This is a genomic window from Stenotrophomonas mori, from assembly GCF_023556335.1.
GTDB lineage: Bacteria > Pseudomonadota > Gammaproteobacteria > Xanthomonadales > Xanthomonadaceae > Stenotrophomonas > Stenotrophomonas mori.
Genome location: NZ_JAIKTS010000001.1, coordinates 509,176 through 624,069, shown reverse-complemented (window position 1 = coordinate 624,069; position 114,894 = coordinate 509,176). Strand labels below are relative to the sequence as shown.

97 protein-coding genes, 1 tRNA gene, 2 pseudogenes and 1 riboswitch (2 of these 101 cut by a window edge) are annotated in these 114,894 nt (G+C 69.7%); of the genes and pseudogenes, 53 read left to right on the top strand and 47 right to left on the bottom strand.

Translation table 11 applies throughout. From position 1 onward, the window contains the following. The 7 genes from alaS to K5L01_RS02680 all read right to left on the bottom strand — a co-directional run. Window positions 1-1,181, bottom strand: partial view of an alanine--tRNA ligase gene (gene alaS / locus K5L01_RS02710; protein WP_250061709.1) — the start only. It extends 1,471 nt beyond the left edge of the window; only the first 1,181 of its 2,652 coding nucleotides appear in the window; it begins with the start codon at window positions 1,179-1,181; the stop codon falls past the left edge of the window. Between the two features lie 98 nt (window positions 1,182-1,279). Next, on the bottom strand, window positions 1,280-1,777 hold the full coding sequence (recX, locus tag K5L01_RS02705; protein ID WP_250063431.1) for a recombination regulator RecX: 498 nt from the start codon (window positions 1,775-1,777) through the stop codon (window positions 1,280-1,282). A gap of 272 nt (window positions 1,778-2,049) precedes the next feature. Beyond that, on the bottom strand, window positions 2,050-3,084 hold the full coding sequence (recA, locus tag K5L01_RS02700; protein ID WP_250061707.1) for a recombinase RecA: 1,035 nt from the start codon (window positions 3,082-3,084) through the stop codon (window positions 2,050-2,052). A 185-nt stretch (window positions 3,085-3,269) separates the two neighbouring features. Then, window positions 3,270-3,908, bottom strand: coding sequence for a transcriptional repressor LexA (lexA, locus tag K5L01_RS02695; RefSeq protein ID WP_250061704.1), 639 nt, complete (start codon window positions 3,906-3,908; stop codon window positions 3,270-3,272). A gap of 191 nt (window positions 3,909-4,099) precedes the next feature. Next, the gene (ubiB, locus tag K5L01_RS02690; RefSeq protein WP_250063429.1) at window positions 4,100-5,779 is read right to left on the bottom strand and encodes a 2-polyprenylphenol 6-hydroxylase; all 1,680 of its coding nucleotides are present in this window, start codon (window positions 5,777-5,779) and stop codon (window positions 4,100-4,102) included. Between the two features lie 37 nt (window positions 5,780-5,816). Then, window positions 5,817-6,314, bottom strand: coding sequence for a CinA family protein (locus tag K5L01_RS02685; RefSeq protein WP_250061703.1), 498 nt, complete (start codon window positions 6,312-6,314; stop codon window positions 5,817-5,819). 139 nt (window positions 6,315-6,453) lie between these two features. Continuing rightward, window positions 6,454-8,001, bottom strand: coding sequence for a transglycosylase SLT domain-containing protein (locus K5L01_RS02680; RefSeq protein WP_250061701.1), 1,548 nt, complete (start codon window positions 7,999-8,001; stop codon window positions 6,454-6,456). A gap of 121 nt (window positions 8,002-8,122) precedes the next feature. On the opposite strand from K5L01_RS02680, the gene K5L01_RS02675 reads away from it, so the two are divergent. Together K5L01_RS02675 and greB are read left to right on the top strand one after the other, a co-directional pair. After that, a complete protein-coding gene (locus tag K5L01_RS02675) occupies window positions 8,123-9,685 on the top strand; it encodes a helicase HerA-like domain-containing protein (RefSeq protein WP_250061698.1) in 1,563 nt (520 codons plus the stop codon). Window positions 9,686-9,688: 3 nt separating this feature from the next. Further along, window positions 9,689-10,195 (top strand): transcription elongation factor GreB, encoded by a 507-nt coding sequence (greB, locus tag K5L01_RS02670; RefSeq protein ID WP_250061697.1) that lies wholly within the window; start codon window positions 9,689-9,691, stop codon window positions 10,193-10,195. Window positions 10,196-10,232: 37 nt separating this feature from the next. Here greB and K5L01_RS02665 read toward each other — a convergent pair whose 3' ends face one another. Both K5L01_RS02665 and rimO read right to left on the bottom strand, forming a co-directional pair. Next, the gene (locus K5L01_RS02665; protein WP_250063427.1) at window positions 10,233-11,018 is read right to left on the bottom strand and encodes a DUF3025 domain-containing protein; all 786 of its coding nucleotides are present in this window, start codon (window positions 11,016-11,018) and stop codon (window positions 10,233-10,235) included. An 80-nt stretch (window positions 11,019-11,098) separates the two neighbouring features. Then, complete coding sequence (rimO, locus tag K5L01_RS02660; protein ID WP_250061695.1) at window positions 11,099-12,460, bottom strand: 30S ribosomal protein S12 methylthiotransferase RimO; 1,362 nt, start codon at window positions 12,458-12,460, stop codon at window positions 11,099-11,101. 137 nt (window positions 12,461-12,597) lie between these two features. Here rimO and K5L01_RS02655 point away from each other — a divergent pair, with 137 nt between their 5' ends. From K5L01_RS02655 to K5L01_RS02645, 3 genes are read left to right on the top strand one after another with little or no spacing between them, the layout of a single operon-like run. After that, entirely contained in the window at window positions 12,598-13,257 is a 660-nt protein-coding gene (locus tag K5L01_RS02655; RefSeq protein WP_250061693.1) for a dienelactone hydrolase family protein, read from the top strand. After that, entirely contained in the window at window positions 13,254-13,676 is a 423-nt protein-coding gene (locus K5L01_RS02650) for an HIT domain-containing protein (RefSeq protein ID WP_250061691.1), read from the top strand. The genes K5L01_RS02655 and K5L01_RS02650 overlap by 4 nt, the downstream gene beginning before the upstream one ends. A 30-nt stretch (window positions 13,677-13,706) precedes the next feature. Then, entirely contained in the window at window positions 13,707-13,874 is a 168-nt protein-coding gene (locus K5L01_RS02645) for a LiaI-LiaF-like domain-containing protein (protein ID WP_250061689.1), read from the top strand. Window positions 13,875-13,952: 78 nt separating this feature from the next. Here K5L01_RS02645 and dcd read toward each other — a convergent pair whose 3' ends face one another. Together dcd and apbC are read right to left on the bottom strand one after the other, a co-directional pair. Further along, window positions 13,953-14,540 carry a dCTP deaminase gene (gene dcd / locus K5L01_RS02640; protein WP_250061687.1) on the bottom strand — a complete coding sequence of 196 codons (588 nt, stop codon included), beginning with the start codon at window positions 14,538-14,540 and terminating at the stop codon, window positions 13,953-13,955. 118 nt (window positions 14,541-14,658) lie between these two features. Then, window positions 14,659-15,498 carry an iron-sulfur cluster carrier protein ApbC gene (gene apbC, locus K5L01_RS02635; RefSeq protein WP_250061685.1) on the bottom strand — a complete coding sequence of 280 codons (840 nt, stop codon included), beginning with the start codon at window positions 15,496-15,498 and terminating at the stop codon, window positions 14,659-14,661. 529 nt (window positions 15,499-16,027) lie between these two features. Between apbC and K5L01_RS02630 the strand changes: the two genes are divergently transcribed. Then, window positions 16,028-18,121, top strand: a complete 2,094-nt coding sequence (locus K5L01_RS02630) for a M13 family metallopeptidase (RefSeq protein WP_250063425.1) — start codon at window positions 16,028-16,030, stop codon at window positions 18,119-18,121. 226 nt (window positions 18,122-18,347) lie between these two features. Continuing rightward, on the top strand, window positions 18,348-20,357 hold the full coding sequence (locus K5L01_RS02625) for a M13-type metalloendopeptidase (protein ID WP_250061683.1): 2,010 nt from the start codon (window positions 18,348-18,350) through the stop codon (window positions 20,355-20,357). 475 nt (window positions 20,358-20,832) lie between these two features. Here the strand turns inward: K5L01_RS02625 and K5L01_RS02620 are convergent, their stop codons facing one another. From K5L01_RS02620 to K5L01_RS02600, 5 genes are all read right to left on the bottom strand, one after another. Next, complete coding sequence (locus K5L01_RS02620) at window positions 20,833-21,498, bottom strand: rhomboid family intramembrane serine protease (protein WP_250061680.1); 666 nt, start codon at window positions 21,496-21,498, stop codon at window positions 20,833-20,835. Between the two features lie 124 nt (window positions 21,499-21,622). Beyond that, the gene (locus tag K5L01_RS02615) at window positions 21,623-22,087 is read right to left on the bottom strand and encodes an MGMT family protein (protein WP_425603815.1); all 465 of its coding nucleotides are present in this window, start codon (window positions 22,085-22,087) and stop codon (window positions 21,623-21,625) included. A gap of 78 nt (window positions 22,088-22,165) precedes the next feature. Beyond that, the gene (gorA, locus tag K5L01_RS02610) at window positions 22,166-23,521 is read right to left on the bottom strand and encodes a glutathione-disulfide reductase (protein WP_250061679.1); all 1,356 of its coding nucleotides are present in this window, start codon (window positions 23,519-23,521) and stop codon (window positions 22,166-22,168) included. 159 nt (window positions 23,522-23,680) lie between these two features. Continuing rightward, window positions 23,681-24,895 carry a DUF418 domain-containing protein gene (locus K5L01_RS02605; protein ID WP_250061677.1) on the bottom strand — a complete coding sequence of 405 codons (1,215 nt, stop codon included), beginning with the start codon at window positions 24,893-24,895 and terminating at the stop codon, window positions 23,681-23,683. A gap of 145 nt (window positions 24,896-25,040) precedes the next feature. Continuing rightward, the gene (locus K5L01_RS02600) at window positions 25,041-25,520 is read right to left on the bottom strand and encodes an FKBP-type peptidyl-prolyl cis-trans isomerase (RefSeq protein WP_425603849.1); all 480 of its coding nucleotides are present in this window, start codon (window positions 25,518-25,520) and stop codon (window positions 25,041-25,043) included. A 111-nt stretch (window positions 25,521-25,631) separates the two neighbouring features. On the opposite strand from K5L01_RS02600, the gene K5L01_RS02595 reads away from it, so the two are divergent. Both K5L01_RS02595 and K5L01_RS02590 read left to right on the top strand, forming a co-directional pair. Next, on the top strand, window positions 25,632-26,165 hold the full coding sequence (locus K5L01_RS02595) for a C40 family peptidase (protein WP_250061673.1): 534 nt from the start codon (window positions 25,632-25,634) through the stop codon (window positions 26,163-26,165). Between the two features lie 104 nt (window positions 26,166-26,269). Beyond that, complete coding sequence (locus tag K5L01_RS02590) at window positions 26,270-27,013, top strand: C40 family peptidase (protein WP_425603814.1); 744 nt, start codon at window positions 26,270-26,272, stop codon at window positions 27,011-27,013. Between the two features lie 126 nt (window positions 27,014-27,139). Here K5L01_RS02590 and K5L01_RS02585 read toward each other — a convergent pair whose 3' ends face one another. The 3 genes from K5L01_RS02585 to K5L01_RS02575 all read right to left on the bottom strand — a co-directional run bounded on the left by K5L01_RS02585 (window position 27,140) and on the right by K5L01_RS02575 (window position 31,354). After that, a complete protein-coding gene (locus K5L01_RS02585) occupies window positions 27,140-28,561 on the bottom strand; it encodes a M16 family metallopeptidase (RefSeq protein WP_250061671.1) in 1,422 nt (473 codons plus the stop codon). 10 nt (window positions 28,562-28,571) lie between these two features. Further along, window positions 28,572-29,939, bottom strand: coding sequence for a M16 family metallopeptidase (locus K5L01_RS02580; protein ID WP_250061669.1), 1,368 nt, complete (start codon window positions 29,937-29,939; stop codon window positions 28,572-28,574). Window positions 29,940-30,046: 107 nt separating this feature from the next. After that, window positions 30,047-31,354, bottom strand: coding sequence for a dicarboxylate/amino acid:cation symporter (locus tag K5L01_RS02575; protein WP_250061668.1), 1,308 nt, complete (start codon window positions 31,352-31,354; stop codon window positions 30,047-30,049). 147 nt (window positions 31,355-31,501) lie between these two features. Between K5L01_RS02575 and K5L01_RS02570 the strand changes: the two genes are divergently transcribed. From K5L01_RS02570 to K5L01_RS02550, 5 genes are read left to right on the top strand one after another with little or no spacing between them, the layout of a single operon-like run. Then, window positions 31,502-33,199 carry an alkaline phosphatase gene (locus tag K5L01_RS02570; RefSeq protein WP_250061667.1) on the top strand — a complete coding sequence of 566 codons (1,698 nt, stop codon included), beginning with the start codon at window positions 31,502-31,504 and terminating at the stop codon, window positions 33,197-33,199. Beyond that, window positions 33,196-33,720, top strand: a complete 525-nt coding sequence (locus K5L01_RS02565) for a WG repeat-containing protein (protein WP_250061666.1) — start codon at window positions 33,196-33,198, stop codon at window positions 33,718-33,720. Before K5L01_RS02570 ends, K5L01_RS02565 begins: the two co-directional genes overlap by 4 nt. Before the next feature lie 35 nt (window positions 33,721-33,755). After that, on the top strand, window positions 33,756-35,075 hold the full coding sequence (gene tilS, locus K5L01_RS02560) for a tRNA lysidine(34) synthetase TilS (protein ID WP_250061665.1): 1,320 nt from the start codon (window positions 33,756-33,758) through the stop codon (window positions 35,073-35,075). 31 nt (window positions 35,076-35,106) lie between these two features. Further along, window positions 35,107-35,367 carry an exodeoxyribonuclease VII small subunit gene (locus K5L01_RS02555; RefSeq protein ID WP_250061664.1) on the top strand — a complete coding sequence of 87 codons (261 nt, stop codon included), beginning with the start codon at window positions 35,107-35,109 and terminating at the stop codon, window positions 35,365-35,367. Beyond that, window positions 35,357-36,235, top strand: coding sequence for a polyprenyl synthetase family protein (locus K5L01_RS02550; protein WP_250061663.1), 879 nt, complete (start codon window positions 35,357-35,359; stop codon window positions 36,233-36,235). The genes K5L01_RS02555 and K5L01_RS02550 overlap by 11 nt, the downstream gene beginning before the upstream one ends. A 532-nt stretch (window positions 36,236-36,767) precedes the next feature. Here K5L01_RS02550 and K5L01_RS02545 read toward each other — a convergent pair. Both K5L01_RS02545 and pmbA read right to left on the bottom strand, forming a co-directional pair. Continuing rightward, window positions 36,768-37,136, bottom strand: coding sequence for a DUF4870 domain-containing protein (locus K5L01_RS02545; protein ID WP_250061660.1), 369 nt, complete (start codon window positions 37,134-37,136; stop codon window positions 36,768-36,770). A gap of 92 nt (window positions 37,137-37,228) precedes the next feature. Beyond that, entirely contained in the window at window positions 37,229-38,596 is a 1,368-nt protein-coding gene (pmbA, locus tag K5L01_RS02540) for a metalloprotease PmbA (RefSeq protein WP_250061658.1), read from the bottom strand. 214 nt (window positions 38,597-38,810) lie between these two features. Between pmbA and yjgA the strand changes: the two genes are divergently transcribed. Together yjgA and K5L01_RS02525 are read left to right on the top strand one after the other, a co-directional pair. Beyond that, window positions 38,811-39,404: a ribosome biogenesis factor YjgA gene (yjgA, locus tag K5L01_RS02535; protein WP_250061657.1), complete on the top strand. Its 594-nt coding sequence runs from the start codon at window positions 38,811-38,813 to the stop codon at window positions 39,402-39,404. 119 nt (window positions 39,405-39,523) lie between these two features. Next, window positions 39,524-40,489: a hypothetical protein gene (locus tag K5L01_RS02525; RefSeq protein WP_272494031.1), complete on the top strand. Its 966-nt coding sequence runs from the start codon at window positions 39,524-39,526 to the stop codon at window positions 40,487-40,489. 217 nt (window positions 40,490-40,706) lie between these two features. On the opposite strand, the gene tldD is transcribed toward K5L01_RS02525, so the two are convergent. From tldD to K5L01_RS02505, 4 genes are all read right to left on the bottom strand, one after another. Next, on the bottom strand, window positions 40,707-42,167 hold the full coding sequence (gene tldD, locus K5L01_RS02520) for a metalloprotease TldD (protein ID WP_250061654.1): 1,461 nt from the start codon (window positions 42,165-42,167) through the stop codon (window positions 40,707-40,709). Window positions 42,168-42,220: 53 nt separating this feature from the next. Further along, window positions 42,221-46,066 (bottom strand): YhdP family protein, encoded by a 3,846-nt coding sequence (locus K5L01_RS02515; RefSeq protein WP_250061652.1) that lies wholly within the window; start codon window positions 46,064-46,066, stop codon window positions 42,221-42,223. 96 nt (window positions 46,067-46,162) lie between these two features. Further along, a complete protein-coding gene (rng, locus tag K5L01_RS02510) occupies window positions 46,163-47,653 on the bottom strand; it encodes a ribonuclease G (protein WP_250061650.1) in 1,491 nt (496 codons plus the stop codon). Between the two features lie 4 nt (window positions 47,654-47,657). Then, on the bottom strand, window positions 47,658-48,233 hold the full coding sequence (locus K5L01_RS02505) for a Maf family nucleotide pyrophosphatase (RefSeq protein WP_250061648.1): 576 nt from the start codon (window positions 48,231-48,233) through the stop codon (window positions 47,658-47,660). Between the two features lie 207 nt (window positions 48,234-48,440). On the opposite strand from K5L01_RS02505, the gene K5L01_RS02500 reads away from it, so the two are divergent. Further along, window positions 48,441-49,172, top strand: coding sequence for an SIMPL domain-containing protein (locus K5L01_RS02500; protein WP_250061646.1), 732 nt, complete (start codon window positions 48,441-48,443; stop codon window positions 49,170-49,172). 320 nt (window positions 49,173-49,492) lie between these two features. Next, the gene (locus tag K5L01_RS02495; RefSeq protein WP_250061643.1) at window positions 49,493-50,158 is read left to right on the top strand and encodes an energy transducer TonB; all 666 of its coding nucleotides are present in this window, start codon (window positions 49,493-49,495) and stop codon (window positions 50,156-50,158) included. 93 nt (window positions 50,159-50,251) lie between these two features. Here K5L01_RS02495 and K5L01_RS02490 read toward each other — a convergent pair. The 7 genes from K5L01_RS02490 to leuS all read right to left on the bottom strand — a co-directional run bounded on the left by K5L01_RS02490 (window position 50,252) and on the right by leuS (window position 56,661). Next, a tRNA-Asn gene (locus K5L01_RS02490) sits at window positions 50,252-50,328 on the bottom strand. 24 nt (window positions 50,329-50,352) lie between these two features. After that, entirely contained in the window at window positions 50,353-50,823 is a 471-nt protein-coding gene (gene rlmH / locus K5L01_RS02485) for a 23S rRNA (pseudouridine(1915)-N(3))-methyltransferase RlmH (RefSeq protein ID WP_250061641.1), read from the bottom strand. Between the two features lie 73 nt (window positions 50,824-50,896). Next, window positions 50,897-51,313: a ribosome silencing factor gene (gene rsfS / locus K5L01_RS02480; protein WP_250061639.1), complete on the bottom strand. Its 417-nt coding sequence runs from the start codon at window positions 51,311-51,313 to the stop codon at window positions 50,897-50,899. A gap of 58 nt (window positions 51,314-51,371) precedes the next feature. Then, window positions 51,372-52,034, bottom strand: coding sequence for a nicotinate-nucleotide adenylyltransferase (nadD, locus tag K5L01_RS02475; protein ID WP_250061637.1), 663 nt, complete (start codon window positions 52,032-52,034; stop codon window positions 51,372-51,374). 44 nt (window positions 52,035-52,078) lie between these two features. Continuing rightward, a complete protein-coding gene (gene holA, locus K5L01_RS02470) occupies window positions 52,079-53,122 on the bottom strand; it encodes a DNA polymerase III subunit delta (protein WP_250061635.1) in 1,044 nt (347 codons plus the stop codon). A 42-nt stretch (window positions 53,123-53,164) separates the two neighbouring features. Then, window positions 53,165-53,710, bottom strand: coding sequence for an LPS-assembly lipoprotein LptE (locus tag K5L01_RS02465; RefSeq protein WP_250061633.1), 546 nt, complete (start codon window positions 53,708-53,710; stop codon window positions 53,165-53,167). 308 nt (window positions 53,711-54,018) lie between these two features. Continuing rightward, entirely contained in the window at window positions 54,019-56,661 is a 2,643-nt protein-coding gene (leuS, locus tag K5L01_RS02460) for a leucine--tRNA ligase (protein WP_250061631.1), read from the bottom strand. A gap of 219 nt (window positions 56,662-56,880) precedes the next feature. Here leuS and K5L01_RS02455 point away from each other — a divergent pair, with 219 nt between their 5' ends. Then, window positions 56,881-58,170, top strand: coding sequence for a metal-dependent hydrolase family protein (locus K5L01_RS02455; RefSeq protein ID WP_250061629.1), 1,290 nt, complete (start codon window positions 56,881-56,883; stop codon window positions 58,168-58,170). 46 nt (window positions 58,171-58,216) lie between these two features. On the opposite strand, the gene K5L01_RS02450 is transcribed toward K5L01_RS02455, so the two are convergent. From K5L01_RS02450 to K5L01_RS02435, 4 genes are all read right to left on the bottom strand, one after another. Beyond that, entirely contained in the window at window positions 58,217-58,810 is a 594-nt protein-coding gene (locus K5L01_RS02450; RefSeq protein ID WP_250061627.1) for a DUF998 domain-containing protein, read from the bottom strand. Window positions 58,811-58,915: 105 nt separating this feature from the next. Next, a complete protein-coding gene (locus K5L01_RS02445) occupies window positions 58,916-59,686 on the bottom strand; it encodes an OmpA family protein (protein ID WP_250061625.1) in 771 nt (256 codons plus the stop codon). Between the two features lie 67 nt (window positions 59,687-59,753). Continuing rightward, window positions 59,754-63,263 carry an ESPR-type extended signal peptide-containing protein gene (locus tag K5L01_RS02440; protein WP_250061623.1) on the bottom strand — a complete coding sequence of 1,170 codons (3,510 nt, stop codon included), beginning with the start codon at window positions 63,261-63,263 and terminating at the stop codon, window positions 59,754-59,756. A 204-nt stretch (window positions 63,264-63,467) separates the two neighbouring features. After that, window positions 63,468-64,430 (bottom strand): AraC family transcriptional regulator, encoded by a 963-nt coding sequence (locus tag K5L01_RS02435; RefSeq protein ID WP_250061621.1) that lies wholly within the window; start codon window positions 64,428-64,430, stop codon window positions 63,468-63,470. Between the two features lie 472 nt (window positions 64,431-64,902). Between K5L01_RS02435 and K5L01_RS02430 the strand changes: the two genes are divergently transcribed. From K5L01_RS02430 to K5L01_RS02350, 17 genes are all read left to right on the top strand, one after another. Then, complete coding sequence (locus tag K5L01_RS02430) at window positions 64,903-65,082, top strand: Flp family type IVb pilin (protein ID WP_250061619.1); 180 nt, start codon at window positions 64,903-64,905, stop codon at window positions 65,080-65,082. A gap of 12 nt (window positions 65,083-65,094) precedes the next feature. After that, on the top strand, window positions 65,095-65,631 hold the full coding sequence (locus tag K5L01_RS02425) for a prepilin peptidase (RefSeq protein ID WP_250061617.1): 537 nt from the start codon (window positions 65,095-65,097) through the stop codon (window positions 65,629-65,631). Then, complete coding sequence (locus K5L01_RS02420) at window positions 65,624-66,112, top strand: pilus assembly protein (protein ID WP_250061615.1); 489 nt, start codon at window positions 65,624-65,626, stop codon at window positions 66,110-66,112. The genes K5L01_RS02425 and K5L01_RS02420 overlap by 8 nt, the downstream gene beginning before the upstream one ends. Before the next feature lie 28 nt (window positions 66,113-66,140). Then, a complete protein-coding gene (gene cpaB, locus K5L01_RS02415) occupies window positions 66,141-67,187 on the top strand; it encodes a Flp pilus assembly protein CpaB (protein ID WP_250061613.1) in 1,047 nt (348 codons plus the stop codon). A gap of 14 nt (window positions 67,188-67,201) precedes the next feature. Next, complete coding sequence (locus K5L01_RS02410; protein WP_250061611.1) at window positions 67,202-68,518, top strand: type II and III secretion system protein family protein; 1,317 nt, start codon at window positions 67,202-67,204, stop codon at window positions 68,516-68,518. A 10-nt stretch (window positions 68,519-68,528) separates the two neighbouring features. Further along, window positions 68,529-69,794: a CpaE/TadZ family protein gene (locus K5L01_RS02405; RefSeq protein WP_250061610.1), complete on the top strand. Its 1,266-nt coding sequence runs from the start codon at window positions 68,529-68,531 to the stop codon at window positions 69,792-69,794. Between the two features lie 2 nt (window positions 69,795-69,796). Beyond that, window positions 69,797-71,149, top strand: coding sequence for a TadA family conjugal transfer-associated ATPase (locus tag K5L01_RS02400; protein WP_425603812.1), 1,353 nt, complete (start codon window positions 69,797-69,799; stop codon window positions 71,147-71,149). After that, on the top strand, window positions 71,146-72,060 hold the full coding sequence (locus K5L01_RS02395) for a type II secretion system F family protein (RefSeq protein ID WP_250061606.1): 915 nt from the start codon (window positions 71,146-71,148) through the stop codon (window positions 72,058-72,060). Before K5L01_RS02400 ends, K5L01_RS02395 begins: the two co-directional genes overlap by 4 nt. Beyond that, a complete protein-coding gene (locus tag K5L01_RS02390) occupies window positions 72,057-72,995 on the top strand; it encodes a type II secretion system F family protein (RefSeq protein ID WP_250061604.1) in 939 nt (312 codons plus the stop codon). Before K5L01_RS02395 ends, K5L01_RS02390 begins: the two co-directional genes overlap by 4 nt. Then, a complete protein-coding gene (locus tag K5L01_RS02385) occupies window positions 72,992-73,855 on the top strand; it encodes a tetratricopeptide repeat protein (protein ID WP_250061601.1) in 864 nt (287 codons plus the stop codon). The genes K5L01_RS02390 and K5L01_RS02385 overlap by 4 nt, the downstream gene beginning before the upstream one ends. Then, window positions 73,852-74,229, top strand: a complete 378-nt coding sequence (locus tag K5L01_RS02380) for a DUF3613 domain-containing protein (protein ID WP_250061599.1) — start codon at window positions 73,852-73,854, stop codon at window positions 74,227-74,229. Before K5L01_RS02385 ends, K5L01_RS02380 begins: the two co-directional genes overlap by 4 nt. Window positions 74,230-74,237: 8 nt before the next feature. Then, entirely contained in the window at window positions 74,238-76,379 is a 2,142-nt protein-coding gene (locus tag K5L01_RS02375) for a TadG family pilus assembly protein (RefSeq protein WP_250061598.1), read from the top strand. A 137-nt stretch (window positions 76,380-76,516) separates the two neighbouring features. Further along, on the top strand, window positions 76,517-77,239 hold the full coding sequence (locus K5L01_RS02370; RefSeq protein WP_250061596.1) for a DUF2968 domain-containing protein: 723 nt from the start codon (window positions 76,517-76,519) through the stop codon (window positions 77,237-77,239). A gap of 124 nt (window positions 77,240-77,363) precedes the next feature. Further along, a complete protein-coding gene (gene trxA, locus K5L01_RS02365) occupies window positions 77,364-78,227 on the top strand; it encodes a thioredoxin (protein ID WP_250061594.1) in 864 nt (287 codons plus the stop codon). 161 nt (window positions 78,228-78,388) lie between these two features. Then, entirely contained in the window at window positions 78,389-80,035 is a 1,647-nt protein-coding gene (locus K5L01_RS02360; protein WP_250061591.1) for a FecR domain-containing protein, read from the top strand. Then, the gene (locus tag K5L01_RS02355) at window positions 80,032-81,663 is read left to right on the top strand and encodes a CHASE2 domain-containing protein (protein ID WP_250061589.1); all 1,632 of its coding nucleotides are present in this window, start codon (window positions 80,032-80,034) and stop codon (window positions 81,661-81,663) included. Before K5L01_RS02360 ends, K5L01_RS02355 begins: the two co-directional genes overlap by 4 nt. 66 nt (window positions 81,664-81,729) lie before the next feature. Continuing rightward, window positions 81,730-82,182 carry a DUF4442 domain-containing protein gene (locus tag K5L01_RS02350; protein ID WP_250061587.1) on the top strand — a complete coding sequence of 151 codons (453 nt, stop codon included), beginning with the start codon at window positions 81,730-81,732 and terminating at the stop codon, window positions 82,180-82,182. A gap of 15 nt (window positions 82,183-82,197) precedes the next feature. Here the strand turns inward: K5L01_RS02350 and K5L01_RS02345 are convergent, their stop codons facing one another. Next, the gene (locus tag K5L01_RS02345) at window positions 82,198-83,559 is read right to left on the bottom strand and encodes a hypothetical protein (protein ID WP_250061585.1); all 1,362 of its coding nucleotides are present in this window, start codon (window positions 83,557-83,559) and stop codon (window positions 82,198-82,200) included. A gap of 118 nt (window positions 83,560-83,677) precedes the next feature. Here K5L01_RS02345 and K5L01_RS02340 point away from each other — a divergent pair, with 118 nt between their 5' ends. From K5L01_RS02340 to K5L01_RS02310, 7 genes and pseudogenes are all read left to right on the top strand, one after another. Beyond that, a complete protein-coding gene (locus K5L01_RS02340; protein WP_250061583.1) occupies window positions 83,678-84,355 on the top strand; it encodes a DUF502 domain-containing protein in 678 nt (225 codons plus the stop codon). Between the two features lie 85 nt (window positions 84,356-84,440). After that, window positions 84,441-86,330, top strand: coding sequence for a DUF885 domain-containing protein (locus K5L01_RS02335; RefSeq protein WP_250061581.1), 1,890 nt, complete (start codon window positions 84,441-84,443; stop codon window positions 86,328-86,330). A gap of 139 nt (window positions 86,331-86,469) precedes the next feature. Further along, a complete protein-coding gene (locus tag K5L01_RS02330) occupies window positions 86,470-87,510 on the top strand; it encodes a serine hydrolase domain-containing protein (protein ID WP_250063419.1) in 1,041 nt (346 codons plus the stop codon). Then, a complete protein-coding gene (gene gloA2 / locus K5L01_RS02325) occupies window positions 87,507-87,899 on the top strand; it encodes an SMU1112c/YaeR family gloxylase I-like metalloprotein (RefSeq protein WP_250061579.1) in 393 nt (130 codons plus the stop codon). Before K5L01_RS02330 ends, gloA2 begins: the two co-directional genes overlap by 4 nt. A gap of 234 nt (window positions 87,900-88,133) precedes the next feature. Further along, on the top strand, window positions 88,134-88,580 hold the full coding sequence (locus K5L01_RS02320; protein WP_250061577.1) for a DUF2147 domain-containing protein: 447 nt from the start codon (window positions 88,134-88,136) through the stop codon (window positions 88,578-88,580). Between the two features lie 173 nt (window positions 88,581-88,753). Continuing rightward, window positions 88,754-90,832 carry a methionine--tRNA ligase gene (gene metG / locus K5L01_RS02315; RefSeq protein WP_250061575.1) on the top strand — a complete coding sequence of 693 codons (2,079 nt, stop codon included), beginning with the start codon at window positions 88,754-88,756 and terminating at the stop codon, window positions 90,830-90,832. A 49-nt stretch (window positions 90,833-90,881) separates the two neighbouring features. Further along, window positions 90,882-91,483, top strand: a pseudogene (locus K5L01_RS02310) (HAD-IB family hydrolase). Between the two features lie 66 nt (window positions 91,484-91,549). Here the strand turns inward: K5L01_RS02310 and K5L01_RS02305 are convergent. Both K5L01_RS02305 and K5L01_RS02300 read right to left on the bottom strand, forming a co-directional pair. After that, window positions 91,550-91,942 (bottom strand): hypothetical protein, encoded by a 393-nt coding sequence (locus K5L01_RS02305; RefSeq protein WP_250061573.1) that lies wholly within the window; start codon window positions 91,940-91,942, stop codon window positions 91,550-91,552. A gap of 79 nt (window positions 91,943-92,021) precedes the next feature. Further along, a complete protein-coding gene (locus K5L01_RS02300; protein ID WP_250061571.1) occupies window positions 92,022-93,245 on the bottom strand; it encodes a multidrug effflux MFS transporter in 1,224 nt (407 codons plus the stop codon). A gap of 334 nt (window positions 93,246-93,579) precedes the next feature. Further along, window positions 93,580-93,686, top strand: a riboswitch (glycine riboswitch). A 106-nt stretch (window positions 93,687-93,792) separates the two neighbouring features. On the opposite strand from K5L01_RS02300, the gene gcvP reads away from it, so the two are divergent. From gcvP to K5L01_RS02285, 3 genes and pseudogenes are all read left to right on the top strand, one after another. Beyond that, window positions 93,793-96,678 (top strand): aminomethyl-transferring glycine dehydrogenase, encoded by a 2,886-nt coding sequence (gene gcvP, locus K5L01_RS02295; RefSeq protein WP_250061569.1) that lies wholly within the window; start codon window positions 93,793-93,795, stop codon window positions 96,676-96,678. Between the two features lie 168 nt (window positions 96,679-96,846). Continuing rightward, window positions 96,847-97,068, top strand: a complete 222-nt coding sequence (locus tag K5L01_RS02290; RefSeq protein ID WP_250061567.1) for an AbrB/MazE/SpoVT family DNA-binding domain-containing protein — start codon at window positions 96,847-96,849, stop codon at window positions 97,066-97,068. Between the two features lie 7 nt (window positions 97,069-97,075). Next, window positions 97,076-97,501 (top strand): annotated as a pseudogene (locus K5L01_RS02285) (type II toxin-antitoxin system death-on-curing family toxin). A gap of 39 nt (window positions 97,502-97,540) precedes the next feature. On the opposite strand, the gene K5L01_RS02280 reads toward K5L01_RS02285, so the two are convergent. After that, window positions 97,541-100,201, bottom strand: a complete 2,661-nt coding sequence (locus tag K5L01_RS02280; RefSeq protein WP_250061565.1) for a M1 family metallopeptidase — start codon at window positions 100,199-100,201, stop codon at window positions 97,541-97,543. Window positions 100,202-100,326: 125 nt separating this feature from the next. Continuing rightward, on the bottom strand, window positions 100,327-101,079 hold the full coding sequence (locus K5L01_RS02275; RefSeq protein WP_250061563.1) for an AraC family transcriptional regulator: 753 nt from the start codon (window positions 101,077-101,079) through the stop codon (window positions 100,327-100,329). A 178-nt stretch (window positions 101,080-101,257) separates the two neighbouring features. Between K5L01_RS02275 and K5L01_RS02270 the strand changes: the two genes are divergently transcribed. Further along, window positions 101,258-101,452 (top strand): hypothetical protein, encoded by a 195-nt coding sequence (locus K5L01_RS02270; RefSeq protein WP_250061561.1) that lies wholly within the window; start codon window positions 101,258-101,260, stop codon window positions 101,450-101,452. A gap of 82 nt (window positions 101,453-101,534) precedes the next feature. Continuing rightward, a complete protein-coding gene (locus tag K5L01_RS02265; RefSeq protein WP_250061559.1) occupies window positions 101,535-101,939 on the top strand; it encodes a hypothetical protein in 405 nt (134 codons plus the stop codon). A 158-nt stretch (window positions 101,940-102,097) separates the two neighbouring features. Here K5L01_RS02265 and K5L01_RS02260 read toward each other — a convergent pair whose 3' ends face one another. Then, entirely contained in the window at window positions 102,098-102,739 is a 642-nt protein-coding gene (locus tag K5L01_RS02260) for an XAC0095 family protein (RefSeq protein WP_250061557.1), read from the bottom strand. Between the two features lie 305 nt (window positions 102,740-103,044). Between K5L01_RS02260 and K5L01_RS02255 the strand changes: the two genes are divergently transcribed. The 3 genes from K5L01_RS02255 to K5L01_RS02245 all read left to right on the top strand — a co-directional run bounded on the left by K5L01_RS02255 (window position 103,045) and on the right by K5L01_RS02245 (window position 108,463). Continuing rightward, on the top strand, window positions 103,045-103,431 hold the full coding sequence (locus K5L01_RS02255; protein WP_250061555.1) for a nucleotide pyrophosphohydrolase: 387 nt from the start codon (window positions 103,045-103,047) through the stop codon (window positions 103,429-103,431). Continuing rightward, window positions 103,428-105,281 carry a DNA/RNA helicase domain-containing protein gene (locus K5L01_RS14925; protein WP_250061553.1) on the top strand — a complete coding sequence of 618 codons (1,854 nt, stop codon included), beginning with the start codon at window positions 103,428-103,430 and terminating at the stop codon, window positions 105,279-105,281. The genes K5L01_RS02255 and K5L01_RS14925 overlap by 4 nt, the downstream gene beginning before the upstream one ends. Before the next feature lie 176 nt (window positions 105,282-105,457). After that, complete coding sequence (locus tag K5L01_RS02245; RefSeq protein WP_250061551.1) at window positions 105,458-108,463, top strand: DEAD/DEAH box helicase; 3,006 nt, start codon at window positions 105,458-105,460, stop codon at window positions 108,461-108,463. A 300-nt stretch (window positions 108,464-108,763) separates the two neighbouring features. On the opposite strand, the gene K5L01_RS02240 is transcribed toward K5L01_RS02245, so the two are convergent. From K5L01_RS02240 to hflK, 4 genes are all read right to left on the bottom strand, one after another. After that, window positions 108,764-110,056 carry an adenylosuccinate synthase gene (locus K5L01_RS02240; RefSeq protein ID WP_250061549.1) on the bottom strand — a complete coding sequence of 431 codons (1,293 nt, stop codon included), beginning with the start codon at window positions 110,054-110,056 and terminating at the stop codon, window positions 108,764-108,766. A gap of 227 nt (window positions 110,057-110,283) precedes the next feature. Continuing rightward, window positions 110,284-110,469: a DUF2065 domain-containing protein gene (locus tag K5L01_RS02235; RefSeq protein ID WP_250061547.1), complete on the bottom strand. Its 186-nt coding sequence runs from the start codon at window positions 110,467-110,469 to the stop codon at window positions 110,284-110,286. Between the two features lie 286 nt (window positions 110,470-110,755). After that, window positions 110,756-111,619: a protease modulator HflC gene (hflC, locus tag K5L01_RS02230; RefSeq protein ID WP_250061545.1), complete on the bottom strand. Its 864-nt coding sequence runs from the start codon at window positions 111,617-111,619 to the stop codon at window positions 110,756-110,758. Continuing rightward, entirely contained in the window at window positions 111,616-112,725 is a 1,110-nt protein-coding gene (gene hflK / locus K5L01_RS02225) for an FtsH protease activity modulator HflK (RefSeq protein WP_250061543.1), read from the bottom strand. The genes hflC and hflK overlap by 4 nt, the downstream gene beginning before the upstream one ends. A 147-nt stretch (window positions 112,726-112,872) precedes the next feature. On the opposite strand from hflK, the gene K5L01_RS02220 reads away from it, so the two are divergent. Both K5L01_RS02220 and pilH read left to right on the top strand, forming a co-directional pair. Then, the gene (locus K5L01_RS02220) at window positions 112,873-113,868 is read left to right on the top strand and encodes a YhdH/YhfP family quinone oxidoreductase (protein WP_250061541.1); all 996 of its coding nucleotides are present in this window, start codon (window positions 112,873-112,875) and stop codon (window positions 113,866-113,868) included. Window positions 113,869-113,957: 89 nt separating this feature from the next. After that, entirely contained in the window at window positions 113,958-114,341 is a 384-nt protein-coding gene (gene pilH / locus K5L01_RS02215) for a twitching motility response regulator PilH (RefSeq protein WP_250061539.1), read from the top strand. A 390-nt stretch (window positions 114,342-114,731) separates the two neighbouring features. On the opposite strand, the gene K5L01_RS02210 is transcribed toward pilH, so the two are convergent. Next, window positions 114,732-114,894, bottom strand: the 3' portion of a protein-coding gene (locus K5L01_RS02210; RefSeq protein WP_250061537.1) for a DnaJ C-terminal domain-containing protein. It continues 728 nt past the right edge of the window; only the last 163 of its 891 coding nucleotides appear in the window; its start codon lies off the right edge, out of view; the stop codon is at window positions 114,732-114,734.

The following is a 114,894-nucleotide window of genomic DNA, read 5'->3' as shown; positions in this document are numbered from 1 at the left end:
CCGGGAATGACGCCGTCGCCGACCTTGGCCGCGACCTCGTCGAAGATCTTCATGCCGGCATCCAGCGTTTCCGCGAACCGCTCTTCCTCGGCCAGCAACGCCTTCTGCACGGTCGCGGCGGCCGCGGACAGCTCCGGATAGGCCTCGCCCATCAGCGCGACCAGGGTCGGCACCAGCGAGTGGAAGAACGGTTGGCGAACGCCCAGCATCCAGCCGTGGCGCAGCGCCCGGCGGATGATCCGCCGCAGCACGTAGCCGCGCCCCTCGTTGGAGGGCAGTACGCCGTCGACGATCAGGAAGGCGCACGCGCGGATATGGTCGGCGATCACACGCAGCGACTTGTTCTCCAGGTCCGCGGTGGCGGTCAGCTCCGCCGCCTTGGCGATCAGGGTCTGGAACAGGTCGATCTCGTAGTTGGTATGCACGTGCTGCAGGATCGCGGCCAGACGCTCCAGGCCCATGCCGGTGTCCACGCAGGGCGCCGGCAGCGGCACCAGGGTACCGTCGGGCTGGCGGTCGAACTGCATGAACACCAGGTTCCAGATCTCGATGAAGCGGTCGCCGTCCTCGTCCGGCGAGCCCGGAGGGCCGCCGGCGATGTGCGCGCCGTGGTCGTAAAAGATCTCGGTGCAGGGCCCGCACGGACCGGTATCTGCCATCTGCCAGAAATTGTCCGAGGCGTAGGGCGCGCCCTTGTTGTCGCCGATGCGCACGATGCGCTCTTCCGGCACCCCGACCATGTCGCGCCACAGCGCATAGGCCTCATCGTCGTTGTGGTAGACGGTGACCAGCAGGCGCTCGGCCGGCAACTTCCAGACCCCGGTCAGCAGTTCCCAGGCCCAGGCGATGGCGTCCTTCTTGAAGTAATCGCCGAAAGACCAGTTGCCCAGCATCTCGAAGAAGGTGTGGTGCCGGGCGGTATAGCCGACGGCATCCAGGTCGTTGTGCTTGCCCCCGGCCCGCAGGCAGCGCTGCACGTCGACGGCGCGCACGTAGCTGCGCTTCTCCGCGCCCAGGAACACGTCCTTGAACTGCACCATGCCGGAGTTGGTGAACAGCAGGGTCGGGTCGTTGCCCGGTACCAGCGGCGCGGACGGCACGATGGTATGGCCCTTGCCCTTGAAGAATTCGAGGAAATCGGCGCGGATCTGGGAGGTGGTGAGCTTGGCTGACGTATTCATGTGGGCTGGGGCTAGGCGGGCGGGCGGCGGCGGGCTCCCCATCCAGGACGCGGGAACGGAACGACCGAAACCCTGAAAGGGTATCAGGCCCGGCGCATTCAGTCCTCTGGATCGTAGCGGGTGGCATCGCGGATGCAGCCGGCCTCGAAGCCGCGCCGGATCAGCATGTCCGCGGCCTTGCGGCGCTGCGCCAGCTCCTGCGGCCCCTCCGGCCCGTAGCGGCGGCATACCACCTGCCGGGCAAGCTCCGTCCAATCGCCCTCGAACGTGGCCATCGCCGTCGTGATCGCGTCCTCATCCAGCCCGTGCATGCCCAGTTCGGCCCGCAGGTGCAGGGGGCCATACCCGGCCGCCGACCGGGTCCGTACCAGCGAGGCGGCGAACCGGCCATCATCCTGCCAGCCCTCCTCGGCCAGCCGGTCGAGCGCGGCCACGGCCTCGTCCTTTTCCACCCCCCGCGCCTGGAGCTTGCGCATCAGCTCCCTGCGCGAATGCTCCCGCCGCACCAGGAACCCGAGCGCGCGCTGCAAGGGGGTCTGCTCACGCGTGCGCTTGCGGCCACGCGCCGCCGGACGTTCATCACTACCGGTGTCCATGTCGATCGGCACCTTCACTCCGCGGCCCGGGCCCCGTGCTCACGGTCCGGCACCCACCGGACACATGCAGGCCGCCCCGGGCCTCTGTCATCCGCTACGACGCCACCCAAAAGCGGCGCCCGTGGAGCGGACCCATCGCCCCGCCGGCCTCCCCTCCGGATCGAAGTGGCACGCACTGCATGCTTCCGGCTGGAGGAGCGGCGGTCATGGCGGGAAAACCGCAGGAGCGGAGCGACGTCACTGACGATGCGCCGTCCGCCCCCGCGGGGAAATCACTCCGCTTCCGCTTCGTCGCCCTCTTCGCGGGGCGCATCGGCAGGCTGGAACTTCTCGCGCAGCTCGGCTTCGATCCTTGCCGCCACCTGCGGGTTGTCACGCAGGTAGCCGCGGGCGTTGTCCTTGCCCTGGCCGATGCGCTCGTCGCCATAGCTGTACCAGGCACCCGCCTTGTCCACCAGCTTGGCATCCACGCCCATGTCGATGAGCTCGCCTTCGCGGCTGATGCCCTCGCCGTACAGGATCTCGGTGACCACCTGCTTGAACGGCGGCGCCAGCTTGTTCTTGACGACCTTGATCCGGGTCTGGTTGCCGATGATCTCGTCGCCCTTCTTGATCGCACCGATGCGGCGGATGTCCAGGCGCACCGAGGCGTAGAACTTCAGCGCGTTGCCACCGGTGGTGGTTTCCGGGCTCTGGCCCGGCATCATCACGCCGATCTTCATCCGCAGCTGGTTGATGAAGACCACCAGAGTGTTGGAGCGCTTGATGTTGCCGGTGAGCTTGCGCAGCGCCTGGCTCATCAGGCGGGCCTGCAGGCCCGGCAGCTGGTCGCCCATCTCGCCCTCGATCTCGGCCTTCGGCGTCAGCGCCGCCACCGAGTCGATCACCAGGATGTCGACCGACCCCGAACGCACCAGCATGTCGGCGATCTCCAGCGCCTGCTCGCCGGTGTCCGGCTGCGACAGCAGCAGGTCGTCGACATTCACCCCCAGCTTGGCGGCATAGATGGGATCCAGCGCGTGCTCGGCATCGATGAACGCCGCGGTACCGCCCTGCTTCTGGCATTCGGCGATCGCCTGCAGGGTCAGCGTGGTCTTGCCCGAGGACTCGGGACCGTAGATCTCGACCACCCGGCCCTTCGGCAGGCCACCGATGCCGAGCGCGATGTCCAGCATCAGCGAGCCGGTCGGGATGGCCTCCACCGGCTCGACCACACGGTCGCCCATGCGCATCACCGAGCCCTTGCCGAACTGCTTCTCGATCTGGCCCAGAGCGGCGGCCAGGGCACGCTTCTTGTTGTCGTCCATCGGGGGCTTCCTCGTCGTTGGTGTCGTAGATTTCGTCATGGGTCCACTTTAACGGTGCCGTATCGCACAGGCTGAGACTGCCCGCGGGACGGCCAGATTATCTGGGGTGGCAAGGATACCGGCAGCAGCGCAGTCAGCCTGTTCCGGTAGGAAAAACCATATGGGGAGGCTGGGGAAAACCGGCCTCACCGGTTCGGCCTCAGCAGGCCGCAGTACAGCCCTTCGATGGCGAAGTCCTGGTCCGGGAGCACCTCGATGGGGGCGTAGTCCGGATTCCTCGGCAGCAGCCGGATGCGCTCCTTGCCGAGCTTGAGCAGCTTGACCGTGATCTCGTCATCGATGCGCGCGACCACGATCTGCCCGGACCGCGCGTCACGGGTACGGTGCACGCCGATGAGGTCGCCATCGAAGATGCCCTCGTCGATCATCGAATCGCCCTGCACCTTCAGCAGGTAGTCCGGCGCCGGGGAGAAGAACACCTTGTCCAGCACCACGTAATCGTCCGAACCGATGTCCGCGCCGATGGGCAGCCCGGCGGCCACGCGCCCCAGCACCGGCAGGCGCAGCACCTGCGCGTCGTGCGGCACCGCCCCGATGTCCACGGCGTCGCCGGCAGGACGCAGCAGGCGGATGCCGCGGGCGCGCCCGGGCACCCGCTCGATGGCGCCGGCCGCCTCGAGCGCATCCAGGTGGTACTGCGCCGAGCGCACGCCCTTGAAGCCGAAGGCCCGGGCGATCTCGGTCTGTGAAGGCGGCACGCCCTCGCTCTCGATGCGCTCGGCGATCAGCTCGAGGATGGCTTGCTGGGTATCGGTCAGGTCCATGGTTAGTAGTATTGCTACTAACATGGGCGAGTGCAAGCGATCTCCACCGGCGGTCCACTCCCGCGGCCGCCACGGCCCAGGTTCTCCACCCGCGCCGGAGCCGGCAACACCGACCCCGTGCATCGCCGCCGGCAGTCGGCCCTCCATTCGCTGTTGCCGGTCCGGACGCATCGCCCGTCCCCGGCGGGCCCTCACCGCTGGCGGTTGCTGCGCCAGATGGAGAACAGGATCCAGACCCCGCACAGTCCCGCGCCCAGGAACCCGGCGACCCCCAGCACCAGCAGGCCGCGATGCGCACCGCTGCCGATGCTGTTCATCACGATCGAGGAACCGATGATCAGCGCGGCCGTCACGATCCCCATGGTGAGGCGGTTCGCGGCGCGGTTGACCTGGTCGCCGAACCCCTTCAGCGCCGGCGTGTCGACCATCAACCGCATGCGCCCGCGCCGGGCGGCCAGCAGCAGCCGGCGCAGGTCGCGCGGCAGGTCGCCCGCCAGGTCCAGCGCCCCCAGCAGGCTGCGCCGGCTGCGCCGCAGCACCGCGCGCGGGGCGTAGCGCCGGCGCATGATCCGCTCCAGGTACGGGCGCGCGGCACCGGCCATGTCGAAGTCCGGGTCGAGTTGCCGGCCCATGCCTTCCAGGGTCAGGAAGGCCTTGATCATCAACGCCAGGTCGGCCGGCAAGGTCAGGCCGTACTGCCGCAGCAGCGCGGTCACGTCGCCCAGCATCAGGCCCACGCGCAGGTCCTTGAGCGGGACTCCGCGGTACTGGTCGACGAAATTGCCCAGGTCCTGCTGCAGCCGGGCCTCGTCGATCTCCACCCCGCCGGCCCACTCCAGCAGGACGTCGGCCACCGCCTCCGGTTCCTGCGCCACCAGCCCGTGCAGCAGCCGCGCCACCTGGAAGCGGCGCTGTTCGGACAGGTGCCCGACCATCCCGAAGTCGATGATGCCGATGCGGCCGTCGCGCAGGTAGAAGATGTTGCCCGGGTGCGGATCGGCGTGGAAGCAGCCGTCGTCCAGTGCCATCTTCAACACGATCCCGGCACCGGTGTGCGCCAGCGCCACCCGGTCCAGCCCGGCTGCATCCACCGCGGCCAGGTCGCGGCCAGGAATGCCATCCACGAAATCCTGGACGTTCAGGCTCTCGCAGGTCCACTGCCAGTGCACCCGCGGGATAAGCACATCCGGATGGCCGGCGAAGTTGGCGGCGATGCGCTCGGCATTGCGGCACTCGGCGGCGAAGTCCAGTTCCCGGCGCAGCGACTGGGTGAACTGCTGCACCACCTCCGAAGGCCGGTAGCGGCGCAGGTCCGGCAGCCGCGCCTCGATGATCTCGGCCAGCCGCGCCAGCAGCCTCAGGTCGGCCTCCACCACATCGCGGATGCCCGGCCGGCGGACCTTCAATATCACCGGGGTGCCGTCGTGCAGCCAGGCCCGATGCGCCTGCGCCAGCGACGCCGCCGCCAACGGCCGCTCATCCAGCCGTGCGAACGCCGTTTCCGGCGTCTGGCCCAGGTCGGCCTCCAGCTGGTCGCGGATCTGTTCGTACGGCAAGGCCGGCACCGCGTTCTGCAGCTCGCTGAACTCGGCGATCCACTCCGGAGCGAACAGGTCCACACGGGTCGCCAGCACCTGCCCCAGCTTGACGAAGGTCGGCCCGAGCTCCTCCATCGCGCGCCGCACCCGCACCGGCGCGGACATCTGCAGCATCTGCCCGGCATCGTTCCAGTGCAGCAGCCGCCCGGCCCGTTGCAGCACGTCGGCCAGGCCGACCCGGCGCACGATGTCGCCGAAGCCGTAGCGGATCAGGACCGCGGCGATCTCCTGCAGCCGCCCAAGGTCGCGGACAGTGGCCAGCGCCTCCCACATCAGCCCCTGCCTCCGCCGGTCGCGCGTCGCCATGGCCTCACTCCAGCGCCTCCAGCCCTTCCAGCGCACGGGCCACGGTCTGCCGGCGCACGGCGTCGCGGTCGCCCTGGAACTGGAACAGCTCGGCACGGGTATAGCCACCGCGCCGCTTCCAGCCGATCCACACGGTACCGACCGGCTTGTCGGCGCTGCCGCCGCCGGGCCCGGCGATGCCGGTGACCGCCACCGCCACGCTGGCGCCGGAATTCACCAGCGCGCCGGACACCATCTCGATCACCGCCTCACGGCTGACCGCCCCCTCGCTTTCCAGGGTCTGCGGGCGCACGCCGAGCAGCCGCTGCTTGGCCTCGTAGCTGTAGGCCACCATGCCGCTGTCGAACCAGTCGGAGGACCCGGCAACGCCGGTCATCGCCTTGGCGATCCAGCCTCCGGTGCAGCTTTCGGCCGTGACCACGCGGTCATGGGCCTGCCGCAGGCGTTCGCCGACACGGCCGGCCAGCCGCTCCAATTCCTGATCGTCGGGACTACTGGGCATGGGGGGACGCCTGCGGTAACGGACCCCTGTTGTAACGCATAAGCATGCGCCCGCGAAACCGGCGGCACGGCGGCGCAGCGCCACGTTCAGGCGCCGCCGCTGCCCGCACCGCGTTTCCTGGCACGGCGCGCCATCGGCCTCAGCGGCCGCAGCCCTCCAGCTTCAGCGACTGCCCCGGCCGGATCGCATAGGCCGGCGCCCGCAGGCCGTTGGCCCGCGCCAGCGTCGGTACCTGGCACTGGAAGCGGCTGGCGATGCGGCCCAGGGTGTCGCCCTTCGCGACGGTATAGCTGCGGGTGGCCGGCCGTGGCGCCGCCGCCGCGGCGGCCATCGACTGCACGTCGCCGACCGCGACATTGCCGTTGTAGGCCGCCGCCTGCGGCCGCTTGATGGCCGCGTTCAGGTCCGCGGTGATCACCGCGCGCGCCAGGTCGGCGCGCGGCCCGCTGACGCATTGCCGGTTGTACAGCGTGGCGATGCGGGTGGTGGCGTTGATCGGGGTGCCGGCCGGAATCCAGCCATCGGCCTCGTAGCGCGGATTGAGGTTGCGCAGCACCCGCATGTAGCCGTCACGGGTGCCGGTGCTGCCCAGGCAGATGGTCAGCTCGTAGATCGTGGTGGACTTGGCCAGGCGGATCGTCGCCGGCTGCGCGTTGACCTTCGGGAACTCCACGCCGTACTGCTGCGGGTGCAGGAAGATCCAGGCCGCGGCGATCACCATCGGCACGTAGTCCTTGGTCTCGCCGGGGAACTGGCTGTAGACCGACTCGGTCCAGAACCCCTGGCCGCCGCTCTGGTTGTACACCCGCTGCGCGCGGCCCTCGCCGCCGTTGTAGGCGGCCAGGGCCAGCTCGATGTTGCGGTTGAGCTGGCCCATGCGCTCGATCATGTAGGACGCACTGGCCTCGGCGGCGCTGCGCGCATCGAAGCGGGTATCGAACCCGGTGCCGTCCGGGCCCAGCCCGAAACGGCGGCCGGTGGCCGGCATGAACTGCATCAGCCCGGCCGCGCCCGCGCGCGAGGACGCATGCACGCGGCCGTTGGACTCCTTGGCCATGATGCCGAACAGCAGGGCCTCGGGCAGGCCGCGCTTCTCCCACTCCGGCCACATCACCGGCCGCAGGTTCATGTAGTTCTCGTAGCTGGTCAGCAGCGCCGGGCGCATGTCGGTGAGCCAGCGGCGGATGCCCGCCTGGATCGCCGGGTTGTACTCGACCATCTCGTCGAAGGCGTGCCGGTGGTCGTTGAGCAGGGCCGCCGCACGCGCGGCCTCGGGCACGTCCGCGCGCAATGGGCCGGCATGGTCCGGATCGGCCTCCAGGCGGTCCCCGGCCAGCTCGTCCGCCCCATCGGCGCGTTCGTCGCTCTGGTGCTTCAGCAGGCGCTTGTAGGTGGCCAGCAGGGTGCCGACCTGGCAGCCCTTCTGGCCGATGCAGGCGTCGATCACATCCTCCATGTCCTCCAGCGCCGCATCGCCTTCCGTGGTTCCCTTGGGATCGGCGTTGGCCACCAGCAGCAGGGCGTCGGCATAGCGCTTTTCCGCCGCGGCCATGCGCTGTTCGATCGCCTCGACCCGGGCCTTGTCGCGGGCCGATACGCGCTGCGCGTGGGCGGTGGGCGCCGCCGCGAGCAGCAGCACGGCGAGCAGCAGGGAGCAGCGGCGGAAGATCGTAATGGAGACGGGCATCGGCGACGGCAGGGACGGAAAGGCAGGCAGAGTAGCCGCGGCGGTCGTCCAGCGGCAACCGGCGCACAGAGACGATACAGTCGGCCGTTAGAATCCCCTCCATGCCCACCGAGAGCTTCCCATGGAACCCATCCTGATCGGCAAAGGCGTGACCGACGACATCGCCGTGTCGCTGCTTCCCCGTTTCGGCAACCGCCACGGCCTGGTGGCCGGCGCCACCGGCACCGGCAAGACGGTGACGCTGATGACCCTGGCCGAGGGCTTCTCGCGGCGGGGCGTGCCGGTGTTCATGGCCGACGTGAAGGGCGACGTCGCCGGCCTGGCGGTACCCGGCGAGATCGACGGGAAACTGGCCGCGCGCGCCGCCGAGATCGGCGTCGACGGCTACACCGCACAGGCCAGCCCCACCGTCTTCTGGGACCTGTACGGCCAGCTCGGCCACCCGGTGCGCACCACCGTCAGCGAGATGGGCCCGACCCTGCTGGCGCGCATCCTCGAACTCAACGCCACCCAGTCCGGGGTGCTCGACATCGTGTTCAAGCTCGCCGACGACCGCGGCCTGCTGCTGCTCGACCTGGACGACCTGCGCGCCCTGCTCACCCTGGTGGCTGCCGAGCGCAAGAACGTCTCCACCGAATACGGCCTGGTCAGCGCGCCGAGCATCGCCGCCATCCAGCGGGCGCTGCTGCGGTTGTCGCAGGACGGCGGCGAGAACTTCTTCGGCGAGCCGGCGCTGGAGCTGGCCGACATCATGCGCGTCAACCACGACGGCCGCGGCGTGATCGGCATCCTCGCCGCCGCCCAGCTGATCCTCAAGCCGCGGCTGTACTCGACCTTCCTGCTGTGGCTGCTGTCGGAGCTGTTCGAGAAGCTGCCGGAAGTGGGCGACCTGGAAAAACCGAAGCTGGTGTTCATCTTCGACGAGGCCCACCTGCTGTTCAACGACGCCCCGGCCGCGCTGGTACAGCGCATCGAGCAGGTGGTACGGCTGATCCGCTCCAAGGGCGTGGGTGTGTACTTCTGCTCGCAGTTCCCCGACGACGTGCCGGCCAATATCCTCGGCCAGCTCGGCAACCGGGTGCAGCATGCGCTGCGCGCCTTCACCCCGCGCGACCAGAAGGCGGTGAAGACCGCCGCGGAAACCTTCGTCCCCAACCCGAAGCTGGACGTGGTCGCCACGCTGTCGCAGCTGGGCACCGGGGAGGCGCTGGTCTCCACGCTGCTGGACAAGGGCATCCCCGCGCCCGTGCAGAAGACGCTGGTGGCGCCGCCGCGTTGCCGCATGGGGGCCATCAGCGAATCCGAACGCATGCAGGTGCGCGCCGGCAGCCCGGTCGGCAGCCGCTACGACACCGCCATCAACCGCGAATCGGCCGCCGAGATCCTCGCCGCACGCGCCCAGCAGGCCGCCGAGCAGGCGCAGGCGCCCGCGGCGCAGGGCCCCGGACAGGGCGGCGTCGGCCAGAAGATCGGCGAGTTCCTGTTCGGCAGCGGGCGCCGGCAGGGCATGGTCGAATCGGTGGCCAAGCAGACCACGCGCAATGTCGGCGGTTCGATCGGGCGCAGCGTCGGCAGTTCCATCGGCGAATCGATGATGGGCAAGACCGGCAAGAAGTACGGCGGGCAGATCGGCAACCAGATCGTGCGCGGCATCCTCGGCGGCCTCTTCGGCGGCAAGCGCTGAACCATGTCGCGCTGGCGTCCCCCCGCGGAAAAGAGCACCGCCCTGATCACCGCCCAGGGCCATGCGCGCCTGAAGGCCGAACTGGACGACCTGTGGCGCCAGCGCCGCCCCGAGGTGGTCAGTGCACTGGCCGCCGCCGCGGCGGAGGGCGACCGTTCGGAGAACGCCGAGTACACCTACCGCAAGAAGCAGCTCGGCGAGATCGACCGCCGGGTGCGCTACCTGAGCAAGCGCCTGGAGGTGCTGCGCGTGGTGGACACCCGCCCAAGCGATCCGGACGCGGTGTTCTTCGGCGCGACGGTGGAGCTGGAGAACCTGCAGTCCGGCCGGACCCACGTCTACCGCATCGTCGGCCCGGACGAGACCGACGCGACCGCCGGCTGGATCAGCATCGATTCGCCACTGGCGCGCGCCCTGCTGAAGAAGCGCATCGACGACGAGTTCACCGTGGAACTGCCTGGCGGCAACACCGGTTTCGCGCTGGTCGCCATCGACTACGGCCCCGCCTGAGCGCCGCGGGAGGACCGCCCTGCGGATGCCCGGCGCATCAGCGCAATGGCGACGGATACCGGCGGCCCGCGCGCAGCGGGCGGAAATAGCCGGCCTGCCCGTAGAACGCCGCGTCCTGCCGCGGATGCCACCCCGGAATCCCGGCCAATGGCAGCGGCCGCAGTTCCAGTGGATCCTCGAGAACCCCGCCGCCCGCTATCGCGTCGGCGACGCGCGCCACGCAGGCCGCGTCGTCCCCGCCCCGCACCACCACACAGCGCCCGACCAGCAGGCGGCCGGGCACCAGCGCCTGCTCCATCAGCGCATGCCCGATCACCGCGGCGACGGCGATGCCGCCGTCCTGCCAGCGCGCCGCCTGTGCCGCGAACAGCTCGGGCCACCGGTGGCCGTCCCATAACGGCAACAGCGCCGGGTCGGCGATGCGCACGATCACCCCGCACTCGTCGAACTGGGTCAGGGCCTGCTGCGCGCGGTTGCGCCGCTGCGGCCCCATCGTGGCGATGTGCTGGCACTGGCGCGCGTTGAGCGCCGACTTGACCGCTGGATGACGCGCCCAGACCAGCGCATTGAACAGGTCGTGCCAGTTCTCAACGCGCGTCGCGATCCGGCCATGCCTGGCGATGCGCGCTTCGTAATGCAGGCCATCGGCGAGCAGCGCCCGATCCTGCACGGCGAAGCGCCGTCCCGGCAGCGGCAACGCCGCGTTGAGCGCATCGATGCCGGGCCATGCTGCCGACGTCAACAGCGCCCGCTGCTCGGCGTACGCCGCGAATAGCGGGTGCCGGAAACACGCCGGATCGACCTGCCCGCGCGGCGGCGCGATGAAACGGCGCCGATCGGACCCGGCGTCGACGCCGGCATCGTCCGGCGCACCGTGCCCGCCGCTGTCGCCCGGCTGGCCGGTCACAGCACCTTGAGATCGAACGACCGGCTGGCCGGTGCGGCGAGGGCATCGCCGAACAGGTCGTGCTCGTCACTGTCGGTGATCGCCACATCGACGAAATCGCCCACGCGCAACCCGGCGTCGGCCGCGTTCTGGACATGCACCAGACCGTCGATTTCCGGCGCATCGGCCTTGGAGCGCGCCACCGCGATGCCGTCCTCGAGGGCATCCACCAGGCATTGCTGCACGCTGCCGATCTTCGCTTCGAGCCGGGCGGCGGAAATGGCGGCCTGCTTCTCCATGAAGCGCGCCAGCCGCTCCTGCTTCACCTCTTCGGGCACCGGGTCGGGCAAGGCGTTGGCGGTGGCGCCCTCGACCGCCGAGTACGCGAACGCGCCGACCCGGTCCAGCTGCGCGGCGTCGAGGAACTCCAGCAGCTGCTCGAACTCGGCCTCGGTCTCGCCCGGGAAGCCGACGATGAAGGTCGAACGCACGGTGATGTCCGGGCTGATCCCGCGCCAGCGCAGCACCCGCTCTAGGGTCTTGTCGACCGCGCCCGGGCGCTTCATCAGCTTGAGGATGCGCGGGCTGGCGTGCTGGAACGGGATGTCCAGGTACGGCAGGATCTTCCCTTCGGCCATCAGCGGCACCACGTCGTCCACGTGCGGGTACGGATAGACGTAGTGCAGGCGCGTCCACGCCTCCAGCTCGGACAGGCCCTCGCACAGCGCCTTCATGCGCGTGGCGTACTCCCTGCCGCGCCAGGTACCCGGCGCGTACCGCCGGTCCACGCCGTAGGCCGAGGTGTCCTGCGACACCACCAGCAGTTCGCGCACTCCCCCCTTGACCAGGCGCTCGGCCTCGCGCAGCACCTCTTCGACCGGGCGCGACACCAGGTCGCCGCGCATCGACGGGATGATGCAGAAACTGCAACGGTGGTTGCAGCCCTCGGAGATCTTCAGGTAGGCATAGTGCCGCGGCGTCAGCTTGACGCCGTAGTCGGGCACCAGGTCCACGAACGGATCGTGCCGGGGCGGCAGCGCCGCGTGCACCGCGTCCATCACGCTGGTGTAGTCCTGCGGGCCCGACACCGACAGCACGTCCGGATACTGCTCGCGGATCATCTCCGACTTCTTGCCCAGGCAACCGGTGACGATGACCTTGCCGTTCTCGTTCATCGCCTCGCCGATGGCGTCCAGCGATTCGGCCACGGCCGAGTCGATGAAACCGCAGGTGTTGACCACCACCACGTCGGCCGCCTCGTAGGACGGCACGATGTCGTAGCCCTCCACCCGCAGCTGGGTAAGGATGCGCTCCGAATCGACGAGGGCCTTCGGGCAGCCAAGGCTGACAAAGCCGACTTTGGGGTTCAGCTGGGACATGGGGTCTGCGGTTCTGGGGGCCGGGGATCGGAATGACCTGGGGCCGGAAGCGCGGCGATTATACCGGCCGGGTGCCGGCGCTACCCGATGGCGGCCTTAACATGGGGTGGCCCCCTGCGCCCCACCCTGGAGTCCCCATGAGCCACTGGATCACCCTCGACACCGTCCACGGCCCGGTACGCGCCTGGCAGGCCCTGCCCGATGGCCGCGTACACGCCGGCCTGGTGGTGGTACAGGAAATCTTCGGGGCCAACGCCCACATCCGCGGCGTCGCCGACCGGTACGCCAGCGATGGCTATGCGGTGCTGGCGCCCTCGCTCTTCGACCCGCTGGAGCCCGGGCTGGAACTGGACTACGACGCCGCCGGCACCGCCCGCGGCAAGGCAGTGGTGGACGAACTGGGCGTGGACCGTGCGCTGGACATCGTGGCCGCCGCCGCCCGCGCCCTGGCCGGCCACGGCAAGGTCGGCACCGTGGGCTATTGCTGGGGCGGCACCATCGCCCTGCTCGCCGCGCAGCGGCTGGGCCTGCCCTCGGCCAGCTACTACGGCGCGCGCAACGTGCCGTTCCTGGACACCCCGTTCAAGGCCCCGGCGATCTTCCATTTCGGTGCGCAGGACGCCTCGATCCCGGCGGCCGCCGTTGCAGCGCATCGTGAAAAGCAACCGTCGATGCAGGTATACGTGTACCCGGCCGACCACGCCTTCAACCGCGAGGTCGGCACGCACTACCACGCTCCAAGCGCCGCACTGGCGCGCGAACGCACCTTGGCCTTCTTCAGCGAGACCCTGCGATGACCGAAGCTGTGACGTCCGATTTCGAGCTCGACTCCCGCCTTGCCGCCGACAGTGTCCTGATCGCCGACGGCCCTCTATCCCAGATCCGCCTGATGAACGACGACCGCTTTCCGTGGGTCGTGCTGGTCCCCCGCGTACCCGGTGCCAGCGAATGGATCGACCTGGATGGCGGCCAGCAGCGCCTGCTGCTGGCGGAGATCAACCAGGTTTCGCGCCACCTGAAGCAGAAGCCGCAGGTCGCCAAACTCAACATCGGCGCGCTGGGCAACATCGTGCCGCAACTGCACATCCACCTGGTCGGCCGGTATCCGGGCGATGCCGCCTGGCCGGGACCGGTATGGGGCAGCGGCCAGGCCCAGCGCTTCGATCCGGCGGTGCTGGCCGAGCGTGTCGAAATCTGGCGCCAGCGGCTACGATAGCGGCCACTCCACGCAAGGAAACGCAAGTCGATGCGCTCCAACCTGATCGCCGCCCTGATCCTGATCGCCGTCGGCCTGTTCTTCCTGGCCAAGAACCTGGGCTGGATCAACGGCAACATCGGTTCGATGCTGGCCACCTGGTGGCCGGCCATCCTCGTGGCCGTGGGCATCGGCATGCTGTTCGGACGCGGCAAGTAGCAAGCAGCCCCGGCCGCCGGAAACACGAAGGGCGCGGAATTCCGCGCCCTTCGCCGTTGATGCGGGCGCGGCCGCCGCTCAGGTGCGCGGCAGGGTCACCCCGGTCTGGCCCTGGTACTTGCCGCCGCGGTCGCGGTACGAAGTCTCGCAGACATCGTCCTTGTCGGCCTGGAAGAACAGCATCTGCGCCACGCCCTCGTTGGCGTAGATGCGTGCCGGCAGCGGCGTGGTGTTGGAGAACTCCAGGGTCACGTGGCCCTCCCACTCCGGCTCCAGCGGCGTCACGTTGACGATGATGCCGCAGCGCGCGTAGGTGCTCTTGCCCAGGCACACCACCAGCGTGTCGCGCGGGATGCGGAAGTACTCCACCGTGCGTGCCAGCGCGAACGAGTTCGGCGGGATGATGCACTCGTCGGCCTCGATGTCGACGAAGCTCTTCGGGTCGAAGTGCTTGGGATCGACGATGGTCGAGTTGATGTTGGTGAACACCTTGAACTCGCGCGAGCAGCGCACGTCATAGCCGTAGCTGGACGTGCCGTAGCTGACGATGCGCCGGCCGTCTGCCCCGCCGCTGTCGGCGAACCGGACCTGCCCGGCCTCGTACGGCTCGATCATGCCGTGCTGCTCGGACATGCGGCGGATCCAGCGGTCGCTCTTGATGCTCATTCGGGGTCCTGACAGATCGTGTGGAAGGCGGAATTCTAGCCGGTCGCACCCGGCGCCGGCCGGCCCCGCCCTCACCGCCGGGCGTGCCTGCGACCGGCCGCAGGCCCGGCGGGCCGCCTCAGGTCAGCGAGGACACGATCGGAATCCTGGCACGGGGACGCTTGCCGAGCGCCTCCAGCATCTGCTCCGCCGCGGCCACGTAGGCCCTGGCCGCGGCCGATTCCGGTGCCGCGGCCACGATCGGCGTGCCGGCATCGCCCTGCTCGCGGATCCCGATCTCCAGCGGCAGCGACCCCAGCAGCGGCACCCCGTAGTGCTCGGCCATGCGCCGTCCCCCGCCGTCGCCGAACAGGTGCTCGACATGGCCGCAGGCGCTGCAGGTGTGCACCGCCATGTTCTCGACGACGCCGAGCACCGGAACCTCGACCTTCTCGAACATTTTCAATGCCTTGCGCGCATCCAGCGTGGCGATGTCCTGGGGCGTGGTGACCACCACCGCCCCGGCGACCGGGATCTTCTGCGCAAGCGTGAGCTGGATGTCGCCGGTCCCCGGCGGCAGGTCGATCAGCAGGATGTCCAGGTCGTCCCAGCGGGTATCGTTGAACAGCTGGGTCAGGGCCGAGGTGGCCATCGGGCCGCGCCAGATCATCGGCGAGTCCTGGTCGACCAGGAAGCCGATCGACATCGCCTCCACCCCGAACGCCCGCATCGGCTCGATCGACTTGTTGTCCGGGCTCTCCGGCCGCCCGCTCAGCCCCAGCATCGCCGGGATGCTGGGGCCATAGATGTCCGCATCCAGCACCCCCACCCGCACGCCCGCCCGGCACAGCGCCATGGCCAGGTTGACCGTCGTGGTGGACTTGCCCACCCCGCCCTTGCCCGATGCGACCGCGATGACGTTGCGGATCCGGGGATGGGGGGAAAGGCCGGGCTGGGGAGCTCGAGCAATGACAGACATGGAAAGCGCAGTGGTCCTTCAGAAAGCAGGCCTTCATTCTGCCGCTTATCCGGGACCACTGGAAGAACGAGAACCCAATGCGAGAACCCAATGTCGGTCGGACAGATCGTCGGTCATCGAGCTCCTGCATATCCCCAGCATCGTTGCGCCTAAACTCCGGCATCGACACGGCATTCGACAATAACCTGACCGAAGACGGCATCGGTACACGGAGCATCGACATGTGCGGCCTCGACGCCCACCGCATGCTCATGTTTATTGATTGGCCCCGATGACCTACCGGTTCTGACAGAGCGGCATCCGCCCATCAACCGTCCTGTTCAGGCAGGTGCGGACGTCCTCGACAGCCCCCGGCCCTTGCTGGGGGCTGTCGTTTTTCCGGCCGGCCCACCCCGCTGTTGCCGGCGGCATGGCAGGGACCGTCATGACCTTCGACACCCCTGCGCTCACGGTTACAGGCGTATCTTTTGCCCACACCCCCGTGACCGGGGGATCCCTTGCATAGCACCCGGCCAGGAGGCCTTACGTGATCGTTCGCAAACCCCAGATTCTCCTGCTGACCCTGGCCGTCTCGGCCGTGCTGGTCGGCTGCGACAAGACCCCTGCCCCGGCGGCCGACGCCGGAGCCCCCGCCACCGCCGCCAGCGAGCTGAAGCTGGACGAATCCAAGCTGCCGGCCTACAACGCGTTCACCGCCGCCGACCTGGATGCCGGGAAGGACGCCTGCACCGACTTCGGTGGCTACGTCAACGACACCTGGCTGAACGCCAACGAGATTCCATCCGACCGCACCAGCTGGGGCGCCTTCACCATCCTCGACGAGCGCTCGGTGGCCGTGCAGCACCAGCTGGCCGAGCAGGCCGCCGCGCTGAAGAACGCCACCGGCGTGGAAAAGATCGTCGGCGACTTCTGGGCGTCCGGCATGGACGAAGCCCGGATCGAGGCACTGGGCATCACCCCGCTGAAGGCCGACCTGGAGGCCATCGATGGCCTCCAGGACACCGCCGCGATCGCCGGGTACCTGCGCACCACCGCCGCCAAGGGCGAGAACGTGCTGTTCGGTTTCGGCCCGGAGGCGGACTTCAAGAACTCGGCCATGAACCTGGCCTACGCCAGCCAGGGCGGACTTGGGCTGCCGGACACCACCTACTACACCGACGCCAGCAAGGCCGACAAGCTCGACGCCTACAAGGCGCACGTGGCCAAGGTGCTCGAACTGTCCGGTGTCGCCGCAGACGACGCCGCCAAGCAGGCAGCGGACGTGGTCGCCTTCGAGACCCGCCTGGCCAAGGCCTCCAAGTCCAGCGTCGAGCTGTCGCGCGACGTATCGCTCTACTACAACCCGGTCACCGTGGCCGATGCCGATGCGCTGACCCCGAACTTCAGCTGGAGCGAGTTCTTCAAGGCCCAGGGCATCGCCGCGCCGGAAACGTTCTCGCTGGCCATGCCGGACTTCCACAAGGAAGTCAGCACGATGCTGGCCGATACCGATCCGGGCGTGTGGCGCGCCTACCTGCGCTTCCACACCGTCGACGGTGCCTCGCCGTACCTGAGCAAGGATTTCGTGCAGGAGAACTACGCGTTCTACGGCCGCGAGCTCAACGGCCAGAAGGAGAACAAGCCGCGCTGGAAGCAGGTGCTGGGCACCATCGAGAACGATGCCGGCGAAGCCTTCGGGCAGCTGTACGTCAAGGTCGCCTTCTCGCCGGAGGCCAAGGCCAAGATGGAGGAACTGGTCAAGAACCTCGCCGCCGCACTGAAAGCGCGCATCGAGAACCTGGCCTGGATGAGCGACGAGACCAAGGCCAAGGCGGTCGCCAAGTGGGAGACCTTCACCCCGAAGATCGGCTACCCGGACAAGTGGCGTGACTGGAGCGGCCTGCAGACCACCCACGACGACTACCTGGGCAACATCCGCGCGGCCACCGCGTTCAACTACAAGTGGGAGCTGGCCAAGATCGGCCAGCCGGTGGACAAGACCGAATGGGGCATGACCCCGCAGACCGTCAATGCCTACTACAACCCGCTGCAGAACGAGATCGTGTTCCCGGCCGCCATCCTGCAGCCGCCGTTCTTCGACCCCGATGCCGACGATGCCCTCAACTACGGCGGCATCGGCGCGGTGATCGGCCATGAGATGACCCATGGCTACGACGACCAGGGCAGCCGTTTCGGCCCGACCGGCAATTTCGAGAACTGGTGGACCCCCGCCGACAGCAAGGGCTTCGAGGCCCTGACCGGCAAGCTGGTCAGGCAGTTCAACGCCTACAAGGTGGACGGCCAGAACGTGGATGGCCACCTGACCCTGGGCGAGAACATCGCCGACCTCGGCGGCCTGGCCACCGCCTACGATGCCCTGCAGAAGGCCAGCGACGGCAAGGAGGACCCGAAGATCGACGGCTTCACCCGCGATCAGCGCTTCTTCTTCAACTGGGCCACGGTGTGGCGCACCAAGTACACCCCGGAGAACGCCCGGGTGCGCCTGGCGACCGACCCGCACGCCCCGGCGCAGTTCCGTGCCATCGGTGCGCCGTCCAACCTGCCGGCCTTCAGTGCGGCGTTCCAGTGCAAGCCCGGCGCGCCGATGGCGCGCACCGGCGATGACCAGGTGGTGATCTGGTAAGCCGGCAGTACTGGCCGCAACGAAAGCCCGGAGCATTCCGGGCTTTCGTTTTTCCGGGGCCCGGTCGCGGTCGCGATGTGCCCCGCATCGCGGCCCGGCGCCGCCGGAACGGCACCCGGGCGCGGCATCCCAGGCTTCCCGTCCGGGCAAACCGCGGCGACGCACTTTCCCTGCTGGCGGCTTGATAAACTCCGGCCACTTTCAATCCTCCATGGATTCGTTGCACATGCCCAACGCTCGCCCGCTTTCCCTGGCACTGGCCCTTGGCCTGGTCGCCATGCTGTCCTCTCCCGGCGCCGATGCCGCGCGCAAGAAGGCACCCTCGCGGGCACCCGCGGTCAGCCCGGCCTGCACCGATTTCCATGAGCTGGCCAATGCCGACTGGCTCAAGGCCACCCCGGTACCGCAGACCGGCGCGGTGACCGTCCTGGGCACGCTGGCCGATACCGCCCGCCAGCAGCAGCGCCAGCTGCTCGAACAGGCGATGGGCGCACCGCAGGGCAATGTGCAGAAGCTGCTGGGCGACTTCTGGGCCAGCGGCCTGGACGAAGCCGCGGTCGAGGCCGACGGCTCCAAGCCGATCGCACCGCTGCTGGCGCGCATCAACGCCATCCGCAAGGCCAAGGACATCCCGGCTTCGATCGCCGCCCTTCACCAGGTCGGCATCCCGGTGGCGTTCAATTTCGCCCCCGACGTGGACCTGAAGGCACTGGACCGCCACATCGGCTACTTCATGCAGGGCGGCATGGGCCTGCCCGATCCTGCGTTCTATACCCGCACCGACGCCGATACCGTCGCGCTGATGGCGCGCTACCGCGCGTACGTGAAGCAGATCCTGGCGCTGACCGGCACCCCGGCCGCGCGGCTCGATGCCGAATCGGCCCTGGTCATCCAGCTGGAAACCGAACTGGCGCGCACCGCGCAGCCGCTGGCCGGCATCAACAATCCGTTCAACAACTACGCCCCGGTGGCCACCCGCGAGATCACCGGCCGCTACCGCAACCTGCAGCTGGATGCCTTCCTGAAGGCGCAGGGCGTCAACGACGACCTCGTCTCGCTGTCCGATCCGGCACTGTTCCAGCAGCTCAACGGCATGATCGGCCGCCTGCCGGCCGAGCAGTGGAAGGCCTACCTGCGCTGGCGGGTCGGCGACGCCATGGCCCCCTATCTCTCGCAGGCCTACCGCGACGCCGAATTCGAGTTCCGCGGCCGCGTGCTGCGCGGCGAGGTCATCGCCCCGGCCCGCTGGGAGCAGGTGCTCGACGCCATCAATGTCGCGGCCGGCCCGATGCTGGGCCACGAGTACGTGGCCCGCCATGTCCAGCGCGACACCCTGCGCCAGGCGGCGCTGATGGTCGACCAGGTCCGCGAGGCGCAGATCGCCGCGGTCAAGCGCAGCACCTGGATGAGCGAGGACGCCAAGGCCGAGGCCGAAGCCAAGCTGGCCGCCCTCAAGATCGAGATCGGCAAGCCGCTGCGCGACCTGGACTACACGGTGCAGCCCATGGGCCGTGGCAGTTTCGGCGGCAACATGCTGATCGCCTCGACCTGGCGCCATGCCCAGGAAATGAAGCGCATCGGCAAGGGCAACGCCGACCGCCGCTGGGACGTGCTGCCGCAGCAGCCGGCGCTGGCCTACGACCTGGCGCAGAACCGCCTGATCGTCACCGCCGCCACGCTCCAGGCACCGATCTTCGGCGAGGCCGCCGGCACCGCCGCCAGGTTCGGCGCCTTCGGGGCGCTGGTCGCCCACGAGATCAGCCGGGCCATCGACGCCAAGGGCGCCCTGGTCGATGCCAAGGGCGAGCTGCGCAGCTGGTGGACGCCCGCCGACAAGAGCGCCTGGACGCTGATCGGCAACCAGGTCGCCGCGCAGTACGCCGGCTATGCCTTCCCGGGCGTGAAGGACGCGAAGGTCAATGGCGAACTGACCCGCGACGAGAACATGGCCGACCTCTCCGGCGTGGAGATCGCCTGGGAGGCGTTCACCGCGGCCCAGCCCGACGCCGGACAGAGCGACCGCCAGGCTTTCTTCCAGGCCTGGGCCGGCCTGTGGGCGCAGCAGCTGGCGCCCAACGAAGCCCTGCAGCGGCTGACCGCCGAACCGCGCGCGCCGGGCCAGTGGCGCACCAACGGCCCGCTGGCCAACCTGCCGGCCTTCGGCACCGCCTTCCAGTGCAAGCCGGGCCAGCCGATGCAGCGTGACGAGGCCGAGCAGATCAAGCTCTGGCGCTGAGCCGCCGACCGGCACAGAAAAGGCCGCGGGAAACCGCGGCCTTTTTCATTGCCCCGCCTGCGGGCACCTCCCCGCCCCTGGGACAACGCCCTGCCGCTCCCTCGGCAAGATCCCGCCGGGCACGGCCCGGCGCTACAGACCCACGGCCGTCACCCGCCTGTAGACCGGAACCACGCACGGCTGCAACTTCATCGCAAACGCCCCGCCGGGCGCGGCACGCCACCACAGGCTCACGGCCTCCCCCACCTGTAGAGCGGGGCCATGCCCCGCTGGGCTTCATCGCAAACGCCCGGCCCTGGCCCGGCGCCACGAACTCACGGCACGCCACCCGCCTGTAGAGCGGGGCCACGCCCCGCTGGGCTCCACCGCGAATCCCGGCCGGCTACGGCACGGCGCCACAGCATCGCGGCGGTCCCGCTTTCCGTGGCGCCGGGATATGCCTTCCATCGGGCGATGCCCTGCGCGATGGCGTGCGTCACTTCACCCGGCGCAGGTGGTTCGGCCGCCCGCCCCCGGGCTTGTTGAACGGCGGTTGCCCGCGCCAGTAACGGATCAGCAGCCAGCCGAACAACATGCCGCCCAGGTGTGCGAAATGGGCCACTCCCGGCTGCCAGCCGGTGAACCCGAGCATCAGCTCGATGGCGCCGAACACGATCACGAACGTGCGGGCCTTCATCGGGATCGGCGGGAACAGCAGCATCACCCGCTGGTTGGGGAACAGCATCCCGTAGGCCAGCAACAGGCCGAACACGCCGCCGGAGGCTCCCAGCACCGGCGCGCCGCCGTCCACCAGGGCCGCCGCCAGCAGCTGGCACAGGCCGGCACCGACCACGCAGACCAGGTAATAGGTGGCGAAACGCTTTTCGCCCCAGGTCAGTTCCAGGGGTGCACCGAACATGAACAGCGCCAGCATGTTGAAGAACAGATGGCCGAAGCTGCCATGCAGGAAGCCGTAGGTCAGCAACTGCCACGGCTGGAAGTTCTGCCCGGGCGAGAAGGGATCGAAGCCGCCAGGGCTGATCGGCCAGAGCATGAACGGGTCGAAGGTCGCCATCCCCAGCAGGAACGGCTGCTGCAGGACGAACAGGACGATATTGGCGATCAGCAACGCCTTGGTGACGGTGGGCAGTCGGGAAAACATGGCGGCATCCTTGGAGACTGCCGCCATGATAAGCCGCAGCCCCCACCCCGCCCACGCCACCGCTGGCCGGCAGTCGCCTGCCGGTTCCCGGCAGGCCGTGCGCGCCACCGCCGGGCTTGCCCGGTCAGCGCCGCGGGCGGCCGCCGCGCGGGCCTCCCGGGCCGTCGACGGGTCCCCAGATCTCCGCATCCAGGTCGGCGGCCGGTGCGGGACGCCGCACCCGCCCCCGGTCCACCTCCACGCCTTCGGCGCGCAGCCGCCGGCACTGTTCGTGCCAGCCGGCCGACCCCTCCGGCAGCGCGACACGACCATCCGCGCGCAGCACGCGGTGCCAGGGCAGTGCGGGATCGGCATTGCCGGCCAGCATCCGGGCGACCAGCCGTGCCCGGCCCGGCAAGCCGGCCTTGGCGGCCACCGCGCCGTATCCCATGACCTGTCCCGCCGGGATGCCATGGATCACCGCAAGGATCCGCGCATGCGCATCGGGGCTCCCCTGCGGCGGCGTCCCGCGATCGCGTACACGCGCCTCTGCCGGCTGCCCGGCAGGGGCGCCGGCACGGGAAGCCGCTGCATTTCGTCGAACCACCATTCCGCCAATGCCCGCTGGATACGGGAGCCAGCATACCCGGCGCGTTGCGGCACGAGCATGGCCGCGGCGGCCGCCGGCTCAGCGCATCAGCACCACTTCCTCGGCCGAGGTCGGGTGAATCGCGACGGTATCTTCCATCTGCCGCCGGGTCACGCCGGCCTTCACCGCCACCGCGAACCCCTGGAGGATCTCGTCGGCGGCTTCGCCCAGCAGGTGCAGCCCGACCACCCGCTCGTCCGCACCGGCGCAGACCATCTTGAACAGGCTGCGGCCTTCGCCCCCCGCAAGCGCCTGCAGCATCGGCCGGAAGCGACTGTGATAGGTGGTGACCGTATCGAAACGCGCCCGGGCCTGCTCCTCGCTCAGGCCGACGCTGCCCAGCGGCGGGTGCGAGAACACCACGCTGGGAACAGCGTCGTAATCCAGCTTCGCGTCGGGCTGGCCACCGTACAGGCGATCCATCAACCGCCGGGCCGCCGCGATCGCCACCGGCGTCAGCATCGCCTGTGCGGTGATGTCACCCACCGCGGCGATCCCCGCCACCGAGGTGTTCTGATACGCATCGACCTTCACCGCGCCCTTGTCGTCCCGTTCCACGCCTACGGCCTCCAGCCCGAGGCCGTCGCTGTTCGGCGCCCGGCCGGTGGCGAACAGCACGGTATCGGCGACGGTCGCCGCCGTGTCCTCTTCACCCTGCAGCCGCAGGCCGATGCCGCGCGCCTGCGCCTCCAGCGCCTGCAGCCGGCTGCCAAACTGCAGCACGATTCCCTGCCGGCGCATGGCCTCGGCCAGCTGTTCGGCCAGTTCGCCATCGAACCCGCCCAGCAGGCGCTGTCCACGCACCAGCAGCGTCACCGCGCTGCCCAGCGCGCGCAGTACCCCGGCCAGTTCGACCGCGATATAGCCGCCCCCGACGATGGCCACCTGCGCCGGCGCTGCCTCCAGCGCGAAGAAGTCGTCCGAAACGCCGCCGAGCCCGGCGCCGGGAATCGCCGGCCTGAGTGCATGCGAACCGGTCGCCAGGACGATCTGCGGAGCCTGTACGCGTGTCCCGTCCTCGCACTCCACCGTCCGCGCATCGAGCAGGCGCCCGCGCTGGGCGAGATGGACGATCCCGTTCTCCTGCAGCCGCTTGCGGTAGCTGGCATGGATACCGTCGATGTACTGCCGCCGCCGCTGCAGCAGGGGTGCCCAGTCCGGCACCGGCGCGGCCGCCGCGAACCCCAGCGCCGGCGCCAGCGCGATGCGCTCGGCCAGGTCGGCCGCGAGCCACATCGCCTTCTTCGGCACGCATCCGACATTGACGCAGGTACCGCCCAGCGCCGACGGCTCCAGCATCACCACCCGGGCTCCGTGCGCGGCCGCCCGGAACGATGCCGCCAAGCCGCCGGAACCACCGCCCAGCACGATCACATCGGCCGTCTGCGTGCTCATCGCGGCGCCTCCATCAGGGACCCGCGGCAAGCGGTCGGGAACAGGCGCGCGGTGACGGACTCGAGCATCGGGGGGCACTCCCATATGTTTCGTGGCAGGCATCGAGCATGCCATGCCCGGGTGCCAAGCCGCCGTGTATGCGCCTTGCAGCGCCCCGGCTCACGCCCCTGCAGGCGGGCCGCGCCGCAGCGGTGGCCAGCGCCAGTAGGTGAGGCCCCGCCACAGCCACTCCATCGGCCCGAACTGGAAATGCCGCAGCCAGGCCCGGCTGAGCACCACCTGCACGGCGAACAGCAGCCCCGCGAACAGCAGCTGCCCGGCCCGGCCCAACTGCTCGAACAGGCCCAGGCCGTAGCCGTAGAACACCAGCGTGCAGACCAGCGACTGCCCGAGGTAGTTGCTCAGGGCCATGCGCCCGGCCGGCGCCACCCACTGCAGCCTGGCACTCCAGCGCACCCCCAAGGCCAGGTAGCCCAGGCACATCGCCAGTGCCGCGAGCGAGGTCGCGGCATAGGCGGCCGCCGAGCGCAGGTCGAACCGCCCCGGCGCCAACCAGGGCTGGTAGCAGGCACTGGCCAGCATCAGCGCCAGGCCCGCGGGCATCGCCCCCCAGCGCAGCCATGCGAACAGGCGCTGGTGGGCTTCCGGCTGCGCGAGGGCGCCGCTGCGCGCGAACCAGCTGCCGATCAGGAACATGCCCAGCACCTCGGGCCCCACCACCAGCAACGCGCCGAACGCGTTTCCGAAATCGTGCAGGCGCTGCCGCACGGCCTCGCCGTAACTGCCATGGCCATAGGCCTGCCGCTGCGCCTCGATCGCCGCCAGTGCCGTGTCCGCCTGCGTGCCCGCGGCGTCGGCCGGCAGCAGCGTCATCATCGCCCCGAGCAGCAGCATCAATCCCAGCGCCGCCAGGTAGGCCAGCACGCCCATCGCCGGCAACCATTCCCGCGGTGCTTCACGGAAGGCCAGCAGCAGGAACGAGAGCAAGGCATAGGCGAACAGGATGTCGCCGGACCAGACCAGCAGCGCGTGCAGCAGGCCGATGCCCAGCAGGCCCAGACTGCGGCGCAGGTAGATGCGGGTGAAATCGCGCCCGCTGCGCTCGGCGCGTTGCGCCATCACCGCGAAACCGGCGCCGAACAGCAGCGAGAACAGGGTGAAGAACTTGCCCTGCACGAAGACGTAGACCAGACCGTCGGCCCAGCGGTCCAGGCCCTGCCACTGCGGATCGATGCCGCTGCCGGCCAGGTCCAGCGGACCCACGAACCCTTCGATGTTCATCAGCAGGATGCCCAGCAGCGCCAGTCCCCGCAGCACGTCGAGCGTGGCGATGCGTTCGTCCGGCGCGACCGGCTGGAATACGGGGGTGGACACGGTGCGGACTCCGGAGGCGGCCGGGGCCGATTATGGAGGAACCGCGCCGTCCTGCGGCGGCGCCCCGTGGAGCCGGACTGCACGCCTGGAACGGCAACGGCCCGCACTGGGCGGGCCGTTGCTGGCAGGCGTCCGCGCTGGCGGGTCAGTGCGCGTGGCCGCCCTCGCCGTGCACGTGGCCGTGCTGCACTTCTTCCTCGCTGGCCTCGCGGACCTCGACGATCTCCACGTCGAAATGCAGGTCCTTGCCGGCCATCGGGTGGTTCAGGTCGACGTCGACGACGGTCATCCCGACCTTCTGCACGGTCACCGCGCGCGGACCGAAGTTGGTCTGCAGGATCACCTGCTGGCCCGGCACCAGGCGGCCGTTGCCGAAATGCTTCTTCGGCACCCGCTGGGTCAGGCCCTCGCGGCGCTCGCCATAGGCATCGGCCGACGCCACGTCCACGCCGAAGCTCTCGCCGGCTTCCTTGTCCATCATCGCCGTTTCCAGCCCCGGGATGATGTTGCCGTGGCCGATCAGGATCGCCATCGGCTCACGGTCCCTGGAGCTTTCGATCGGCTCCTGGCCGACTTCCGAAACGGTGTAATGGAAACGGACGACACGGTCTTTTTCGATCTTCATGCGCAACTCTTGAGGTGGCTGCCCGCTGGCAGGGGAGAAGACGGCCTTGCCGGCCGACGGCTGGATCGCCATCATGACAGCCGTCTTGAGGTCGCGCATTATCCGGACTCCATGCACAACACGCCAGTTTCCCGGCACCGCACCTGGCGGCTGCCCCTCCTGCTCGCCGTCGCCGCCGGTCTGTCCGCGTGCGGCCACGCCCCGGCCAAGCGCGCGCCGCCGCCGCCGGCCACGGCGTCCTGGCCACAGGTCGCGCCCGGCGATCCCGCCGCCGCCTCGTCGGTCCTGATGCGCGCCCTCGGCCTGGTCGGCACGCCCTACCGCTACGGCGGCAACACGCCCGAGTCCGGCTTCGACTGCAGCGGCCTGGTCAGCTATGTCTACCGCGACATGCTGGCGCTGAACCTGCCCCGCACCTCGCGCGAGCTCGCCGCCATCCAGGGGCCACGCATCGAACCGCGCCAGCTGGCCAACGGCGACCTGGTGTTCTTCGGCGACAAGGGCAATGTCTGGCACGTCGGCATCTATGTCGGCGAGGGCCGTTTCGTGCATGCCCCGAGCACCGGCGGCACCGTCCGCCTGGACCGCCTGGACGGCCCGTACTGGCGCGACCACTACACCGGGGCCAAGCGCGTTCTGCGATGAATGGGACGAATTGCCGTGCGATTAATGAAAATTTAATGAAATATGTACCAATCCCCCCGGTTTCCAAGGCATGATCGCCCATCGAATTTTTCCGTGACTGCCGCGTGACGAACGAAAATCCGTCGAACCCGGGTCAGACCGCCCACCGTTCCGCCGCATGCCGCCGGCTGTTGTGCGCCGCACTGATGGGCTTCGCCGCCCTCCCGGCACTGGCCCAGGACGCCCCGGAAGACACGGCCACGCCGCCGGCCGCGAAGGCCCCCGAGCCCCAGCGCAGCAAGACCGACGCCGCCGCGACCGCCACCCTGGCGGCCCTGCTCCCGCACCTGGCCGGCAACGACACCATTCCCCTCATGGACCGCTCGGCGATGTTCGCCGGCGATCTCAGCCGCCTGCTGTCGGCCTACGACGCCTCCCGGAGCGTCGCCAGCGCAACCGACACCGCGCTGGCCAATGACAGCGACGGCAAGGTGCAGTCGATCCTGCGCCGCGCCATGACCCTGCTGGGCACGCCCTACCGCTGGGGCGGCACCTCGCCCGACGCCGGCTTCGACTGCAGCGGCCTGGTCGGCTATGTGTTCCGCACCGCGCTGGGCATCGAACTGCCGCGCGTCTCGCGCGAGATGGCCAGCCAGGCCAGCAACCAGTTGATCCGCGACCGCTCCGCGCTGGTCGCCGGCGACCTGGTGTTCTTCGGCCGCCGCGGCCGCGTCGACCATGTCGGCATCTATGTCGGCGATGGCCGTTTCCTGCACGCGCCCAGCACCGGCAAGGACGTGCGCACCGACACCCTGCTCAGCGGCTACTGGGGCGACAAGTTCATGCAGGCGCGCCGCCTGGACCTCTGAGCGGGCCACCACCGCCGCGGGCCTGGAACCGGAAAGCCGCGCACTGCGCGGCTTTTTCCATGCAGGCATGCGGGGCGGCCACGTCCAGCGGACCGGAAGCGCGTTCCGGCCCGCCGGTCGCGCCGCTCAGGGCCCCTCGACGCGGAACGCACCGAACGGCTGCAGCTGCGGCACCACCGCCGCCTGGTCGCCGACCACGATCACCGACTGCGCGTCCGGCGCGTAGTAGCGGGCCGCCACCGCCTGCAGCCGGGCGGCATCCACCGCGCGGATCCTGCCCACGTACTGTCCGAGGAACTCGGCGGGCAGCCCGGCCAGCCAGTTGGCGGCCAGGGTCCCGGCGACCGCGCCCTGCAACTGGTTGCTGATCAGGTAGCCGCCGGCGACATAGCGCTTGGTCGACTCCAGTTCCGCGGCCGGCATCGGCTCCTTGCCCAGGCGCTCGAATTCCCTGAAGAACTCCTTCAAGGAGGCGCCGGTGACCTCGTTGCGCACGTCCGCCGATGCCACCAGGTTGCCCCCGGCGCGCAGCGCCGCCAGCCGTGCGCCGGCGCCATAGGTGTAGCCCTTCTCCTCGCGCAGGTTCTGGTTGAGGCGGCTGCTGATGCCGCTGCCCAGCACGGTGCTGGCCAGCTGCAGCGGCACATGGTCCGGATCGGTGGCGGCGATCGCCGGGCGACCGATCCGGAACGTGGACTGCACGCTGCCCGGCCGCGGCAGCACCACCCGCTGCGCTGCCGCCTGGCGCGGCGCCGGGGCAGTGTCGGCCACGGCCCCGCCCTGCCCCTTCCAGTCGCCGAAGGCGCGCTCGGCCTCGGCGAATGCGCGGGCGGCATCGATCCTGCCGGTGATCACCAGCAGCCCGTGCTCCGGACGGAAGCGGCGCGCATGCTCCTGTTTCAGGGCCGCCGGGGTCAGTGCCGGCAAGGTGGCCTGGGCGAGCTGCGTGCGCGCATAGGGATGGTCGCCATAGACCGCCTGCAACAGCGCGCGCGAGGCGCGGAAACCCGGCTGTGCTTCGGCCGCCTTCAGTTCCTCGGCAGCATTGGCGCGGGCCAGCGCCACTTCGTCGTCGGCGAAGGACGGGCTGCGCACGACCTCAGCCAGCAGGGCCAGCATCGGCGAGGCCTGCGAGGCCAGTGCCTGGCCGCTGACCAGCAGACCATCGACACGGGCATCGGCACCGACGCTGCCGCCCATGCCCTGGGCCAGCTCGGCGATCTGGCGCGCGTCGTGCGCCTGGGTGCCCGCGGTCAGCAGCTGCGCCAGCACGGTGGCGAAACCGGGCGTGGCGGCGGCATCGGCGGCCAGCCCGGCGTCGCGCATGGCCAGCACGTAGTCCACGCGCGGCAGGCCGTCGCGTGGCACGACCCAGACCTCCAGGCCGTTGTCCAGGGTCCTGCGCGAGATGTCCGGCACCGGCAGCGGTTTGTCGGCGGCATAGCCCGGCAGGCCGGCGGGCAGCCCAGGCGTGGCGGCATTGGCGCCCGCGGAGGCCAGCGAAAGGGCCAGGCCCAGGGCAAGCAGGCACGGCAGTGGCTTGATCATGGCGGTGTCCTCACTTCTGCTCAGCGGGGGCCGGCATCGCCGCAGGCCTGCGGTCGATGACGGTACGGTTGGCGGTGGTCAGGTAGGTGCGCGCGGCCCGCTGCACATCGGCGGCGCCGACGGCCTCGATCCATCCCGGGATCCGGTTGACCACGCCGGCATCGCCCCACAGGGTCTGCAGCTTGGCCAGCGTGTCGGCACGCTCCAGGAACATTTCCAGGCCGTCGTACCACTGCGCCAGCAGCTGGGTCTTGACCCGCGCCAGGGTCGCCGCATCCACGCCTTCGTCGGCGACCCGGGCGATCTCCGCGTCGATCCCGGCCAGCAGCGCGTCGGCATCGTGCTCGGGCTTGTACATCGCGAACACCACGAACAGGGTCGGGCCGTCGTACTCCCAGGCGCTGGTCAGGCCATAGAGCGACTCGACGTTCAGTGCCAGCCGGCGGCCCTTGACCAGCCCCTGGTACAGCCGCGATGCGTCGCCTTCGGCCAGCAGCGCGCCCAGCACCGCCATCGACGCCTGGTCGCGGCTGCCGCGGTCGGGCATCTTCCAGCCCACCGCCAGCCCCGGCACCTGGGCCAGCGCATCGGACTGCTGCAGGCGGATCTCGCCGGTGTTCAGCCCTTCCCTGTAGTCCGGGCGCGGCGGCGTCGGCCGTGCCGGGATGTCGCCGAAGTAGCGCCTGGCCAGCGCGAAGCCCTGTTCCGGGGTGACGTCGCCGGCGATGGACAGCACGGCATTGTTGGGACCATAGAAGTCGCGGTGGAACCCGCGCACGTCGTCGAGGCTGGCGTTCTCGAGGTCGTCGAAGCTGCCGTAGCCGTCATGATTGTTCTCCCACTTGGAGAACGCGTGCTGGCCGATGTCGATCCACATGAAGCCGCCATAGGGCTGGTTCTGGACGTTGTTGCGGATCTCCTCCTTGACCACGTCCTGCTGGTTCTTCAGCGTCTGCGGGTTGAAGTCCAGGGTGCGCATCCGGTCCGCTTCCAGCCACAGCATCGGTTCCAGCGCCGACACCGGCGCGGTTTCGATGTAGTTGGTGAAGTCGGCGCGGGTGGACCCGTTGTTGCGGCCGCCACCACCGGTGATCACGCTGTCGAACACGCCCTTGCGCGCCTCCGGCGTGCCCTGGAACATCAGGTGTTCGAACAGGTGCGCGAAGCCGGTGCGGTTGCGCGGTTCCAGGCGCATGCCGACGTGGTAGACCACGCTGATCCCGACCACCGGCGCGCTGTGGTCCTCGGACACCACCACGGTCAGGCCGTTGTCGAGTTTCTCGACCGCCACCGGCACCCGCCACTGGTCGGCGTCGGCCGCCGCCGCGGTGCCGGCCAGCGCGCAGCCGGCCAGCAGGAGCATTCGTTGCAGCATCATGGAGCGCCTCCTTTCGTTGATGGGCGGGCCGGGCGGCCGCCGTCGCCATCATGCGCTCCACGCCGGCGCTTGTCCGCCGTTTTCCGCGACCCCGGCCCCGGGGCGCGCTATCCGGCCGTGCTGCCGGCGCCGCGGCCGTCGTAGACCGTACGGTCCAGCAGCCCGGTCTCCTTGGCCACGATCACCGGCACCACCATCTGCCCGGTGACGTTGGTCAGGGTGCGCATCATGTCCAGCACCCGGTCGATGGCGTACAGGTAGCCGATGGTCTCCAGCGGCAGGTTGGCCGCGCTGAGCACCACCGTGGCCATCACCACCGCCGTGCCCGGCACGCCCGCGGTGCCGAAGCTGCCGAGCACCGAGGCGATCAACACCACCACATACTGCTCCGGGGTCAACGGCACCCCGGTGTACTGGGCGATGAACACCGCGCACAGCGCCGGGTAGATCGCGCCGCAGCCGTCCATCTTGATGCTGGCGCCCAGCGGCACGGCGAAGGCCGCGTAGTCCTTGTTGACCCCGAGGTTGTCGGTGATCGAACGCATCGCCACCGGCATGGCCGCGAAGCTGGAGGAGCTCACGAACGCCACCTGCATCCCGGGCGCGGCGCCGCGGAAGAAGCGCAGCGGGTTGAGCCCGTGCACCAGCAGCAGGCTGCTGTAGACCACCACCACGTGCAGCGCGCAGGCCACGTACAGCGCCAGCACGAAGCTGCCCAGCGGCAGCAGCTTCTCGAAGCCGTAGCTGCCGACCAGGCCCGCGATCAGGCCGAAGGTGCCCAGCGGGGTCATTTCCAGTACGAAGCGCGTGATCTGGATCATGATCTCGCTCATCTGGCCCACCAGCCGGCGCGCGTCGGCCACCGTGTCGCCCAGCTTGACCATCGCGAAGCCGACCAGGCCGGCGAAGAAGATCACCGGCAGGATCGAACCGCGGCCGGCGGCCAGCACGGTCTCGCCGGCGGCGTTGACCTGGGTGCCGATGCCGGCCAGGGCGTGGAACACGTTGGCCGGCACCACATCCATCAGCACCCGGGCCACCGACGGCACCTCCCGCGGCGTATAGGCGCTGTCCATCGCCAGGCTCAGGCCGCCGGTACCCGGCTGCATCAGCGTGCCCACGCCCAGGCCGACGCACACCGCCAGCACGGCGGTGACGACGAACCACAGGAAGGTGCGCCCGCCCAGGGCGGCCACCGACTTCTGCCCGTGCAGCGCGCCGATGGCGTTGATCACCGCGAACAGCACCAGCGGCACCGCGATCATCTTGATCAGCGTGACATAGAGCTCGCCCAGCAGGCCGAACCATGCCTCGGCCGCCGGGCCGAGCGCCCAGCCGGCCAGTGCGCCAAGGACGAAGCCGCCCGCCACACGCTGCCAGAACGGGATGCGCAACCAGGCCGAAACCAGTGTCATGGGGAAATCCGGGAACAACTGCAGGGGGCGGCACGATAGCGCAAGCCTGCCGCGGGAACGATGCGCACAGGGAAAAACTGCGTGTCATCCGCATGCCTTTTCCAGATTGTCATAATGGCCGCCTGTCCCGGATTGATGGTCGACCGCATGCGCCACGCTTCCCCGTTGTTCGCCGCCCTCTCCACCCTGCTGCTCGGCGCCTGCGCCGGCGCCCCGGCGCCCAGGGCGCCGCAGGCCGTTTCCGTGCAGGTGGCCCCCGTCGCCCATCCCGAGGGCGAGACCCCGCAGTGGTGGTACCGCAACGGCGCGGCGCAGGCAGCGGCCAACGGCGCGATGGCCGGCCGTGCCAAGAACGTGATCCTGTTCCTCGGCGACGGCATGAGCCTGACCACGGTGGCCGCCGCGCGCATCCTCGAAGGCCAGCGCCGCGGCCATCCCGGCGAGGAGAACCTGCTGTCCTGGGAGCGCTTCCCCGCCACCGCCTTCAGCAAGACCTACAACACCGACTCGCAGACGCCGGACTCGGCCGGCACCATGACCGCCATCACCACGGGCGTGAAGACCCACATGGGCGCCATCGGCGTCAGTGCCGGCAGCCGCAACGACTGCGCCGACAGCCTGGACAAGCACGCGCTGACCTGGCTGCAGCTGGCCGACAGTGCCGACATGGCCACCGGCGTGGTCTCCACCGCGCGCCTGACCCACGCCACCCCGGCCGCGACCTATGCGCATTCGCCGGACCGCAACTGGGAAAACGACACCGACCTCCCGCAGGCGGCCCGCACCGAGGGCTGCACGGACATCGCCCAGCAGCTGCTGTCGACCTCGCGCTATGGCCGGGGCCCGCTGGTCGCACTAGGGGGTGGCCGCGCCCAGTTCACCACCATCGACGAACGGGATCCGGAGTACCCGGACAAGGTCGGCCTGCGCCTGGACGGCCGCAACCTGGTCGCCGAGTGGCGCCAGGCGCACCCGCAGGGCGCCTACGTGTGGAACACCGAACAGCTCAAGGCCGCGGCCGGCGCGCCGGCGCTGCTGGGGCTGTTCGAGCCGGACCACATGCAGTACGAACTGGACCGCCCGAAGGACCCCGCCGGCGAGCCCTCGCTGGCCGACCTGACCCGCACCGCCATCGCCACCCTGGCCGGCCATCCGCAGGGCTACGTGCTGATGGTGGAAGGCGCGCGCATCGACCATGCCAACCACAGCGGCAACGCCGCCCGCGCGCTCGGCGACACCATCGCGCTGTCCGATGCGGTACGCGCCGCGGTGGAGGCGACCTCGGCCGAGGACACGCTGATCATCGTCACCGCCGACCACTCGCACACCCTCAACTTCGTCGGCTATCCCGCGCGCGGCAACCCGATCCTGGGCAAGGTCAAGGACCGCGGCGGCGAGGACGGCGCCGGCGGCCTGGACCTGGCCCGCGACGCCACCGGCCTGCCGTACACCACGCTCAGCTACGCCAACGGCCCAGGCTACACCGGCGCCAGCAACCGCCAGCCGGACGGCCCCAAGACCTATCCCCACCAGCCGAGCAGCTACGAGCCTTCGGCCGGACGCCCCGACCTGACCCATGTCGACACCGAGCACCCGGACTACATGCAGGAAGCCCTGGTCCCGGCCAAGTCCGAATCGCACGGTGGCGAGGACGTGGGCATCTGGGCGCATGGCCCGGGCAGCGCCGCGGTGCGCGGCACGCTGGAGCAGAACACCATCTACCACCTGATCGTGCAGGCCACCCCGCGCCTGCGCGAACGCCTGTGCCAGCTGGACACCTGCGACGCCCAGGGCGTGCCGGTGGAACTGCCGCAGCCGGCGAAGTTCGAGCGCAAGGCCCCGTGACGACGCTGCGGTCCGTCGCGGCCGCATTGTCGCTGCTGTCCATCGTGCCGGCCGCCCTCGCGGCCGACACCCGCTGCCGGCTCCCCGAACAGGCCGACCTGCCGGTACTGGAGGGCTGCCGGCAGACAGCGCCCGGCACCCTGGAGCTGTCTCTCGCCGCCCTGGCCCGCCTGCCCGTGGACGCGGCGGGGCTGGGCACGGTCCTGGCCGCCGGCCAGTTCTACTACGTCCGCCGCGATGGCCGCCACCTGCCGGTCGTCGCCTTCGACAACGGCGCGGACGCGTTCAGCGAAGGCCTGGTCCGCGCACTCGTCGACGGCCGGCTGGGGTACTACGACACCGCCCTGAATCCCGCGTTTGCCGCCCGTTTCGACTGGGGCTGGCCGTTCGAGGACGGCCACGCGCGGGTCTGCGACGGCTGCCGGCGCGGCACGCCCGACGCCGACGGCCATGTACCAATGCTCGGCGGCCACGGCTACCGCATCGACCGCCGCGGACAACGGTCGCCACCGCCGCGGTAGAGGCACCGCTGGGCGCGCTCCTGCACAATTCCCCCATGACGCCGCTCGCCTCCTCCCTGCTGGATGCCGCTGCCGGAGCCCCGGTGCTGGTCGGCTTCAGTGGCGGCCTGGACTCCACCGTGCTGTTGCACCTGCTGGCGACGGACCCGCTGCGCCACGCCACGGGCCTGCGCGCGGTGCACGTGCACCATGGCCTGCAGACCGGCGCAGACGAATGGGCCGCGCACTGCCAACGCACCTGCGACGCCTGGCGGCTGCCCCTGCAGGTCGTGCGGGTCCAGGTGCAGGCCGAGGCCGCCGATGGCCCCGAGGCCGCCGCACGCCGTGCCCGCCATGCGGCGTTCGCCGACCTGCTGCGGCCCGGCGAATGGCTGGCCCTGGCGCACCATCGCGACGACCAGGCCGAGACCTTCCTGCTGCACGCCCTGCGCGGCGCCGGCGTGGAGGGACTGGCGGCGATGCGCGGTCGCCGCCGTTTCGGCCCCGGCCAGCTGTGGCGGCCACTGCTGCAGGTACCGCGTGCCGCGCTGGAAGCCCATGCCCGGCAGCACCGCCTGCACTGGATCGAAGACCCCAGCAACGGCGACGACGCGTTCGACCGCAACTTCCTGCGCAACACCCTGATGCCGCTGCTGGCGGAGCGCTGGCCCGAGGCCGGCGCCCGGTTCGCGCGCAGCGCCACGCTCGCCGCGGAGGCCGCGGCCCTGCTGCTGCCGCAGGACGAGCAACGGCTGCGCGCCTGCCTCGACGACGACGGCACCCTGAGCATCCCGGCACTGGCGGCACTGCCCGCCGGCGCCGGTGCCCGCGTACTGCGCCTGTGGTCGCACCGCTGCGGCCTGCCGCCCCTGCCCGGCAACGGCGTGGAGCGGATCCGCGACGAACTGCTTGCCGCGGCACCCGACCGGCTGCCCGAGTTCCGCTGGCAGACCGCGCGCATCATCCGCTGGCGCGACCGGTTGCATGCCGTCGACGGACTGCGCCCCTGGCCGCCCGGCTGGCAGGCCCGCTGGGAAGGCCGCACGCCCCTGGTGCTGCCCGACGGCGGGCGGCTGGAACTGCACGGTGCCGCCGGCTTCCAGCGCCCGGTATGCGTCCGGCAGCGCCGCGGAGGAGAGCGCATCCAGCTCCCCGGCCGCAGCCACTCCCACCTGCTCAAGCACCGGCTGCAGGCCTCCGCCACCCCTCCCTGGCTGCGTCCGCACCTGCCGCTGCTGTGCGAAGGGGACCAGGTGCTTGCCGCCGGCGACCGCATCGTTTCTTCGCCGTTGCACGACTGGCTGCATGCGCATGGCGCGCAGCTGTGCTGGCACCCGCCGGGCAATAGCCGCCCGGGCCGGCCCGACGCGAATTGACCCTTTCCCGCCCGCCGCTCACACTTCCCCCATGCCCAAGAAGTCCCCCAACGAAACCTCGCCGGTCGCCCACTTCGAGCAGTCGCTGGAAGAGCTGGAGCAGCTGGTGGAGAAAATGGAAACCGGCGAGCTCGGCCTGGAACAGTCGCTGGCCGCCTACGAACGCGGTGTCGGCCTCTACCGCCAGTGCCAGCAGGCGCTGGAACAGGCCGAACTGCGCGTGCGCCTGCTCACCGATCCGGCGCAGCCGGCGCAGTCCGAACCGTTCGAACCGGCCGGCGATGACCACTGACCCCCTGTTCGGCCGCTGGACCGCGCGCATCGACCAGCACCTGCACGGCATCCTTCCCGATCCGGACACCGCACCGCAGGGCCTGCACCAGGCCATGCGCTACGCGGTGCTCGGCAACGGCAAGCGCATGCGCCCGCTGCTGGTCCACGCCAGCGGCGCGCTGTTCGGTGCCGACCCGGCGCGGCTGGATGCCCCGGCCAGCGCGGTGGAGCTGATCCACGCCTACTCGCTGGTGCACGACGACCTGCCGGCGATGGACGACGACGCCCTGCGCCGTGGGCGCCCCACCACTCATGTCGCCTTCGACGAGGCCACCGCCATCCTCGCCGGCGATGCCCTGCAGGCCCTTGCCTTCGCGCTGCTGGCACAGGCACCGATGCCGCCGGCGCTGGCGGTGGAGTGCCTGCGCGTGCTCGCCGGAGCCGCCGGCGCCGCCGGCATGTGCGGTGGCCAGGCGCTGGACATCGACGCCACCGGGCGCCGCCAGGCGCTGCCCGACCTTGAGCGCATGCATGCGCTCAAGACCGGCGCACTGATCCACGCCGCGATACGCATGGGCGCACTGTGCGGCGGTGCCGGGGCGGACGACCTGGCGCGCCTGGACGGATTCGCCGGCGCGCTCGGCCTGGCCTTCCAGGTCCGCGACGACATCCTCGACATCGAGGCCAGCTCGGAACAGCTCGGCAAGACCGCCGGCAAGGACGCGGCCCAGGACAAGTCCACCTTCCCGGCGCTGCTCGGCCTGGAAGGAGCCAAGGCGCGGCTGGAAGCGCTGGCCATCGACATGCACCACGCACTGGCACCCTTCGGCCCGCGTGCCGAAGCCCTGTCGGCGCTGGCCGACCTGGCGATCCGCCGTTCGCATTGACGCCCCGCTCCCGCAGGGACGCGCCGTGGCGCGCCTGCGGGTTCCCGGCGACGCGACGCAAAAGGCCCACCTCGGCGACCCGCACAGCGGAAGCGAGGGAGCGCGGTGCGCCGCAGCACCGCGAGCCTGCGCCGATCAGGCTCCAGCGGGACGATGCCCTGCTCCGGAACAGATTCCTGCGCAGGCTGATCCCGACGGAGACGCCCCAGCGGGGCACGGCCCCGCCTTACAGGAGGGCGAGGTCTATAGCGCCGGGCACCGCCCGGCGGGGGCTTACTCGATCGGATGCAGCTCCGCTCTACGGAAGCCGATTCCTATGCATGCTGATCCCCGGCGCCCCCCCCCAGCGGGGCGTGGCCCCGCTCTACAGGACGGTCTGGGCTGTAGCGCCGCGGGGGCCTGCCCGACAACGCCCTGCCGGCGCGGCTCCGCTCTGGAACCGATTCCTGCACAGGCCGATCCCCGACAGGCGGCGATGAGCCACAAAAAAGGCCCGGGATTCCCGGGCCTTTCTCGTCGCGCCTACGCCGGATTACTTGATCAGGCGGATCGCGAACGGGTAGCGGTAGGCCTGGCCCTTGTTGGCCGCCAGACCGGCGACGATGCTGAGCACGATGCAGGCGATCCAGGCGATGAGGTTGATCAGCGCGCCGATCAGGATGATCGAAAGGATGGTGCCGATGATGTAGACACCCAGCAGCGTGAGCTGGAAGTTCAGCGCTTCCTTGGACTGGTCGGTGAGGAAGGACTTCTGCGGGTTGTCCTTGTTCACCAGCCACAGGATCAGCGGCACGATGAAGCCCAGGATGATGCCCGACAGATGCACCAGCATCGCCAGGGTGTTGTCGTCGGTTCCGGCGTTGCCGGCGGCCGGCGGGGTGCTGTTCTCGTAGTCGCTCATGGTGTTCTTCTCTACCTTCTTTTTATGGAATGAGTGGGGTGGCCGTCATCTCGTGTCCCCGGACCGCCCCTTGCTGGCGGCCGGAGAATACATCAATCGTTGCCCGCCACGGTCATTCTCCCGACAAGGATCGGTCCTGTCGAGACATGCGAGCGCGGGTCGGTCTCATTGCCCACGGCCTCCATGGTGGCGAACATCTGTTTCAGATTGCCTGCGATGGTGATGCCGTCCACCGGATAGGCGATCTGGCCGCCCTCGATCCAGAAGCCCGCGGCCCCGCGGGAGTAGTCGCCGGTCACGCCGTTGACCCCCTGCCCCATCAGTTCGGTCACCAGCAGGCCACGGCCCATGCCCGCCAGCATGGACGCCAGACTGCCGGCGTTCGCGGCGACCTCCAGGTTGTGCACGCCGCCGGCGTTGCCGGTGGTTTCCAGCCCCAGCCGGCGCGCCGAATAGCTTCCCAGGACATAGCGCTGCAGCACGCCGGCACGCACCAGCGCGGAATCGCGGGTCGCCACGCCCTCGCCATCGAACGCGGACGAACGCAGCCCATGGCGCAGCAAAGGCCGCTCCTCGATGCCGAACCAGGCCGGGAACAGCGGCGCCCCCACGCTGTCCAGCAGAAAGCTCGCGCGCCGGTACAGGGCCCCGCCGGAAATCGCCGAGAGCAGGTGGCCGATCAGCGAGCGGGCGACCTCCGTGGCGAACAGCACCGGCACCTGCGCGGTGGGCAGTGAGCGCGGCTGCAGCCGGGCCACCGTGCGCTCGGCCGCGCGCCGCCCGACTGCGCTCGGGTCCTCCAGGCCGCTCCGGGCGATCGCACTGCTGTACCAGCCATCGCGCTGCATGCCATCGCCCTGTCCGGCGATCAGTGCGCAGCTGATGGAATGGTGGCTGCTGCGTTCGCGGCCGACGAAGCCGTGCGAATTGGCATAGACCGACAGGCTCTGTGCGGTCGCCACCGAGGCGCCGTCGGAATTGCCGATGCGGGCATCGGCCCCGCGCCCGGCGTCCTCGCAGGCCAGCGCCAGGTCCAGCGCCTGCTGCGCGTCCAGTGCCCATGGGTGCCAGGTATCCAGGTCCGGGAAGTCGCGTGCCATCAGCGCCGCATCGGCCAGCCCCGCGGCGGGATCATCCTCGGTGTGGCGGGCGATCGCGCAGGCCTGGGCGACGGTCGCCTCCAGGCTGCCCTCCTGCAGGTCGGCGGTGCTGGCGCTGCCCTTGCGTCGGCCGAAATACACGGTGACGGCAAGGCCGCGGTCATGCGTGGACTCGACGGTCTCGACCTCGCCCAGGCGCACGTTCACGTCCAGTCCGCGGTCCTCGCTGCAGCTCACTTCGGCCTGGCTGGCACCCAGCGCGCGGGCCTTGTCCAGCAGGCGCTGGGAGATGCCGGCCAGGTGTTCGAGCCGCTGCGCGCTGTCATCGGCGGCGAAAAGGGCGGTGGAGCTGCTGTTCAATGCTTTATCCTTTGCTGGTGTCCGGTGGTTGCCTCCCTGCGGGAGCCCCCGCGCGGCGGGCGCGGCACCGGGAGGCGCCGCATGCTGGCCGCGCACCGCGCCGGACGAGGAAGCGGGCCGGACCGCACCCGGCGCATCCGCGCCGGGCCGACGCCCGCCCCTCGCCCGCCGGGAGAGGGATTCAACGGATCAACTTTAATCGAGTAACGAGGCAATGCGCGGACGCGACGAGGAAACCGGCGAATATTTCAGCGAGAGCCGCAGCCAGAACCGGCGCGACGCGCTGGAAGTGCTCGCCCTGGGCGAAAAACTGGTGGAACAGACGGCCGCGCAGCTGGCGCGCCTGCCGATCCCCGCGGACCTGCTCGAGCACATCGAGTACAGCAAGCGCATCACCTCCCATGGCGCGCGCAAGCGCCAGCTGGCGTTCCTGGCCAAGCAGATGCGCCGCGAGGACGACGCCACGCTGGACGCGATCCGTGACGCGATGGAGGCCAACAGCGAAACCTCCAAGCGCAACGTGGCGCTGATGCACCGCATCGAGCACTGGCGCGACCGCCTGCTGGCCGAAGGCGATGCCGCGCTGGCCGCGCTGCTGGACGACTACCCGCACGGCGATCGCCAGCAGCTGCGCACCCTGGTGCGCAACGCGCTCGCCGAGAAGGCCAAGAACAAGCCGCCGCGCGCTTTCCGCGAGATCTACCAGGCGCTGCGCACGCTGATGTTGCCCGCCCAGGTCGCCCCCGGCGACGCGGACGAGGACACGGAGCTGGACCGCGACGACCACGACGACGACGCGCGCGGCTGAGCATCGCGTGGGCGCCGGCCTGCAGGGTGGCGCACCCTTGGCGCTGCGTGGCTGTCGGCACCGGACCATGGCTGGTACCCGGCACTGCCGCCGCTTCCCTCCCGCTGCCCGGAGATGCCATGCCCACCCGACGTTCCTTCCTGCTGGCCGGCCTGGCCACCGCCGCCGCCCTCCGGCTGCCCGCAGCCGCCGCCCGCAGCCGCCCGGGCGGTGAGGCGACAGCCGCCGGCTGTATCGACCTGATGCCCGACTTCTGGGCGGCCTATGCCCGCACCCGCGCCGCCGGCGACCGCGCGCAGGCGCTGCAGGAGGCCTTCTTCACGCCGCACCGTGCCGTCTATGCGACGGCCGGCCTGGACCCGCGCACGGAGCGCATCGCCCGCTGGCTGCCCGCGTTCGACGCGATGGCCGCCGACGTGCAGCGGATCGCCGCCGGCTTTGCCGCCGTCCATGCCGGCCACGCCAGACGCTTCAGCGACGCCTTCCCCGACTTCCAGCGCACGCGCGCCCCCCTCTACCTGCTGCCATCGCTGTTCGCCTTCGATGGCCACCTGGAACCCGACGGCGACCGCCTGCCGCTGTTCATCGGTGCCGATGGGCTGGTGCGCTACCACGGCCCCTCGCCGGACCTGGCGGTGTTCCTCGACCACGAATCGTTCCACCTCTACCAGGCCCAGGTCGCGCCGGAAGCGATGCTGGACCCGGCCCCTCCGCTGTACGCGACCCTGTGGAGCGAAGGCGTCGCCAGCCACGTCAGCGAACGGCTCAACCCCGACGCGGCCCTGCTGCACGTGCTGCTGGACGACGCCCGCCTGGCCGCCGCCGATGCCGCCACGCGCCGCGGCCTGGCCTCGGCGATCCTCGCCGTGCTGGATTCCACGCAGGACGCCGATGCCGCGCGGTTCTTCAGCGCCGGAGCCTCCGCCGAGCCCTGGCCTGCGCGCGGCGGCTACCTCATCGGCCTGGAAGTCGCGCGCCGGGTCGGCCAGGACCTGCCCCTGGCGCACCTGCCGCGGCTGCAGGGCCCCGCCCTGCGCCAGCGGCTGGCCCACGAACTGCGGGCACTGGCCACCGACGCCGGCTGAATCGACCGGCGCCGCGCACGGCCGAGCGCTCGCGGGCGTCTCCGCCCGCCCCTTCCCGCACTTCGATCGTCCACTGCGCCGGTGCCGATCCGGCTTTCGGCCGGCACCGATGGCCGCGCAACCGCATGGCGGCCCCACTGGCCGTTTTCCCGCACGGGAACCGCCCGGCAGCGGGCCGCGGAGCGCCGCGCCCGGCTCCCCGGAACGAGCGGGACCGCTACGCCTGCGTGCCGCCGACGGTCAGCCCGTCGATCAGCAGCGACGGCTGGCCGACGCCGACCGGGACGCTCTGGCCGTCCTTGCCACACACGCCGACCCCTTCGTCCAGCGCCAGGTCGTTGCCGACCATGCGCACTTTCTGCATGGTGTCCGGGCCGTTGCCGATCAGGGTCGCGCCCTTCACCGGCGCCGTGATCCTTCCATCCTCGATGAGGTAGGCCTCGGTGGCCGAGAACACGTACTTGCCACTGGTGATGTCCACCTGGCCCCCGCCGAAGTTGACCGCATACAGGCCCTTGGCCACCGAGCGGATCATCTCCTCCGGGTCGTGGCCGCCGGCGCGCATGTAGGTGTTGGTCATCCGCGGCATGGTCATGTGCGCGAACGATTCGCGGCGGCCGTTGCCGGTCGGGGCCATGCCCATCAACCGCGCATTGAGGCTGTCCTGCATGTAGCCGACCAGGATGCCGTCCTCGATCAACGGGGTGCACTGGGTGGGATGGCCCTCGTCGTCGATGGTCAGCGAACCGCGGCGCCCGTCCAGCGTGCCGTCGTCGACGATGGTGACGCCCGGCGCGGCGACCCGCTCGCCGATGCGGTTGGCGTAGACGCTGGTGCCCTTGCGGTTGAAGTCGCCCTCCAGGCCGTGGCCGACCGCCTCGTGCAGCAGCACCCCGGGCCAGCCCGGCCCCAGCACCACCGGCATCACCCCGGCCGGCGCCGGAACCGCTTCCAGGTTCACCAGCGCCTGCCGCAGCGCCTCGCGGGCGAAGGCCTCGGGCCGGCCGTCGGCGAACAGCTCGGCGTAGCCGTAGCGGCCGCCGCCGCCGGCGTAGCCGGATTCGCGGCGGCCGTCCTGCTCGACGATCACCTGCACGTTCAGCCGCACCAGCGGGCGCACGTCGGCGCCCAGCACGCCGTCGCTGCGCGCGATCAGCACCGTGTCGACGCCGCCGGACAGGCTCACCATCACCTGCTGCACGCGCGGATCGGCGGCACGCAGGAAACGGTCCAGCCGCTTGAGCACCTCCACCTTGGCTTCGTTGCCGAGGCTGTCCACCGGATCCAGCGCCGGGTACAGCGGGCGCGGGGCCACCCCGCGCCCGCCGGCGCGCAGCAGGGCACCGGCATCGCAGGTACCGCCGTCGCGCGAGATCGCGCGCGCCGACTGTGCCGCGGCCAGCAGCGCGGCCGGCTGGATGTCGTCGGAATACGCGAAGCCGGTCTTCTCCCCGGCGATCGCGCGCACGCCCACGCCCTGCTCGATGGAGTGGGCGCCGTCCTTGACGATGCCGTCCTCGACACTCCAGCTCTCACGCCGTGAATGCTGGAAGTACAGGTCACCGAAGTCGATGCCCGGCGCGAGCAGGGCGCCGAAGGTGCGATCGAGTCGGTTGGCGTCCAGCCCGGCCGGCAGCAGCAGGCGGGATTCGGCGAGCATCAGGGCGTTGTCGGTCATGGCATTCCAGATGGGGGCGGCGCGGCGCTTGGCAAGCCGGCCAGGGTAAGGGATCAGGGGGTGCCGGCCTCGTCCGCGGTGGCCGGGGCCGGGGCCGGGAGCGGAGCCGGTACGCGTGGCGCGGCATCGCGGTCGATCACATCCACGCGCGGATCCGACCAGGGGCCGGTGACGCGGTAGGTGCGGGCACCGATCTCGCCCAGCGGCTTGCCCAGCACCGCGTTGGCCGCCGCGCCCACCGCCGCGCCCATCGGGCCGCCGGCCACCGCGCCGACCACGGTGAGCAGGTTGCCCGAGCGCGGGTTGACCTCGATGGTCTGGTCGAACCGGTGCGCGCGCAGGTCGGCCTGGCCGCGGATGGCGATGTCCGCCGCCGGCCCCTGCAGGCCGATGCCGGAGGTGCGGGCCACGCCGTCACCGAATTCGACCCGGCCCTGGGCATGGTTGAACGCCAGTCCCTTGGAGAAGAAGTCGCGGAAATCCAGCATCATCCGCCGCGGCAGCTGGGCGACGCTGAGCAGCCCGAGCACCCGCCCGGCCCCCGGCTCGACCTCGAGGATCTGGCCGTTGCGCGCGTCCATCACCAGGCTGCCTTCCAGGCCGGCCAGATCGAACGCCGACGGCGCCCCGGCCCAGCCGGCGCTGAAATGCAGCTGCCCCTGCCCACCGCGCAGCTGGCCGCCATATCCCAGGTTGTCCAGCAGGCCCCCCAGGTTGTCGCTGCGCACCTCGGCGTCGACCCGGGTCCGGGCCTGGGCGCCGCTGCCGCGCCACTGGCCGCTCACGTCGATGGCCTGCTTGGGCGAGCGGAGCTGCAGCTGGGTGACCTCCAGCCCATCGGCCAGCGGACGGGTACGCAGCGTGGTCCGGCCCAGGGCGGCCTTGCCGAACACCAGTTCGCCGATGTCCAGCGACAGCGGCGGAATCCGGGCCGGGTCCAGCGGATCGGCCGGGCGGTCGCCGGCCTCGCCGGGCACCGCCGGGGCCATCTGCCAGTGCACCCGCGCCAGGGTGCCGCTGACCGTGGCGCCGGTGGCATCGGGTACCCGCAGCGCGCCCGCCAACGCGGGGCCGTCCAGCTGCACCGCGACCGCCCCGTTGTCCGGGCGCAGCCGCAGCCGCGTCTGTTCGAACCGCCCGCCGGCCAGCAGCAGTTCCCGGGCCAGCACGTTCACCTGCCTCAGTGCGAGGCCCTCGCCGGGCGCCTCGTCCGTGCCGCCCTGGCCGCGCGCCAGGCCGATCCACTCCAGCGCATCCAGGGTGCCCGTGTGCCCGTCCACCACCAGCCCGGTGGCGCTCGGCTCGCGGCTCACCCTGTCGCTGCCCAGGGTCACCTGCACGCCGGTACCGGCGCCGATCGCGCGTGCGGACAGCGCCAGGCGCCGGCCGAAGGCCACCTCGGTGCCGCCGCTGCCCAGCGGCAGGCTGGCCGTCACCCGGGTCGGCAGCGCCTCGGCCGCCGGCTTGTCCAGCGGCGCCGGCAACTGCAGGCGCGTCCCGCGCAGGTCCGAGTGCAGGCTCAGGGTGGTCGGCGGCTCGCTGCGGCCGCCTTCCGGCACCACCGGCAGGGCCACGCCGATGCTCCAGCGCGAGGTGCCGTGCACATAGGGCTGCAGCCACTGCAGTTCGGGCGCCCGCTGCAGCAGATCGTCCGCGTCCAGCGAAGCCGTCAGCGCCGCCTCGAAGGCGTGCCGCGGATCGGCCACCGGGGCGCCGGCGGCCAACGACAGGACGCCCTCGTGGGTCTTGTAGTCGACCTGCAGTGCCGGTGCATGGAAACCGTCGCTGCCGTAGTCGGCCCTGCCCCGCACATTGTCGAAACGCAGGTCCCAGCGGCGGTCGGCCAACCGCGCGCCACGCAGTTCCACCGCTCCCTGGACGCGTCCCTCGCCTCCCTCGTGCAGCGGCAGCGCCAGGCCGAAGTCCACCGCCGCCGGCCCGCTGGCGCTGAGCGCGTCGAGCGTATCGCCATGCTCGGCCTGCAGGGGGCTGCGCCGCAGCAGCGCCAGCAGGCGGCTGCTGTCCTCCACCGTGCGCGCCTCGACCTTCAGCTGCGATGCCCCGTAGTCGGCGATGCCGGCACGGAAGCTGTCGACACCGACCCCGCCCAGCTCGCCCTTGCCCTGCATCTGGAAACCGTTGGCGATGAAGGCGATGTCGGCCTCGACGCCGAGCATGTCCGGCCAGTCGTCGGAGAAGTGGACCGTGCCGCCGTCGATGCGCCCGCGCGCCTCGAAACGGCCGTCATGGCCGTCGAACGGCCAGTCGTCCAGATCGCCCACGGCCAGCCCGACCCCGCCGCGCACATGGCCGTCGACCAGCGCCGCATCCAGCCAGCCCACCGCGGCCTGGCTCATGTGCGAGCGCACCCAGAATCCCTTGGCCGCGGTCATCGGCACATCGTCCAGCTCCGCGGCCAGGCTGATCCACGGACGCGTGCCATCGCCCTGGAACCACATCCCGCCACGGACGATGGCGGCATAGTCCGGGCCCTGGACGCGCATCGCCGGGGTCGCGACATGCCAGCCCGCGCCCTCGCGCCACACCACCGCCTGGCCGTCCAACCGCAGCGCATGGACCACCCCGAAACCGGTCGGCCAGTCGAAGCGCAGGCCGTCCCGCGGGCGCAGCTGCAGGGCCAGCGCCTCGCCGTCGCCTTCGAACCGCCCGCTCAGGCCGCTCAGTCCCGGGCTGTCGCCGACCGCGGCGAACGCCGCCTCCTCCAGCTCGCCGGCGCCGCGCATCGCCCCGCCGGTCTCGCCGGCGATGTCCACGTCGGTGAACCGCAGCGTCGGCGCCGCCGCATACAGCCACTGCCGCAGCGCCACGGGGACCGCCCCGCTGAGCGCGGCGACCCGCAGCAGCGGCGTCGCGTCGATCCGCCGGCCACGCAGGGCAAAGCGGCTGCCCCCCCGCAGGTGCAGGCCGTCGAGCACCTGCGCGTCAGGGCCCGATGCCACCCGCAGCAGCGGGGCGTCCAGCCGCCAGTCGCCGCCTTCCTGGCGCCAGCGCGCGCGCAGCCGCAGGCTGTCGAAGCGCGTGTCCGGCGGCCGTCCGGCAGCCGCGAACGGGGCTCCCTGCAGCGCGACCTGGGTCAACTCGGCATCGGCAACGACCGCGGCGACCCGATGGTCGCGCAGCGTCACCCAGCCATTGAGCGTGCCGCTGCCCTCGTGCAGCGTCACGCCATCGAAGCGCAGCAGCGTGGCCCAGGCCGACAGGTCCGCCGGCGCCGCCGCGATCCAGGCCACGCCGTCGCCCTGGCGCCGCTGGAAGTCCAGTACCGCGGTCACCGGCGCCGCCCCGGTATCGATCCAGCCGCGGACCCCGGCGCGCAGGCGGCCGCCATCCACCCGCAAGCGCAGGTCGATCCGCGGCAGCTCCGCATCCAGCCCCAGCGAAGGCGCGTCCACCCGCAGGCGGCCGCCGATCACCTGCAGCTCGCCCAGCCGCCGCAGCGCATCCAGCGGATCGCCGGCGCTGCCGGTGCTGGGCAGCCCCCGCACCGACCAGCGGCCATCGTCGGCCCGCTGCAGGGTCAGCGCCAGCCCGCGCAGGCGCAGTTCGCTCATCGGCGCTCCCGGCAGCAAACCGGCGTACAGCGACAGCAGCACCTCGGCCTGGCCGATGCGCACCCCTTCGCCCTGGCCGATGCGCAGCCCCTCCAGGCGCAGCAGCGGGCCGCGCCGGGTCCAGCGGGTCTCCAGCCGGTCGAACGCCACCGGCTGGCCGGCACGCTCGCTCAGCCAGGCCGCCACCTTCCCGGGATGCCGCTCCGCCAACGGCAGCAGCTGGCTGATGCTGCCCACCAGCACGGCCACGGCCACGAGCACCGCCGCCAGCGCGTAGAACGCGAGGCGGCGCAGGTGACGCAAGCGGTAGCGCGACAGCACGGGCATCGGGAAACCGGACAGTTGGGGGCACGGGGGCGCGGCAGGGAGGCCAAGGATGCCTGCCGCTGCCGGAATCGCACCGCAACGGCCCTGCCGGCGGCGCTACAGCAGCACGACGTCGAACTGTTCCTGCAGGTACTGGTCGTCGGCCTGGAAACGGATGCTCTTGCCCAGGAACTCCTCCAGCTCGGCCACCGCCGCCGATTCTTCCTCGGTGATGCGCGCCACCACCTTGGTCGAGGCGATCACCAGCAGCCGGGCGGCATCGAACTGGCGCACGGCGCGGGTGATCTCGCGGAAGATCTCGTAGGTCACGGTCTCTGTGGTCTTGATGCTGCCGCGCCCGCTGCACTCCGGACACGGCTCGGACAGCTGCCGCTCCAGGCTCTCCACCGTGCGCTTGCGGGTCATTTCCACCAGCCCCAGCGGCGAGAAGTCGTAGACCGTGGTCTTGGCATGGTCGCGGGCCAGCGACTTCTCCAGCGTGCGCAGCACCTGGCGGCGGTGCTCCGCATCGACCATGTCGATGAAGTCGATGATGATGATGCCGCCGAGGTTGCGCAGCCGCAGCTGCCGGGCCACCGCCTGCGCCGCCTCCAGGTTGGTGCGGAACACGGTTTCTTCCAGGTTGCGCTGGCCCAGGAAGGAGCCGGTGTTGACGTCGATGGTGGTCATCGCCTCGGTCTGGTCGATCACCAGGTAGCCACCGGACTTGAGCGGCACCTGCTTGACCAGCGCGCGGCCGATCTCGTCCTCGACCCCGTACAGGTCGAAGATCGGACGGTCGCCGGTATACAGCTCCAGCTTCTCGCCCAGCACCGGCATGTACTTGGCCACGAACGCCTGCAGCTGGGCGAAGGTCTCCTTCGAATCCACCTTCACCTTTTCCACGTCCTTGCGGATCAGGTCGCGCACCGAGCGCAGCGGCAGGCTCAGGTCCTCGTAGATGATGCTGCGCGGCGGCGCCTCGCCGCCGCGGCGCTCGACCACGTTCCACACCCGCGACAGGTAGGAGATGTCCTCGGCCAGCGCCTCGGCCGGCTGGCCCTCGGCATTGGTGCGCACGATGTAGCCATAGCCGCCGTGCTGGGCGGAGATCTCCGTCACCAGCGCCTTGAGCCGGGCCCGCTCGGTCTCGTCCTCGATGCGCGCGGACACGCCCACCATCTTCGACTGCGGCAGCAGCACCAGGTAGCGCGACGGGATGCTGATCTGGGTGGTCAGCCGCGCGCCCTTGCTGCCGATCGGGTCCTTGACCACCTGCACCACGACGTCCTGGCCGTCGCTGAGCAGCTCGACGATCGGCACCGCCGCCGGCAGCGGCAGGCTGGGTGCGGTCTCCTCGGTGTCGGCGGCCACCGGCGCCGGCCGCACCACGTCGTTGGCATGCAGGAACGCGGCGCGTTCCAGCCCGACCTCGACGAAGGCGGCCTGCATGCCCGGCATCACCCGCTGCACCTTGCCCTTGTAGATGTTGCCGACCACGCCGCGGCGCCAGCCGCGCTCGATGTGCAGCTCCTGCAGCATGCCGTTCTCGATCACCGCCACGCGGGTCTCGCGCGGGGTCACGTTCACCAGTATTTCTTCGGACATCGATTCAATCCTTTCCGGTCAGGCCGAACTCCCGCAGCAACGCCGCGGTCTGCTGCAGCGGCAGCCCCATCACGCCCGAGTAGCTGCCCGCCAGGTGGCTGATCCAGCGCTCGGCGGCGCCCTGGATCGCATAGCCACCGGCCTTGCCCATCGGTTCGCCACCGGCCACGTAGCCGGCGATCTCGTCCTCGGACAGGGCCGCGAACGTCACGGCCGACTCCACCATCACCTGCGCCTCGCGCCCGGCCGCCGCCAGCGCCACCGCGGTGAGCACGCGGTGGCTGCGCCCGGCCAGCGAGCGCAGCATGGCCGCCGCGTCGGCGGCGTCGGACGGCTTGCCGTAGACCCGGTCGCCCAGCACCACCTCGGTATCGGCCCCGAGCACCACGGCCTGCGGCTCCCCGGCGACCCGCGCCAGGCCGGCACGCGCCTTGTCCAGCGCGACCCGGCGCACATAGGCGTCGGGCGTCTCGCCGGCGGCCCGGATTTCCGGAACCTCCAGGTCCAGCGCACGGAAAGGCAATGAGAGGCGCGCAAGCAGTTCGTTGCGGCGCGGAGAACGGGAAGCGAGATAGAGCATCGGCGAAGCATAACCCGCGCCCGTGGCTGTCGCCCCCATGCGCCGGCCCGCATACTGTGCCGGTCACGGACCGGCGCCGCGCGACGACCCGCCGGCACCGCTGCCTGAACGGCCGGCGACCGCAGGCGCCTGGGCGCGACCCCGCTCCCTCTCACCACGCGTTCATCGCCTCCGCACCACCCTCGCATCCATCCAAGGAGGATCCCCATGCGTCATTCCGCTCTCGCCCCGCTGCTGCTCGCCCTGTCCATCGCCTCGACGATCCCGATGACCGCCCACGCCCAGAACGCACCCGCCACCGTGGCCAGCGACGCCACCCTGCTCAATATCTCCGCACAGGCCGAAGCACGCCGCGTACCGGACGTGGCCACGCTCTCGGCCGGGGTCGTCACCCAGGCCGTCGACGGCAACTCGGCCATGCGCGCGAACGCCGTGCAGATGGACAAGGTGATGGCCGCGATCAAGGCCGCCGGCATCGCCGAGCGCGACATCCAGACCAGCGGCATCAACCTCAACCCGCAGTACCGCTACGCCGACAACGAAGCCCCGAAGATCACCGGCTACCAGGCGACCAACACGGTCAGCCTGAAGGTGCGCGACATCACCAAGCTCGGCACGGTGCTCGACAGCCTGGCCGCCCAGGGCGCCAACCAGATCCACGGCCCCAACTTCGAGATCGACCAGCCCGAACCGGTCTACGACGAAGCCCGGCTGGCAGCGCTGAAGAACGCCCAGGCCCGCGCCGAGACCTACGCCAAGTCGCTGGGCCTGCGCGTACGCCGCATCGTCAGCATCTCCGAGGGCGGTGGCGGCGGCTTCCGCCCGATGCCGAGGATGGCGATGGCCCCGATGGTCAAGGCTGAAATGGATACCGCGGTATCGCCGGGCGAAACCGCGCTCTCGGTGGACCTGGACGTGGTCTTCGAACTGGGCCGCTGAGTACCGGCACCGCCGCAGGCGGCGCCCGTCCCCACGGGCGCCGCTTCCCCCGGCCGGCACGCCACGGTGCTGCCCGGGGCACCTTTCCCACCCGCGCATCGCCCGGCGCCTGCAACCGCCGGGCCATCAACCCTGGTCGCGGGCGGCCATTCGCGGTGCATGCCCCGCCCTTCCTGTCCGCCACCTGACCGGCCTGCGGACCACCGCTTGCGGGAAGCCCGGTTTGCAGGCGCACTGTTCCCACGCGGGTCGAGCGCATCACCCCGTCCCGCGTCGCCGAGCGTTGTTCTCCTGCACACATCCCCGCATGGAGGTGGCCCATGGTCCGCACGCAGTCCGGTAGTTCCCCGATCCGCTTCGATTCCTCGCGCATCCTCGCCTACAGCACCGCGCTCGCGCTGCACGCCCTCGCGGCGGCACTGCTGCTGGTGCCGCTGTCGCAGGTACCCCTGCGCAGCGAGGCACACAGCCCGGTGCCACGCTGGCAGGTGCCTGAACCCCTGCCGGTTGCCCCGGTGCCGCCACCGCCGGCCCCGCTTCCGGTGACCCGGCAGCCCCCACCGCCGCAGCCCCATGCCCTGCCGCTGCCTGTGGATACCACCCCGTTGCCGGTCTTCGCCACCGAAGCGGTCATTCCACAGCCTGCCGACTCCGCCGCGTCCACCGACACCTACGCGCCCGGCGACCCGATCGCGCCGCCCGCGCCGCGGGCCGGTGCGCACCTGCGCTACCTGCAGGCACCGGCGCCGGCCTATCCCCGCGACGCCCTGCACGCCCATGCGCAGGGCACGGTGGTGCTGCGGGTACGGGTGGGCGTGGACGGTTCCCCCCTGGAGGTGAGCATCGAGCGCAGCAGCGGCCACCGCAGCCTGGATACCGCCGCGCGCCTCCAGGTACTGCGCCGCTGGAAATTCCAACCGGCCACCGAGAATGGCCAGCCGGTCCAGGCACTCGGCCTGGTGCCGATCGACTTCACGCTCGACTGATGCCGCCCGCGCCCTTCCGCGACGCAGGTCCGGGAGGCGCAAAAAGACAGGGCCCCGCGTTGCCGCGGGGCCCTGTCATCGACTGCTGTATTCTGGCGCCCGAAGTTGGACTCGAACCAACGACCCCCTGATTAACAGTCAAGTGCTCTAACCGGCTGAGCTATTCGGGCGGGGACGCGCATTCTATACGCTTGTCATGCGCGATGGTAGGGGTGGTTGGCCAGCATCGCCGCCGCACGGTACAGCTGTTCGGCCACCACCAGCCGCACCAGCATGTGCGGCAGGGTCAATGGCCCGATCGACCATGTCTCGTCCGCACTGGCCGACACCTCGGGGGAATGCCCTTCCGGGCCGCCGATCAGGAACGCCAGGTCGCGGCCCTGCGCGCGCCAGTGCTCCAGGCGCTGCGCCAGCTGTTCGGAACTGAGCGGCCGGCCGGGCACGTCCAGGGCCACCACATGGGGATGCTTGGGCAGGGCCGCCAGCACGCGCCTGCCCTCGTCCTCGATGGCCCGCTTCGGGTCACGCCCCTTGCCGCGCAGGCCCGGCTCGATCTCCACCAGCTCCAGCGGAAGCCAGTGCGACAGGCGCTTCTGGTACTCGGCGAATCCCTGCGCCACCCAGGACGGGGCGCGTTCTCCGGTGGCGATCAACCTGGCTTTCATGCACGGCTCCCGGCACGGCGTCGAAACGAAGACGGCGCCCTGCGGCGCCGTCGCGGCGATTCCCGGGGCCGGATCAGCCGGCCTCCTGCGCCTCGTCGTCGGTGGCGGCGGGCGGCTGGTCGCCGACCGTCCACAGCCGCTCGAGCGCATAGAACTCGCGCACCCGCGGCAGCATGACGTGGACGATCACATCGCCCAGGTCCACCAGCACCCATTCGGCTTCGCGCTCGCCTTCCACGCCCAGCGGCATCACCCCCAGGTTCTTGGCGAACCGCACCACTTCATCGCCGATGGACTTGACGTGGCGCGTCGAGGTACCGGAGGCGATGACCAGGTAGTCGGCGACGCTGGACTTGCCGCGGACGTCGATCTCCACGGCATCCCGGGCCTTGAGCTCCTCCAGGGCGGCATGGACGGAGGCCAGCAGCGCGGGAACCGACGGCGGGGGGTTGGGCAACTGGGTCTTGATGACTTGGGCTTCGCTGGTCAAAACGCTGCAACTCGATGAATGAGGGATGGATTATAGAGAACCCGGCGCCCGCCGGCATTCACGCTTCACGGCCGGCACCATACAGGCCGTGGGCCTGGATGTAGTCGGCCACCGCGGCCGGCAGCAGCCCGCGCCAGGGACCGCCGGATGCGATCGACTGGCGCACGGCCGTCGCCGAGCCCTCGTGCAGCGGCTGCCGCAGGCGCCACACGCGCCCGGCCGGCTGCGCCAGCAGCGCCGCGGAGCTGTCGCTCCAGGCGGTGCGCAGTGCGTCCGCCAGCACCGCCGGCATCGCCGTGTCCAGCCCACTGCCCGGCCGCTCGGCGACCACGATGTGGGCCAGCGCCAGCACCTGCTCCCAGGCATGCCAACCGGTCAGCCCGCGCAGGCTGTCGGCGCCCATCAGCAAGGCCAGCGGCGCCTCCCCGCCGCACTCGCCGCGCAGCTCGCGCAGGGTCTCCACCGTCCACGACGGCACGCCGGGGTGGACGGCGGCGCGGCGCAGCTCGCGACGGTCGATCGCCAGCCCCGGCTCGCCCTCCAGGGCCAGCTCCAGCATGCGGGTGCGCTGCGCTGCGTCGGCGCCGGGCGGCGGGCGGTGCGGCGGGTCCGCCGCCGGCATCAGCCATACCGGCACCTGCAGTGCATCGCGCGCGCAGCGGGCGATGGCCAGGTGGCCGTCGTGCACCGGATCGAAGGTGCCGCCGTAGATCAGCCTCAACCCGGGCGTCCCGGGCAGCGGTCCTGCCGCCGCGGCCGCCACGCTCAACGCGTCCCGCGGGCCAGCAGCCGTACCGCCTGCGCATCGGCCACGGCCAGCAGCAGGCGCTCCAGCGCCAGCCAGGGGTCGCCTTCGGCACGGCCCTTGGCCATGCGGTCGACCTGCCCGGCCTCGGCCACGAAGCGCTCCCAGCGGCGTGCCGCGGGATGCCGCTGCAGCGCGCGCCGGAACGGCGCCTGCCGCGCCTCCCAGATGCCGCGCGCCTTCATCTCGCCGGCCAGGTTGCCGCCGCGGGCCTGCACCTGTGCCAGCGCCGCGGTCGACAGCAGTTCGCGGATCAGCATCGGCGTCAGCGCGGCCACCGCCTCGCCTTCGCCGCGCAGGCCGGCCAGCATGCGGATCACCGCCTGCGCCTGCCCGGAGAAGGCCGCTTCGAGCAGCCGGAACACGTCGTAGCGGGCGGCGTCGGCGACCAGCGCCTCCATCCTGGCCACGTCCAGCGGCTGGCCATCGGCAAGCAGGGCGAGCTTGTCGATTTCCTGCGCGGCGGCCAGCAAATTGCCTTCCACGCGTTCGCCGAGCCGTTGCACGGCGGCCGGTTCGGCCTTCAGCCCGCGCGCGCGCAGCCGGCGCCCGATCCACTCGCCCAGTTCATGCGGCTTGATCGCCCACGCCACCGACAGCACCCCGGCGCGCGACACCGCCTCGGCCCATTTGCCCTGGTGGGCGCGGCTCCACTCGCCGGCGGTGATCAACAACACCACGTCCGGCGGAGGCGCCGCACAGAAATCGCTGATCACGGCCGCGCCTTCCTTGCCCGGCTTGCCGCTGGGCAGGCGCAGCTCGATCAGGCGCCGCGCGCTGAACAGGCTGGGCGCATGGAAACTCGCGGCCAGCCTGCCCCAGTCGAAGTCGCGGCCGTCGGCGTCGAACACTTCGCGTTCGCTCACGCCCTCCGCGCGCGCCTGCGCACGCACCGCGTCGGCGGCCTCCAGGACCCGCAGCAGCTCGGGCCCGGCAATCAGGTAGACCGGTGCCAACGGCTGCGCCGCGCCCTGGCCGGCAAGCTGCTCGGGACGCAGTTCCATCGCTCAGCGTCCGTCCGTCGCGGCGGGCTTCACCGGCATGCCTCAATCCCCCTGCGGCACCGCCGGCAGCGGCGCGCGCTCCTTGTCCAGCTGCGCCCGGACCACGCTGTCGATGCGTCGCAGGATCGAGGCGGACATTTCCCGACGCAGCTCGGCGGCCAGGATCTCGCGCTCGGTGGTGGTGCCGGTGGCGTCCCTGGGCTGCGACACGTAGTCGCGCGAGAGTTCGATCACCTGCTCCGGCACCAGCACGCTGCCGTCCGGCCGGTGGAAGGCGAAGATCACCGCGTAGCGCATGCTGTATTCCTGCGTGCGGCCCTGGGCGTCGATGGCGATCGGCAGATCACCCCAGCGCTCGGAACGGATCTTCAGGCCCGCGGCGCTGTCCCTCGGCTGGCCTTCGCCCACGACCGAAGCGCCGGAAGAACGCAGGCCACGCTCCAGCAGCTTGACCAGCTCGCTGTAGCGCACCGTGGACTCGACCTTCACGCTGGGGACGTCGTCCGGCAGCGTCAGGGTATTGCGCAGGTGGAAGCCGCAGCCGGCAAGGCCCATGGCGAGGAGGAGAGCGATCAGGTGTCGGGTCATGGGCACAGTCTGGCGGAGCCGGCCGGGAGCGGCAACAGAAAACGGCCCGCATCATCGCCCATCGGGCGTGAGCGGGAATGAAACCGCCGCGCCGATCCGCGGCCCAGGAACGGCCCGCCTGCATCCGCAGGCGGTGCGGCGCCGGATCAGCGCGGCCTCCCGTCGTCCTGGAAAGCATCGGCAGGCATGCCCGCGCCCGCGACGTCGGGCTCCCTGCGCGGGCGGCACGATGGAGCGCGGGCCGCAGCGGATGACGGCCCCACCGCCGCGCGCCCGGAGGATGGCCCACCGGACGCGCCGCAGGCGGATCACCCCGCCACGATGTTCACGATCTTGCCGGGGACGATGATGATCTTGCGGACCGTCAGCCCTTCGAGGAACTTGGCGGTGTTGGACTCCTCGCGCGCCACGCTCTCGATCAGTTCGCGCGGCGCGTCGGCCGCCACCTCCACGGTGCCGCGCAGCTTGCCGTTGACCTGCACCGCAAGCGTCACCGCATCCTTCACCAGGGCGGCCGGGTCGACCTGCGGGAACGGCTGGTCTTCCAGCAGCGTCTCCGGATGCCCCAGCACCTGCCACATCCCGTGGCAGGCATGCGGCGTGATCGGGTTGAGCAGCAGCACCGCGGCCTGCAGCGCCTCCTGGCGCACCGCGCGGGCCTGTCCGTCACTCCCCTCGAACTTGCCGAGCACGTTCAGCAGTTCCATCACCGCGGCGATGGCGGTGTTGAACGCATGCCGGCGGCCGTAGTCGTCGCCGACCTTGCCGATGGTCTCATGGGTCTTGCGGCGCATGGCCTTCTGCGCCGCAGACAGCGCGCCGGGCTCCAGCGCCGGCGCGGGGCCTTCGGCCGCATGCTTCTGCACCATCGCCCACAACCGGCGCAGGAAGCGCGCCATGCCGTCGACGCCGGCCTCGTTCCACTCCAGCGACTGCTCCGGCGGCGCCGCGAACATCGAGAACAGGCGCACGGTGTCGGCGCCGTACTTGGCCACCATCGTCTGCGGATCGACGCCGTTGTTCTTGGACTTGGACATCTTCTCGGTGCCGCCGATCACCACCGGCCGCCCATCCTCGCGCAGGGTGGCGCCACTGATGCGGCCGCGCTCGTCGCGCACCACGTCCACGTCGGCCGGGTTGAACCAGTCCTTGGAGCCGTCACTGTTCTGGCGGTAGAAGGTCTCGGCGATCACCATGCCCTGGCACAGCAGGTTCTGCGCCGGTTCGTTGCTGTCCACCATGCGCGCGTCGCGCAGCAGCTTGTGGAAGAAGCGGAAGTACATCAGGTGCAGGATCGCGTGCTCGATGCCGCCGATGTACTGGTCCACCGGCAGCCAATAGTTGCCGCGCTTGTCCACCGCTTCGCGCGCGCCGGGCGAGGTGTAGCGGGCGTAGTACCAGCTGGACTCCATGAAGGTGTCGAAGGTGTCGGTCTCGCGCTCGGCGTCGGCACCGCATTCCGGGCACGTGCACTTGCGCCACTCCGGGTCGGCCTTGATCGGCGAGCCGGTACCGGTGAGCGTCACATCCTCCGGCAGCAGGACCGGCAACTGCTCTTCCGGCACCGGCACCGCGCCACACTTGCCGCAGTAGATCACCGGGATCGGACAGCCCCAGTAGCGCTGGCGGCTGACGCCCCAGTCGCGCAGCCGGTAGTTGACCCGGCGCTGGCCCTGCGCCTTGCGCTCGAAGCGCTCGGCCAGCGCCTCGAAGGCGCCCTGGAAGTCCAGTCCGTCGAACTCGGCCGAGTTGACCAGTTCGGTCTCACGGGTCTTGTCGCCGTACCAGTCCTGCCAGCGGTCCGGATCGTAGCCGCGCTCGTCGTCGTTCTTCGGGTGCTTGAGCGCGATGACCTGCTTCTTCGGCAGGCCGTACTTGCTGGCGAACTCGAAGTCGCGCTGATCGTGCCCCGGCACCGCCATCACCGCGCCGGTGCCATAGCCCATCAGCACGAAGTTGGCGACCCAGATCGGCACCTGCTCGCCGCTGACCGGATGGATGGCCCTCAGGCCGGTGTCCATGCCGCGCTTTTCCTGGGTTTCCAGTTCCGCCTCGGAGACGCCGCCCTGCTTCAGCTCGGCCAGCAGGGCGGCCAGCTGCGGGTTGTTCCGGGCCGCATGCATGGCCAGCGGGTGTTCGCCCGCGATGGAGACGAAGCTCACGCCCATCACCGTGTCGGGGCGGGTGGTGAACACGCGCAGCGGGTCCAGCGGCGCGCCATCCAGGTCGCGCACGTCGAACTGGATTTCCAGGCCTTCGGAGCGGCCGATCCAGTTGCGCTGCATGGTCTTGACCGAATCCGGCCAGCCCGGCAGGTCGTCCAGGCCGTCCAGCAGCTCCTGGGCGTAGTCGGTGATGCGCAGGAACCACTGCGGGATCTCGCGCTTCTCCACCAGGGCGCCCGACCGCCAGCCGCGGCCGTCGATGACCTGCTCGTTGGCCAGCACGGTGTTGTCCACCGGGTCCCAGTTCACCACCGAATTGCGGCGGTAGGCCAGGCCCTTGCGCATCAGCCGGGTGAACATGCGCTGCTCGTGGACATAGTAGTCCGGCGTGCAGGTCGCGAACTCGCGCGACCAGTCGATCGCATAGCCCATCGCCTTGAACTGGCCACGCATGTGGTCGATGTTGGCGTAGGTCCACTTGGCCGGCGCGGTCCGGTTCTTGATCGCGGCGTTCTCCGCCGGCAGGCCGAACGCGTCCCAGCCCATCGGCTGCAGCACGTTGTGGCCGGTCATGCGCTTGTAGCGGCTGATGACGTCGCCGATGGTGTAGTTGCGCACGTGCCCCATGTGCAGCGCGCCGGACGGGTACGGCAGCATCGACAGGCAGTAGTACTTCGGCTTTTCCGAAGCCTCGTTCACCTCGAAGGCGCGGGTGGTCTCCCAGTACTTCTGGGCCGCGGTTTCGACCTGCTGTGGATCGTAGAGGGGTGTTTCGGCGCTGGACATGTGAAAACGTTGGGCGGCGGCAAAGCGGAACAGCGTACCGCAGTGCACCAGAGCGCTCCAATCCAGGCACTGCCCCCACCCCCGTAAAAAAGCACCTCCCTTCAATATCAACCACTTGCGCAGCAGCTCCCGCCTGCCCGGGCACGTCGCCGGCGAGGGCCACGGCGTCCCCGCGCGCCGCGGCTATGCTGCCTGTTCAGTCTTGTCGGGAAAACCTCCATGTCCTTCCACCGTTCCTGTCTTGCCGCGGCCCTGCTGCTGGCCTGCGCGCCCGCCTGGGCCGATCCCGTCGCCGTCCACTGCGGGCGGCTGTTCGATGCCCGCAGCGGGCAGATGCGCGGCCCGCACACGCTGCTGGTGGTCGATGGCCGCATCCAGCAGGTGGTCAGCGGCGGCAATGCCGACGTGCTCGGCTGGCAGGCCGTCGACCTGCGCGACAAGGTCTGCCTGCCCGGCTGGACCGACCTGCACGTGCACCTGGGCAGCCAGTCCAGTGCGCAGAGCTATTCCGAGGGCTTCCGCCTGGATCCGGTGGACTACGCCTTCCGCGCGGTCGGATACGCCGAGAAGACGTTGATGGCCGGCTTCACCAGTGTCCGCGACCTGGGCGGCACGGTCAGCCCGCACCTGCGCGACGCGGTCGCCCAGGGGCTGGTGAAAGGGCCGCGGATCTTCGCCGCCGGCCGGAGCATCGCCACCACCGGCGGCCATGCCGATCCCACCAACGGCTGGAACGACCAGCTCTCGCACCTGATCGGCCCGCCCGGCCCCACCCAGGGCGTGGTGAATTCCGTCGACGATGCACGCCAGGCGGTGCGCCAGCGCTACAAGGAAGGCAGCGACGTCATCAAGATCACCGCGACCGGCGGCGTGCTCAGCTATGCCCGTTCCGGCGACGCGCCGCAGTTCACCGTGGACGAGGTCAAGGCCATCGTCGAGACCGCGCACGACTACGGCTTCCGCGTGGCCGCCCACGCCCACGGCACCGAAGGCATGAAGCGCGCGGTGCTGGGCGGCGTCACCAGCATCGAGCACGGCACCTACATGGACGACGAGGTGATGCGGCTGATGAAGCAGCGCGGCACCTGGTACATCCCCACCTTCTACGCGGGACGCTTCGTCGCCGACAAGGCCGCCATCGACGGGTACTTCCCGGAGGTGGTACGCCCCAAGGCCGCGCGCATCGGCGCCCTGATCAGCGAAACCGCGGCCAAGGCCTACCGCAACGGCGTGCGGATCGCGTTCGGCACCGACCAGGGCGTCGGCCCGCACGGCGACAATGCGCGCGAGTTCATCTACATGGTCGAAGCCGGCATCCCCGCGGCCTATGCGCTGCAGGCCGCCACCGTGCACGCCGCCGAGGTGCTGGGCGTGGACGACCAGGGCGTCCTGGAGCCCGGCAAGCGCGCCGACGTGATCGCCCTGGCCGGCGACCCGCTGGAGGACATCGGCGCGGTGATGGACGTGCGCTTCGTGATGAAGGACGGGGTGATCCACAAGCAGCCCTGAGCGGACGCCCCGCGGCCGCGCGCAGCTCTCGCGGCCGGCATCCGGCTCAGTCCGGGAGCAGCCGCGCCGCCAGTGCCAGCCACAGCGCCCAGGCCAGGAAGGCCAGCCGCTGCGCCATCGCCGCCGGCATGACATGGTTGAACAGGAAGGCGCTGCACAGCATCCACAGCGCACAGGCCAGCCCCAGCCTCGCCAGCGGCCGCCATCCACGCTGCCCGCGCGCGCCCAGCCACAACGCACCGGCGCCGGTGCAGAACGCCACCAGCCAGAACAGCCAGAGGCTGGCATGCACCTGGCTGGCACGGTTGCCGATATCGCCGGCATCCAGCGGGAACACTCCCATCGCGGCGAAGGCCAGCCCGGACAGCAGCAGCATCTGGGCGGCCACCCGCAATGCCCGCGGCGTCCCGGCCGGCATGCGCAGCAGCAGTCCGACGCACGCCAGCACCGCCAGCGCGCCCGGCAGCAGGAAGCCGAAAAGGTTGAAGGCATCCGCACCGGGAACCCCGGCGGCGCCGAGCAGCGACACCGGGTGGCGCATCTGGTCGTAATCGGGCAGCCGGGCGCCGAAGGTCGCCAGCGCCACCAGCCATGACAGCACCGCCGCCGGCCCGGCCAGGCGCACCATCTGCTTCCACATCATTCCGCTCCCCATCCGCTTCACCCGGCGCACCCGGCGCCACACCAGCGGCGATTGTGAAGACTGCGCGGCTTCGCTGCACCCCCGCCGCTGGAACCGTCCGTGTCAGTTGCCGATGCCGCTGATCTCCACGCGCCGGTTCGGCGCCAGGCAGCGCACCAGTTCCGCACGCGGCGCGGCGCCGCATTCGACCAGTGGCTGGCTGTTGCCGCGGCCCTCGGCCTGCACCGAGGCGGCGGGAACGCCACGCGCCACCAGGTAGCCGCGCACCGCTTCGGCGCGCCGGCGGGACAGCGCCAGGTTGTAGCCATCGGCGCCGATGCGGTCGCTGTAGCCGACCACCGTGAGGTCGACCTGCCCGGCCCGTGCCCCCAGCCGCGCGACCACGTCGTCCAGCCGCGCGCGGCCACTGTCGGACAACTCCGCGCGGTCGAACGCGAACAGCGCATCGGCCGCGATCCGCAGCGGCTCCGGCGTTGCCGCCGGCGCCGGCGGCGCGGCCGCCACCGCGGCCGGCTGCAGCAGGGTGGCGCAGGTGGCGGGCGACCAGGCCTGCCCGATCGCCACGCCCTTGGCGTCGAAATGGACCTGGAACTGGCACTGGATCGGCTCGGCGCCCACCGACCTGCGGAAGTTGAACAGGTAGTTCCACTCGCGCACGCCCCACATGCCCTCACTGAAGTGCGGCGTTCCCAGCAGGGCGTACAGCTGCTGCTTGTTCATGCCCGGCGCGTACTGGCGCAGGTCGTCCAGGTTCACGTAGGTGCCGCCTGCCGGGTGCGCGCGGGCAGGATCGGGGAAGTCGCCCCGCACCTGCGCGCCGCCACAGCCGGCGAGCAACGCCGCCACCGCCACCATCACCCATTTGATGTTCATTCCAGCCCCCGTTTCGTTCGTCCGTTCCAGGCCGCAGGCGGCGGAAGGTCCGCCGCCCCTGGCCAGCTCACCACTGGAAGCCGGCACCGGCGGTCACGCCGCCGTCGCCGCGCGTATTGGTCGAGCCGCTGAGTTTGTAGATCCAGCGGCCGCCCTCGCTGACCCCGGAAATGCCCACCGCCATGCTCGACTCGCCATGGAAGGTGCTGGCCGCGAACGACGCCATCCGCCGGCCGGCGCCGGTGGGCTGCGGCAGTCCGGCCATGGCCATCGCCGAGGCGATGCCCGCCGACGCCCGGTTGTCGATCCGGCTCATCTGCCGGCCGACATCGTTGAAACGCTGATCGGTGTAGTTCTTCGACCAATCCACGACCTCCCCCAGTCCCTTGTTCAGCTGCGCCACGTTCACCGCGTCGGTGCCGGCCACGCCGGCCGCGACGTTGTGCATCACCACCGGGGCGTTCGCCTTGCCAAGGGTTACGCTGCTGTAGTTGGTACTGCCATCGGTGTTCTGGTCATAACGGACCGTGCCCTGCTGCGATGCCTGCAGCTGGCGCAGGTTCACCGCGTCGGTCGCGCCGGTCGCATCGGCCACATGGACGATCTGCCGCTCGCTCCCGCTGCTGCCGACCGAGACCGCATTGGCGCGGTCGGCCACCGCCCCGGCGCCCAGTGCGACACTGCCGTCGGCCGACGCCTTGGCGCCATCGCCCAGCGCCACCGACTGCTTGCCCGACGCGGTGGCCTGCGGACCGGCGGCCATGCTGTCCTGGCCGCTGGCCGAGGCCGGCGCCTTGCTCGAGTTGACCGAGAAATAGGCGTTCCCGGCGCCGCCGGACTGGATGTTGTCGATACGCTGGTTGACGTTGACGATGGAGCCGTCCAACGCCTCCAGGGCATCGCCGACGTTGCCCAGGGTCTGCTGCTGGGTGCCGCCGCCGGCATCGATCGTGGTGATGTTGAAGCTCGGTCCGGTCCACTGCCCGGCCGCGCTGTCGTAGCCCATGCCGCCGCCCATCGCCGCGGCCACCGCGTCGTGGGTGCCGGCCAGTTGCGCGCCGTTGACCGCATCGCTGCTGCCGGCGTCGACACTGCCGGCGGCGACGTTGCGCAGGGCGACCGCATTGCCGTCGCCGGCGCCACGCAGCACGACCTCGTTGGTCGGCTTGCCGTTGGCGTCGGCGGTGTAGTGCACCGCCAAGGCATCGGTGCCGCTGCCCGGCGATCCGCCCGGCTGCCCGCTGCCGTCCACCAGCCCACTGAGGTTGGACAGCGAATCGCTGATCGAATCGAAGGCATCGCCGATGCCGCTGTACTGCTGCAGGCTCACCAGCCCGTTGCCATCGACGTAGTTCACGCCATAGGACGGCGCGGAGACCGTGCCGTCCGCGTTCACCACCGCGCCGCCGCCGATGAGGTCCGCGAGCGAGTCGCCCAGGCCGAACAGCTGGCCGCCGTTGACCGCCTGGCGGCTGCCCGCCGCCACGGCGCCGGCGCCCAGGTTGCCCACCACCGTGCCGTCGGGGGCGTTGCCCGCGCCCAGTGTCACGCTGCCATGGTCGGCATCGCCCTGGGCATCTTCGTCGTAGGTCACCGCGAACAGTTCGACGCCGTCGATCTGCGCCAGCGCCCCCTTCAGCTGGGCCACGTTGACCGCATCGGTCGCCTCGCGGCCCGCCGCGACATGGGTGATCTGCCGCTCGCGCCCGACAGATCCCACCGCGACTTCGCCGATCGAGTTCTGCGGCGCGCTCAGGCCGAAGGCCGCATAGTTGTCCAGGCCGCCGCGGTCGGCGTTGGACTTGTGCCCCAGCGCCACGCTGTTGGCCTTGTCCGAGGTCGCCCCGGCACCGACCAGAGTCTGCGCATTGGCCGACCCCGCGGCACTGTCGCCGATGACCACCGAATGGCCCTGGCGCGCATCGTAGTCGGCCGTCGGCACGCCCGTCCGGCCATTGCCCGAACCCGTGAAGACCGTGTCCGCATCCTGCTGCGCCAAGCGGTGCTCGGCGTTGGTGCCGATCACCACCTCCTTCGAACCGTTCGCATAGGCGCCGTCGCCGATCAGCACCTGATAGTCCTGCGCGGCGGGGACGCCCCAGCAGTCGATCGTCAGCACCCCCAGCCCCAGCGGATCCGCGCAGGTGCTCGCCCAGGCCGGCGCACTGTCCGGAAGCAGCAGCCCCAACAGGCCGTTGGGCTTGCCGTTGTTGATGTTGTAGACATAACTGTCCGAGGTGACGCCACCGATCAGGGTGAGGTGCGAGTTGCCGCCGGTGGTCAGCCCACCCAGGCCGTCGAGCAGGTCGCCCACCGGACTCAGGTTCACCAGCGGGATGCCCGCCACCGAGGTCACCGAATAGGCCTGGGCCAGGTTGGCGCTGCTCAGGGTGAGGCTGCCATTGCGCAGGTAACCGTCGCCGCCGAACACGTTCTCCAGCGTCGGCCCCAGCAACTGGTCGACGGTACCGACCAGCCCGCCGTTGCCGACCACCAGGCCGGTAGGTCCGGTGTTCACCGGGCCGCCACCGGCCGCCGGCGCCGGCGGTTGTCCGGTCAACTGCCCGACCACGTTGGACAGGCCGCCGGTGAGGCCACCGGTCACGCCATCGAGCACCTGCTGCAGTCCGTCCAGCCCCGAGGCCGAGCCGGTGAGGCCGCCCAGGGTGCCGGTGACCGCGCCGGTGACCGAGGACAGCGTGCCGCCGACGGTACCCAGCAACGACTGCACCGCACCGCCCACGTTGCCCTTGCCCAGCTTGCCGGTCGTCTCCTTCAGGCCGCCGCTCACCGTGGCCACGGTCTGCGAAACGCCGTCGCCGAGCGAGGACGAACCGGTCGCCTTGCCGAGCAGCGAACCGGTCGTATCGCCGACCTCCTCCAGCACCGGTGCGACACCGCCCACGACCCCGTCGAGCAGGTCGCCGACGCCGCTGGTCCTGGTCACGTCGCCGGTCAGCTCCTCCACCGCCCCGACCGTCGACACCACGGTATGCCGCAGCGGGTTGCGGCCGTCATCGTTCTTCCCGGGCCGCAGCACGCTCCCGAGGCCCTGCGCCGCCGTGGCGACGGTCGCCACGCTGCCGTGCACACCGGTCTCCACCACCTTCGGAAGACGCCCCACCGTGGCCGGAACCCTGGCGACGGTGCTGGACAGCGTGGTGGCCACCTGCGAAAGCGGCTTCGGCACCGCGACCCGCGCGCGTACCGCGGCGGTGGAACGCGCGGCGGCCGGAACCCGGACGGTGGCCGCCGCCGGGACCGGCAACGATGCCTGCACCGGCGCCGGCACGTGCACGACCGCCGGCACCACTGCCGCGGCCCCTGGCGCGGTCACCGGCGCATCCTGGGTGGCGTACTTGGCTACCAGCGCCTGCAGGTCGTCCAGGCGCACATCGCCGGCCTGGGCCGGTCCGGCCAGGCCGAGTGCCAGCATGCCGCCGAGGCCGAGTGCACTGCCCGCCTGCAGCGGCCGCAGGCGACGGGCGGCACGCTTGCCGTGGCCGCTGCTCAGTTCCGATGCCACGACGAAAGCATTCAGGGCGTGGTTCCATACCAGTCTGTAGATGCGATTCATGATGAAGCCCCCATGCAGTGCGCCCATCCCACCCCCATGGGGGACATCGGCGTCTGGGATGCACTACAGCAGGCTGGCCAGCGGGTTTTTGCCTGAATCCGGCAAATCGCTATGGCAATCCGGCAAGGACGTGCACAAAGCCGGCACGGCCATGCACGGAATCGGCAAATGCCGAAAAGATGTGATCCGGCTCACATGCGTTCTTCATGGCTCGGCGAAGGTACCGCGCATCAGCGTTTCGCTCGGCAGCTCGCCGAACACCCGCCGGTAGTTGTCGGCGAACCGCGACAGGTCCCACAGCCCGCAGCTCAAGGCGACCGACTTGACCGACTTGCGCCCGGCATCGGCGGTGGACAGCGTCCGGCAGGCTTCGCACAGCCGCAGCATCGACAGGTAGCGCACCGGCGAGATGCCGACCAGCTCCTCGAACGCGTAGCGCAGTGCGCGCTCGCTGACGCCCGCCGCATCGCACAGTTCCTGCATGTAGATGTGGCGCCGGATGTTGGCCCGCATCATGTCCTCGGCGCGCCGCAGAATCAGGTAGCGCGCACGCCGGTTGCGGTTGCTCACCCGGCGCTCGGCCGTGCCGTTGCCGAACAGCTCGCCGGCATGCACGTCCAGCAGCCGGTCGATTTCGTCCGCACCGACCTCGCCGCTGTGGATGCGGCGTTGCAGGCCCTGGTAGTGGGCCTGCAGCGCCGCCAGGTCGCCGCCGCTGACCAGCGGCACCTCGAATTCGCCGGTGTCCATGCCTCCCAGCTGCCGGCTGGCCACGCGCTGCTGGAAACGGCGCAGGGGCACCAACACGAACGTCACCCGGCTGTGGGCGCCCAGTGCGAACTCGGTGATGCCCTCGGGCATCACCGAAACGATTCCGCCCGGCGCCAACGGCACGCCATGGCACCAGCTGGTGGCCGGGTCCACTGACTCCATCCACCCCAGCAGACACCAGTCCACCGGCAGCATGAAGCGGCCACGGGTGCGGGCCCCGAGTTCGAACGTGCACAGCAACGCCTGGTCGTGGACAAACGATGTCACCGCCGCCATCGGCGGCTGGCCGTCCAGCAGCACCAGTTCAACGTGGCACACACGGAGGATGCCCCCCAGCGTGGACAGATCGAACGACCTCAGTGGTTGCTCGCCAATCGCATCAATATGAACGTCCATTACCGTCCGGGTGAGTCCCGTCCTAAGCCCGAATTCCAGATACCGGCCGATGGCTCGCTGCATCCACTGCACTACGAACCACGAAACACCTGGCCCCCTGCATCCGGCGCGCAGTTCCGCCCTGCCGGCGCGTCCATGTCCCATTCATACAACACTCCTGCAGGACATGGACACGTCATGGACGCAAACAGAGAAGCGCGTCACACATACGAATACCCGTGGTTTTTTGCCGAATACGTGTATTCATTCATGCACCGGATGGGAATGATGGACATGGACATGGACGTGCACGCCGCGTCATGGGGCTGGAACGGAATTGTCACGGGGTGGCCGGCCACGGCTTCCGTCAAGGTTCATGTGCCTTCCCTGCCGACGCCAACCGCAGGTCCATGCCTCCACCCGGGAGGTGGCGACACCGGTTTTCCCGGCACGTCCGGCCTTGCGCCGGCCTCTGTTTCTCATGGAGAACATCATGAACGCACAGATCCGCAGGTTTCTCGCTGAAGAAGACGGTGTCACCGCACTGGAGTACGGCCTGTTGGCGGCGGTGATCGCAGGGGTGCTGGTCGTTACCGCAGGCCCCGCCCTGGGAACCTTCTTCACCAACCTGTTCACCAAGCTCGGCGAAGTGGTGAGCAACGCATTCCCCTGACAGGCGACGGTCATGGCCCCCCTGTCGGCAGCCCTCGCGGCGGTCCTCGGCGCCTACACGGTCTATACCGATCTGTATGCGCGCCGCGTATCCAACCGCGGGTTGCTGGCAGCGGTGCTGGGCGGTGTGGCGGCCAGCCTGTTGCTGCCGGCGATCTCCACGCCGCCCGGCATGGCCGCCACCGGGCTGCTGCTGGGCCTGGCGGCGCTGCTGCCGTTCTACGTGCTCGGCTGGATGGGCGCCGGCGATGTGAAGCTGTTCGCGGTGCTGGGCCTGTTGCTGGGCGCACGCGCACTGGTTCCGCTCTGGATCATCGCCAGCCTGCTGGCCGGGGCTTATGCGCTTGCGGTGCTGTTCGCCAGGAGCCGGCACGCCAGCCACCTGCTGGCGTGCCTGCCCGCAGTCGACCGCGCCCGCGAACGGATGTGCGGCTGCGGCTGGTTCAACCGAATGATGGCGTCGCGCCAGGGCCGCTCGGGAATTCCCTATGCCGCCTACCTGGGCATCGCCACGTTGATGGTCACGTTTCCGGAGGGAACCCATGGCTAGCCGACGCACACCAGGATCGTCCCCGCCGCACGGACAGCGCGGCGTGATCAGCATCGAATACGCCTTCCTGCTGATGTTCGGCGTCCTCCCGCTGCTGCTGCTCACCTTTTCCGGGGTCATGATCTTCGCCGCGCAGCAGTCGCTGGCGCTGGCCGCCGGCGAGGGCGCGCGCGCCGCGCTGCGTCATGGCGACCTGGGCGAGCGCCGCAGCAACGCCTGCCAGGCCGCCGCGCGCTCGATGCAGTGGCTGCTCAATTTCTCCGGCGACGCCGCCAACTGCGGTGATGCCACCACGCCTCCGATCGCCGTTTCCGACGCCTATGCGTGCAACGGCGGCGGCACCGCACGCTGCATCCAGGTCAGCGTCTTCTACGACTACGACCAGCATCCGTTCCTGCCCGGCACCGGCAACCTGTTCGGCTGGGTGCTGGGCGAAGGCCTGCGCAGCAGCGCCGTCGTCCAGCTCGACGACGGCCTTTGAACCACGACGTACCCAGGGGGAATTCCAGATGCCCAAGGCCATCCGCATCACTGCCGCACTGCTGCTGGCGCTCGCCGTCCTGCTGGCGATCCTCGCCTTCGGCTATGGCCGGCGCTCGATGAACCCGCCCCAGGCCGCGGCACCGCCGGTGCCGACAACGGCTGCGCAGCGCCATGAGCAGGTCGTCGCCAGCCGTGCTCTGACCGCCGGCACGCCCCTGTCGGCCGACGGGCTCACCCTGGCCGGCAGCGACGAGCTGCACTCGGACAGCTTCAGCCATGTCAGTGCGGTCGTCGGCGGCGTCCTGCTCGAGGATGTCGCCGCGGGCCAGCCGATCCGCCGCAGCGCGGTATCGCGCGGCATCGCCCTGGCCCTCAACCCCGGCGAACGTGCGATCGCCGTGCCGGTGGACGAACTGGCCAGCGCCGGCAACCGCGTGAGTCCCGGCGACTACGTCGACGTGTTCATGAGCCTGCCGGGCATCGGCGACGCCGGCAGCGTCCGCCAGGACACCACCCAGGCACGCCTGCTGCTGTCCCGCCAGCGCGTACTCGGCTATGGCGACCGCGACATGCTTGCCGGACCGCACACCGATGCCCCCTTGCCCGCGGAGACGCCCGCCGCCGAGCCCGGCAGCCGGGCCGAATCGATCATGGCCCGCAGCAGCTCCGGCGGCAGCGCCGGCAGCCCGGGCACCCAGCCGGCACGGACCGCGGTGCTGGCGGTGCAGGTGGACATGATCGGGCGGCTGCTGCTGGGCGCCCAGAGCGGCAAGCTGTTCCTCGCCCTGCGCAACCCGGCCGACACCGCGGTGGCGGACGACGGCATCTTCGCCGCGCCGGCGCCGGTGCTGGCGGTTCGCGGCGGTCTGGACGGCATCGCCTCGGAGCAGGCTGGCCGGCCGGAGAACCAGGCCTTCGCCGGCATCGACCTGGGCGGACTGGCCGGCACCGGAACCGCCGCACGGCCACACCGTCCCGCGCCCCCTTCCCGGCCGGTGTCCCGGCCGGCCCCCCGCAACGGCGGTATCGAGATCGTGCGCGGCACCCAGACCGCCCCGCTTTCCTCGCCATGAACCGGAGTGTGACCATGGCATCGACACGTCCCCGCCCTGCGCGCCCGCTGGCCCGCCTGCTGCTGATCGCCGCCGCGCTGGCCCTGCCGGCGTTCCCCGCGCTGGCCCAGGCACCGGCCACCGACACCGTGCGGTTGGAACTGCACGAGCAACGCCCGTGGCGGCTGCCCGCCGACGTGGAACGCATCGCGATCGCCGATCCGGCCATCGCCGACATCACCACGCTGCGCGACAGGGGCCAGGTGCTGCTGGTCGGGAAACATGCCGGCAACACCACCCTGCTGCTGTGGCAGCGGCGCCAGGAGACCCCGACCCGTGTCCAGGTGGAGGTGCGCAGCGCCGTGCAGCGCGGCCTGCTCGATGCCGCCTCGCCGGCCGTCGCGGTCCAGGACGGCCAGGCCCTGCTGCATGGCCAGGCATCGTCGCTGCTGGCGCACGAAGCGGCGCGCAAGGCCGCCACGGTCGCGGCCGGCGACGAGGAACGGGTCAGCGACGCCTCGACCATCGCCGGCACCGGCGTGGTCCAGGTCGAGGTCAAGGTGGTGGAGTTCAACCGCAGCGTGCTGCGCCAGATCGGCCTGAACTTCAAGAACGCCAATGGCGGGTTCAGCTACGGCATGAGCTCCCCGAGCAGCGCCAGCGACGGCGGCAGCGCACTGTCCTCGGCGTTCAAGCTGATCGCCAGCTCGGCCACCCACCGGTGGGACGCCAGCCTCAACCTGCTGCAGAGCAACGGCATGGCGCGGGTGCTGGCCGAACCCACCCTGGTGGCCCTGTCCGGGCAGAGCGCCAGCTTCCTGGCCGGCGGCGAGCTGCCGATCCTCGAGCCCCAGGGCCTGGGCACCACCACGGTCAAGTTCAAGCCTTTCGGCATCGGCCTCACCGTCACGCCCACCGTGCTGGCCCCGGACCGCATCGCGCTGAAGGTCGCGCCGGAAGCCAGCGATCTGGACTACACCCGCGGCATCACCCTGGAAGGCGTGCAGATCCCGGCCATCACCACGCGGCGGGCCGACACCACCGTCGAGCTCGGCGACGGCGAGAGCTTCGTCATCGGCGGCCTGGTCAGCAGCCAGCTGACCTCGATGGTCAACAAGATCCCGCTGCTGGGCGACATCCCGATCATCGGCTCGTTCTTCCGCAATCTCGACTACAAGCGCGAGGACAAGGAGCTGGTGATCGTGGTCACCCCGCGCCTGGTGCAGCCGCTGGCGCGCGGCACCGCGATCCCGCTGCCCGGCCAGCGCGAGGCCGAACCCAACCTCCCGGTCTGGGGGGCGTGGCTGCTGCACCCCGCCTCCAGCGACCAGCTGCCCGGATTCTCCCGCTGACACAGACACCATGACACCGGTCCTGCCCCTGCCGCTCATGCACCCGAACCAGACGCCCAACCTGCACCTGGTGCTTTACGCGCCCGACAACCGGCACATGGCCCGGCTGGGCGCGACGCTGTCCGGGCATGCCCGCCTGAACTGGGTGGACAGCCGCGAGGTGGGCGCGCCGCAGCTGGCCGGGATCGCCACCGGCGCCAGCCTGGTGCTGCTCGACTACTGCGGCGGCAACGCCAGCTACTCCACCGGCCTGGCGCGGCAGCTCGCCGCCACCGGCTGCCCGCTGCCGATGGTCGGCGTCGGCACGGACGGCCCGGAACAGGCCCAGCACCTGCTGGGCGCGGTGCGCGCGGGCGTGCGCGACTTCGTCGACATCGACGACGATGCCGCGCAGTTCCTAGAAGTCATCACCCGCGTGAGCGCGCAGGCCGCGCCCGCCGCACCGCTCGCCACGCCGCCGGCGGCGGCTCCGGAGGCCGCCAGCGGTCGCCTGGTACTCCTGCATGGCGTGCGTCCCGGCATCGGCACCACCCTGCTGGCCGTCCACCTGGCCGCGCAGCTGGCCGCCCGCGACGCCGGGGCCGCCCCCCGCGCCCTCCATCCGACGCTGCTGCTGGACCTCGGTTCGCCGGGGGGCGACGGCGCGCTCTACCTGGGCATCGACACCCATTTCAGCTACGAAGAGGCGCTGCGCAATGTCGAGCGCATCGATGCCACGTTCGCGTCCACCGCGCTGGGCCACCATGCCAGCGGCCTGGCCCTGCTGGGACTGGCCGGCGCCGGCGTGCCCGCCGCGCACGAGCCCGCGGCGCTGCTGAAGCAGCTGCGCGCCATCTTCCCGCTCGTCCTGGCCGATACCGGCGGAGTCTCGACCCCGCACCTTCCCGATGCACTGCTGGAGCAGGCCCACGAGATCTGGCTGGTCGTCGACCAGGGCATCGGGGCGCTGGTCTCGCTGGACCAGTGCATCCGCGAGCTGGAGCAGCGCGGCCTGCGCGACGAACGGCTGCGGCTGGTGGTCAACCGCTACGATCCCGAAGGCGGCCTCGGCGACCGGCAGATCGCCGAACGCTTCGCGCTGCCGCTGCTGGCCACGCTGCCCGAGCGCAGCCGCATGCTGCGCTCCAGCACCGGCCGCGGCCGCTTGCTGAGCGAAAGCGCCCCCCGCGATCCCTATGTCCGCGCGCTGCAGCCGCTGGTACGGCACCTGGCCGGCGGCCGCGAATCCCCGTCCAGGCATCCCCTGGCCCGCCTCGCCTCCCTCCTGGGTCGATGAGCATGGAAGACAAGGTCACTCCCCTCATGCAGCACACCCCCCCCTCCGTCGCCGAGACCGAACGCGCCCCCGGCGTGCCGTTCGAACAGACCGAACAGTTCCAGAGCGTGCTGTCGGCCGCCCACGAGTACCTGCTCAACCATATCGAGGACGAGCGGGTGGACATCGATTCCTGGTCGCCGGCGACCACCGCCAAGTTCGTCCAGGCGCAGACCGCGGCCTTCGTCAAGGAATGGAAGATCCCGGTCAATGCCCAGGAAATGGAGGCCGTCGCCACCGCCCTGCAGAAGGAGCTGATCGGTTTCGGGCCGCTGGACGACCTGCTGTACGACCCGGAGATCGAGGACATCCTGATCAACGGCTACAAGGACGTGCACGTCTCCAGCGGCGGCATCCTGCAGCGGGCGCCGCAGCGCTTCAGCGACGACCGCCACCTGCTGCGCATCCTGCGCCGCATCATCGCGCCGCTGGGTCGCCGCCTGGACGACTCCAACCCCATGGTCGACGCACGGCTGCCCAATGGCGGGCGGTTGAACGCGATCATCTCCCCGCTCGCGGTCGACGGGCCGATGGTGTCGATCCGCAAGTTCCGCAAGGACCCGTTCACCCCCGACGAGCTGCTTGGCCGCGGTGCCTTCGACAAGGCCATCTATGCCCTGCTCAACGCGATGGTGCGCGGGCGCTGCAACATCCTCATCTCCGGAGGCACCAGCTCCGGCAAGACCTCGCTGCTCAATGCGCTGGCGGCCTTCATTCCCCACAACGAGCGGGTCATCACCATCGAGGACACCGCCGAGCTTTCCCTGAACCACCCGCATGTGGTGCGCCTGGAAAGCCGGCTTGGCGGTTTCGACGGCAGCGGTGCGGTCAGCATCCGCGAACTGGTGCGCAACAGCCTGCGCATGCGCCCGGACCGGATCGTGGTCGGCGAGGTGCGCGGTGCCGAGGTGCTGGAGATGCTGCAGGCGATGAACACCGGCCACGACGGCTCGATGGCCACCATCCACGCCAACTCGCCGCGCGACTGCCTCTACCGGCTGGAGATGCTGGCCGGTTTCGCCGGCTTCCAGGGCAGCGAGGAGAGCCTGCGCCGGCAGATCGCCAGCGCCATCGACTTCATCGTGCAGATCTCGCGGCTGGGCAACGGCCGCCGGGTGATCCTGTCGGTCACCGAGATCACCGGGATCAGCGACAACATCATCAGCAGCCAGGAGCTGTTCAAGCACGAGAGCTGGGTCGACGACGACGGCCGGGAACGCGACCGCTGGATCGGCCTCGGCTTCCACCCCCACTGCCACAAGCTCGAACCCTATCGGCTGGAGCTGCGCCAGGCCGCGCTGGGTGAACTGCCATGACCGCCGCCCTGCTGATGGCCAGCATCGCCCTGCTGCTGGTGGCCGGCGCCCTGCACCTGTGGTGGGGTGTCGCCGCGCGCCATCAGCAGCGCTCGGCCGCGCAGCATGCCGAAACCCGGCTCCCGCCCGCGTCTGCCGGCCCCGCGGGCCGGGCCGCCGCGGGGCCGGCGCCGCGCCGCCAGCGCTGGGCCGAGCTGCTGCGCCGCGCCGGGCTCGACGACCGCGTGCACACCCTGGTCCTGCTGCTGCTCCCCGGCCTGGTGCTGGGCGTCGGCGCCGGCATGCGCCTCGGCTCGGCCTGGTTCGGGCTGCTCACGCTGCTGCTCTACCTGCTCGGCATGGGGCTGTGGCTGCAGCGCCGCATCGAGAAGGTCCGCCAGCGCCTGGTCGCGCAGATGCCGGACTTCCTCGAGAACATGGTGCGCATGACCGGCATCGGCAACAGCCTGTCCATGGCCTTCCAGGGCGCGGTGCAGAACGTCACCCCGCCACTGCGGCCGATCCTCGACAGCACCCTGTCCTACACCCGCGCCGGCATGGACCTGGACCGCGCGCTGCTGCAGGCGGCCCAGGCCTACCGCCTGCAGCCGCTGGAAATGCTGTCGGTGATCCTCGGCACCAGCATCCGCATCGGCGGCCGCAGCGACCAGATCCTGCAGCGCATGAGCGACTTCATGCGCGACATGGAGGAAGTCCAGCGCGAGCTGCAGGCCACCACCTCGGAAACCCGCATGTCGGCCTGGGTGCTGGGGCTGCTGCCGGTGCTGTCGGCGCTGTTCATGAGCCTGCTCAACCCCGAGTTCTTCCAACCGATGTTCCAGGCTGCCCTGGGCAAGAAGATCCTGCTCGTGGCGCTGCTTCTGGAAGCCATCGGCGCGTTCACGCTGTACCGGCTGGCGAAATCGCTATGAGCCTGCTGATCGCCCTGTCCATTGCCTGCGTCGCCCTCGCGCTGCTGCTCATCGCGGCCGGCCTGCTCCACCAGGACCGCCGCGCGCAGCAGGTCAAGGCGACGCTGCAGAGCGCCCTGGACAGCCAGGGCAAGTCCGGCGAGCCCGCCGCGCCGCGCACCCGCTGGCAGGCGCTGCTGGCCGAACTCGTCTCCCTCGGCGGGCACTTTGAGGGCAGCCGCCTGCAGAAGGCCCTGCTGGCACCGGAAGACCGCCTGCTGCTGGAGCAGGTCGGGTGGAACCACCAGGCCGGCGCCGCGGTGTTCCTGGCACTGCGGCTGCTGCTGGCGGTGCTGGTACCGGTGCTCGGCCTGCTGCTGCTCCAGCCCCATGGCCTGCGCGCCCTGGCGATGGTCGGCGGCGGGCTGGCGTTCGGCATCCTGCTGCCGAAGTTCGCCCTGCGGGCCTGGGCCGGCCGCCTGCGGCGCCAGGTCGACGACGAGCTGCCGCTGCTGATCGACCTGCTGCGTCTGCTGCAGGGCATCGGCTTCAGCGTCGACCAGAGTCTGCAGATGATCGGCGAGAAACTGCAGGTGGCCATTCCCGTCCTTGGCCACGAGATCCAGCAGGCCAACCTCGCCTACACCCGGGGCCGCAGCCGTCCGCAGTCGCTGCGCCGGCTGTCGGAGGATTTCGGCAACGAAGACCTGCGCAGCCTGATGCAGATGATGCTGCAGGTCCACCAGCACGGCGGCGCGGTGCAGGAGCCACTGAAGCAGTTCGGCATGCGGCTGCGCGAACAGCGGCGGATGAAGATGAAGGAGAAGGTCGGGAAGCTGTCGGTGAAGATGACCGTGGTGATGATGCTCACCCTGCTGCCGGCGCTGATGCTGGTGCTGGCCGGCCCGGCCATCCTGGCACTGGCCGGCGCGGTGGCCGGGATGGGGGCGCCATGACCCGTCCCGGCACTCCCACCGCCCCGCGCATGCCCGCCCGGCGTGTACCGCCCCTGTTGCCGGTGCTGCTGCTTGCACTGCCGGCCCTTCTGGCCGCCTGCAGCCATGGCGGCAACGGCTACCGCCTGCCTCCGCCCGAACCGGCCTCGGCACCCTCGCCGCAGGACGACCGCACCCTGCACCTCGCACTGATCCGCAAGATGCAGGAACAGGGCGCCTACTATGCGTCGCTCGCGCACATCGATGCCTTCCGCAAGCGCTTCGGCGAGACCCCGGAGCTGCGCCTGCTGGAGGCCGATGCCCTGCGTGAGACCGGCAGCGGCGCGGCCGCCGCGCCGATCTACCGCAGCCTGGTACGCGGACCGCAGGCGGCACCGGCCTGGCACGGGCTCGGCCTGATCGCGGCGGCCGCCGGCGATCCCGACGAGGCACAGCTGGCACTGGCCAATGCCGCCCGGCTCGATCCGCTGGAGCCGCAGTACCTGGGCGACCTGGGATTCGCGCTGCTGCAGTCCGGCCATGTCGCCGATGCCCGTGCCCCCCTGGCGAAGGCGGCCGAACTGGCCCCCGGGGACTCCCGGGCCGTGGCCAACCTCGCCCTGTGGGCGCTGCTGAGCGGCCAGCCCGCGGCGGCCGAAGCCATGATGCAGCGGGCGGGCCTGTCGCAGGCGGTGCGCAATGAGGTCCTGCGCCTGAACAGCACCCTGCGCCGTCCGCCGACCGCCGCGGCCTCTCCGTCACCCGCTGCCCCGGCGGCGGCGGCCGCCGCCGCCAGCGACCCTGCCACTCCCCCGCCGCCCGGCTCCATGCTCGAGCGCTTCGCTCCAGCCCCCCAACGTTCCGATGAGGTGTTGCCATGAAAAGACGCATCCTCGCGCTGTGCCTGCCGATGGCCTGCATCGCGTCCGCCTGGGCCCAGCACCCGCCGCTCACCGCCCGCACCGACATGCCCGTGGCGCCGGCCGTCCCGGCGCCGCCGGCCGCCACCGCCACCGGCACGGGTCCCGCGCCGGCCACCGCCGCGGCACACCGCCCTGCCGCCCCCGGATTCGGGCAGGCCACCCGCGCACTGTTCCAGATGCAGGCCGAGGGCACCCACGCCGGGCCGCCGCTGCCGATGCTCGGCGAGACCGCCAGCCGCAGCTACCAGCGCTACCTGGACAGTTTCGATCATCCCATCCCGGAGTATTTCGACGCCGCGCTGCCCTCGTCGACCGGTTCCTCCACCCGCTGAGGTCCGCCATGAACACACCGCGACTCCTTCCTCTTTCGTCCTGGCGCCTGCACCGCAACCAGCACGGCGGCGGCGCGGTGATGATGATGCTGCTGCTTGCCGGGCTGGTGGTGATCCTGGGGCTGGTCGAGATCGGCTACCTCTACTGGGCCAAGCGCGACGCGCAGAAGGTCGCCGACCTGGCGGCCCTGGCCGGCGCCCAGCGGCTGGAAACCTGCACCGCCGACCATGGCGACAATCTCGCGGCGCGCCGCAACGCGGTCGCCGACAATGCGTTCGAAGGCGCCCTGGCGATCACCTGCGGCTACTGGGGGGCGGAACTGCCCGGCGCTGCCCGCTTCGTGCCCGCCGATGCGGCGCGCCCGTTGAACGCGGTACGGGTAACCGTCTCCCGGCAGGCGGTTCCCTTCTTCGGCCAGGCCGGCGCCCTGCCGATGGTCAACGCCACCGCGGTGGCCCGGCGCACCCCGCCGCAGGCGGCCTTCAGCGTCGGTTCGCGGCTGCTCAACATCAATGGCGACGCCCCCCTGCCGGGCCTGCTGCGGCTGGTCGGCATCGACGTCAACAGCACCCAGATCGCCAGCTACAAGGCGCTGGCGGACGTCAAGATCACCCCGCGCGGGCTGCTCGAGGCACTGGGCGTCACCGTCGCCGCGGACATCACCGCCGGCGAGTTGAACCACCTGCTCTCCACCCAGCAGCTCAGCGTCGGCAAGCTGCTGGAACTGGCCGCCGACGCCGCCCGGGCACAGGGGCTGCTCGATGTCGGCGTGGGCCTGCTGGAGCAGGAGCTGGCGCGGGTAGGCCTGCGCGACGTCATGGTGCAGCTCGGCTCCACCGCCACCAGCGGCGGGCTGTTCGCGAGCATCGTCGGCGGCAGCCAGGCCGCCAGCAGCGCCCTGGACCTGGACGTCAACGCCCTGGACCTGCTGGGCACCAGCATCTCCATCGCCAATGCCAAGCATGCGGTGGAGGTGAACGGACTGAGCGTGGTCGGCATCGACGTCATGGCCAGTGTCGTCGAACCTGCCTCGATCGCCATCGGTCCGGTCGGCACCACCGCCTACAACAGCCAGGTGCGCCTGTTCCTGGACATCGACTCCAAGCGCATCCCCGCCGTCGGTGCGGTGCTGGACTGGCTGGGCACCCGCATCCGGCTGCCGACGTACATCGACGTGATCGACGGCTTCGGCCGTCTGGACGCCATCGACTGCAGCGCGCGCCCGGTCACCGCCACCGTGGACGTCACCAGCGCCATCGCCAACATCTGCATCGGCAAGGCCAGCACGCCCTGGGATTCCACCCGCGACCTGTGCGGCACCGGCCTGGCCGAGGAACAGCTGGTCACCCTGCTCGGCGGCAACATGCTGACAAGCAAGATCGCGCTGGATGCACTGTCGCAGCGCGACCGCCTGACCCTGCGCGAAGGCGAGACCGGCACGGTCATGCCCAACGACCTGCAGATAGGCACCCTGGTCGCGCGGCTGGTCGATGAGCTCCTGGGCACCCTCGGCGCCCTGTTCGCGCCCCAGGGCAACAGCAGCGAGGCGGCCCGCAACCTGGCCACCCAGTACCTGGAGGCCACCAAGGTCAATGGCTTCTACAACCCGGCGAATGTGATCAACGCGCTGCAGAACGGGCATGCCAATGCCGCCGGCGAACTGGATCTGCCCGCCCTGGGCGACTGGAACACGCAGATCCCGGGCTGCAAGAACCTGCTCCTGGTCTGCGTCCCGGTCAAGGTGGACGGCAGCGTCTGGGAAGGCTTCCGCCGCGAAACCGGCATCAGCGACAGCAGCCTGGTCGGCGGCCTGCTGGACGTGCTGGGCATCACCGCCTGCGAGGGGCTGATCTCCGGCCTGCTGAACTACAACAACTGCGTCCGCAACTCGCTGGCCAAGTACCTGCAGACCAAGCCCGGCGGCGTCAACGGCAGCGGCGGCTACAACCCGGTCACCGGCAGCGGCACCTGCTCCAGCGTGCTGTGCCTGCTGCTCAAGCCGGTGGTCCACGGGGTATTGCGGCCGCTGCTGGACAGCGTCGGCCGCTTGCTGTCGGTCACCCTGTCCGAGGTGCTGGGCCTGCAGCTGGGGCGTACCGACGTGCACATGCACTCGATCCAGTGCGGCCGCGGCCAGCTGGTGGAATGAAGGCCGCAGCTTCCCGGGCAGCACTGCCCCGCGGTGCTTTGCGGCGCAATGCGCATGGTATGCTCGCGGGCATTCCGTGCGCCCGTCGGCTGCGGCGGTCATCGCGATTCTGGGGAATTACGAGAACTATGAGAACCATGGACACGTTGCCTGCCTGGTTGTGCTGTGCCGTGCTTGCCCTGGCCGGCATGGGTGCCGTCCCCGATGCCAGCGCCGGGCGCTGGCAACGCGGCGAAGCGGAAGTGCCGGCGGCCCCGGCCAACAGCGAGGACGCCGGCATCGGCAATACGGTCAGCGAGCTGCAGCGGCTGATGGGCAACCGCGAGCTGACGGAACTGCGCACCACCTACAACGGCAACTACGGCGCCAGCCTGCTGTTCCATGCCGAATCGATGAACTACTACGTCGCGCTGTTCCAGGAAAAGGAATTCTGGCGCGTGATCCGCACCGACGCTTCGGAAAGCGCGGAAAGCCTGTACCAGACCTTCGCTGAGCAGACCCGGGAACTGGCCCAGGTCTACCTGGACACCATCCGCCTGCAGGCAGGCAAGGCCTACAGCGAGAAGCTGGTGGTGCTCAACGAGCGCCGCCTGCGCGGCCTGCAGCAGGAAGTGGAACAGCAGCGCCAGCAGTCGCTGCAGGTGAGCCACGCCCTGCAGGAACGCAAGCAGCAGGCGGTGGCCCTCAGCTCGGACCTGCGCGCGACCAACACCCAGCTGGAAGCGCTGGACCAGCAGATCAAGGCCCTGCAGGCGATGCAGGTGAACCCCGCGCTGTCGCTGCCGCCCAGCACGCCGCCGCCCGCGCCCGACGAGGCCCCCGCGGTGCCGCTGCCCGAGCACGCCGCCACGCTCGACTGAGTCCCCGGCGGCCGGCACGGCCCGGCCGCCGCGCCGCACGCCAGCGCCACGGCGACGCTCCCCCTGGTTGAGAATCGCCGGCAGCGCCGCCATAAAGGCAGGCCCGCCCCGGAAAAGAACAGCCATGAGCGACCTGCCCCACGTATTCGATGCCACCACCGAGACCTTCGAGGCCGAGGTCCTGCAGAAATCGCTGCAGACCCCGGTGCTGGTGGACTTCTGGGCAACCTGGTGCGGCCCCTGCAAGACCCTCATGCCGCTGCTGGAAAAGCTGGCCGGTGAATACCACGGCGCCTTCGAGCTGGCCAAGGTCGATGTCGACAAGGAACAGCAGGTGGCCGCGGCCTTCCAGATCCGCTCGGTGCCGACGGTGTTCCTGGTCAAGGACGGGCAGATCGTCGACGGCTTCCCCGGCGCGATGCCGGAAGGCCAGCTGCGCGAATTCCTGAGCCAGCACGGCATCACCCCGGCCGAAGCACCGGTGGAAGTGGAGGCCGACACCGAGGCCGCCCCCGTGGACATCCAGGCCCGGATCGCCGAACTGCGCGAGGCCATCGCCGCCGACCCCGACAAGGACGAACTGCGGCTGGACCTGGCGCTGGCCCTGCTCAGGACCGGGGCCGTCGAGGAAGCCGGCACCCTGCTGGACGGTCTGCCGGCGAACCTGGCGACCGACGACCGCGCGCTGCGCGCCCATGCCTGGCAGGCCTTCCATGCCGCCGTCCACGAGGCCCCCGCGCTGGAGGCGCTCGAGGCACGCGTGCACGCCGACGCCGGCGACCTGCAGGCGCGTCATCTGCTGGGGGCCCGGCACCTGCTCGACGGCCGGGAAGAAGCCGCCCTGGAACAGTTCCTGGAAATGCTCAGGCTCGACCGCGGCTATGCCGAAGGACTGCCGCGCAAGGCCCTCATCGAGGCCTTCCGGGTGGTGGAGGACGAGGATCTCGTGGGCCGCTACCGCCGCCGGATGTCCTCGCTGCTGTTCTAAAAATTCACAAATCGTTCAGGTTGGCGGCGCGTGCACGGCCTGATAATGTGCCGCCCGTCATAAAGACGCGTGCGCGGCAGCCGTCTGTCGTGCCATCCGGGGGGGGATGTCGGCCATGTGGCCGGGCATCGGGGTCCCATGCCCGAAGGACCGAGAAGCCTGTGACCCTGCCATTCCCGCGTTTGCCGACCCTGCTGCTGGTGCTCGCCCTGCTGCTCCCCTGGCCGGCGGCCAGCGCCGTCGCCCAGGACTGGGCGTACCACGTCCGTCCCGGCGACACCCTGTGGGACCTGTCCACGCGCTACCTCAAGCCCACCGTGCCCTGGGAACGGCTGCAGGCGCACAACGCCGTCAACAACCCCTACCACCTCACCCCGGGCAGGACCCTGCGCTTTCCCATCGCCTGGCTGCGGGTGGAACCGGCCCCGGCACGCGTGCTGGCGGTACGCGGCCAGGTCCAGGTGAGCGGTGCCGGCGACACCTCGGCGGCGGCCCAGGCGCACATGCTCCTTCCCATCGGCAGCCGCATCCTCACCGGCGCCGACGCCAGCGTCACCCTGGTGTTCGCCGACGACTCGCAGCTGCTGCTGCGGGAAAACGCGGAACTGCACCTGGACCAGCTCAGCAGCTATGGCGCCACCGGCATGGTCGACACCCGCCTGCGGCTGCAGCGCGGGCGCAGCAGCAACCGGGTGACGCCGGCGCGGGGCCCGGCCTCCCGCTATACCATCACCGTTCCCAGCACCACCAGCAGCGTGCGCGGCACCGTGTTCCGGGCCAGCGCCGGCGACGACGGCCAGCCGGCCAGTACCGAGGTGATCGAGGGCCGGGTTCAGGTCGGCAACCGCCATGGGCAGCAGATGGTCGCACCCGGGCTGGCCAGCATCAGCCACTCGCCCGACCAAGCACCCGCCCCGCTCCGGCCGCTGCTGCCGGCACCGGCGATCGACGAAGCGGTCCTGCGGCTGCAGCCCCTGCCCTTGCTGGCCGCCTGGCAGCCGGTGCCCGGTGCCCGGCGCTACCGCGTGGAGGTGGTCCGCGCCGACAGCCCCGAGGTCCTGCTGTCCGCCCACGAGGTCGACAGCCTCCGGCTCCAGGTCGACGACCTCCCGCCCGGGCAGCTGCGGCTGCTGGTCCGGGCGATCGACGAGGACGGCGTGGAAGGACACGACAGCGCGCGCGACTTCACCGTGCCCGACGGTCCACCGCCGCCGCTCACCCTGTCCCCCGCGCACGGGCAGAGCGTGAACCAGGCCCAGCCCCGCTTCGAATGGGCCCAGGTGGCCGGTGCCGGCGGCAGCGTCCTGCAGATCGCCGGCGACCCCACCTTCCGGACCCCGCTGGTCGAGCGCCGGACCCGTGCCACGCGCCTGCGTCCACCTGAGCCGCTGCCCCCGGGCGCCTACTACTGGCGCGTGGCCTCGCTCGACCCGCAGGCCCAGCCCGGGCGCTTCGGCGCGCCACTGGCGCTGCAGGTCAGCGACGCGCCCATCGACCCGGGCCTGCAGCCGGAGCGGCCCGGCAAGGGCCTGCTGACCCTGCGCTGGCAGCCTGGCGACGATGGCCAGCGCTACCGCGTCCAGGTGGACCGCCGCGGCGATTTCCGCACGCCGCTGCTCGACCGCGAGACCACGGCACCGGAGGTCGCGATGAAGGCCCCCTGGCGGGGCGGCGACCTGCACGTGCGCGTGCAGTACATCGACGATGATGGCTACGCCGGCCCGTTCTCGCCGGCGCAGAGCGTCCGTCTCCCCTGCAAACCCTGCCGCGCGGCCGGAGCCGCCACCCTGCTGCTGCTGGCGCTATGAATGCGCTGCGCCTGTCCTGGGGGCAACGGCTGCTGCTGGCCCTCGGCATCGGCCTGCTGGCCGGGCTGGGCAGCCAGGCGCGCATGTTCTGGCAGGCGGACGAAGCGGTCTACGACCGTCTGGTCGGCAACTGGGACTATCCGCTGGACCCGCGGCTGATCATCGTCGCCATCGACGAGCGCAGCCTGCAGCAGCTGGGCCAATGGCCCTGGCCGCGCAGCACCCATGCGCAGCTGCTCGAGCGCCTGCGCGAGGCCGGCGTCGACCGGGTCGCCCTGGACCTGATGCTGCCCGAGCCGGACCGCAAGGACGCCACCCAGGACCAGCTGCTGGCGGCGGCGATCACGCGCAGCGGCAACGTGGTGCTGCCGGTGCTGGCCGCGTCCACCGGCAACGACGAAGTGCCCGAGGAACTGCTGCCGATCCCGCTGCTCGCCGATGCCGCCGCGGCACTGGCGCATACCGACATCGAGGTCGATGCCGATGGCGTCGCCCGCGGGCTGTACCTCAAGGCCGGCATGGGCACGCCCTATTGGCCGGCCCTGGGCCTGGCCCTGAGCGGCGAGCGCGGCGCCGTGCCCGGCCTGGGCGATGGCGCCGCCGGGCATGCCTCGCCCTACCAATGGCAGCGCGACAACTATGTGCGGCTGCGCTATGCCGGCCGCCCCGGCAGCTTCCCCCAGGTGTCCTACATCGACGTGATCGAAGGGCGGGTGCCGCCCGCGCTGCTGCGGGGCCGGTTGGCGATCGTCGGCATGACCGCCAGCGGCATCGCTCCGCGGCTGCTGACCCCGACCTCGCGCGACAGCTGGATGAGCGGCAGCGAATACCAGGCCAACGTCGCCTCCATGCTGCTGGGCGGGCACGCCATCCTGCCGCTGCCGCGGCTGTTGCAGTCCACCGCGGTGGCCCTGCTGGTCGCCCTGTGCGCGCTGGGCATGACCCTGTCCGTATCGCCCCCCTGGGTGTCGGCGGCCGTCGCGCTGCCGCTGCCGCTGCTCGCGAGCCTGGTACTGCTGCGCGGTTTCGACCTGTGGTTCGCGCCGGTCGCCGCGCTGGCCGGCATCCTCGTCGTGGTGCTGGTCTGCGGCCTGCGGCAGATGCGCTACTGGCGCCGCCAGGCCAACCGCGACCCGCTCACCGGGCTGGCCAACCGCATGCGCTTCGAGGAGGCATTCCGGCTGGAGTACTACGCGGCCCGGCGCAGTGGCCGGCCGCTGAGCCTGGCGCTGATCGACCTGGACAATTTCAAGCACTACAACGACACCTTCGGCCACCATGTCGGCGACATCGTGCTGCAACACGCCGCATGCATGGTGGCCGAGCTGGCCCGGCGTCCACGCGACCTGGCGGCACGCTTCGGCGGCGATGAATTCGCGCTGGTCCTGCCGGGCGCCAGCAGCGAGGGCGCACGCCAGCTGATCGAAGCCCTGGTCGTCCGCGTCCGCCAGTCCGGCGTGGCGGTCGGCAAGGGCCAGCAGGCGCGGATCAGCATCACCGTCGGCCTGGCCACATTGACCCCGGAGAGCACGGGCACCCCGGCCGACCTGTTCCGCGCCGCCGACGCCGCGCTGCTGCAGGCCAAGGCCGCCGGCCGCGATGGCTACCGGGTCGCCGCCGACGCCTGACCGCAAAGAACCATACGTCGGCGAATGCTAGACTCCGGGTCCCCCGTCCCGACCCGCCGCGCGCCCATGAAAGCCCGTACGTTCCGCCACGGCATCAACCTGTGGCCGCCGTTCCTGTTCACCGGCATCCATGTCACCCACCTGCGGGAGGATTACCGTCATGTGCGCGTGGAGCTGCGCCAGCGCCCGTGGAACGTCAACTACGTGCGCACTCATTTCGGTGGCAGCCTGTTCGCGATGACCGATCCGTTCTGGATGCTGTGCCTGCTGCGCAACCTCGGGCGCGACTATTTCGTCTGGGACAAGGCCGGGGAAATCGAGTTCATCACGCCCGGCAAGGGCGTGGTGGCCACCGAGTTCCAGCTCGACGCCCCGCTGCTCGACGACATCCGCGCGGCCACCGCCGGAGGCGAGAAGCACCTGCGCTGGTTCACCAACGACATCCTCGATGCCCGGGGGGAGCGGGTCGCACGCGTGCGCAAGCAGGTCTACGTGCGGCTCAAGCCGCACGCACGTTGAGCCGCCCGCGCACCGCTACCGGCCGCGCATCGCCTGTGGCAGCGGCATCTGCAGCACCACCGCCGGCGTGCCATGGGCCGCCACCTCCAGCGCTCCGCCGTCGGCGCTGACCACCAGTGGCCGCTGCCGGCCGCGCAGCTCGGCCGGCAACCGCTCCAGCCACTGCGCCACCGGCACGGAAGCGTCCTGCGCCGCCTGCCCGCGCAGCCACAGCAGGGCCTGCAGCAGGCGCACCTGCGCACCGACGTCCTGCTGCCGGCGCGCGAAGCCGAGGTAGGCCGGCGCGGCGATGCCGTTGAGGGTGCAGCCGAGGGCGTTGGTCAGGCACTGCGGTTGCCACCATGACGGTGCCGGCAACGGCATGTCCGGCACCCTGCGGTCCTCGGCGAGGGCGGTGCGCACCTCCGGCAGGCACACCTGCCCGAGCCGCTCGGCCTGCCCGGCGAGGGTCTTGCGCGCACTGTAGAAGAACCTCCCGTACCACCGCCCCTGCACGATCTTCCGGTGCGTCAAGGTGGCCAGCCGACGCTGCATCGCGAACTCCCCGCGCATGCCCTGGCAGAGGCCCACCTCGTCCGCCGACAGCAATGCGAAGGCCGTCGTGCAGCCGGGCGGCAACGGCGCATCCACCGGCAGCTCGGCCAGCACCTCGGCGAACAGCCCGGCGTTGGCCTGGAGCAGGCGCCCTCCGGCCATCACCCCCACCAGCCCGTCGCCCTGCGTCATCAGCATCCGCCCGATGCCGGCATCGCGGCACAGGCCGGCCAGCGCGCGGGCGCTGTCCCCCTGGACATGGGCCAGCGCATGCGCGCTCAACGGCACCTGCAGCCATTGCCACTGCGGCCAGGGCGTGGCCTCGGTCTGTGTCAACGGCGAATGGAAGTGGCCATGCGCCGCCAGCGCATCCATCTGTTCCAGCAGGACCGCATGCGGCGCCAGCGCCGCCGCCGTGGCCTGCGGATCGCGGCGCACCGCCGCCACGCAGCCGGCCGCGGCCCCGAATCCGCACAGGCCGCTGTCCGGGAACGCGGCGCGCGCGTCCGCTTCCACCAGCGCCGGCGGAGCCGTCGGCACCCGGTCCTGGAGGAAGGCGGGAACGTACACGTCCGCGTACCACCGTTCGAACTGGCGGGCATGCGCCTCCGCGCGCGCTTGCCGCTGCCCGGGCGTCAGCCCCGGGACTCCCAGCAAGGCCAGGTCCGCATAGGCATTGCTGCCCGGCCATTGCGGCCGTGCCTCCAGGATCGCCCGGGCCTGTTCCTGGGCCGGCGACGGCGGCCAGCACCAGGACACGCCCGCCACCACCAGTGCCACCAGCACCACCGCTGCAAGGGCGGCGCCGCCCCGGCGCACGGCCCTGCCCGTCGTCCATTCCATCGCACCCGCTCCATCGCCGGCATCCCGGCACCGACCGTCACGAAGCATCGCATAAACGCCGGTACACCGGCCCGCGTGCGCACCGCCGCGCCCAGGACGGCGACGCTACAATCCCCGGATGTCCGCCGATGCATCCCCCTCGCCCCCCCGCCCCTCCCTGCAGCGCCTGTTCCTGACCGGATTGCTGACCCTGCTGCCGATCTGGCTGACCTGGGTGGTGGTCAAGTTCGTGTTCGTGCTGCTGTCCGGCATCAGCAGCCCGCTGGTGGTGCCGTTGTCCGAGCGCATCGCCGCGTCCTTCCCCCATTACCTGGGCTGGGTGCGGGTGGAATGGATGCAGGACATCTTCGCCCTGCTCGCCACCGTCCTGGTGATCCTGCTGGTCGGCATGCTCAGCCGGCGGGTGATCGGCCAGCGCCTGCTGCGCTGGTTCGGCGCGGTGATCAAGCGCATCCCGCTGGCCAGCATCATCTACGACAGCGCCCGGAAGCTGCTGGACATCCTGCAGACCCAGCCCGGCAGCACCCAGCGCGTGGTGCTGATCGACTTCCCCCACCGTGACATGAAGTCGGTGGGCCTGGTGACGCGCGTCATCCGCGAGCACGGCACCGGCCGCGAACTGGCCGCGGTGTACGTGCCGACCACGCCCAACCCGACCTCCGGCTACCTGGAGATCGTGCCGGTGGAGCTGCTGACACCCACCGACTGGAGCGTGGACCAGGCCATGAGCTTCATCATCTCCGGCGGTGCGGTGGCGCCGGAAACGGTGCCGTTCACCCGCGCCGGCGACCGATGAGCCGGACCGCGCATCGGCACGGCGCGCTTCACTCCGTCTCCATGCTGAGGCAAGCTCCCGCACCTGTGTGTTTCCGGAACTCCTGATGTCCTCCAGCCCGCTTCGCCTGCTCGCCCTTGCCGTCGCCACCCTGCTGGCCGCCGCCCCGGCCCCGCCCGCCGACGCCGCGACCAGGGCGAACCAGCGCCCGGCGAGCAGCAGCAAGCCCAAGGCGCGCGCACCGGCACGCACCGCCGCACGCCCGGCCCCGGCCCCGCGCGCGGTGACCGAGGACAAGGCCGCACGCCTGAACCGGCTCTACGACGAATACTGGGATGCGGCAATGCGCTTGAACCCGCTGCAGGCCACCTTCCAGGGCGACCCCCGCTTCAACGACCAGCTGCCCAACTTCCTGTCGCCCGCCTCGCGCCAGCAGGCCCGCGACTTCATGGTCGAATGGCTCGGCAAGGTCGAGGCGATCGGGTCGGAAGGGCTGCAGGGCCAGGACCTGCTCAGCTACGAGATCTTCGTGCGCGACGCCCATGTCTCGCTGGCCGCCGCCGAACATCCGTCATGGATGCTTCCCATCAACCCGCACAACAACCTCGCCAGCCTGATCGCCGTGCTCGGCTCGGGCACCGGCGCGCAGCCGTTCCGCACGATCAAGGACTACGAGAACTGGTCGCGCCGCTCGCTGGGCGTGCCGACGCTGTTCACCCAGGCCATCGACAACATGCGCGAGGGCATGGCCGCCGGCGTGGTGCAGCCGCGCGCGCTGATGGAGAAGGTGCTGCCGCAGCTGGATGCGGTGATCAAGCCCAGCGCCGAGGAAAGCATCTTCTGGGCGCCGATCCGCAACATGCCCGAGGACATCCCCGCCGAGGACCGGGAACGCCTGAGCGCCGAGTACAAGCGCATGATCGAATACCGCCTGCTGCCGTCCTACCGGGCACTGCGCGGTTTCATCGCCACCCAGTACCTGCCGGCGGCGCGCGCCAGCGACGGCCTTGGCGCCCTGCCCGACGGCCAGGCCTGGTATGCGCACTCCGTGGCCAGCCAGACCAGCCCCGCGCTGGCGCCGGCGCAGATCCACGCGCTCGGCGCGCAGGAGGTCAAGGACCTGCAGGAGCGGATCGCCGCGACGATGAAGGACGCGAAGATCCGCGGCACGCTGCGCAAGACCTACGCGTCCATGCGCAACGACCGCCAGTTCACCTTCAAGGACGAGGCGGCGCTGCTGGCCCGCTACCGCGAGGTCGCCCAGCAGGTCGATGCCGCACTGCCCGCCCTGTTCGACGTGCGCCCGACCGCTCCCCTGGAGATCCAGCCGGTGCCGGCCGAACACGCGCTCACCGCCAGCGCCGCCAGCTACCAGCCGGCGGCCGCCAACGACGGTTCGCAGCCCGGCCTGCTGCTGGTCAACAGCCGCGACCTGGCCACGCGCAAGCGCTGGGCGGTCCCGCTGCAGTACCTGCATGAAGGCCTCCCCGGGCACCACCTGCAGCTGGGGCTGCAGCAGGAGCTGTCCACCCTGCCGCGCTTCCGCCGGCTCGGCGGCGACGTCGCCTTCGTCGAAGGCTGGGGCCTGTACGCCGAATCGCTGGGCCAGGACATGGGGCTGTACCGCGACCCCTACGACCACCTGGGCTATCTGCAGATCACCCTGCTGCGCACCGTGCGCGTGGTCGCCGACACCGGCCTGCATGCCGCCGGCTGGACCCGGCAGCAGGCGATCGACTACATGGTCGAGAACGCCGACATCGCTTCCGACGATGCCGCGGCCGACGTCGAGCGCTTCATGGCGCTGCCCGGCCAGACCCTGGCCTACCGCGTCGGCGAGGCCACGATCCTGCGCCTGCGACAGAAAGCCCAGGAAGCGCTGGGCCCGCGTTTCGATCTGCGCGCGTTCCATCGCGAAGTGCTGAAGGACGGCTCGATGCCGCTGGACATCCTGGAAGCCAAGATCGATCGCTGGATCGCCGCCGGCACCCCCTGAGGCGTCCGTCCGGGTACCGGCGGGGCTCGCAAAGCCCGCACAATCCCCCTACGCTGCGCCTGCCGGGGGCCGCCCGGCCCGCGCGCCCGCGGTGCGCCCGTCTTCCAGACCCCACGAAGGAGCCTGCATGTTCCGCTGGATGTCCCGACTCGCCCCTCTCTGCGCGATCGCCTTCGCGGGCACCGCCGGCGCTGCGCCCGGCATCGACGACCTGATGCAGCGCTACGACGGCCCGGTACCGGGCGCCGCGGTCCTGGTACTCAAGGACGGCCAGCCGGTGTTCCGCCGCGGCTACGGGCAGGCGGTACTCGAGGACGGCAGCGCGGTGACCCCGGCCAGCAATTTCCGCCTGGCCTCGGTGAGCAAGCAGTTCACCGCCGCCGCCATCTTGCTGCTGGCCGAGGACGGCAGGCTGTCCATCGACGACCCGCTGAAGACCTGGCTGCCCAGCCTGCCCGCGGTGGCCGACGGCATGACCATCCGCCAGCTGCTGGCCCACACCAGCGGCCTGATCGACTACGAGGACCTGATGGACCCGGCCGATACCCGCCAGGTCCACGATCTCGACGTGCTGCACCTGCTGGAGAAGCAGGACCGCAGCTACTTCCCGCCCGGCAGCGACTACCGCTACAGCAATGGCGGCTATGCACTGCTGGCGCTGATCGTCGGCAAGGCCTCGGGCAGCGACTTCGCCCGTTTCCTGCGCCAGCGCATCTTCCTGCCGCTGGGCATGGATGCCACCGTCGCCCACCAGGACGGTGTGGACGACGTGCCCGCGCGCGCCTATGGCTACAGCGAGATCAACGGCCGCTGGCAGCGCACCGACCAGAGCCCCACCAGCGCCGTACTCGGCGACGGCGGCATCTATTCGTCCATCGACGACCTGGCCAAGTGGGATGCCGCGCTGTACGACGAGCGCCTGCTCAGCGCCGACTCGCTGCGCCAGGCCTTCAGCCCGGCCACCGCCACGCCCGAGCCGGACGTGCCGCACTACGGCTTCGGCTGGCGCATCAACGGCGATGCGCTGTGGCACAGCGGCGAGAGCATCGGCTTCCGCAACGTGCTGCTGCGCTACCCGCAGCAGAAGCTGACCGTGATCGTGCTCAGCAACCGCAACGACCCCGAACCCTATCCGCTGGCGCTGGAGATCGCCCGGCGCTGGCGCGACGCCGGACCGTGACCCTGCTCCAGGGCCTCCACCATGTCGCGCTGATCGCCTCGGACTACGCCCGCTCGCGCGACTTCTACACGCGGATCCTCGGGCTGGAGGTGATCGGTGAGCAGTTCCGCGCCGAGCGCGGCTCCTGGAAGCTGGACCTGCGGCTGCCCGACGGCAGCCAGCTGGAACTGTTCTCCTTTCCCGCCCCGCCGCCCCGGCCCAGCCGTCCGGAGGCCTGCGGCCTGCGCCACCTGGCATTCCGCGTCACCGCGCTGGATGCCGTCCTGGCCCATCTCCAGGCCGAGGGCGTGGCCTGCGAACCGGTCCGCGTGGACGCCGCCACCGGCCGCCGCTTCAGCTTCTTCGCCGATCCCGACGGGTTGCCGCTGGAGCTGTACGAAAGCGCCTGACGCCCGCCACCGCCTGAGCGCGCCCGGCAGCCGCTCCACCATCGGCTTGTCCCGTCCCGCCGCACGCGCACCGCTGCAGCCTGCCCCGGCGGACCTCCCCCGCCGGCCATCGGCCGCGGACCACCGTCGCTCCCGGGCACGGTTCCGGGACGCTTTCCGTACCACGGCGAATGGGTATACATTCGACCGTACCCGGACGTCCGGACCCTGACACCCATCCTTGGGAGACGAGACATGCGCAAGACCTTCACGACCCTGCTGCTGGCCCTGCCGTTGGCCCTGGCCGGCGTTTCCGCGGCGCAGGCCGACACTGCCAGCGCCGAAGGCCGCTGGCGCCAGATCGACCCGGACACCCAGCGCGCCAAGTCCATCGTCGAGATCAGCCGCTCCGGCAACGGCACCCTGCACGGGCGCATCGTCGAACTGATCAATCCCAGCCGCCCCGACCCGACCTGCGACAAGTGCAGCGACGACCGCAAGGACCAGCCGATCACCGGCATGGAGATCATCCGCGGCATGCGTGCCGACGGCGCCAACAAGTGGAACGGCGGCACCATCCTCAAGCCCGACGAAGGCAAGGTGTACAAGTCCAAGATGGAGCTGATCGAGGGCGGCGCGAAACTCCAGGTGTCCGGCTGCATCGCCTTCATCTGCAAGTCGCAGGTGTGGGAGCGCCTGTAACCCCGGCGCGTACCGCTGCCGTTCCACGGCCGCACCTGCCCGTCCCGGCCGCAACGGCCGGGACGGCATCACCGGCCACCGCCGGCACCGCGGAGGCCGCCCCGGCCCCGCTTTCCCGGTGCCCGCCGGACGGCATGCCATAATCGGCGGTCCCCCCGTTATCGCCGATGGCCATGACCCGTAGCACGCTCGTCACCAACGCCCTTCCCTATGCCAATGGTCCGCTGCACCTGGGCCACCTGGTCGGCTATGTCCAGGCCGACATCTGGGTGCGCGCACGCCGGCTGATGGGCGAGAAGGTCTGGTACGTCTGCGCCGACGACACCCATGGCACGCCGATCATGCTGGCCGCGGAAAAGGCCGGCGTGAGCCCGGAAGTCTTCATCGCCAACATCCAGGCCGGGCATGAACGCGACTTCGCGGCCTTCGGCGTGGATTTCGACCACTACGACTCGACCAATTCGGCCGCCAACCGCGAGCTGACCGAGGCGCTGTACACCCGGCTCGACGCCGCCGGCCACATCAGCCGCCGCTCGGTGGCGCAGTTCTACGACCCGGCCAAGGGCATGTTCCTGCCGGACCGCTACATCAAGGGCACCTGTCCGAAGTGCACGTCGCCGGACCAGTACGGCGACAACTGCGAGGTCTGCGGCGCCACCTACGGCCCCACCGACCTGATCGAACCCAGGTCAGTGGTGTCCGGCGCCACGCCCGAGATCCGCGATTCGGAGCACTACTTCTTCGAGGTCGGCCGTTTCCAGGACTTCCTGCGCGAGTGGCTGGCCGGCGACGTCGCCGTGCCCGGCGTGAAGGCCAAGCTGGCCGAATGGCTGGATGCCGACGGCGGCCTGCGCGCCTGGGACATTTCCCGCGATGCGCCCTATTTCGGCTTCGAGATCCCCGGCGCCCCAGGCAAGTACTTCTACGTGTGGCTGGATGCGCCGATCGGCTACCTGTCCAGCTTCAGGACCCTGTGCGCGAAGACCGGCGACGACTTCGACGCCGTGCTGGCCGCCGACAGCGCCACCGAGCTGCACCATTTCATCGGCAAGGACATCGTCAACTTCCACGGCCTGTTCTGGCCATCGGTGCTGCGCGGCACCGGGCTGAAGGTGCCCACGCGCCTGCACGTCAATGGCTACCTGACCGTCGACGGCGCCAAGATGAGCAAGTCGCGCGGCACCTTCGTCATGGCCCGCACCTACCTGGATGTCGGCCTGCCGCCGGAAGCCCTGCGCTACTACTTCGCCGCCAAGTCCTCCGGCGGCGTCGACGACCTGGACCTGAACCTGGCCGACTTCGCCGCCCGCGTGAACGCCGACCTGGTCGGCAAATTCGTCAACCTGGCCAGCCGCTGTGCCGGTTTCATCGCCAAGCGCTTCGACGGCAAGCTGGCCGACGCGCTGCCCGACCCGGCCCAGTACGACCGCTTCGTCGCCGCACTGGCGCCGGTGCGCGAGGCCTATGAGCGCAACGACCCGGCCGCCGCCATCCGCCAGACCATGGCGCTGGCCGACGAAGCCAACAAGTACATCGACGACACCAAGCCCTGGGTCATCGCCAAGCGTGAAGGCGCCGACGCCGAACTGCAGGCCGTCTGCACGCAGGGCCTGAACCTGTTCCGGGTACTGGTGGCCGCGCTCAAGCCGGTGCTGCCGGCCACCGCGCAGCAGGCCGAGGGCTTCCTCAATGCACCGATGACCGGCTGGGGCGATATCGCCAGGCCGTTGACCGCCCACACCATCGCCGCCTACGTGGCGCTGTTCACCCGTATCGACCCCAAGATGATCGACGCCATGACCGACGCCTCCAAGGACACCCTCGGCGCCGCCTCCGCTCCCGACAGCGCGCCGGCCAAGGCCGGAAAGCCGGCCCCGGCCGCCACGAAGCCCGACGCCAAGGGCGAAGGCGCCGCCAGCGCGCACATCGGCATCGATGATTTCGCCAAGCTCGACCTGCGCATCGGCAAGGTGCTCGAGTGCGGCTTCGTCGAAGGCTCGGACAAGCTGCTGCGCTTCCTGCTCGACGCTGGCGACCTGGGCCAGCGGCAGATCTTCTCCGGCATCCGCGGCAGCTACAGCGAGCCGGAAAAACTGGTCGGCCGCAGCGTGGTCTTCATCGCCAACCTGGCCCCGCGCAAGATGCGCTTCGGCCTGAGCGAAGGCATGATCCTGTCGGCCGGCTTCGACGGCGGCGCGCTGGCGCTGCTGGATGCCGATGCCGGCGCCCAGCCGGGCATGCCGGTACGTTGATGGCAGCGGGCGCGCCCAACAGGCGCGCCCCTCCCGGCCGGAGCGGACCATGCAGCTGGCCCTGTTCGATTTTGATCCCACCATCACCGTCTGCGATACCTACCGCCGCTTCCTGCGGCGCGTGGCCGCGCCCGAGCAGCGTGCGCAGGCGTGGTGGCGGGTCGGGCCGTGGCTGCTGGCCTATCGCCTGAAGCTGATCTCGGCCGAGCGCATCCGCCGCCGCGTCACTGCGCAGGTGTTCGCCGGCCGCCACGCCGGCGAGATCGCGCGGATGGCCGCCGACTATGCCCGCGACCACCTGCCCGGCATGATCCGCCCGGAGATGCTGGAGCAGATCCGGTGGCACAAGGCGCAGGGGCATACCGTGGCGGTGGTCTCGGCCTCCATCGACCTGTACCTGCAAGCAGGGTGCGACGGGCTGGGCCTGCCGGTAATCTGCAACCGGCTGGAAGTGCAGGACGATCGCTGACCGGCCGCTACGCCGACGGCGACTGCGGCCCGCGCAAGGTGGCGCACATCCGGCGGCTGTTCGACCTGGAGGCGTTCGACCGCATCCACGCCTACGGCGACAGCCGCGAGGACAAGCCGATGCTGGCGCTGGCGCACGAGCGCGGGTACCGCGGCCGGCCCTGCCGCATCGCCACACGCTGAGCACCCTGCCGCGCTTCCCGTTTCGACGCCCTCGGGCGACGGCACGCGGGAGCGACGGGGTGCCCGTCAGGCGCGGCCCGCGCCGAGCTCCGCGGCGAACGCGCGTGTCCAGGTCTCGAAGTCGCTGCCTTCGGCCGCCGCCTCGGCATGCGCCGCCGCCTTCAACGCATCCGAATACATCAGCCGCACCGGCGTACCGTTGCGCTCGTGCAGCTCGGCCGCACGCATGATCAACGCCAGCACCCGTGCGGCACTGGTGGTCTCGCCGGCGATCCGGCCATCCATGCCCAGCACCCATTGCCCGTCACGGCGGACGATGCCGGCCAGCAACGTGCGCTGCTGGTCGCGCAGCTCGGCATGCGGCTCCACCACCGCGTGCGGTGCGGCGTCGGCCTGGTTGCGCTCACGCTCGGCGCGCTTCTTGTTGGCCTCGCGGCGGCTCTTGGAGTGGATCGACATGCATGCAGCCTGTTCGGAGGGCGGCCACAGCGGCCACCGTGGGGAATGACGCGCAGGGGTGCGCGCAGGATGGCCGGCATCAGACGCGCAGATGCGGGCCGGCGCCGGCGCGCTCGCGGCAGTGCTGCCAGAACCAGAGCGCGAAGCCCAGCGCCATGAAGCCTGCCATGCCCAGCGCCAGATGCAACGGCCGGCCGCTGAGCAGCGGCGAGACCACGCCGGCCACCAGTGTGCTCACCATCAGCTGCGCGAAAGCCTGCAGCGACGACGCCAGGCCGCGCTGCTGCGGGTACATGTCCAGCACCGCCAGTGCCAGCACCGGGAACACCAGCGCGGTCCCCATGCCCCCCAGGAAGATCGGCAGTACCGCCCAGGGCAGCTCCAGCTGCGCGACCGAGGCCGCGTAGCCGACGTTCAGGAGGACCGACAGCGCGCAGCAGGTGAAGCCGATCCCGATCTGCCGCACCGGCGGCGTGCGCCCGGCCATGCGCCCGGACAGGAACGCGCCGGTGGTCATGCCGCCGATGGTCGGGATGAACAGCCAGGCGAACCCGCCCTCGCCCAGGCGCAGATGCTGCATCACGAACACCGGCGCCGAAGCGATGTAGAGGAACACCCCGCCGAAGTTGACGCTGCCGGCCAGCGACAGCCGCAGGAAACGCGGATTGAAGCCGATCTGCACGTAATCACGCAGCAGCGAGCGCAGCGACAACGGCGTGCGCGCCGCCGGCGGGTGGGTTTCCGGCAGCCAGCGCGCGGTGGCGGTGAACAGCGCCAGCGAGAACAGCACCAGGAACCAGAAGATCAGCGGCCAGCCACCGCCCCCCAGCAGGATCCAGCCCCCGATGATCGGCGCGATCGCCGGGGCGATGCCGAAGATCATCGACACCTGGCTCATCAGCCGCTGCGCGTCGGCACCGTGGTACAGGTCGCGGATCACCGCGCGGCCGACGATCATGCCGACACCGGCGGACACCCCCTGCAGCGCCCGGAACGCCAACAGCGACCCCAGGTGGGTGGACAACGCGCAGCCCACCGAGGCCGCGGTGAACAGCAGCAGCCCGCCCAGGATCACCCGCTTGCGCCCCCAGGCATCGGACAACGGGCCGTGCGCCAGGCTCATCAAGCCATAGAACAGCAGGTAGACGCTGATGGTCTGCTGCACCGCCACCTCGTCCACCGCCAGCTCCCGTGCCAGCAGCGGGAAGGCCGGGAAGATGGTGTCGATGGAGAACGGGCCGAACATGGACAGTCCGGCGAGCAGCAGGGCCAGGCGGCGGTTGGAGGCGGGAACGGGGGTCATGGAATATCCAGGCGGCGCCCCGGCGCGGGGACGCACGACGGGCGCCGGCCCGGTACGGGCGGCGCCTCGGAAAGAGACGGGAAGCACGCCCATGATAAGGCGCCCGGGCCGGCGCCGGTAGGCATCTTGCTGAACGCCGGCAGCGGGCGCGGCAGCGGCGAGGGCCGCCGGAAGGCTCCCCGGCCCCCGACCATCGCGCGCACCGGCCACTCCGGACGCGGGCCCCAAGGCACGCGGCGCAATGGCTATAATCGCCCCGCTACACGGTGGGAGAAGCGGTTCGCCGCTGCCGAAGGCGCAAACGCCCGCAATCGCTCAGGCCCGATACCACCTGCACCACAACTCTGGAGAGACCGGTTCGATCCGGCGCCGAAGGGGCACGAGGCCTGCGACCACCGCGTCGCCCTCCAAACTCTCAGGCAAAAGGACAGAGGGGCACGAGGCGAGCCGCCGGCTTGCCGGCCGTCGGACCGCCTGCGCGGCCCGACGCCGGTGGAACCGGAGGTGTCGCCGCCCAGCCCCGCACGCCATCCTCCGGACGTCCGCCATGCCCCAGAACACGCCCTCACTGCGCGAACTCGAACACGCCTCCGCCTTCGTCGACCGCCACATCGGCCCCAACGACGCCGAAATCGCGCAGATGCTGCGCGTGGTCGGCCACGACTCGCTCGACGCGCTGACCGACGCCATCGTCCCGGCCACGATCAAGTCGCCCGCCCCGCTGGCCCTGCCCGGGTCGCTGACCGAGGTGCAGGCACTGGCGAAGATCCGCACGATCGCCGACAAGAACACCGTGCTGCGCAGCTTCATCGGCCAGGGCTATTACGGCACCCATACGCCCAACGTGATCCTGCGCAACATCCTGGAGAACCCGGCCTGGTACACCGCCTATACCCCGTACCAGGCGGAGATTTCCCAGGGCCGCATGGAAGCGCTGATCAACTTCCAGCAGATGGTCGCCGACCTGACCGGCATGGAGATCGCCAACGCCTCGCTGCTGGACGAAGCCACCGCCGCCGCAGAGGCGATGACCCTGGCCAGGCGCTCGTCCCGCGCCAAGTCCGACGTGTTCTTCGTGCACGACGCGGTGCACCCGCAGACCCTGGCGCTGCTGCGCACGCGCGCCGAGCCGATGGGCATCACCCTGCAGGTGGGCACCCCGGCCGAGGCCCTGGAGGCCGACACCTTCGGCGTGCTGCTGCAGTACCCGGACAGCTTCGGCCACATCGGCGACCACAAGGCGCTGGTCGAGGCCGTGCATGCGCGCAAGGGCCTGGTGGCGGTGGCCACCGACCTGCTGGCGCTGACCCTGATCACCGCCCCGGGCGAATGGGGCGCGGACATCGTGGTCGGCAATACCCAGCGCTTCGGCGTGCCGTTCGGCTTCGGCGGCCCGCACGCCGCGTTCATGGCCTGCCGCGACGCCTACAAGCGCTCGATGCCCGGCCGTCTGATCGGCGTCTCCATCGACACCGAAGGCAACCCCGCCTACCGCCTGACCCTGCAGACCCGCGAGCAGCACATCCGCCGCGAGAAGGCCACCTCCAACATCTGCACCGCGCAGGTGCTGCTGGCGGTGATGGCCTCCACCTACGCGGTGTACCACGGCCCCGAGGGCCTGACCCGCATCGCCCGCCGCACCCACCGCCTGGCCGCGATCCTGGCCGCGGCGCTGCGCGGCGCCGGCGTGGACGTGGGCGAGCACTTCTTCGACACCCTGCACCTGCGCAATGTCGATGCCCCCGCGCTGCAGGCCAAGGCCGTGGCCGCCGGCATCAACCTGCGCCTGATCGACAGCCGCGCCCTGGGCATCAGCCTGGACGAGACCACCACCCGCGAGGACATCGTGGCGCTGGGCGCGGTGTTCGGCGCCCGCGTCGACATCGACGCGCTGGACGCCAGCACCGCCGATGCGCTGCCGGCCGGGCTGCTGCGCCAGTCCGCGTTCCTCACCCACCCGGTGTTCAACACCCACCACAGCGAACACGAACTGCTGCGCTACCTGCGCACCTTGTCCGACAAGGACCTGGCGATGGACCGCACGATGATCCCGCTGGGCTCGTGCACCATGAAGCTCAACGCCACCGCCGAGATGATCCCGGTGACCTGGCCGGAGTTCGCCAACATCCACCCGCTGGCCCCGGCCGACCAGGCCCAGGGCTACAAGGAACTGATCGACGGCCTGGAGGCGATGCTGGTGGAATGCACCGGCTACGACGCGGTCAGCCTGCAGCCCAACTCCGGCGCGCAGGGCGAGTACGCCGGCCTGCTGGCGATCCGCGGCTACCACGCTTCGCGCGGGCAGAGCCATCGCGACATCTGCCTGATCCCCGATTCGGCGCACGGCACCAACCCGGCCTCGGCGCAGATGTGCGGCATGACCGTGGTGGTCACCAAGACCGACGCCAACGGCAACGTCGATGTCGAGGACATCCGCCTCAACGCCGAGAAGTACAGCGACCGCCTGGCCGCGATCATGATGACCTACCCCTCCACGCACGGCGTGTTCGAGGAGGAGGTGGTGGAGATCTGCCAGATCATCCACAAGCACGGCGGGCAGGTGTACACCGACGGCGCCAACATGAACGCCCTGGTCGGCGTGGCCAAGCCCGGCAAGTGGGGCTCGGACGTGTCGCACCTGAACCTGCACAAGACCTTCTGCATCCCGCACGGCGGCGGCGGCCCGGGCGTGGGCCCGTGCGCGGTCAAGTCGCACCTGGCGCCGTTCCTGCCGGGCGCGCTGGTCGAGGACGGCGTGCGCACGCAGGGCGTCGGCGAAGGCCCGATGGTCTCGGCCGCGACCTTCGGCAGCGCCTCGATCCTGCCGATCAGCTGGATGTACATCGCCATGATGGGCGCGGCCGGCCTGCGTCGGGCCACCCAGGTCGCGCTGCTCAACGCCAACTACATCGCCACCCGCCTGGCCCCGCACTACAAGACCCTGTACACCGGCCGCAACGGCCTGGTGGCGCACGAGTGCATCCTGGACCTGCGGCCGCTGGAGAAGACCTCCGGCATCGGCGCCGAGGACGTGGCCAAGCGCCTGATCGACTTCGGCTTCCACGCCCCGACCCTGAGCTTCCCGGTCGCCGGCACGCTGATGGTCGAGCCCACCGAGAGCGAATCGCAGGCCGAGCTGGACCGCTTCATCGATGCCATGGTGCAGATCCGCGAGGAAATCCAGGCCATCGAGGACGGCCGCCTGGAGCGCGAGGACAACCCGCTCAAGCACGCCCCGCACACCGCCGCACAGGTCTCGGCCAGCGAATGGACGCGCGCCTACCCGCGCGAGCTGGCGGCGTTCCCGCTGCCGTCGCTGAAGCAGTCCAAGTACTGGCCGCCGGTGGCACGCGTGGACAACGTATACGGCGACAAGAACATCATGTGCGCCTGCATCCCGGTGGATGCCTACAAGGAAGACGTCGAGGCCTGATCGGGCCACGGCAGACGGCAAGCAAACGGCCCGCGCAAGCGGGCCGTTTGTTTGCCCGCATCCGTACTGCCAGGGGGAACAGGCACTGGGCGCCCGCGGCCCCGCCGCCCGCTTGCCCGCACCCCCACCGGGTGGCAACTTCCGTTATAAAAATCGCGGGGTCCCGCCATGAAGCTCAAGATCACCAGCATCGGCAGTTCGTCCGGCATCATCCTGCCCAAGGAACTGCTTGCGCGCCTGCGCCTGGAAAAAGGCGACGAGCTCTACGCACTGGAAACCCCCGACGGCATCCGCCTGACCGCCTTCGACCCGGAACTGGCCGCGCAGATGGAAGTGGCCGAGGCGATCATGCGCGAGGACCGGCAGGTCCTGCACAAGCTGGCACAGTGAAGCGGCCATGATCCGTTGGATCAGCAAGCCCCTCGCACTGGCCATCCATGACCGCCAGCTTGCCGAACATGGTGGCGGCAGCGGCGTGCGCGACGACACCCTGCTCGACTCCGCGCCCGCGCGCCCGCAGCAGCTGCATGCCTATGGTGACCCGCCACCGGACCTGGCCGACCTTGCCGCCAGCTTGGCATTCGACCTGGCCCACCCCCCCCGTTCGTCGACGGCAACAAGCGCACCGCGCATGTCTGCTACCGCGTGCTCATCGCCCTCAACGACGGGCAGCTGATCGCGAGCGACGAAGAGAAATACATTGCCCTGCTGCGCTTCCGAAGGCTCCACCAGCGAAGCCGAATTCGCCGCCTGGCTGCGCCCGCGCGTCCGCATCGAGGCCGGTGGCCGCGTGCAGGAACCGCGCGCGGGCTACGCCGGCTGAGGCGCGGTACCACCGCCGCGCCCCAGCCCGCCAACGGCCTCAGTAGCCGTTCTTCTGCAGCCAGGCATCGATCTGCGGCTTGCGCTCGGCACGCAGCTTCAGCCGGGTCTGGATGCCGCCGATGACGGTTTCGGCATCGCGGCGCGAGGTCGCGGCGATGTGCTGCTCGGCGAACGCACGGACCCTGTCCACCATCTGCGGGCTGTCCGAGTTCCTCGCCAGCCCCGGGTAGTAACGGGCGCGCGAGGTACTGTCGACCAGCCTGTCGACCTGCCCGCGGTGGGCCACGGCGAAGTCGAACGCCATGTCCGCATGCTCCCGCGCCACCGAAGCGATCATGCCGGCGCTGCTGGTCGCGCCCGGCTCGTCGGTCAACGCCATGTCCAGTGCGCGCCGGGCCAGTTCCGTGTCCTTGGCCAGCGCCAACAGGCCGTAGTACTGGTCGCGCACCATCGACGAGGTTTCCGTCTTCGCCAGCGCGTGCAGCCTGTCCCAGGTGGCCGTGTCGGCAGTGCGCGCGACCACGCCCAGCACCGTGCGGCGCAGGTCGGGCGACAGCGATTCCGGGTCGGCCAGGAAGGCATCGAAGCGGCGGCGGGCCTCGGCGACCACCTGCGCGTCGCCCATCGTGCTGAGCACGCCGATCAAGCCGCTGCGCAGCTGCCGGGTCTGCGCCGAATCGTCCTCGCGCCCGTCCCACCCCAGCGACTGCAGTACCGGTGACAGCCGCGCACGCGCATAGGCACGGAACGCCGCCTGCCGCGACGGATCCCCGTTGAACAGCGCATCCAGGCCGCCCAGGGTGCCGGCCACCATCTGCCACAGGTCCGGCGCCGCATCGGCCAGCACCTGCGCCACCAGGTCGAGCACATCCGATTCCGGCTGCAGGCCCACCGCCGCCAGCGCGCTGGCGTCCATCATCACGCCCAGTTGGTCCACCACCGGCAGGCGCGCGAAGCCCTGGCCCAGTGCCTTGAACTGCGCCGGCGCGTACAGCGTGCGGTAGTAGCCCTTCTGCCCGGCATTGACCAGCACCGGCCCGGCGCAGCCCGGCAGCTCCAGCGCACCGCTGCCATCGACCAGGGTGCGCACGACGGTGCCGTCGGCACCGCGCACGGTCACCGGCACCCGCCAGCGCAGCGGCGCCTTGTCCTTGCGGTCGATGCTGTACTCGCCCTGCGCCAGCGTCACCTGCGTCCTGCCATCCACGCACTGGCTGTCGGCGCGGATCAGCGGCACGCCCGGCTGCACGGTGAAATCGTGCGCCACCTCCACGAACCGCTTGCCCGGCGCGGTCCTGTCCATCTCGCGCCACAGGTCGTCGGTGACCGCGTTGTCGTACGCGTGCGCACGCAGGTAGCTGCGCACGCCCTCCCGCCAGGCATCGGCGCCTACATAGTCCTCGAACATCGCGATCACCGCCGCGCCCTTGCCGTAGGTGATGCCGTCGAACGCCTGGCTGGCCTGCTCCACGGTCGCCACGTGCTGCACGATCGGGTGGGTGGTGGCGTAGGCATCGCGTGCCATCGCCCCGCGGCTGGTCATCGCCGCGCCGCCATCGTTGACGTCCCATTCCGGGTGCAGCTTGCGGGTGGTGCGGTCCTCCATCCAGCTGGCGAAGCCCTCGTTGAGCCACAGGTCGTCCCACCACGCCATCGTCACCAGGTTGCCGAACCACTGGTGCGCGATCTCGTGCGCGGCTACCGAGAACACCCGCTGCTTGTCGGAGACCCCGGACACCGCCGGATCCACCATCAGCGTGTGTTCGAAGGTGAAGATCGCTCCCCAGTTCTCCATCGCGCTGAAGAACTGGCTGCTGCCCGGCGCCGCCACGTTGTCCAGCTTGGGCAGTGGATAGGGCATGCCGAAATAGTCGTTGTATTCGCGCAGTACATCGCGGCTGCCTTCCAGCGCGTAGCGCGCCTGCTCGACCTTGCCCTTCTGGGTGATCACGCCGATCTCGGTGCCGTTGGCGTCCGTCAGTGCCGCCCGCTCGAAGTCGCCGGCGGCCACGAACAACAGGTAGGTGGACATCTTCGGCGTGGTCTGGAACACCACCCGCTTCAGCCCGTTGCCCAGCGCCGTGCTGCTGGCCACCGGCATGTTGCCGACCGCCATCTCGGCCTCCGGCACGGTGATCGCCAGATCGAAGGTGGCCTTGTAGGCCGGCTCGTCCCACGAGGGCACGAAGCGCCGCGCATCGGAGTTCTCGAACTGGGTGAACAGCGCCCGCCGGCTGCCGGCCCCGGTGGGGTAGTCCAGCGCGAACAGGCCGTTGGCCTGGGTGTTGATCACGCCACTGTAGTCGGTGGCCAGGGTGTAGCGCCCCGGCACCAAGGGCGCATCGACGTGGAAGCTCGCGGTCTGGTTCCCGGCATCCACGCTCACCCTGGCCGGCACCGGCTTGCCGCCGGCCGCCGCAAGGGTGCTGTTGGCAAAGCGCAGGTCCGCCGCCTGCAGCACGACCTGCGCCGTCGCCTCCAGCACCTCCAGTTCGATGCTGACATGGCCGTCGAACGCCATCTTCGCCGGATGCGGCGTGACCTCGATGCGGTAGTGGCTGGGCCGCACGCTGCGCGGCAACTGTGTGGTCACCGATTCCGCCAACGGCGCCATGCCCGTCGGAGGCGACGCCTGCGCATGGGCAGGAAGGACGCTGGCCAGGGCCAGGGTGATCGCTGTAGCCAGGGTACGTCGCATGCGTGCTCTCCCTTCTTCCGTGTATGGAATACCGTACGCCGCATCCTGCGCGCCACCGGCCGGCACCGACAGCGCCGGAAGTCATGCCCGCCCTCGCCGGCCACGCTCCCGGCGAGGGGACCGCCTCAGGGCCGGAGGGCGTTCCCCGGCGCGGACGCCCCGGCCTCGTGCTGCCGGCCGCTGGCGATGCTTGCCCGGTACTGCCGCGGCGCCATGCCCACCTCGGCCTTGAACTTGCGCGTGAATGCGCTCTGGTCGGTGAAACCGCAGGCCTGGCCGATGCTGGCCACGCTGTCCTCGCCGTGCAGCAGGTGCATGGCGATCTGGATGCGCAGCCGTGTCAGCACCTGCTGCGGCGTCATCTGGAACACCTTGCGGAAACTGCGCTCCAGCTTGGACAGCGAAAACCCGGTGATGTCCAGCAGGGTCTGCATGCGCACGTTCTCGGCGTAGTGGGTGTTGAGGTAGTCCAGCGCCAGCCGCAGCGGCTCGTACTGCGACTCCAGCCCACCGCGCTGGCCCAGGTCGCGCGAGATCCCGATCAGCCCCACCACCCGGCCCTCCTCCACGATCGGCCGCTTGCAGGTCAGGCACCAGCCCGGCTGGCGGTTGGCGAACAGCTGCAGCTCCATCACGTTCTCCACCACCTCGCCGGCCAGCACCCGCTCATCCTGGGCGACGTAGGCCCCGCTCATGCCGGCCGGGTACAGCTCGTCCGCGCGCCGCCCGATCACCTCCCCGCGCGTCTTCACCCCCAGCCGCTGCATCATCGTCATGTTGACGTGGGTGTAGCGGCCCTCGGTGTCCTTGGCGAAGAACAGCACGCTGGGAATGGCGTCGAACAGGGCTTCGATCTCGGCGGGGTCGATACGCATCAAGCTGAGGTCCGGCAGCAGGCAGTGCCCGCATTCTAGCCAACCCCCTGCCCCTGCCCCTTCCCCGCGCCCTTTTCCGCCGCGTCCACACCGGCCCCTAACGCGTTGCCAACGGCCGTTTCACGGCCGTCAGCCCCGGGATCCCCTATACCTGTTATCCCCCACTCTGCGGAGCACCGACATGAGCCAGGGCGACAAATCCAGCTATACCGACAAGCAGAAACGCCAGGCCGAACACATCGAACAGAGCGAGATCGCCCGCGGCGCCAGCCGCAAGGACGCCGAGCGCATCGCTTGGGCCACGGTCAACAAGCAGGACGGCGGCGGCAAACAGTCCGGCAGCGGCCGCAAGCCCCCGCACGACGGCAAGCACTGACACCCGCACATCGCCAGATTGCGCAAGCCGCGGCCGGCATCCAGCCGCCATCATCGGTGGTTCCCCACTGGAGCCGCCGCGCATGCCCCCGTCCGACATCCCGCCCGCCTACGCCGCCGGCCAGCGCTGGCACTGCGAAGGCCGCCAACCCGGCGAACGGCCCACCGTCCTGATCAACCGCATCGACCAGCACCCGTTGGGCGGGCGCATCTTCCACATCACCCTGGACGGCCTGCAGCTGCGCCACCGCGGCCTGCCCGGCGGCGTGATGACCCGCCTGGCACACGCCCCGGTCACCGAACAGACCTTCGCCCGCAGCGGCATGGTGTACGAAGGCCCACACCCCGCCGCCAGCGACTACCGCAAGGGCTATGACGAATGGCGCCGCGCCTTCGACGCCGGCAACGCGGGCGCATTCGACATCAGCGTGGCCGCACTGCTGGACACCCTGGAGCAGCAGCTGGCCCAGCGCCACCCGGCCCACTGATCCGCCGACGACGCCCTGCCGAACGCCCCCGCCCCGGTAGCCGGCACGCCCGGGAGCGCACCCGCGCTCCCCAGGGCGGCACCGCCCTCGAGCCCCGTACGCCAGGCCGCCGGCCTCTTCCTGCCGCCGTGGCCCGCGGCCCAGCCGCCGCCATCGCCTCAATGCACACGGCCACCATCGCCCGGCACCTCCGGCGCCCGCAGCGGCTCTCCGCACAGACGCAGCACCGCCGCCTCCCGCCCATCCCGCGCGTACACCGCCACCCGGTCGTATGCCGCCCGCGTCTCGCCCGCCCGGACACGCCGAACCCCATCGACCACCAGCCGCTGCGTTTCCACCGCGTCCAGCACCCCGCGCACGGCGGCTGCCGCCTCGAACACCGCGCGCCCCATCGACGGCAACGTACCGCCCGCCAACCCGGCCGCATCGCCGGACGCCAGCACATCGCCCTGCGCGGCGAGCGTGCATAGCAGACCGTCCAGCGTGTCGATCTGCGCCAGCGTGACACCGAAGGTGTAGTCCAACGCTTCGTGCGTAGCATCGCGGACGGAAGCGCCCGCCTGCTGCGCCGGCCACGACACCTCGTCCAACACCAGGTCCACCTGGTCGCCCAACAATTCCAGGCAGAACGCCACTTCGGCCATGCGCACCTCGCGCACCGGCTCCCCCGCCGCATCGGCCAGCGGCTGAATCAACCGCAGCAGGAACCTGATGTGGTCGCTCAGCCGCACCAGCCGCTGCTGGCTGTCCTTGGGCAGGTGATAGCCCGGCCGGTCATCGTCCAACGTGTGCTTCGCCATCGTCGCCGCCTCCTTCCATGAAGTGGCCGCCCGCCGCAAACGGCGGACGGGAAGTCGGGAGGCTAGAAACCGCAAACAGACGGCGGGCTTATTTCCCCAAAGGGTGTTGTATTCACCGCCCTCCCGACGCAGGCATCGCGTCGGTTGTGCCCGCGAGGCAGGCACAAAAAACCCACCGGTTTGTCGGAGGTGGGTACCGCTGTTTGAGGAGTTTCTAGGCTCCGTGGGAGGAGGATGCTACCGAAGCCCATTGGCGTCAATCGGGGATTACCATAATCGGAAATTTCTGACAGCAACTCGATGCCATGTCCGACGCACTCCATGAACTCCAGTCCGCCATGCGCCAGTTCGCGCAGGAGCGCGACTGGGAGCAGTTCCACAGCCCCAAGAACCTCGCCATGGCCCTGAGCATCGAAGCCAGCGAGCTGATGGAACACTTCCAGTGGCTCACCGAAACCCAGAGCCGCAATCTGACGGACGAGCGCAAGGCTCAAGTCGGCACGGAAATCGCCGATGTCCTGCTGTACCTGCTGCGCCTGTGCGACGTCCTGCAGATAGACCCGGCCGACGCCGCGCGCGGCAAACTCGCGCTCAACGCGAAGAAATACCCGGTCGAACTTGCAAAAGGCCGCAGCGACAAGTACACCGAGCTTCACGGAAGCGGGGAAACATCAGGGAAAGATCCAGCGTGATTGTCTATCAGTCCACACGGTCCGGATTCCTCAGGGATTCGGAAGAAAACGCCATCGAGGAAATCGTCGCGCAGGCCTTCCTCCAGAAGACCAAGCGGTATGCCCCCACCCCGGAATTCCGCGCGTGGCGCCATTCACTGATGCAGATGGTGGACGTGCTTGCCGATGACGACCTGCCTGATGACATGGGCGTGGGCATCGAGTTCGGCATCCCCTACAGCAACAAGCGCATCGATTTCATCCTGAGCGGCCATACCGCCGACAGCGACCCGCGCGCGATCATCGTCGAGCTCAAGCAATGGTCCGAGTCCAGGGTCACCGACAAGGACGGCATCATCATCGCCCAGCGCGGCGGCCCGACGGAAAGCGAAGGCATCCACCCCAGCTACCAGGCCTGGTCCTACGCCGCCCTGCTGGAAGGCTTCAACGAGGCCGTGCATGAAGGCGGCATCCAGCTCAAGCCCTGCGCCTACCTGCACAACCACGTGCGCAACGGCGCCATCGATGACCCGCGTTATGCCGCCCATCTGGACAAGGCGCCGGTATTCCTGCGCGGGCCAAACGAAAGGCAGAAGCTGCGCAACTTCATCAAACAGCACGTCAAGCGCGGCGACAACGCCGAACTGCTATACCGCATCGAAAACGGCCGCGTGCGCCCTTCCAAGATGCTGGCCGACAGCGTCGCCGGCATGCTCAAGGGTAACGAGGAATTCGTGCTGATCGACGACCAGAAGCTGGTCTACGAAAACTGTCTCGCACGCGCGGCCCAGGCCAGCGACACCCGCAAGCAGGTCGTCATCGTCAAGGGCGGCCCGGGCACCGGCAAATCGGTCGTGGCGGTCAACCTGCTGGTCGAACTGACCAGGCGCGGCCTGACCACTAAATATGTCTCCAAGAACGCCGCGCCGCGCGCCGTCTACGCGCAGAAGCTGGCCGGGCATCTCCGCAAGTACGAAATCGCCAGCCTGTTCTCCGGCTCCGGCGGCTTCCACACCACCGAACCCAACGTCTTCGACGTACTGGTGGTGGACGAGGCCCATCGTCTCAACGAGAAGAGCGGCCTGTACGGCAACCTCGGTGACAACCAGGTCATGGAACTGATCCGCAGCGCCCGTTGCACCGTGTTCTTCGTCGATGACGACCAGATAGTCACCCTGTCCGACATCGGCCATACCGAAGAACTGCGCCGCTGGGCGGCCCACTTCGACGCCGACGTCAGCCTGCTTGAACTGTCGTCCCAGTTCCGCTGCGCCGGCTCGGACGGCTACATCGCGTGGCTGGACAACCTGCTCGGCATCCGCCAGACCGCCAATACCGACTTCGACCGCGGCGCCTTCGAGTTCGGCATCGTCGACTCCCCGCGCGACCTGCACCGACTGATCCGCGAAAAGAACCGCGCCAACAACAAGTCGCGCATGGTCGCCGGCTACTGCTGGGACTGGAAAAGCAAGAAAGACCCCAACGCTTGGGATATCGAAATCCCCGAGCACGACTACCGCGCCCAATGGAACCTGGGCAGCGACGGCAGCCTATGGGCCATCGCCGACAATTCCGTCGAGCAGGTCGGCTGCATCCACACCAGCCAAGGCCTGGAGATGGACTATGTGGGCGTGATCATCGGCCCCGACCTTGCCTGGCGCGACGGCCGGCTCGTTACCGATCCAAGCAAGCGCTCAAAGCAGGACCGTTCGATTCGTGGTTACAAGTCGCAGGCCAAGAGCAACCCAGAAATTCACGACTGGGTGGACCGGATCATCCGGAATACCTACAAGACGCTGATGAGCCGGAGGATGAAGGGATGCTATGCCTATATCAGTAACCAAGCATTGAAAGCGTCGATATACAAATAACCGCTTTCGATTAAAAAATTCTAGCAAATACATACTTCCGACCCAAAGAACTGAGCACGCATTACCCACCAATTATCCACAGGCCTGAGATTAAGAATAACCCACTAAGCTCCAGCATTAGCACCAAATAATCGAATAGTCTCAAAGCCCCTTAAAGGGGCACAAGGAAGATCGCCATGGAAATCCTGGAGTACTTGGAATCTGCGAAAGAAAAATTAAGATCCTGCCAATTAGATGCAGTACGCAGCTTCGTTAGTTATGCGGAAGAAAAAACAGACAGAGCGCTACTGATCAATCTGCCGACAGGAGCCGGAAAGACAGGCGTTATCTCGCTCATCGCCCATTTATCCAAATATTCCAAAGTTCTAATTATATGCCATCGCAAAGCCGTTAAAGACCAATTGCTTCGAGAAGTATCTAGAAAATTCTTCCGATCCACGATAAAAGATAAAGAATTTGAGCTTAAGAAGACTTATCGAGATTCCAATTTCAATCAGGGCGACGGAATTTACATCACCAGTTTTCAAAAACTATCGACCCTCGAAGAAGAGCATCTTGCCGACGTTCAAAAAACCTTTGATCTAATACTTGTGGATGAGGGACATGCCGAGCCCTCCCCCGTCTGGCGGGAAATAATTCGCCAATCCGATGCCCGCAAGGTAGTTATAACAGCAACCCCATACCGAAATGATTTATTTGAGCTAAATGTAAGCACCGATCACTTTTACGTATACACATTCAAAGAAGCGGTCGATGACGACGTAGTCTCTGCCCCAATTTACGAGCAGATTGCCAACGAGACCGAACTTCTCGAAAGAATTGAACAACGATTGACGGCCGACAGCAATTTGAAGTGCATCGTTAAGTGCAGAAGCCTCGATGAAATACGGAGATATCACGCACTACTTTCACCGCTATTCGTAACAGCGAGTGTGCATGACAGACTGGGAACGGAGCATGGCAATAATGAATTCGCACGAGTGGGGCCCGCACTCAAGGTAGACGGGCTTCGAATAATTATTCATCAGCACAAGCTGGATGAAGGAGTAGATATTCCGGAGGCCAAGCTTCTCCTACTCACCTATGAGCTGGGTAGTGGTCGCGAACTCGTTCAAGCCGTCGGTCGAATAGTTCGGAAATATGAAAATTCGCAGCCTTTTGTTCTAGATATAAGCCAGGGAGCAAATGAGGGAATGTGGGAAGGCTACCGTAGGTTTGACGACTACCTAGCTGCCAGCGGTGCTGCCGAATTCATCAAATCACTCAGCACTAGCTACTTGATCGAATCATTTCTCAAGAACCTCCCCAAGTATAGCTATTTCGACAAAAGATTTAAGGAGCGCCTGGACATAAATGACTTATCGCCCGAGAACGACATAAAAATCCCTTACGCCTCCGTATGCTTCATCCAGAAAGCGGAAGATTTTTCGCTACCTCTATTCATAGATAGACTTTACTGGAACCTGCATGGATCAGGAGCACTCGTTAAGAATTATAAGGCCCTTGATTTAAATATATTGATATACATAGAATTTGGCAGCTCAAACTTCTTTTCACAAAAAATATTCTTCGAGCCAAAGCTAAATGTAATTGCGATAAAGGAAATTCAATCGGGCATTGCCATATTCGATAGTGGCAACGGCCGTTATTATAACCAGGAACACTTTCGCCTTTGCAATTCCATTCATATCGACAAACTCACTGCATTGGCAGCCAAGACGAAGATCAACCAAATAAAAGAAACGCACGCCCGAGCAATCGGGCAAGCTGTACGCCGCCCCGAGTCGGTGGCCTTAAAGGGACGAGATCTTGGTGATAGCCAAGCGAATCAAAGCAACTCTCGCTATGCTTTAACAATGGTCAAGGTCGATAATCTTGGCCTGGATGGAAAAAAAGAAAGCAGCTTCTACATAGGCGCCAGGTCTGGAAGAGTCGCAGACCAGAAGGAGTCCAACTTCACGCTTCAAGATCTTTCACAATGGATTGATGAGATTGGCGAAACCATCGAAAGCGGCGGTAGTGCTGGACGACTTATTAAATCCTATGCCCAACCAATCGCTAACAAGCCAAGCTCTGCGATTCTTTCAGTACTCCTGGACTTCACTGATCTAGATCAAGCCACTCCGGTAGGATTGGGCACAATATTTCCTGATTTCAGCTATGTCGACTACATCAATGGGATCAGCTTTGATGCACATGGCGAACAGATTGAATTGGCCCTTTCTTACTCCGATGAATCATCACGCTTTGAGATTGAGCTTACTGGAAGTTCCATCGGCAAAGATCACCATGAGTGGATAGCCACTTATTTAAGTACAGGCGATCGATTGAAGGTTCTTTTTGAGAACGGTGTAACCTACTTGAATGGAACGTTCTACAAGCTAGCACTGCCTTATGAGCAGGGAATAGCTGCCGAGGACAGCTTTGCGAGCAACTCCATATTCGCTTTAAATGAATTACTAGGAGAACATCTGAGAGAAAAGGGCGAAATTTTAAATAACCAATATCACCGAACTACCAGTGATAATTTTGACACGAACTCCATATTTTACTTAATTGACAAACTGAAAGGATATGGAGATCCAACCACTCCCCTTGGCGACTTAGGCCCTTTCGCCAAATATATTCCCGGTTGTGACCTTGTAATTTGCACTGACATGGGAGTCGAACCCGGAGACTTTATACTATCTTCTCCAGATAAGCTCTGCTTCGTTCACATCAAGTGTGGCGACGCATCGGCACCGCAATCGTCTGCCGGTGCAATTGCCGAGGTCGGTAGTCAGGCAATCAAGAATATTCACTTTCTTGCCTCTGATGACGCAGACATCAAACCCGGAAATTTCACTTCGTGGCGAACTGCGTGGCCTTCAGATCGCGCGACATTTCCACTGAGCACCCGTTTCAGGCTGACGGAAGGGGTGATTAATAACCACGCCCCAGCTGACGACTCTCTTTCGGATCGCGCGTGGAACCTTATCTGCGAGCGGCGAAAATCCATAAGGTGCAAAAAGGAGATATGGGTAGTCATGGGAAATTCATTCTCTGCACGCCATTTCACGGAGAGCATAGGGAATCCGCACACTTGCCCATCCGCAAGCATCCAAGCATTTCAATTGATTGAGAATTGGCTGAGCACTGCCGACGAACTAGATATTGACTTTAAGGTTTTCGCTTCTCCATAGATCGAGTAGGTTACTGAGCCTGCATTCCAAATGCCCCCAAGCAAGCCTACTTGCAACTCGCAAGACCGCAACTTGAAGAGTCTTTTTTGTAAAAGGCTCTAGGCATCGAACACAAGATCATGCTTTTGACCAAACTGCAGGAACACCGGTGCATGAGGTATAGCCACCTATCGAGATTGCTTGCAGTGACCAAACAAAATTTTGCTTTAGGCAACAGCAACAAGAAGCCCCGCAGATGCGGGGCTTCTTGTTGCAACATTAGAAACTAACAGCCGTCTTTGCGAGTCTGGGACTAATGCATCAACCCCACGGATCCTGCAACACCATCGTGTGATCCCGGTCCGGGCCGGTGGAGACGATGCTGATCGGGCAGCCGGCCAGTTCTTCCAGCGAACGCAGGTAGGCGCGTGCGGCCGGCGGCAGGTCGTCCCAGTTGGTGATGCCATGGGTGTTCTCGCTCCAGCCCGGGAACTCCAGGTACACCGGGGTGATCTCTTCCCAGCCCTGCGCGTCCAGCGGGGCGTACTCGGTACGCTTGCCGCGGTATTCGTAGGCAATGCACACCTTGAGCTTTTCCATGCCGTCGAGCACGTCGAGCTTGGTGATGCACAGGCCGGAGATGCCGTTGATGGCCACGGCGCGCTTGAGCGCGACGATGTCCATCCAGCCGCAGCGGCGCGGGCGGCCGGTGGAGGCACCGTATTCGGCGCCGCGGTCGCGGATGCCCTGGCCGATCTCGTCGTCCAGTTCGGTCGGGAACGGGCCGCCGCCGACACGGGTGGCGTAGGCCTTGGCGATGCCCAGCACGTAGTCGATCGAGTCCGCGCCCACGCCGGTGCCGGCCAGCGCGCCGCCCACGGTGGTGTTGGAGCTGGTGACGTACGGGTAGGTGCCGTGGTCGATGTCCAGCAGCGCGCCCTGCGCGCCTTCGAACAGCACGCGCTTGCCCTGCTTGCGCAGGTCGTGGCAGATGCCGGCCACATCGGACTTCATCGGCTCCACGTACTCGCCGAAGGCCAGCGCCTCGGCATAGACGGTGTCGAAGTCCACCGGCTCCACGCCCAGGTACTTCGTCAGCACGAAGTTGTGGTAGTCCAGCGCGGCGCGCAGTTTTTCGGCCAGCTGTTCCGGGTAGTGCAGGTCGGCGATGCGGATGCCGCGGCGCGCCACCTTGTCTTCATAGGCCGGGCCGATGCCGCGGCCGGTGGTGCCGATGGCCTTGCCGCCGGCGGCCTTTTCGCGCGCCTGGTCCAGGGCGATGTGGTACGGCATGATCAGCGGTGCGGCCGGGGAGATCTTCAGGCGCGAGCGCACTTCCACGCCGGCCGTCTCCAGCTCTTCGATCTCCTTGCGCAGCGCGGCCGGGGAAATCACCACGCCATTGCCGATCAGGCACAGCGCGTCGTCGCGCAGGATGCCGGACGGAATCAGGTGCAGGACGGTCTTCTTGCCATTGATGACCAGGGTGTGGCCGGCGTTGTGGCCACCCTGGAAACGCACGACGGCTCCAATTTCCTCGGTCAGCAGATCGACGATCTTGCCCTTGCCTTCATCGCCCCACTGGGCGCCCAGAACAACAACTGATTGACCCATGACGGGTAACTCCTGTTTGACTGCGGCCATCGGGGCCGCGGACGGGGCCGTGCCGGGGGCCGGGGCGGCCCCGCTGGCGTTCCATCGGGGAACGCCGGGCCGGTGCCGGAACCAGACACGGAAAAAGCCGGACGGGGCGACCCGGCCGGCTTTTGCGGATTATCCGGGTTTTGGGCAGCGGCCACCAGCCTTGGCGGTTCAGATTGGCCGGCGCGCCCAGCCGCGGTTCAGTGCCGCAGCCACCACAGCAGGCCCAGGCCCACCGCCAGCAGCGTCCCGCCCCAGCGCCGCAATGCCCCCAGCGGCAGCTCCAGCAGGCGCGCGGCCATGCGCTTCCATGCCAGCGGTGTGGCAAACAGGAACAGGCCTTCGAGGATGGCGACGAGGCAGAGGGCGGAGAAAAGGTCGTGCATGGGGGCCGGGAGCGGGTTCGTGGCCGCCCTCCCCTGCGGGGGAAAGGCGCCCTTGGGCGGAGGGGCGGGACGGGCCGCAGTGGAGGCGCTGCCGGGTGCGTGACGGGCGACATGCCGTCGCCTGGATCAGGCCCTCATCGGGAGGGCCCTGCCTGTGGAGGCATGCGGGGACGGGCCGCTGCCCATCGTGCAGGCCTCCCGGATCCCTTGCGGGTGGCGTGGAGACCGTCCGCAAGGCCCTCTGCCTTGAAGCCCGTGGCGGGGGCTTCAAGGCGGGGGCCGGCGGTCAGCGGTCGCTCTTGAGGTACTGCAGGAACGGGTCGTTCTTGTCCAGCACGATCACGCCGTTGCCGTCGGTCATCGAGGCGCGGTAGGCCTCCAGGCTGCGGTAGAAGGCGTAGAACGCCGGATCGGCCGAACCGGCCTTGCCGTAGATCGCCGCGGCCTGGGCGTCGCCCTCGCCGCGCAGCTGCTGGGCGTCGCGCTCGGCCTCGGCCACCAGCACGGTGCTCTCGCGGTCGGCCTGGGCGCGGATGGTCAGCGACTGCTCCTCGCCCTCGGCGCGCAGCTTGGCCGCTTCCTGCTTGCGCTGGGCACGCATGCGCTCGTAGACGTCGGTGATCACCTGGCTGTCGGTGGGCAGGTCGATCTGCTTGATGCGCAGGTCGATGATCTGCATGCCCAGGGTCTGCACCGCCTCGTTGATGCCCTTGAGCTGCCCGGCGATCAACTCGCCGCGGTCGCCGGACACCAGCTGCTGCAGCGTGCGCGAGTTGATCTGGTTGCGCAGCGAGTCGGTGATGATCGGTGCCAGGCGGGCATTGGCCACCTTGCCGTCGCCGCCGGTGGCGCGGTAGTAGGCGCGCACGTCGGAGATGTAGCCGATGGCGAAGAAGTCGACGCTGACGTCCTTCTGCTCGGCGGTGAAGTAGCGCGCCGGCGCGGTGTCCAGCACCTGGAAGCGGCGGTCGAACACCCGCGCCGTCTCCACCAGCGGCAGCTTGAAGTGCAGGCCGGGCTGGATGTCCGAACGCACCACCTTGCCCAGGTTGAGCACCATCGCGGTCTGGTCCTCGCGCACCACGTAGACCGAACCCAGCAGGCCCAGCAGGATGGCCACCAGCAGGCCGATCACAAGGGAATTCTTCATCGACCGCCCTCCTCACGACGTGCCGAGCGCGAGACCGTACGGTCCGCGTTGCGAGTGCTTCCGGTGGCCGACGGCAGGTCCGGCAGGGCCATGTCCGGGGTCATCAGCGGCGGGTTGCCGGCGGCCTTGCCGGCATCGGCCGGCATCGGTACGTAGATCAGCTGGCGGCCGTCGCCACCGATGACCTTGCGGTTCTCGGCCAGCACTTCCTGCACGGTTTCCAGCCACAGGCGCTTGCGGGTGACCTCCGGCGCGTTCTTGTACTCGGCCTGCAGCAGGCTGAAGCGGCGCGCGTCACCCTCGGCGCGGGCGACGATGGCCTGCTTGTAGCCCTCGGCGGTGGTGCGCGAACGCGCGGACTGGCCGCGGGCTTCCGGCACCACCTTGGCGGCATAGGCCTGGGCCTCGTTGATCAGCCGCTCCTTGACCTGCTGGGCGCCGTTGACCTCGTCGAAGGCCGGCTTCACTTCTTCCGGCGGACGCGCGTCGGGCAGGGTCAGGCCGGTGACCACCAGGCCGGTGCGGTAGGCCTCCAGCGAGGCCTGCAGGCGCTGCTCGGCGGCCACCGCCAGCGGCCCGCGGTTGTTCAGCACGGTATTGAGGTCGGCGCGGCCGACCTGCTCGCGCACCGCGCTCTGCGCCGACTGTTCCAGCACCTGGTCGGCGTCGATGGTGCCGAACTGGTACAGGCGCGGGTCGTCCACCCGGTACTGCACGTTCAGCGCCACGTTGACGATGTTCTCGTCGCGGGTGAGCACCGGCACGTTGCTGCTGAAGGTCTTGATCTGGGTGGCGTTGACCTTGACCACCGATTCGATCGGCCACGGCAGCTTGAAGTTCGGGCCCGGCTGCAGGATGCGCGAGAACTGGCCGAAGCGCAGCACCACGCCGCGCTGCTGCTCGCCGATCAGCTGGAAGCTGGACAGCAGCACCAGCAGCGCCACGGCCAGCAGTATCCAGCGCCAGACGCCGCCGTCGAACAGGTCGCGCAACGGGCCGGGCAGGCCGCCCCACCCGCCGCCGTTGCCGCCTCGTGGCTGGCGCGGGCCGCGCCGGTTGTCGGCGGGGCCGTTCGTGCCGTTGCCGCCAGGTGTGTTCCAGGCCATGCATGCTCCATCTGTCAGGGCCTGTATGCGGGATGCGCCCGCAGTCCTGGCCGTGGTCTGTCGAATTTTCGATTCTACTAGATGGGGCAGACCTGACGTTTCGCAACCGCTATCTTGGTTGCCTTCCGTTCCGCCGCAGGCCGCCGCATGTCCGCCCCCGCCCCGTTCCGCGCCTTCCGCATCCACAACGACGACGCCGGCTACCGCAGCGGCCTGGAACCGCTGACCCTGGACCGGCTGGCCCCCGGCGAGGTGGTCGTCCGCGCCCGCTGGTCCTCGGTCAACTACAAGGATGCGCTGGCCGGCACCGGCCGGGGCAGGATCCTGCGCCGTTTCCCGCTGGTGGGCGGCATCGACGTGGCCGGCGAGGTGGTTGCCTCCAGCGACCCCGCCGTCCGCGAGGGCGACGCGGTGCTGGCCACCGGCTGCGGCCTGAGCGAGACCCGCGACGGCGGCTACAGCCAGTACGTGCGGCTGGCCTCCGCGGCGGTGATCCCGCTCCCCGCCGGGCTGTCCCTGCGCGAGGCCATGGTGCTGGGCACCGCCGGGTTCACCGCGGCGCTGGCCCTGCTGCGCATGAAGGACAACCGGCAGACCCCGGACCATGGCCCGCTGGCCGTCACCGGCGCCACCGGCGGGGTCGGCTCATTGGCGGTGGACATCTTCAGCCGTGCGGGCTTCGAGGTGCACGCCATCAGCGGCAAGCCCGAGGCCGGCGACTACCTGGCCCGCCTCGGCGCCCGCCAGGTACTGGGCCGCGATGCCCTGGCCCCGGGCCGGCCGCTGGCGTCGGCGCGCTTCGGCGGCGGCCTGGATAGCGTCGGCGGCCCCCTGCTGGCCAGCCTGCTGGCGCAGACCGCCCCCTACGGCAACGTCGCCGCGGCCGGCCTGGCGGCGGGCGCGGAGCTGGACATGACGGTGATGCCCTTCATCCTGCGCGGCGTGTCGCTGCTGGGCGTGGCCTCGGCCGGCACCGCGCGCGATCTCCGCGAACGGGTCTGGCAGCACCTGGGCGACGACTGGAAACCGCGCCACCTGGACACCGTGTGCACCGCCGAGGTCGGCCTGGATGGCCTGCCGGCGGTATTCGAGCGGATGCTGGCCGGCGCCGCGCTCGGCCGCACCGTGGTCCGGATCGACTGACTGAATGCGTTCCCCCACACCCCCCAGGTTGCTTCGCGCTGCCCACAGGCAGACACTACGGCGGCTACACCATCAGGGGGTGAGAGGACGTGGCGCGTATTCTGATCGTTGACGATTCGCCATCGCAGCTGCTGGGCATCCAGCGCATCGTCGAAAAACTGGGGCATGAGACCTTTACCGCCAACGATGGCGCCGCCGGCGTGGAGGTGGCCAAGACGGTCCTTCCCGACCTGGTGCTGATGGACGTGGTGATGCCCAACCTCAACGGCTTCCAGGCCACCCGCACCCTGCGCCGCGAAGCCCGCACCGCGCACATCCCGGTGGTGCTGGTGACCACCAAGGACCAGGACACCGACCGCCTGTGGGGCATGCGCCAGGGCGCCAAGGCCTACATCACCAAGCCATTCTCCGAGGATGAACTGTCCGAGGTGATCGCACGGGTATTCGGCGGCGGCGCGATTCCCGACGCTTGACCATATGCAGCGGGCATCGCCCGCTGAAGCTCTTCCGGCCGGCCCCCGCCGGGCAGGGCCCCGCGCTACAGAACCGTCGCGATCCGCCCGTTTGTAGAGCGGGGCCACGCCCCGCTGAAGCTTCCCCGGCCAACCCTCGCCGGGCAGGGCCCGGCGCTACAGAACCGTCGCGATCCGCCCGTTCGTAGAGCGGGGCCACGCCCCGCTGAAGCTTCCCCGGCCAATCCGCCGGGCAGGGCCCGGAGCTACGAAACCGCCGCGATCCGCGCGTTTGTAGAGCGGGGCCACGCCCCGCTGAAGCTTCCCCGGCCAACCCCGCCGGGCAGGGCCCGGCGCTACAAAACCGTCGCGATCCGCCCGTTCGTAGAGCAGGGCCGCGCCCCGCGGTTCCTACACCTTCTCGCCGAAGGCCCTGGCCAGCTCGCGGTAGGCCTCGCGCTGCGCTTCGTCGCCGGCCAGGGGCGCCACCACCTCCAGTTCGACGATCTGGTCGCCCTCGGGCGTCCCCGGCAGGCCGCGGCCGCGCAGGCGCAGCTTGCGGCCGCTGTCCGAG

Excerpts from the sequence above, each read along its gene's own strand:
- recX (WP_250063431.1), bottom strand. The coding sequence starts at position 1,777 with ATGGACACCGGTAGTGATGAACGTCCGGCGGCGCGTGGCCGCAAGCGC.
- recA (WP_250061707.1), bottom strand. The coding sequence starts at position 3,084 with ATGGACGACAACAAGAAGCGTGCCCTGGCCGCCGCTCTGGGCCAGATC.
- lexA (WP_250061704.1), bottom strand. The coding sequence starts at position 3,908 with ATGGACCTGACCGATACCCAGCAAGCCATCCTCGAGCTGATCGCCGAG.
- ubiB (WP_250063429.1), bottom strand. The coding sequence starts at position 5,779 with ATGTGGGAGGCGCTGGCCACTGTCCGCGACCTTGGGCGGCTGCAGGAG.
- K5L01_RS02685 (WP_250061703.1), bottom strand. The coding sequence starts at position 6,314 with ATGCCCAGTAGTCCCGACGATCAGGAATTGGAGCGGCTGGCCGGCCGT.
- K5L01_RS02680 (WP_250061701.1), bottom strand. The coding sequence starts at position 8,001 with ATGCCCGTCTCCATTACGATCTTCCGCCGCTGCTCCCTGCTGCTCGCC.
- K5L01_RS02675 (WP_250061698.1), top strand. The coding sequence starts at position 8,123 with ATGGAACCCATCCTGATCGGCAAAGGCGTGACCGACGACATCGCCGTG.
- greB (WP_250061697.1), top strand. The coding sequence starts at position 9,689 with ATGTCGCGCTGGCGTCCCCCCGCGGAAAAGAGCACCGCCCTGATCACC.
- rimO (WP_250061695.1), bottom strand. The coding sequence starts at position 12,460 with ATGTCCCAGCTGAACCCCAAAGTCGGCTTTGTCAGCCTTGGCTGCCCG.
- K5L01_RS02655 (WP_250061693.1), top strand. The coding sequence starts at position 12,598 with ATGAGCCACTGGATCACCCTCGACACCGTCCACGGCCCGGTACGCGCC.
- K5L01_RS02650 (WP_250061691.1), top strand. The coding sequence starts at position 13,254 with ATGACCGAAGCTGTGACGTCCGATTTCGAGCTCGACTCCCGCCTTGCC.
- K5L01_RS02645 (WP_250061689.1), top strand. The coding sequence starts at position 13,707 with ATGCGCTCCAACCTGATCGCCGCCCTGATCCTGATCGCCGTCGGCCTG.
- dcd (WP_250061687.1), bottom strand. The coding sequence starts at position 14,540 with ATGAGCATCAAGAGCGACCGCTGGATCCGCCGCATGTCCGAGCAGCAC.
- apbC (WP_250061685.1), bottom strand. The coding sequence starts at position 15,498 with ATGTCTGTCATTGCTCGAGCTCCCCAGCCCGGCCTTTCCCCCCATCCC.
- K5L01_RS02625 (WP_250061683.1), top strand. The coding sequence starts at position 18,348 with ATGCCCAACGCTCGCCCGCTTTCCCTGGCACTGGCCCTTGGCCTGGTC.
- K5L01_RS02620 (WP_250061680.1), bottom strand. The coding sequence starts at position 21,498 with ATGTTTTCCCGACTGCCCACCGTCACCAAGGCGTTGCTGATCGCCAAT.
- K5L01_RS02615 (WP_425603815.1), bottom strand. The coding sequence starts at position 22,087 with ATGGTGGTTCGACGAAATGCAGCGGCTTCCCGTGCCGGCGCCCCTGCC.
- gorA (WP_250061679.1), bottom strand. The coding sequence starts at position 23,521 with ATGAGCACGCAGACGGCCGATGTGATCGTGCTGGGCGGTGGTTCCGGC.
- K5L01_RS02600 (WP_425603849.1), bottom strand. The coding sequence starts at position 25,520 with ATGAAGATCGAAAAAGACCGTGTCGTCCGTTTCCATTACACCGTTTCG.
- K5L01_RS02595 (WP_250061673.1), top strand. The coding sequence starts at position 25,632 with ATGCACAACACGCCAGTTTCCCGGCACCGCACCTGGCGGCTGCCCCTC.
- K5L01_RS02585 (WP_250061671.1), bottom strand. The coding sequence starts at position 28,561 with ATGATCAAGCCACTGCCGTGCCTGCTTGCCCTGGGCCTGGCCCTTTCG.
- K5L01_RS02580 (WP_250061669.1), bottom strand. The coding sequence starts at position 29,939 with ATGATGCTGCAACGAATGCTCCTGCTGGCCGGCTGCGCGCTGGCCGGC.
- K5L01_RS02575 (WP_250061668.1), bottom strand. The coding sequence starts at position 31,354 with ATGACACTGGTTTCGGCCTGGTTGCGCATCCCGTTCTGGCAGCGTGTG.
- K5L01_RS02570 (WP_250061667.1), top strand. The coding sequence starts at position 31,502 with ATGCGCCACGCTTCCCCGTTGTTCGCCGCCCTCTCCACCCTGCTGCTC.
- tilS (WP_250061665.1), top strand. The coding sequence starts at position 33,756 with ATGACGCCGCTCGCCTCCTCCCTGCTGGATGCCGCTGCCGGAGCCCCG.
- K5L01_RS02555 (WP_250061664.1), top strand. The coding sequence starts at position 35,107 with ATGCCCAAGAAGTCCCCCAACGAAACCTCGCCGGTCGCCCACTTCGAG.
- K5L01_RS02550 (WP_250061663.1), top strand. The coding sequence starts at position 35,357 with ATGACCACTGACCCCCTGTTCGGCCGCTGGACCGCGCGCATCGACCAG.
- K5L01_RS02545 (WP_250061660.1), bottom strand. The coding sequence starts at position 37,136 with ATGAGCGACTACGAGAACAGCACCCCGCCGGCCGCCGGCAACGCCGGA.
- yjgA (WP_250061657.1), top strand. The coding sequence starts at position 38,811 with ATGCGCGGACGCGACGAGGAAACCGGCGAATATTTCAGCGAGAGCCGC.
- K5L01_RS02525 (WP_272494031.1), top strand. The coding sequence starts at position 39,524 with ATGCCCACCCGACGTTCCTTCCTGCTGGCCGGCCTGGCCACCGCCGCC.
- tldD (WP_250061654.1), bottom strand. The coding sequence starts at position 42,167 with ATGACCGACAACGCCCTGATGCTCGCCGAATCCCGCCTGCTGCTGCCG.
- K5L01_RS02515 (WP_250061652.1), bottom strand. The coding sequence starts at position 46,066 with ATGCCCGTGCTGTCGCGCTACCGCTTGCGTCACCTGCGCCGCCTCGCG.
- rng (WP_250061650.1), bottom strand. The coding sequence starts at position 47,653 with ATGTCCGAAGAAATACTGGTGAACGTGACCCCGCGCGAGACCCGCGTG.
- K5L01_RS02505 (WP_250061648.1), bottom strand. The coding sequence starts at position 48,233 with ATGCTCTATCTCGCTTCCCGTTCTCCGCGCCGCAACGAACTGCTTGCG.
- K5L01_RS02500 (WP_250061646.1), top strand. The coding sequence starts at position 48,441 with ATGCGTCATTCCGCTCTCGCCCCGCTGCTGCTCGCCCTGTCCATCGCC.
- K5L01_RS02495 (WP_250061643.1), top strand. The coding sequence starts at position 49,493 with ATGGTCCGCACGCAGTCCGGTAGTTCCCCGATCCGCTTCGATTCCTCG.
- rlmH (WP_250061641.1), bottom strand. The coding sequence starts at position 50,823 with ATGAAAGCCAGGTTGATCGCCACCGGAGAACGCGCCCCGTCCTGGGTG.
- holA (WP_250061635.1), bottom strand. The coding sequence starts at position 53,122 with ATGGAACTGCGTCCCGAGCAGCTTGCCGGCCAGGGCGCGGCGCAGCCG.
- K5L01_RS02465 (WP_250061633.1), bottom strand. The coding sequence starts at position 53,710 with ATGACCCGACACCTGATCGCTCTCCTCCTCGCCATGGGCCTTGCCGGC.
- leuS (WP_250061631.1), bottom strand. The coding sequence starts at position 56,661 with ATGTCCAGCGCCGAAACACCCCTCTACGATCCACAGCAGGTCGAAACC.
- K5L01_RS02455 (WP_250061629.1), top strand. The coding sequence starts at position 56,881 with ATGTCCTTCCACCGTTCCTGTCTTGCCGCGGCCCTGCTGCTGGCCTGC.
- K5L01_RS02450 (WP_250061627.1), bottom strand. The coding sequence starts at position 58,810 with ATGTGGAAGCAGATGGTGCGCCTGGCCGGGCCGGCGGCGGTGCTGTCA.
- K5L01_RS02445 (WP_250061625.1), bottom strand. The coding sequence starts at position 59,686 with ATGAACATCAAATGGGTGATGGTGGCGGTGGCGGCGTTGCTCGCCGGC.
- K5L01_RS02440 (WP_250061623.1), bottom strand. The coding sequence starts at position 63,263 with ATGAATCGCATCTACAGACTGGTATGGAACCACGCCCTGAATGCTTTC.
- K5L01_RS02435 (WP_250061621.1), bottom strand. The coding sequence starts at position 64,430 with ATGGACGTTCATATTGATGCGATTGGCGAGCAACCACTGAGGTCGTTC.
- K5L01_RS02430 (WP_250061619.1), top strand. The coding sequence starts at position 64,903 with ATGAACGCACAGATCCGCAGGTTTCTCGCTGAAGAAGACGGTGTCACC.
- K5L01_RS02425 (WP_250061617.1), top strand. The coding sequence starts at position 65,095 with ATGGCCCCCCTGTCGGCAGCCCTCGCGGCGGTCCTCGGCGCCTACACG.
- K5L01_RS02420 (WP_250061615.1), top strand. The coding sequence starts at position 65,624 with ATGGCTAGCCGACGCACACCAGGATCGTCCCCGCCGCACGGACAGCGC.
- cpaB (WP_250061613.1), top strand. The coding sequence starts at position 66,141 with ATGCCCAAGGCCATCCGCATCACTGCCGCACTGCTGCTGGCGCTCGCC.
- K5L01_RS02410 (WP_250061611.1), top strand. The coding sequence starts at position 67,202 with ATGGCATCGACACGTCCCCGCCCTGCGCGCCCGCTGGCCCGCCTGCTG.
- K5L01_RS02405 (WP_250061610.1), top strand. The coding sequence starts at position 68,529 with ATGACACCGGTCCTGCCCCTGCCGCTCATGCACCCGAACCAGACGCCC.
- K5L01_RS02400 (WP_425603812.1), top strand. The coding sequence starts at position 69,797 with ATGGAAGACAAGGTCACTCCCCTCATGCAGCACACCCCCCCCTCCGTC.
- K5L01_RS02395 (WP_250061606.1), top strand. The coding sequence starts at position 71,146 with ATGACCGCCGCCCTGCTGATGGCCAGCATCGCCCTGCTGCTGGTGGCC.
- K5L01_RS02390 (WP_250061604.1), top strand. The coding sequence starts at position 72,057 with ATGAGCCTGCTGATCGCCCTGTCCATTGCCTGCGTCGCCCTCGCGCTG.
- K5L01_RS02385 (WP_250061601.1), top strand. The coding sequence starts at position 72,992 with ATGACCCGTCCCGGCACTCCCACCGCCCCGCGCATGCCCGCCCGGCGT.
- K5L01_RS02380 (WP_250061599.1), top strand. The coding sequence starts at position 73,852 with ATGAAAAGACGCATCCTCGCGCTGTGCCTGCCGATGGCCTGCATCGCG.
- K5L01_RS02375 (WP_250061598.1), top strand. The coding sequence starts at position 74,238 with ATGAACACACCGCGACTCCTTCCTCTTTCGTCCTGGCGCCTGCACCGC.
- K5L01_RS02370 (WP_250061596.1), top strand. The coding sequence starts at position 76,517 with ATGGACACGTTGCCTGCCTGGTTGTGCTGTGCCGTGCTTGCCCTGGCC.
- trxA (WP_250061594.1), top strand. The coding sequence starts at position 77,364 with ATGAGCGACCTGCCCCACGTATTCGATGCCACCACCGAGACCTTCGAG.
- K5L01_RS02355 (WP_250061589.1), top strand. The coding sequence starts at position 80,032 with ATGAATGCGCTGCGCCTGTCCTGGGGGCAACGGCTGCTGCTGGCCCTC.
- K5L01_RS02350 (WP_250061587.1), top strand. The coding sequence starts at position 81,730 with ATGAAAGCCCGTACGTTCCGCCACGGCATCAACCTGTGGCCGCCGTTC.
- K5L01_RS02345 (WP_250061585.1), bottom strand. The coding sequence starts at position 83,559 with ATGGAATGGACGACGGGCAGGGCCGTGCGCCGGGGCGGCGCCGCCCTT.
- K5L01_RS02340 (WP_250061583.1), top strand. The coding sequence starts at position 83,678 with ATGTCCGCCGATGCATCCCCCTCGCCCCCCCGCCCCTCCCTGCAGCGC.
- K5L01_RS02335 (WP_250061581.1), top strand. The coding sequence starts at position 84,441 with ATGTCCTCCAGCCCGCTTCGCCTGCTCGCCCTTGCCGTCGCCACCCTG.
- K5L01_RS02330 (WP_250063419.1), top strand. The coding sequence starts at position 86,470 with ATGTCCCGACTCGCCCCTCTCTGCGCGATCGCCTTCGCGGGCACCGCC.
- K5L01_RS02320 (WP_250061577.1), top strand. The coding sequence starts at position 88,134 with ATGCGCAAGACCTTCACGACCCTGCTGCTGGCCCTGCCGTTGGCCCTG.
- metG (WP_250061575.1), top strand. The coding sequence starts at position 88,754 with ATGACCCGTAGCACGCTCGTCACCAACGCCCTTCCCTATGCCAATGGT.
- K5L01_RS02305 (WP_250061573.1), bottom strand. The coding sequence starts at position 91,942 with ATGTCGATCCACTCCAAGAGCCGCCGCGAGGCCAACAAGAAGCGCGCC.
- K5L01_RS02300 (WP_250061571.1), bottom strand. The coding sequence starts at position 93,245 with ATGACCCCCGTTCCCGCCTCCAACCGCCGCCTGGCCCTGCTGCTCGCC.
- gcvP (WP_250061569.1), top strand. The coding sequence starts at position 93,793 with ATGCCCCAGAACACGCCCTCACTGCGCGAACTCGAACACGCCTCCGCC.
- K5L01_RS02290 (WP_250061567.1), top strand. The coding sequence starts at position 96,847 with ATGAAGCTCAAGATCACCAGCATCGGCAGTTCGTCCGGCATCATCCTG.
- K5L01_RS02280 (WP_250061565.1), bottom strand. The coding sequence starts at position 100,201 with ATGCGACGTACCCTGGCTACAGCGATCACCCTGGCCCTGGCCAGCGTC.
- K5L01_RS02270 (WP_250061561.1), top strand. The coding sequence starts at position 101,258 with ATGAGCCAGGGCGACAAATCCAGCTATACCGACAAGCAGAAACGCCAG.
- K5L01_RS02265 (WP_250061559.1), top strand. The coding sequence starts at position 101,535 with ATGCCCCCGTCCGACATCCCGCCCGCCTACGCCGCCGGCCAGCGCTGG.
- K5L01_RS02260 (WP_250061557.1), bottom strand. The coding sequence starts at position 102,739 with ATGGCGAAGCACACGTTGGACGATGACCGGCCGGGCTATCACCTGCCC.
- K5L01_RS02255 (WP_250061555.1), top strand. The coding sequence starts at position 103,045 with ATGTCCGACGCACTCCATGAACTCCAGTCCGCCATGCGCCAGTTCGCG.
- K5L01_RS02245 (WP_250061551.1), top strand. The coding sequence starts at position 105,458 with ATGGAAATCCTGGAGTACTTGGAATCTGCGAAAGAAAAATTAAGATCC.
- K5L01_RS02240 (WP_250061549.1), bottom strand. The coding sequence starts at position 110,056 with ATGGGTCAATCAGTTGTTGTTCTGGGCGCCCAGTGGGGCGATGAAGGC.
- K5L01_RS02235 (WP_250061547.1), bottom strand. The coding sequence starts at position 110,469 with ATGCACGACCTTTTCTCCGCCCTCTGCCTCGTCGCCATCCTCGAAGGC.
- hflC (WP_250061545.1), bottom strand. The coding sequence starts at position 111,619 with ATGAAGAATTCCCTTGTGATCGGCCTGCTGGTGGCCATCCTGCTGGGC.
- hflK (WP_250061543.1), bottom strand. The coding sequence starts at position 112,725 with ATGGCCTGGAACACACCTGGCGGCAACGGCACGAACGGCCCCGCCGAC.
- K5L01_RS02220 (WP_250061541.1), top strand. The coding sequence starts at position 112,873 with ATGTCCGCCCCCGCCCCGTTCCGCGCCTTCCGCATCCACAACGACGAC.